Genomic DNA, 115,343 nt, shown 5'->3' with positions numbered 1-115,343 from the left:
GATCACAAGTGCCCTTACAGCCAGAGTTATTATCAATCCAAGTTACTTGGTAACCCGCACGTTTAGCAATGTCCAATAGACCTTCACGGTGACTTGCTAGTTGTTCATCGTAGTCAACACGAGGCATTCCAGAGAACATACATGGAACCGACACAGCAGTTGCTGTACCACATGAGCTGACTTGGGAAAAATTCAAAATATCTTGTTTAGAAAGTTCCGGATTCGTATTTTTCGAATAACCATTTAATGCAAAACTTTCCGCACGAGCTGTCTCACCAACAACGAGAACCATTAATTTAGGCAAGTTGCTTTGTACTTGCTGAACTTGATGAGCATCTTCTCCATAATGTATAAGTGGTAAGTTCTTCTTAGGCGCCATTTTGTGGTAATAAGACATTAAAGATGAAATACTATTTTGTGGTGAGATCATACCTTTCAAATCACGATGCTCACGAAAAATAGATGCAAAATCAACATAATAAACAAACAATAAAATACCAACGATTGCACATGAACCAACAATCGAACCAAGTTTTTTCATTAATAAATAAGATACTTTTTCTTTTTTAAGTTTTACCTGCGTAATTAAAATAATAGGTAAAACCACAAAGAAAACTGTCCAAAGCCCGAAACGTAATGAAATTAAATCAGAAACTTCAGATACATCAGTTTGTATCATATTTTGAATCTGATCAGGTGAGATAATTACACCTAACGTATTTACAAAATAAGAGCTAAAACCACCAATAAAGACCAGCAAAATTGCAAAAAGTTTGGCCGTCCATTTCCAGTTTAAGATTTGTAAAAGCGCATAATAAGCAGCAACCACAATAAACACTGTGGCAGCTAAAAATAGAATAGCCTTTACTCCAAAATATGGAGTTAAAATATCAATGCTATGGAAGAAACCAATATTGAGAATGGCCCCCAACCAAATAGCTAAAATTAAATTAAACATAAACAGGGAAATCTGTTTATTTTTTAATGTAGAAAAAAAATTCAGCATCTCGGACGACTACAATCTTTTTATGATGCTCTAATGTAGAAATTAAAACTTAAAAATGACTTAAATAAAAAATGATCGAATCTAGAGGCCTTGCCACATACTTATTTTTTAAATTTTAAATAACAAAAAGGCGAGGTTAATTAACCTCGCCTTGTTTAATTTTTAACTAAATATTGTCCTTAGAAACTATATTTAGCCATTAAACCAACACGGTTATCTTTGTAAGACTTACCATCAAAGGTATCACGCTTACCGTTAACGTATTCAACACCTAAATCAATTGGTTTAACTGGTGTGTAAATGACGTTAAGCCATGCTTGTTGAACTTTTTCATTACCAGCTGCATATGCTTTAGCATAATCAGTGCCGTCATCAGAGAACTGAGCACCATATGCTAGAGTAGAACGTAAGTTAGGTAAAATTTTATAAGTTCCACCCACTTGTACGGCTACAAATTCATTTTGTTCAATATCACCGTTTACAATTGTATAGGCCTTATTACTACCATATAAGTAGTTACTGTTACCTACAACATAAGATGCATCAGCAAATAGTTTTAAAGGATCAGATACTTTAAAATCTGTACCAACAGCAACCCCCCAACCAGTTTGGTTATCACCGCCAGCTTTTGATTTATAATTTTCAACTAATGCACGAGCTGAAGCAGAACCTTTACCATCTGCATAGCCTTGAGTAATTTTAGCAGTTAATACTGGCAAACTATATTTAATACTGTCATTTACCCAGCTACCATCTGTATCTTTTGTACCAGTAAGACCAGCGCTATCACCTTTTTCAACCGCTACAAACAATTGTGTTGTTGGTCCTAGTTTGTAGTTATAGCGTACTTGTGGAACACGAGTAGTACCACCACCAATGTTTGTCGAGAAGTCGATCATTTCTGGTGCATGATTAGCTAAGAAGTTTGAAGTCGTTTGACCAAATAGCCAGTTATTATATGTTACATAAGCATGACGAACACGCAATGAGCCATTTGAATCTGTTGTTGAACCAGCAAAGTCAACTTCGAGTTTACCACCGACTTTAGCATCATTTACTGGAGCTGTGAAATCAAGGCCTAGACGAGTCGTTTTAGCAGTTGCACGAATTTTGTCTTTTGCTTCGCCTTTTGATTCAGCTACTTTACCAAAGTCGTTATCAGCACCTTCAATAATATAGTTAGCGTCGCCACGAACAAAACCATATAGATTCACATCAGCGCCAGCTTTAGATTTAAATCCTGCTAAAGGTGAAACTGGTGCAGCAACAGGTTGTGCTTTAACTTCAGCGAGTTGTACTTGCTGTTGTTGCTGTACTTGCTGTTGTTGTTGCTGTACTTGTTGTTGCTGTTGAATTAAAGCTTTAAGTGCTTCAACTTCTTTACGAAGCTGTTGAATTTCCGCTTTGTCGGAAGTTGCAGCATGTGCCCCACTCATCATTAAAGCTGTTACTGTAAGAGCTAAACTTTTAATAACGAAAGATTTACGATTAAGGAATAGATCCATCAAGAACTCCTAAAAATATATTTTATGTTGCCTATCCATGCCAAGTTGATTTACGCCATTAAATTAAGCGGCTAAAAAAATCAACTCTCCTCCACTTTGGTTACATTAATTTTATTACCGCAACCAAAACCAATTTCAACGCTGTGCAAGACTAAAGCCCATAACCAAAGACATACTTTGTTTTACAGATTTTTACCTTAACTTCATGTTGTAACGAATCCTACACAACTCTCTTATCTTATAGAATGATTAAATCGTTATTTCATTATTCTTTTTTAGACTTTAGGCTAATATCCAATCTAATTGAACATTTTTCTGCCGATTTTGATTGATTCACATGATTTTTCTTGTTATCGAAATCCATTTTTTCTCCAGTTAGCTTCCATTTGCTACCTACACAAGATGGCACAATTAATAGCGCATTTAAATAGCTAAAAATATACATTTTTAAAAACATAGACAAAGGTATTAGATCTAGGCTAGATCATGACTTAAGCAATATTAAGTTTCTTTATTTCATTTAGTTAACATTATTTTTCCTGTAGTTTTTCATGTTTCCAGAGATAAATAGGCAGTAAAGTAATCACTGCAATAATGACAATAGCTATCAAATAATAGAAATAACCAAGTACATCACCAATCACCCCACTAAAACTATAAAGAAGACCACTCACAGTCGCCATGACTGAAACCTGAAAGGTAAAATCTGTCCCCGCATATTCTTTGCGACTGTAATGCATGACTAGAGTCAACATAACCACCAATAACATTGCCGAGAAGGCGTCTTCTAACGCATTTACTATATAGATAGCCCAAACATTGAGCTGAATTTTTTGTTCATAGGCATAGGCTAAATAAGCATAGGCTCCTAGACTCATAATTTTAAAAATTGAAAAACCCATTAATGCTGTTGGTCTTGAAAAGTACTTAAGCACTCCTCCTGCTATTGCCGCCCCAGCGAGTGCCGCTACTGCACCAAGCATCGTGATATAAACACCAATTTGAGTAAAACTTAATCCCATATCCACCATTAAAGGTTTGAGTAATGGTCCCGCTAAGCCGTCCGCGACTTTAAAAGTGATCAGTACCATTAACCAAGAACGGAGCTCTTTATTTTGAGAGAAATATCTTAGGTAAGCTTTAATTTTTAGGACTAAATTTTGCTGATTAAGTTTGAGTTCGCGACTCGCATGAGAAGTATGTTGAGGCTCTTTAAATAATAAAACTGGTAAAGTATTTAAAAATACTAAGGTTGCTAATAGCAAAAAAGTGGGTTGCCATGTTAACCAGTCTAAGCACCAAAGTACGGCGCCTCCTCCAACAATAAAACCTAACCGCGAACCAATGACCTGAAATGTATTGCCCCAATGTTGTTGATCATGTTTCAACAAGTTGACTGCTAAAGCATCGGTCGCAATATCTTGGGTCGCTCCTGTTAAATTCATAAAAAGAAGTGAAATAAAAAAGGCAAATAAATAAATGGGTTGATCTAAAGCTTGAACGGGGAAAAAAGACAAAATGCAAAGTACAGCTACAGTCAAAAACTGAGTAGGTAATATCCAACTACGATAGTGACCTAAACGGGAAAGTGCGTGTCGGTCGACCCACGGCGCCCAAAAAATCTTGATTGACCAAGGCAACATTAATAAGCCAAAGCCACCAATATGGGCGAGTGAAACTCCTTCTGCCCTTAAGATCACGGGTAAAGCGTGCGTCATAAAGCCAACAGGCAGTCCTTGTGCCCAATATAAAGAAAATAGCAGAAGATAAAAATTTTGCTGCCGCAACATAGAAACCTACTTTTTATTTGTTTAATGAGGAATAACATCAAATGCCATGTTGTTCTTACATTTTGCCAATGAAGCATATATTTCAAAAGATTAAGATAAAACTAGGACAAGTTAAAATTTAAAAAATATGGATCAATATTTCCCTAATTTACCTGATTTAGTACCTCAACGCGGTACTGCTTTAAGCCGGGCGCTATTTAAAAAACTTTTTTTAGCGCAAGGTTGGACAATTGAAGGCGAAGTTCCTAATTTTCCAAAAGCAGTTGCGATTATTTCCCCCCATACTTCCAATATTGATGGATGGTATGGCTTTCTTGCGATTTTCGGATTAGGTATCCAAATTACGGTATTAGGTAAAGATGCTCTTTTTAAACCACCTTTTAAACGAGCTTTAGATTGGGCTGGGGTCATTCCTGTTAAACGCGACACAGCCAATGGACTTACGGAACAAGTCGTTGCCACCATTCAAAAACATGACAAGATCTGGATTGGAATGGCGCCCGAAGGCACACGTAAAAAAGCAAAAAAAATGAAAAGTGGTTTTTACCATATCGCCGCAAAAGCTAATATTCCCATTGTGATGTTTTCTTTTGATTATGACCATAAGACGATTCACTGTTTAGGTCACTTAAACCCAAGTGGCAAATACGACGAAGATCTCGCCAAGATTTTTGAGCGTTATGAAGGAAAAATTTCACCTAAAAATCGCAATTGGCTCGCTGAACCTTTACAAAATCTAGTGAAAAAAACCTAGCAAAAATTGAGCAAATCTGGTCTCATGGCCCTTCTTAATTTATCTCGACATAGATTATTTTTAAAGATGAAAATTGCTCAATTTGCCAGTATTGGATTTATCTCTCTAGCACTATTTGGCTGTGATAAATTTAGCAAGACACCAACACCGACAACCTCAATAAAAGCCCGTGAACCTGTGATTGCACTTGCTTTAGGTGGCGGTGGAGCAAAAGGATTTTCACATATTGGTGTAATTAAGGTTTTAGAGTCTCACGGAATTAAACCTAAAATTGTAACGGGTACCAGTGCCGGTAGCTTTGTTGGAAGTATCTACGCAAGTGGACAAACGCCTTATCAATTGCAAAGTCTGGCTTTAAAGTTACAAGAGTCAGATATCCGCGATTTAACACTTAATCGTCAGGGTATTATTCTTGGACAGAAGTTACAGGACTACGTTAACCGTAACGTAGGCAATAAACCGATTGAGAAGTTCCCAATCCGTTTTGCTGCCGTGGCAACACGCCTTGATAATGGTCAAAAAGCTGACTTCATTAAAGGTAATGCAGGCCAAGCCGTACGTGCATCTTGTAGTATTCCAAATGTGTTTGTACCAGCGACAATTGGCAAGCAGAAATATGTCGATGGTGGATTGGTTAGCCCTATTCCAGTTAAAACAGCTCGTGACATGGGTGCAGATATTGTCATTGCAGTCGATATTTCCGCGCGTCCAGCAGGAAATCGCCCAGCCAATATGTGGGGATTACTGGATCAAACCATTAATATTATGGGTCAACAAAGTATTAATGAAGAGCTCAAGCAGGCCAATGTTGTCATTCAACCTAAAGTTGGTCATCTAGGTACTCTTGATCTCAAATCAAGTAACCAAGCAATTTTGGAAGGCGAAAAAGCAGCTCAAGCGCAAATACGCCAAGTTGAAACTGCAATTGCAAACTTCAAAAAATCTCCAGCTGCGTTTAAGCCTGCACCACGCCCTAAATTCTAATTGAGGTGGTTTTTTTCTATCCACATTCCCCATCATCTGCTACAGTGGTAAAAGTGATATTGAGTCACTTTTACCCATCATAAAGATATATAAAAGAGCAGATCTATGGAGTTTGTTATACAACCTTGGCACTGGTTTGTATTGGGTATCTTACTTATTCTTTCTGAACTGATTCTACCCGCCTTTGCCGCGCTTTGGTTTGGTATTGCCGCCATTATGGTGTGCTTTCTCTACTGGTTATTTCCAGATATTAGCCTCACAACGCAAATTGTATTGTGGATAGTTCTGTCAGTGCTATGCACCATTCTTTGGTTCAAATTTATTAAACCATTATCAATTGATAAAACTAAAGCGGGATTACCCCGTGAAGCGACTATTGGTCAAATTGGTATGGTGATTCAAACCGGTCTTGACCATGATCAAATTATTGTTCGCTTTCCAATGCCTATTTTAGGTGCCGATGAATGGAACTGTCGAAGCACCACTCCAGTCAAAGTCGGTGATCGCGTTAGAGTTATTGATATTTCGGGTAATGACTTAATTGTCCAGTCCCACAGTACTTCATAAACATTAAAGATAAAGAGAGGGTATTTTCATGCCAGTTGGTACTATTATTGTTTTAGCCTTTTTGGCTTTTGTAGCTATCACTATTTTTAAAGGGGTTCGCATTGTTCCTCAGGGTTATAAGTGGATTGTTCAACGCTTAGGTAAATATCACTCTACTCTAAATCCGGGGCTTAATTTTGTGATTCCCTATGTCGATGATGTGGCTTATAAAGTTACCACTAAAGATATTGTATTAGATATCCCGTCTCAAGAAGTGATTACACGTGACAATGCTGTATTACTCATGAATGCGGTGGCATATATTAATTTAACCACACCAGAAAAAGCAGTTTATGGTATTGAAAACTATACATGGGCAATTCAAAACCTTGTACAAACTTCATTACGTTCTATTGTCGGTGAAATGGATTTAGATGACGCTTTGTCTTCACGAGACCATATTAAAGCGAAGCTCAAAGCAGCTATTTCTGATGATATTTCAGATTGGGGAATAACTTTAAAAACTGTTGAAATTCAAGATATTCAACCCTCTTCAACCATGCAAGCTGCCATGGAAGCTCAAGCTGCGGCAGAACGTCAACGCCGTGCGACAGTAACAAGAGCTGATGGTGAAAAACAAGCTGCAATTTTAGAGGCTGACGGTCGCTTGGAAGCCTCTCGCCGTGATGCAGAAGCACAAGTTGTTTTGGCTGAAGCTTCACAAAAAGCGATTGAGATGGTCACAAGTGCAGTGGGTGATAAAGAAACACCAGTTGCTTACCTGTTAGGTGAGCAGTATGTCAAAGCGATGCAAGATATGGCGAAATCAAGCAATGCTAAAACTGTGGTTTTACCAGCCGATGTTTTAAATACAATTCGCGGCATTATGGGAAAACATAATTAATTTAGTTACTTTAAATACGTAATTGAAATTAAAACGGCGACAATCATGTCGCCGTTTTATATTGAGTATTATTGGTTGTTTAATCTTTTTTGATCTTTCAAAGGGAGTTTTTTTACGACCAAGTCATAAGAGTCGCGAATCAAGTCTTGAAGTAAATCACTTGTTAAGTTCTTATGCGGTGTAATCGAAATCCAGTGCTTTTTATTCATATGATAGCCTGGAATAATAAATGAATAGAGTTCTTGATATTCCTGACTTTTATACGGATCACATTTGACATTAATCATTTTGACACCCGCAACTTCTGTAGTCAGCATGAATATTTTTTCTAATATTTTAAAAACTTCATATTCAGGCCCAAATGGATGAGTCTGTTGACTAAAAGGAAGATTTCGTGCAATTTCAATTGCATTTCGATGAAGTTGGGCACCATTCATTCTTTTCTCCTTTATTCATTGAATATGAATAGAAGTTATGAATATTGATTTAATCTTATTAATTGGTACGTGCTAAAAGGAATTGTGAGATATCTACTAATTCTTTTGCATCGTCACCAAAATGAGCTAAGGCTTCAAAAGCTTGATCATGCAATTCTTTAGCATAGGCCTTTGCTTGTTCGAGCCCCATTAAGGCTGGGTATGTCGATTTTTGTACTTGCTCATCTTTACCTGCAGTTTTACCCAAGGTTTCGGTACTCGAAGTAATATCGAGAATATCGTCTAACACCTGAAAAGCCAAACCAATCGTCTGCCCATATTGACGTAACTTTGGAATTGCTTGATCTGTTCCAGAGAAAATGGTCACGGCACCCATCATAATAGCCGCTTGAATGAGCGCACCAGTTTTATTGCGATGGATATTTTCAAGTTCGTTTTGAGTAATTTGCTTGCCTTCAGCTTGCAAATCTAAAACCTGTCCAGAGACCATTTTAGAGCTGGCAGTTGCTAAAATCTGCATTTGTTTTAGTACAATTGCGGCATCGGTACCCTGCCCTTGTTCATCGAACAAACGGCTCCCTAAAACCTCAAAAGCCATTGATTGTAAAATGTCGCCTGCAAGCAAAGCCGTATCTTCACCAAACGCAACGTGACAAGTCGGCTGACCACGACGCAGTAAGTCATTATCCATACAAGGCAAATCATCGTGCGCTAGTGAATAACAATGAATAAGTTCAACTGCAACCGCAGCACGGCGGGCCGCAGCAAAATTTGGATTTGGCTGTAAAGAAGCAGTGGCATAACACAAAGCCGGACGCACACGTTTTCCACCAAGCATGACTGCATGGTGTACTGCACTTTTTAGAGGTTCTGGAATTGAAAATGCGGCCAGTGTCGTCAATAAATCTTGTTGAATACGTTGTTGAGCTTGTTTTAAAACATCCGCATTAACTTGAGAGAATGATGACACAGTCGCCTCGATAAAATCAGTAGAGAAATTTTATTGAATGTAATGAAGCATTCATGCGCTACATCATACACGATTCACTGTGAAAAGTGGGTGATGAGTTTTTGAAGGCAACTGTAAAAAAGCCTCTACATGATTGAGAGGCTTTTTCTTATTTAACAACTTTTAGAAGCTGTCACCTGGAACGCGCACCCAACCTTCCATTAACACACGTGCACTGCGGCTCATAATAGCTTTTTTCACGACCCATTGATCATTAATCAGTTCCGCTTGAGCGCCAACACGTAATGTTCCAGATGGATGACCGAAACGTACCGCTTCACGTTCGCCACCGCCCGCAGCTAAATTTACCAATGTGCCCGGAATAGCGGCTGCCGTGCCAATCGCCACTGCCGCTGTTCCCATCATCGCATGGTGTAATTTACCCATCGACAAAGCACGAACCAGTAAATCGACATCACTCTCTGAAACTGACTTACCACTTGAAGCGGTATAGTTTTTAGGTTTAGAAACAAAAGCAATTTTTGGTGTGTGCTGACGCGCTGCTGCTTCTGAAATATCTTTTATTAAACCCATCTGTACCGCGCCATAGGCACGAATTTTTTCAAAACGTGCTAGTGCTGTTGCATCACTATTAATATGATCTTGTAATTCTGTACCTTGGTAACCCAAATCTTCTGCATTTAAGAAAATAGTTGGAATACCTGCATTAATGAATGTCGCTTGGAAACGGCCAATATCAGGAACATCTAATTCATCAACGATATTTCCTGTCGGGAACATATCTCCACCGTCTTCACCGTCATCGGCTGGGTCTAAAAACTCAATTTGAACCTCAGCGGCAGGAAACGTCACCCCATCAAGTTCAAAGTCGCCAGTTTCTTGAACTTGACCATTGGTGATAGGTACATGCGCAATAATGGTTTTTTGAATATTTTTTTGCCAGATTCGAACCGTACATAGGCCATTTTCTGGAATACGATCGGCATCAACCAAACCGTTTGAAATCGCAAAAGAACCAACAGCCGCGGTTAAATTACCGCAGTTACCGCTCCAATCTACAAAAGCTTGATCAATTGAAACCTGACCAAACAAATAATCGACATCATGATCTGGCTGGGTGCTTTTAGCCAGAATAACTGTTTTGCTGGTACTCGAAGTGGCACCCCCCATGCCATCAATTTGTTTCCCATAGGGGTCTGGGCTACCAATTACACGTAGTAAGAGCTGATCTCTTGCTTGTCCTGCAACTTGGGCTTTTTCCGGCAAATCATCAAGCTTAAAAAAGACACCTTTACTGGTTCCACCACGCATATAAGTTGCTGGAATTTTAATTTGCGGTACTGAGCTCATATCAACTGTTATCCTTACTATTATGTTCTTCTATATCAAAACAAGCATTCTTGTTTACCCTTCTCTGCATCTTAAATTGTTTTAAGGCCAAGAGATAGCGATCTGCTTTATACATCAATCGTATTGACGCGAGCATATTTTGAGAATTAAGCAATATGCTGACAATGACTTAATCTAAGCAAAATCTAAGAAAAAAAGTCTATATAAAATTATATTTTTTAGCGCACTTTTCACTTGATATTAAAATATTAAAAGTAAGATTATGATTTTAAATATTTTTTATAATTACTTTTCAGTCACAGCTTATTAATTTGTAGTCTAGGCTAAAATAACTCCATCTATTAGAATAATTTACTTATTCATTGTGAGTGAAGACCTTTGACCAACGAATCTTCTACACTGCAACGAGGACTAAAAAATCGACACATCCAATTAATTGCTATGGGTGGAGCAATTGGTACCGGATTATTTTTAGGCTCGGCGCAAGTGATTCAATCTGCGGGACCATCCATTATTTTAGGATATGCCATTGGCGGCTTAATCGCGTTTTTGATTATGCGTCACTTGGGAGAAATGATTGTTGAAGAACCTGTTGCAGGATCGTTCAGCCATTTTGCGTATAAATATTGGGGGAAATTTCCCGGATTTTTAACCGGATGGAACTATTGGATACTCTACGTTCTGGTTGCGATGAGCGAACTCACCGCGGTAGCCAAATATATTAATTATTGGTGGCCTCATATTCCAGCGTGGACGTCTGTCTTATTTTTCTTTGTCGTGATTACGGCAATTAACCTAACAAACGTCAAATTTTATGGTGAGTCCGAATTCTGGCTCGCTATTATTAAAGTTGCTGCGGTCATCTCTATGATTGTTTTTGGGCTTTATTTGCTATTTACAGCAGATGTAGGCTCAAGCATTTCATTTAGTAACCTTTGGTCTCATGGTGGATTTTTTCCAAATGGCTTTAGCGGCCTCTTCTATATGTTGGCTTTCTTGATGTTCGCCTTTGGTGGTATTGAACTGATTGGTATGGCCGCAGCAGAAGCAAAAGATCCGAAAAAAACGATTCCAAAAGCAATTAACCAAGTCGTTTTCCGTATCTTGATTTTCTATATCGGTTCATTGGCAATTTTACTTTCATTAGTGCCATGGAACCAATTAGATCTTGGCGGTCTCGACAAAAGTCCATTTGTTATGATTTTTAGTCAAATGGGAATTGGTTGGGCTGCACACTTACTGAACTTTATTATTTTAACTGCTGCTTTATCTGTTTATAACAGTGGGATGTTTGCAAATAGCCGTATGCTATACAGTCTCGCTCAACAAGGGAATGCACCAAAAGTTTTTGCAAAAACCAATAAACAGGGGGTGCCTATTCCCGCTGTTCTGCTTTCTGCTTTATTAATCTTTGGTTGTGTTCTTTTAAATTACTTTGTACCTGAAGATGCTCTTGGACATCTTATGTACGTTGTGGTTGGTGCACTTGTTCTAAACTGGGCAATGATATCAATTACACATTTGAAGTATAGACGCTTTGTTAAGCATGCGAATATTAAGACATCTTTTCCAGCGTTATGGTCACCTTTTAGTAATTATTTAGTTTTAGCGTTTATTGCTGTGGTTCTCTATATTATGTGGACTCAAGGCTTCAAAGAGTCAGTAATGATGATCCCTATTTGGATTACGGCAATGCTCGTACTTTTTGACTATTTAAATCCTAAAAAACTAGATTCCATTGAGAATCCGGAAGAATAAATAAATCTAAAAAGCCATTGTCTAGACAATGGCTTTTTTGTTTATAATCAGAAAATTATGCGCCCTTAGCTTAACTGGATAGAGCAGTTGCCTCCTAAGCGACCGACGTGGGTTCGAGTCCCGCAGGGTGCACACTTTTAGTGAATTAATCCTTCACTTCAGCCAGCAATGTTTCAGCTGCAAGTTTGCCTAAATTATGAGAAGCAAGCGGACTATCGCCCGTTAACAATTTACGGTCTCGATGACATTGACCAGTAATGCCAGTGTTCAAAATCTTCACGCCGAGCTTTTCAAGGTTTTCACCGACTAACCACGGTAAAGCTCCAGGCATGTAACCAATATCAATATTCGCTCCCTTATCTAACGAATCAGGGAATACACAAATTTGATAATCTTTAAAAATATAATTCTCAGGCTGTTCATCTACTGCGGCAGCCAGTAACGAAGCTGGACCATGACATAACGTAATAATAAATTTGTCTTGTTCAACTGCCCATTTAAGAACTTTCTTCACTTCAAGGCTATGCGGAATCTTCGCTAATACCCCATGCCCACCCGGAATAAATACAGCCGCATATGGAGAGTTTTCACCGACTACATTTTCTAAAATATCGGCAAGTTTTAACGGATTTTTTAATTTATCTGCATATTTCTGGAAAGTATCTAATACCACTTGTTCTTGTTTTGGCATTGCCCACATTTCAAGTTTGGCTGGATTACCTGAAAGTGTCGCAATATCAATTTCAAATCCGGCATTATCTAAATGGAACATTGGCAAAAGCATTTCTACTGGATGGTTTCCGGTAGAAAAGAACTTACCGTTTTGCATCTGGATATAGCGTTCATCAGTTGCAATCATTAAGACCTTTTTATTGCCCGCATATGGGGTTGAATAGGTTGTGCCATCGTAATCTGTTTTAGGAGAAGTATATTGACTCAGTGAATATGGTGATGGGAAAAAGGCATTATCTTCAGCCAAATCTGGAGTAGGATTTTTATCATCAATATTTGCGGTATTCATTGTTACTATCCTTTTTCATCAGTATGGAAAGAAATAATAAGGTAAGAACCCATTTTTATTTCTTACTCAATTTATAGGTGAAGTTATGGAACTGGTGCAATCTGCCAATAGAATTTGGCAATTTTTATAGAGAAATAGGCAGAATCTAGAATTATAAAATTCAGTTTAGGCGAACCTGTCGTTCGCCCAAACTTCAATGATTACAGTATTACGCATTCATTTCTAAAACGATCTTTCCAATATGATCACCTTGTTCCATACATGCGTGAGCACTTTGTACATCTGAAAAAGCATACGTTTTATAGATTTGTGGTAAACATTTACCTTGAGCCAATAATGGCCATACATGCTCATGCAAAGATTGTGCAATCTCTGCTTTTTCTTGGCTATTACGTGCTCGCATCGTTGAACCCGTAATTGTGGCACGTTTTAAAATCAGTTTTTGTAAATCAAATTCTTTTGCGATTCGACCACCCATAAAACCAATAATGACAAGTCGGCCATCACGTTTTAATAGATTTAAATTTTTTGTGAAATAAGAACCACCCACAATGTCCAAAATGACATCAACACCTTGGTCTTGAGTATGTTTCAAAACTTCTTGCTCAAAATCTTGGGTTTTATAGTTAATTGCTGTGGTGAAACTAGAGAGCGCTTCAACTTTATCTTCACTACCAACCGTAGCAAAAGTTTTAATTCCTAAAGCTTGGCAAATCGCTAAAGCTGTGGTTCCAATACCACTTGCACCGCCATGAATTAGTGCGGTTTCATCTTTCTTTAAACGGCCAATATCAAAAAGATTTGCCCAAACCGTAAAAAATGTTTCTGGAATCGCAGCGGCTTGAGTAAATGATAAATTTTCAGGTATTGGCAATACTTGAGTTGCAGTTACCGCACAATATTCAGCATAACCACCGCCATTTGTTAGGGCGCAAACTTTATCGCCAACCTTGAATTGATTTACTTGTTCACCCACGGCAACCACAACCCCAGCGACTTCAAGTCCGGGTATTTGAGTAACACCTTTAGGCATCGGATATAATCCCATACGCTGCAATACGTCAGGACGGTTAATTCCAGCAGCCTTTACCTCAATTAAGACTTCATCTGCTTGAGGTGCAGGAATATTTGCATCTTGAACTTTTAAAACCTCAGGTCCACCAGGAGCCGTAATTTCAATAATTTTCATGGTTGTTGGAAGGGTCATAAAATGCTCCATGTTTGATTTATATTCCAAAATACTAATCTACATTAAATAATTGAGGACTTGGGTGGCACTCCAAACAGTCGCTTAAATTCTCGGCTAAATTGAGAAGCACTGACATAACCAACTTCATAGGCTGCTTCTGCTACACCCATTTTATTGTCCATGATTAACTCACGTGCCTTATGTAACCGAGTAATTTTGATGTACTGTAAGGGCGAATAATTCGTCACCTTTTTAAAAGTCTGATGAAAAAGCGAGATACTCATGCCCGCTTGTTTCGCCAACTCTTGAACCGTTAAGTTATGATAATAATCACGCTGAATAATTTCACAAATGGTGTAAATCACACCATTTCGACTTGCCATAGCCGATAAGCTCTCGACTAGATTGCCGCCTGAAGCCTGCACCACACGATAAACCAATTCTCTTTTAACTTGCTCCCCCAATATAAAAGTATCTTGTTTAGATCGAAGTAGATTGAGCAATCTGAGAGCAACCTCTGAAATGGTGGCATTCATGTCAATCACTCTAAGTCCACAGCTTAATTTTAAATCTTCCGAGTGAGCATCTTCAGTAATCACTTGTTGCTGTTTATCCATTTTAGTAATGAGATCAGCCATCATTTGTGGTTCAAATTTTATTGCAATCGCCAACATGGGTTCATTATTTTCAACAACAGTATCGCAATCAAACGGTATTGCAATTGAGATAAATAAACACTGTCCTTGTTGAAATTGAAAGATTTCTTTACCAATATACCCTCGCTTTATCCCCTGTATCACTAAAACAATTGAGGGTTCTTGCAGCACGGCAACAGGTGGTGTGGAATGATCTACCCGCATTAAGGTGATGTTAGAGATAAAAGTAGGATAGAGACCTTCTGCTGGAGCCAAGTGCAAAAATGTATCGACCAAATGTTCTGTAAGATGATTTTGCGGCATAGTTTTATTGTGAGGAGTAATCTAATAATCAATATAACAATGAACTTAAAATGAAAACATCTGTCTTGCGTTTACTTTGTATAAATAGGCAATTCAAATCAATTTTTAGGCATAAAAAAACCTAGAGCATTCTAGGTTTTTTTCACTTTATAAGATTCTTTAAGCTGATAAATTAAAGAACATTGCTGCAATCAAAATGATTACACCAAGTACAATTCGGTACCAAGCGAATACACGTAACGTATGACGTTCTACAAACAGTACTAATGCTTTTACAACAAACAACGCGGCAATAAACGCAGCAACGAAACCTACTCCAATATTAATCATATTGTCTGAGGTGAGTACGTCAGCATTTTTAATTAAGTCAAAAGTTGCAGCACCCAACATGGTCGGCATTGCAAGGAAGAAAGAGAACTCTGTAGCAGCTTTACGTGATAAGCCCGCAAACATTCCGCCTACAATTGTTGCGCCTGAACGCGAAGTTCCTGGAATCATCGCCACACACTGAGCAAGACCTACTAAAAGCGCTTGTTTAAAAGTAATTTTAGTCGCATCGAGTGTCTTATGTTCAAACTGTCTAGATTCCACCCAGAAAATAATAAGAGCACCGACAATCAAAGCAATCGCAACCACAATTGGGCTAAATAGAACACTTTTAATAAAGTCGACAGCTAGAACACCAATAATGACTGCTGGAAAGAATGCAATAAGCACACTAATCGCAAAATGACGTGACTCCACATCACCGCTAAAGAATCCCTTAATCAAGTTAATAATTTTTTGTCGGTATAACCAGCACACTGCCAAAATAGCACCTAACTGGATTACGACCTCAAATACACGACCGCCGTCTGAGTGGAAATCGATAATATGACCAAATAAAATTAAATGGCCTGTACTCGAGATGGGTAAAAATTCAGTTAAGCCTTCGACAAAGCCTAAAAACAGTGCTTTTATAACTTCAAAATTTTCCATAACTTGCTCAAAGAAAGTTAATCATTAGAACGACCTAAAATTTGTTTTATCGAAATTGGTAAGTCCCAAATTAGACTTAACATATGTTCAATATCAGATCATTTCTAACGTTTGTGGTTATTGCCCCTAGTTAAAGGCAGTTTATTTAAAGTGCGATAATGTATCACATCATGATGACAAACTTAGGTTAACTATCGTAAAAAGATAAAACTTGGTTAAGAACTGCCAAAGTTTTTCTTGTTATACACAAAGCTTTTTACCTTTACTTACTCTACAAAATGATCTTAAAAAGTCCTTAAAAAAACATGATATTATTCTGATCAAATGCAGCTCATATCAAAAATTCTATCTGAATGAAAAATACCAAAATTAATGCACGCCATCTCATTATCGATTTATTTCTTTCCTCTGCTTATCCTCAGCTCACCATTAAACAAATATTGATTGCCGCTAAACTTTTTAATATGAGTGACAACGGTATTCGTGTGGCTACAACGCGGCTATTAAATGAAGGCATGATAGAAAGTGTAGAACGCGGTATTTATCAACTTTCGCCATCAACCAAAGAATGGGCAAAAGTCATTTTGAATCGTAAAAATGGCATTAAGCAGACTAAAGAATGGCAACATCAATATCTGGCAGTCTTTACTGGAACTTTAGGTCGTATTGATCGGACCGCTTTAAAAAAGAGAGAACGCGCTTTACATCAATTTGGTTTTAGAGAGCTCGAAACTGGAATTTATATACGTCCAGATAATTTAGCGTATAGCTTTGAAAAAACATGTGAAGAGCTCATTTTAGCGGGTCTTGAAAATGAAGCTAAAATTTCTATTATTCAAAAATTTGACTTAAAAACAGTTTCGTTAATTCCTTCTTTGTGGGATACCAAACAGCTTGAAAAGAACTATGAAATCTATAGTCAAGATATCCAAGAATGGCTTTTAAATTATAAAAATTTATCCTTAAACGAGGCCGCCACTCAAGCTTTGTTATTAGGACGTGAAACAATTACCTTACTCATGAATGATCCTCTGCTTCCCCCTCCATTTGTTAACGAACATGCTCGCAATCAGTTTGCTCAAAACGTACAGCAGCTCGATTCGATTGGACAAAAGCTATGGCAAAAACTTTATGAAAATGAATTAGCCCACTAACAGGCGATTTATTTTTTTACAAACAAATATTTCACTTTTTAAAATTTTATGATTATATTTGTAATATAAAATATAAATGCCAAAATCTGATTTGGGAGAATAAAAATGAATGCACAAGTGAGTGTGACCGATCTATTTAGCAGAGAGGAAATACAGGAACTTACACAACCCTCAGATATATATGGTGCTTGGGCTGTTGCAAGCACATGGGCCGTTATTGACGGAACATTTGCAAGCTTAATCATGATGTGGGATTACTTACCGAGCTGGGGCAAATTACTTGCTTGTATGCTAGCTTTGGCCATATTGGCGGGTCGCCAGTTATGTCTAGCAATTTTGATGCATGATGCATCGCATAAAAGCTTGTTCAAAAATAAAAAAATAAATGACTTTGTAGGTGAATGGCTATGTGCCCGCCCAATCTGGAATGATCTACAAAAATATCGCGTACATCATGTTCGTCATCATGCAAAAACATCTACTCCAGATGACCCAGATCTTTCTTTAGTTTCTGGTTTTCCTGTAAGCAAAAAATCGCTTACTCGTAAATTTTTACGCGACTTAACGGGTATGACGGGATTAAAGTTTAGCTTTGGCCGAGTATTAATGGACCTAGATCTAATGAAATGGACCGTTGCAAATGATCAGGTGTGGCTAGATCGAAGCAATAAAGATTTCGTTGACTATGCCAAAAGTCTTATAAAAAACAGTAGTGGTGCCATTGCTACCAATGTTGCTCTTTATGGTGTTTTAAAAGCTTTTGGCCAGCAACGGTTTTATTGGTTATGGCCTTTAGCGTATTTGACACCGTTTCCATTATTTTTAAGAATTCGCTCCATGGCCGAACATGCAGGGATGCAAACGAGTAATACAGCTTTAACTAATACTCGTACTACACGTGCAGGTTGGATTGCTAGAAGTTTTGTGGCGCCTATTCATGTTAATTACCACATGGAACACCATTTAATGGCTTCGGTGCCCTACTTCAAACTGCCGCGTATGCATCGTCTATTGAGAGAGCGCGGCCATGTTCCAGCACCACCTAGCTATTTTGAAGTGATTGATTCACTCTTATCTAAGCCAGAACAATCTAATTAATTGACTCAAATCATAAATGAAAGGCCATGAAATTAAATTTGTGGCCTTTTAACTTAAATCATCCATCTTATGTTTGGTTTGGAAATATTTAGGCGTCATTCCCATCCAGCGCTTAAACGCACGAGTGAAGTGAGAAGTCTCGGCATAACCTAGCATTAAAGCAACTTTTTCGATCGACATGTTATTTTGAGTTAAAAGTTTCTGGGCATGCTTCTTTTTCAGTGAGTCTACCAAGAGCGTAAAACTAGTATCATCAAGAGCTAAATAGCGTTGCAAAGTTCGCTCTGACATATTCATGATTTGAGCCACTTGCCCAACTTTCAATGCCTCAATCTCCCCATCCAAAAGCAATTTTTCAGCAACTTGTTTGACTTGCCCTTTCCAGCCACTTTTTAATTTTAATTTCTCTATATCCCGTTTACATTGTGCATTTAACAACGGCGCTAGCATTGGGTCCGCTGTTAATACAGGCTGTGCTAAATACTCTTTTGGAAATATCCAACGATTACACTTTTGATTAAATAAACAAGTCACAGCCAGTTGATGACTGATTTGGTCAAAACCTATCGGCTCTGGCATTTGTAATTCAACTTTTCCCAAATGAGGAAGTCCTGTTAATTTTTTCGCAATTTGAACAAAACCGACTAACAAAAAAATGTTGGCATTGGGGCTCAGCTGAAATGCATCAACTGGCTGATGAATTGACCAACATGCATCATTATTTTCTTGTTTTAATTCCGGTTTAAAGACCTTACAACGTGAGCCAATGAACTGTTCAAGAATTTTCAGCGCTTCTCCTAAATTTGGAGAAACTATGGCAGCCATTCCGACTGAACCATAGCATGAAGCCGTCATGCTTAAAGCTAAATATCCTGCTAGTGCTGGCTCTTTGCATAACTCGATGGCCCGTTCAATAAGCTGATTTAAGATGTTGAATTCAGCATACCAGTAAGGCTTTTCTAATTGGTCTAAAGTTATTCCACTTCCATCTAAAAGCTGCTCACCAGAGACACCCCTCCGCTTAACAGTCTCGACAATTAAATTAATATAAGTTCCGGGTAATTCTGGATTCATTAGTAACCCATATGAGCAAAATAAAATGGCGCGAAATGGTAAAAACTGTCAGTTCATGAACTATGCCATGCTTTTAAATTGATGCATAGTTATTCAAAACAAAATCCGCTGAATTGCACGAGACAGCACAATTTCTGAAAAAGGATACAGGTCGCCTTATGAACATTCTGATTGTCCATGCTCATCCAGAACCACAGTCTTTTACTACTGCTCTAAAAAGTACAGCTAAGCGAACCTTAGAAAAATTGGGGCACAGCGTAGAAATTTCAGATTTATATGCGATGCAATTTAACCCTATTGCATCCCAAGAGGATTTCTTAGAGCTTAATCAGCCTGAGTATTTTAACTATGCACTAGAACAAAGAAATGCCAGCAAAAATCAGCTTCTAGCTCCTGATATTCAAGTAGAAATTGAAAAGGTAAAAAAAGCTGATCTCGTCATTTTAAATTTCCCACTTTATTGGACATCTGTGCCCGCAATTTTAAAGGGCTGGATTGATCGTGTTTTTGTATCTGGACTTTTTTATGGTGGTAAACGGTTTTACAACCATGGTGGCATGACAGGTAAAAAAGCGATGTTGTGTTTAACACTCGGTGGTAGAACACACATGTTTGGAGAAAACTCAATTCACGGCCCAATCGAAAATTATTTATCGCCGATTCAACGTGGTACTTTGGCATATGCTGGTTTTGAAGTCCTACCTCCATTCATTGCTTACCATGTACCGTACATTAGCCAAGAAGCACGACAAACCCTTCTTGAAGACTATGTAATCTACCTTACTCATCTGGACCAGCTCGAATCATTAAAATTTCCCAAACTTGAGCAATTTGATGAAAAACTCTATCCACTCTAATGCAATGTTTTAGCTCTTAAAATTAAATAACCGAATTTAGATCATTATTTTCGGTTTTTTATTACACATAACTTTCAAATATAGATTCCAAATTCGCCCAAAAAATAGATCAAATGGTAAAAAAATTAAGGTAAACTTTTTCATAAAATTAATAATATAAAATTTAATCAATAATATACAGATGTAGAGAAACTAGACTTATCAACTAAAAATGGCAACTAATACTCATTTCATAATCACTTAATTCATATTTTTACAAAAAAATCTTTGACCATTTTTCTTGGATTTGTGACAAAAATGTCATAAAAACAAAGGCCACTACTAATAGATAAAAAATATAAATATCAATTAATTAAATTAATTTAACAATGCAAATATTCCTTCATATTTCATCCATTATTGACATTATTTGTATAAAAAGTGAGTACTCCTCAGTTCATATAACAGATTTACTCTTATTGTAATTATGCTATTTTTGTTACATGGAGTTATCAAAGCTTCTATTACTTGTAATTAGGAGCTTTGAAGGCAACACAGTTTAAACGGTTTAACTCTGTTACTTTTAAAAAAATGTCTTGAAGTTCAAGGAAAGATTAAAATGAAATTAAAACATCTGAGCACTGCAATGATTTTAGCAACGCTGCCTGCAACTGGGGTTTTTGCAGCAGCATTGGATCGCTCTGGACAATCTATCGCTGCATTTTTACAGCCTGGCAACTACTTTGAAGCTGGTATTTCTGTTCTAGATCCAGATGTAGCTGGTAAAGAAGCTGGTACAATTAAAACGGGTCGTAATATTGGTGATATGGGAGATGATTATTATTTCCCAAGTGCAGCCTTAAAACTACAACTTACTGATAAATTCTCTTTTGGTTTACTTTACGATCAACCATTTGGAGCAGATGCACAATATTCTGGTAATAATGCCTTTGTAGCGAGCCCATCAGATCCAATTCTTGGTACTTTACCAATTACAACAGGCGCTTTAGGCGGAACCCAGGGTGCGACTTCTGTTGAAGTGGATAGTCAAAATATTTCGATGATTTTTGGTTTCCAACCTACTGAAAACTTTAACTTTTACGGTGGTGGTGTATATCAAACGATTAAAGGAAATGTTCATTTAAGAGGTTCGGCATACAGCTTGTATAATGGCTATGACGCTTCTATTCCAGAAGATGGAGCGGCTGGTTGGTTAGCAGGGGCCGCTTTCCAAATTCCAGAAATCGCGCTTAAAGCTTCTATCACATATCGCTCAGAAATTGATCACAAAATTGATGCAGATGAAACAATTGCACTTGCAGATTCAATTACAGCCAATGCTGGAGCACTTGGTTCAACTATTGGACAATTAGTTGCAGCTGGTCAGTTAACTCCAGCTCAAGCTGGAGCGATCCAACAAACAATTGGTAAAGCTATTGCGGCTAACCAATTAGAAGGTAAGACTACAATTACTACCCCTCAATCTGTAAACCTTGATTTCCAGACAGGGATTATGGCAAATACAGTCGCATTCGCAAATGTACGCTGGGTAAATTGGAAAGATTTCGCAATTCGTCCATATAAATTTGGCAAAGTATCAGAAGCTGTAGGTCCAATAGCAACTCCTAGCCGCCCAAATGGCTTTAATTTAGTGGAATATTCTGATGACCAATGGTCTGTGAATGCCGGTGTAGGCCGTAAACTTAACGACAAATGGGCTGGTAATGTGTCTGTTGGTTGGGACTCTGGCGCAGGTAACCCTGTAACAACTTTAGGTCCAACTGAAGGTTACTGGAACGTAGGCGTAGGTGTTCAATACAGCCCTACTCCACAAACATTTATTGCTGGCGGCGTAAAATATTTCTGGTTGGGTGATGCAAAAGCACAAACTGGTGCCCAAGCGGGTAGCGATGACTATTATGTTGCAGAGTTTTCTGACAACAATGCAATCGCTTATGGTTTAAAACTTGGTTATAAATTCTAAGTTTCAAAACTGATTTATATAAAAAAGGCGCTTAAAGCGCCTTTTTTATTATTTATTCTTAAGCTGGGATTGTACGCTGTGAAACTGAACGGATTGCTTCTTTTAATGCATCGTAACCGTGGATAGCTGGAAACTGAGGAAACTCAGCAATCACATTTGCAGGTGCATCAAACAGGAAACCATGGTCCGCTTCACCTAACATGGTTGTATCATTATATGAGTCACCCGCTGCGATTACTCGGAAATTTAAGCCATGCAGTGCTTTAACCGATTCACGTTTTTGATCTGGCTGACGTAACTTATAAGCCGTAATCATTCCTTCTTCATCTGTCTCTAATTTATGACAGAAAATTGTTGGCCACCCTAATTGCTTCATTAAAGGATGCGCAAATTCATAGAAGGTATCTGATAAGATCACGAGTTGGAAATGCGTACTCACCCATTCAACAAACTCTTTTGCTCCCGGTAATGGCCCCATCTCAGCAATGACTTCTTGAATATCATTTAAGCCTAAACCGTGTTGTTTTAAAATATTAAGACGCTGAGTCATTAAAACATCATAATCCGGAATATCACGAGTTGTTGCTTCGAGTTCTTTAATCCCTGTTTTTTTAGCGAAATTGATCCAGATTTCAGGAACTAAAACCCCTTCAAGATCTAGGCATACGATTTCCATGAATGCTTCCAACGTTGGTTAAAAATTGCTGTATCATACCATTAAGATTTTCAGTTTTGCGTTGTTATTGATCAAATCAATTTTATTCATAAGGATCGAAATTAAAGTGCTAAGCACTTTATCAACTATCCTTTAGAATATTTTTCATAACTCAATGCGCCCAAGCCTTTTGCCAGGAACACACATGACCGTTATTCCGACTATTGATATCGTAGATGCTCTTGCTGCTGAATATGCAACCAAAAGCCCTCGAGAAATTTTAGAACTTGCCTTAAGCCAACAAGGTGAAATTGCAATTTCGTTTTCGGGAGCAGAAGATGTTGTGTTAATTGATATTGCTTCACGCTTAGGCAAACCTTTCCGTGTATTTAGTCTCGACACGGGCCGCCTGCATGCCGAAACTTATCAATTTATTGAAACTGTCCGTAAACACTACAATATCAATATCGAAATTTGTTTCCCTGAATCTGAAGCTGTCCAAAACATGGTAAACGAAAAAGGTTTATTCAGCTTTTTTACAGATGGGCATCAAGAATGTTGCGGTATTCGAAAAGTTCAGCCTTTACGTAAAAAACTTGCGACTTTAGACGGCTGGATTACGGGTCAACGTAAAGATCAAAGCCCTGGTACACGTACAGAGATTCCTGTAGTGCAAGCTGATGCTGGCTTCTCGGGTCCAGGAAAGCAACTTATTAAATATAATCCTCTAGCGAACTGGACAAGTGCTGAGGTATGGAGCTACATCCGTATGATGGAAATTCCATATAACCCTCTTCATGAGCGCGGTTTTGTTTCTATTGGATGTGAACCATGTACTCGACCTGTATTACCAAACCAACATGAGCGTGAAGGTCGCTGGTGGTGGGAAGAAGCCACTCAAAAAGAATGTGGATTACATGCAGGTAATATGAAAAAGTAATTTATTATCAAAAAACCACTGGTAAATCAGTGGTTTTTTTTATGTCATGTTCCGTACACAAAGTCATATTTTCTCTACTCTAAACGCTATATACTTAATTTTACGGTTCTATAATTCTAACAAGAGCTCAGATAAGGGCTTCTTAGAAAAATGCATGAGGCACAATGATTTATGCGTCCATTACACCCAATTGATTTCATTTTTCTGTCACTTGAAAAAAGACAGCAACCCATGCATGTCGGTGGATTATTTTTATTTGAAATTCCTGAAAATGCACCCGAAACCTTTGTACATGATTTAGTAGAAGATATTAAACGCTCAAAGAGCATTCCTATCCCTCCCTTCAACAACCGTTTAAGTGGTCTATTTTGGGATGAAGATGAAGAATTCGATATCGATCATCACTTTCGCCACATTGCTTTGCCTCATCCTGGCCGTATTCGTGAACTTCTGGTGTATATTTCACAGCAGCATAGCTCACTAATTGATCGCGCAAAGCCACTTTGGACTTGTGACATTATTGAAGGAATCGAAGGCAATCGTTTTGCCATGTATTTTAAAATCCATCATGCCATGGTAGATGGTGTTGCGGGTATGCGTTTGATCGAGAAATCTCTATCAAAAACACCAGAAGAGAAACATGTTGTTCCTTTATGGTGTGTTGAGAGCAAAAGAGCTAAGCGTCTAAAAGTACCAACTCCAAGTACTAGTAAAATTAAGAGTATTTTAGGCGGTATTAAATCTCAACTCGACATAGCTCCAAAAGTCATGCACGAGCTATCTCAAACAATATTCAAGGAAATGGGTAAAAATCCTGATTATGTTTCTACTTTTCAGGCACCAGTTTCTATTTTGAACCAAAGAGTCAGTGCTTCACGTCGTTTTGCGGCCCAATCATTTGAATTAAGCCGCCTTAGAAAAATTTCAAAAGCATTAGGCGTAACAATTAATGATGTTGTGCTGGCTGTATGTTCTGGTGCTTTACGTGAATATTTGATTAGTCAAAATAGCTTACCTAAAAAACCACTTATTGCCATGGTGCCAGCTTCATTACGCACCGATGATTCTGATATGAGTAACCGAATTACCATGATTTTGGCAAATTTAGGGACTCATAAAGATCAACCGTTAGAACGCCTAGAAATCATTCGTCGCAGCATGCAAAACTCAAAACAACGGTTTAGCCGCATGACTGCGAATGAAATTTTAAACTATAGTGCGGTTGTTTATGGTCCGGCAGGTTTAAACATCATGTCAGGAATGCTTCCTAAGCGTCAGGCGTTCAATTTAGTGATTTCCAATGTACCAGGACCACGTGAGCCGCTTTATTGGAATGGCGCGAAATTAGATGCACTCTACCCTGCTTCGATTGTCATGGATGGACAAGCTCTAAACATTACCATGACTAGTTATTTAGATAAGCTTGAAGTTGGATTAACAGCTTGTCGGAATGCTTTGCCAAAAATGCAAAATCTTTTGACTCATTTAGAAGATGAGATTCAACGTTTTGAAGAAATTATTGCAGAGAAACAACTGAAACATCATTCAGCAAGTTAGAAAAAGTTAAGGGGCTTTAAATTGGCCCCTTATTTTTTGATTGTGCGGCACTGGTTAAGCAACTGATGACATACTGAACGAATCATTGCAGTTGTGATCGGTACTTCTTTACCTTGGTCATTCAACATATAGCAGCTATTTACTGGCGTGCTTTCTAAAACATGTTTAAGGCCGTTGCTAATTAAGTTTTCACTTACATTCATGGGTTATACCTCTTATTGTTTGCTAAGACGTTTAATAGGGAGAACGTCTAGGGCTACTGTATGTAAGTAGTATTTAAAATTCATGAATGAAAGTAAAATTTCAGTTGTAACAAGGATTAAGCGATATCTTGTTACAACTTTAACTTAAAATGATATCGTATTGCTCTTGCGTATATAAATTTTCGACCTGAAATTTAATAACACGGTTAATAAAATGCTCTAAATCGGCTACTGCTGGTGCTTCTGCTGTTAATAATCGATCAATCACAGAAGGATGCGCAACAACAGTAAAGCCACTCGTTGATTCAAATGCGCGGGTATATCGTAATATCTCACGAAATATTTCGTAACACACTGTCTCCGCTGTTTTGACAAAACCACGCCCTTGGCATGTTGGACATGATTCACATAACAAGTGTTCTAATGATTCACGAGTTCGTTTACGAGTCATTTCGACTAGACCAAGTTCTGACACTTGAGTAATTTTGGTCTTCGCGTGATCTCGCTCAAGCATTTTCTCAAACTGACGCATCACCTCTTCACGGTGAGTTGCTTCTTGCATGTCAATAAAATCAATAATAAGAATACCACCCAAATTACGCAGTCTAAGTTGACGCGCAATAACTTGAGTCGCTTCCATATTGGTTTTAAAAACCGTGTCTTCAAGACTACGACCACCTACATATGAACCTGTATTAACGTCAATCGTTGTCATGGCTTCAGTCTGGTCAATCATCAGATAACCGCCCGACTTCAAAGCTACGCGAGTTTGTAAGGCTTTTTGAATATCTTCTTCAACATTGTAAAGATCAAATAGTGGTCGCTCACCCGGATAATGGATAAGACGACTCTTCATATTCGGAACAAACTCTTCTACAAATTCGAGTAACTTTGCATGAATCTCTCGCGAATCGACATAAATCTTTGCCGTTTCTTCGCTCGCCAAATCTCGAATAATACGTTGAGGTAATGGAAGTTCTTCAAAAATTAAAGAAGGGACAGCAACATCAGTCTGTTTACGCTGAATGTATTCCCATAACTTACTCAGATAGCACATGTCTTGTGCAATTTCTGCCTCATCCACACCTTCGGCAGCCGTACGGACAATCACGCTACCGGGTAAATTATGTTCTGCTTGAATACTTTCAATAATATTACGTAGTCGCTCTCGCTCCTCTTCTGACTCAATACGCTGAGAAACGCCAATATGATTTCCATATGGCATGAGAACCAGATAGCGAGAAGGAATTGAAAGATCTGTACTTAGACGCGCACCTTTTGTGCCCAACATATCTTTCATAACTTGGACAGTAAGGGTTTGTCCAGGATGTAATAATTCAAAGACATTTGGGGTAGGCTGTGAACGAGGCCAAACCATATCATTGATATGTAAAAAGGCTGTTCGAGACAAACCAATATCCACAAAGGCAGCTTGCATGCCCGGAAGCACTCTTACTACTTTACCTTTGTAAATATTGCCGACTAGACCGCGCTTGACTGTACGCTCGACATACAGCTCATTAACAGTTCCATTTTCGATTAATGCCACCCGACACTCCATAGGCGTGACATTAATAAGTAGTTCTTCTGACATACATAAACTCAAAGCATTATAAAATTTTTTATTAAAGAGTCAGAGAAGCTGTTAACTTTAACGTTGTCTAGTGTTCATCGACAATGCTATTCAATTAAGAATGATAACAACCCCTTATGTCTTTACTCTTTTGAATAACTGTGCAAATTCGTATAAAGGAAGTCCTACCACATTACTATAACTTCCTTGAATTTGGGGAATATATTGCGAAGCAATTCCTTGAATTGCGTACCCACCCGCCTTTCCAACAGGCTCACCCGTGGACCAATAATCTTCCATATCTTGTGTAGTTAGGTGCTGAAATTCAACTTGTGTTTGCACCACCTGACTTAACATTCGTTGTTGAGTCGCAACGCATAATCCAGAAAACACATCATGCCAACGTCCAGACAATTGTTTCCAGATTTCAAAGGCATGATTTTTCGATTCAGGCTTACCAATAATTTGACCATCAAGTCCTAGACTTGTATCAGCAGCAATAACAATTGCTTCTGGAAAAAGCTTCAATACAGTTTTTGCCTTTTCTCTAGCTAAACGTTCAACATAATGATGAACCAGCTCATTTTCATGAACAGATTCATCAATGTCAGGACTATAGATTTCAAAATCTAAGCCTAGCTGTTGTAACAGCTCTTTCCGACGAGGAGAGCTAGATGCTAAAACTATATGCGCCATTTTGCCAAACAATAATAGACGACTGGCCACGTAATGATACTTGTCATCAAAGGTTGCCAATGTCTAGCAATCGAAAAATGAATTCCGCCCATCGTCTGTGTTACCCACATAAATGCTAAATGGGCAATAATGACCAGCGTTGCTATCGTCCATAAATTAACAAAAGTTAAAATACGGCGTTCCCGAATTAAAAAACGGGTAAGAAAAGTCACAATTACAAAACTTAAAGCATTGAGTCCTAAAGGCGCATCAAGTAGTAAGTCTGTAAAAATCCCCATCCCAAACGCAAACCAAACTCCACACCATGTTGGCTGACATACTACCCAAAATAGCATAATCATTAACATGAATAATGGTCGCCAACCTGAAATATCATAGGATAGCGGGTAAACCATGAGTACAGAACCCACAATAACAGAGAGAATAATTCCCCATAATGGGTCTTTACGCTTTTCTCGTTTCAGTTTAGCGATCGGCATAAGGCTGCTCCTTCGCTAAGGACTCAGAGAAAAGCACAACTACATGGTGCCCTGTGGCTAATTGTGCTGCTGGTGTGACATCAATTTCAGCAAACTCGCCTGAATTATGACGTCTTATTTTGGCAACTGTACCTACAGCGTAACCTGCTGGGAAATGTTCACCCAAGCCTGAGCTAAACACTTTATCACCCACCAGAATATTAGCGCTGGTCGGAACATATTCCATTTTTAAACGGCCTAAATCACCTGTACCAGAAACAATTGCTCGCATTCCTGTACGCTCAAGACGTACCGACAGTGAATGCTCTTTATCAGATAACAACATTACACGTGAGCTATGAGGATACACATTAATGATCTGCCCCATAATCCCCTTATCATCTAAAACCGTTTGTCCGACCTTTATATGGTCCATAGAGCCTCGGTTAATAATGATGATATGACGCAATGGATCTGCATCTGTCCCAATCACTTCGGCAATTTCCATACGTCCATCAATAATTAACGGTGTATCAAGAAGACCTCGTAAACGAGTATTTTCAGCAGATAATTCAGAAAGCTTCTGTAAGCGGACTTGAGCTTGTAAAAGCTCAGCCTGCATCGCGGTATTTTCACGACGCAGTTGTGCTTCAGATTTTGTTTGTTGATTCAGCCATTCTCTCGACAGTACTGGATAACTGGCCAATGCATAAATTGGGTTATATGCAGCGTACAAGACATCCCTTGCTGGCTGAATTACATAAGGCATGCGCCAATCAAAGAACAGCACAACCAAGCATGTAATGACCGCAATAATGAACGAGCGGAAAGATGGCGGCTGTCTTGAAAAAATATTCGGTTGCACCGCCTAATCCTTAAACTTAACCGACGAAAAGCATGTCATGGTTCGGATTGTCAAAGAATTCTAATACTTTACCACCACCACGGGTTACGCAAGTAAGAGGATCTTCAGCAACAACAACCGGTAAACCAGTTTCTTGAGCCAATAACTTGTCAAGGTTACGAAGTAGCGCACCACCACCTGTCAACACAATACCGCGCTCAGCAATATCAGAAGAAAGTTCAGGAGGAGTTTGCTCAAGAGCAGATTTTACAGCGCTTACAATGCTTTGTAACGGATCAGAAATAGCTTGAGTAATTTCGTCAGAAGTTACGGTAATTGCACGAGGCACACCTTCTGCAAGGTTACGGCCACGTACTTCGATTTCTAATGTTGTACCATCAGAAACAGCCATACCTACTTCTTTTTTAATAATTTCAGCAGTAGTTTCACCGATTACACAACCGTGAGCTTTACGAACATAATTGATGATTTGCTCATCAAAAACATCGCCGCCGATGCGTAAAGAGTCAGCATAAACACAACCTTGCAATGAAATAATTGCAATTTCTGTTGTACCGCCACCAACATCCACAACCATAGAACCACACGCTTGTTCAACTGGCATACCTGCGCCAATTGCAGCAGCCATAGGCTCTTCAATCAAACGAACATCACGGGCACCAGCATTAAATACTGCTTCGCGAATCGCACGACGCTCGACCAAAGTTGATTTACATGGTACACATACAACTACACGAGGTGCAGGTGGGAACAAACGTTTTTCGTGAACTTTACCAATAAACTGATTCAACATGGTTTCAGTCACTTCAAAATCCGCAATTACACCGTCTTTCATTGGACGAATTGCAGAAATATTCGCAGGCGTACGGCCCAGCATTTGCTTAGCATCTAGACCTACAGCAGCAACAATTTTTTGTGAACCACTGTGACGAATTGCCACAACTGTTGGTTCATTTAATATAATGCCGCGGCCTGGTGCATAAATAAGTGTATTTGCTGTACCTAAATCAATGGCTAGATCCGGCGAAAACAAGCCAATTAGTCGTTTTAGAATCACGGTTCGTTCTCAGTTAAACTTTCATGTGGATGCAAGGTGGCAACTTTAAACTAAATGTGATGATTTGAACAAGTCAATCGCTTATTATAACGCACGATATTTTGAAAATTTTTAATACTGATTAGGTGATGTTATGTCTACATCGGATGCACAGCATTCAGCAGATTTAAATGCACAAACAGTTTCAGCAATCGCCAATCTTGCTCGATTGTCGCTCAATGATACGCAATCTGCTGAATATGCTCAAAGTCTAAATAAAATTTTAGGCATGATGGAAACCTTAAAAGGCATTGATACGGAAGGCGTAGAACCTTTGAAAAGTCCTTTTGACAATCCTCAACCTTTACGTGCTGATGTGGTAACGGAAAGCAATCATCGAGATGAATACCAAGCAGTTGCACCTGCAACTCAAGATGGTTTGTATCTTGTTCCTCGCGTGATTGAATAACTTTTACTCAATTAACCCATCTTCCCTATTTTGAATGTAAAGAAATTTTACTCATGACTGATTTACATCACTTATCAATTCGTGAACTTGCTGAGGGCTTAAGCCAAGCGAAGTTTTCATCTCGCGAACTGACTGAACACTATTTAAAACGTATTGCTAAAATTGACCCACTGGTAAAAAGTTACGTGACGGTTACGCCTGAACAAGCTCTTGCCGAAGCCGACGCTGCCGATGCTGCATTAAAAGCAGGTAATGCAACAGCTTTAACGGGTATTCCTCTTGCGCATAAAGATATCTTTTGTACCAAAGGCATTAAAACAACTGCCGGTTCAAAAATACTAGACAACTTCATCTCTCCTTACGATGCAACTGTTGTTGAAAAAACTAAAGCAGCTGGTCTTGTCACTTTAGGTAAAGTGAACATGGACGAGTTTGCAATGGGTTCAACTTCAGAAAGCTCGTATATTGGTGCAACAAGTAACCCATGGGCACTCGACCACGTTCCTGGTGGCTCATCAGGTGGTTCTGCTGCGGCTGTAGCGGCTGATCTAGCACCTTTTGCTACAGGTACTGATACAGGCGGCTCAATTCGCCAACCTGCGTCATTCTGCGGTTTAACAGGCTTAAAACCAACCTATGGTCGTGTATCTCGTTTCGGGATCATTGCTTATGCATCCTCTTTAGACCAAGCGGGTCCAATGGCTCGTTCTGCCGAAGACTGTGCTTACCTCATGAATGTAATTGCAGGTCACGATGCAAAAGACTCAACTTCGGTTAAAAAGGAAGTTGATGACTACGTTGCAAATTTAAATGGCACACCTGTAAAAGGTTTACGCATTGGTATTCCTAAACAGTACTTTAACGTTGCAGGCTTAGATGCTGACGTAAAAGCACGTGTTGAAGAGTCTTTGAAAAAGCTTGAAGAAATGGGTGCAACACTTGTTGAGATCGACCTCAACATGACTGAAGCCTATGTTCCAACGTATTACCTCATCGCGCCAGCAGAAGCATCATCTAACTTGTCACGTTATGATGGTGTTCGTTACGGCTACCGCTGTGAAAATCCTGCTGATTTGATGGATCTTTACAAGCGCTCTCGTTCAGAAGGTTTTGGTCCAGAAGTTCAACGTCGTATCTTAATTGGTACTTACGCGCTTTCTGCGGGTTATTACGATGCTTACTATGTGAAAGCACAAAAAGTACGTCGTTTAATTCAACAAGACTTCTTAAAAGCATTTGAAAATGTAGATGTGATTGCGGCTCCTGCTGCACCAACAACTGCATATAAAATTGGTGCGAACTTAAGTCCAACTGAAATGTATTTAGGCGATATCTATACACTTGCAGTGAACTTGGCAGGCTTACCAGCGATTAACGCTCCTGTTGGTTTTGATAAAGATAGCTTGCCTGTTGGCTTACAGTTGATTGGTAACTATTGGTCAGAATCACAATTGTTGTCGATTGTCCATCAATACCAACAAAATACCGATTTCCATACTCAACGTGTGGCAATTGCTGAGGAGAATGCATAATGGCTGAAGCTCAAAAGTTGAAATTGATTGACGGTTGGGAAGTCGTTATTGGTATCGAGATTCACACTCAGCTTGCAACCAACTCTAAAATTTTCTCAGGTTCATCAACTGAATTTGGCCAAGACCCAAATACACAAGCAAGCCTTGTCGATTTGGCTATGCCGGGTGTGTTGCCTGTACTCAATGAAAAAGTTGTTGATCTTGCAATCCGCTTTGGTTTGGGGATTGACGCGTACATCGACCAAGCATCTGTGTTTGCGCGTAAGAACTACTTCTACCCTGACTCACCAAAAGGCTACCAAATTAGCCAAATGGATAACCCAATTGTGGGCTTGGGTCACATCGACATCCAACTTGAAGATGGTACGACTAAACGCATTGGCGTAACTCGTGCTCACCTTGAAGAAGATGCGGGTAAATCAATTCATGACCAGTTTGAAGGTATGTCTGGCATTGACTTAAACCGTGCTGGTACACCTTTACTTGAAATCGTTTCTGAACCTGACATGCGTTCAGTTGAAGAAGCTGTTGCTTACATTAAAGCGATTCACACATTAGTACGTTGGTTAGGTATTTCTGACGGTAACATGGCTGAAGGTTCATTCCGTGCGGACTGTAACGTGTCTTTACGCCGTCCGGGCCAACCTTTTGGTACGCGCTGTGAGCTTAAAAACCTCAACTCATTCCGTTTCATTGAGCAAGCAATCAATGTTGAAATTGAACGCCAAATGGAAATTTTGGAATACGGCGGAAGTATCGACCAAGAAACTCGTTTGTTCGATCCAAACAAAATGGAAACACGCTCTATGCGTTCTAAAGAAGAAGCGAATGACTACCGCTACTTCCCCGATCCAGATTTGTTACCTGTGATTATTGCTGATGAGCAAATTGAAGCTGCTCGTGCTGCGCTTCCAGAGCTTCCTGCTGCACGCCGTGCACGTTTTATCGCAGACTTTGGTGTAACTGAGTACGATGCTCACGTACTTACGCTCTCACGCGAAATGGCGGACTTCTATGAAGCTGTTGTGGCTGCTGCTGGCGGTGCGAAGCAAGGTAAAGTATCGGCAAACTGGGTAATGGGTGAGTTCTCTGGTGCTTTAAACAAGGCAGGCCTAGACTTAGCAGACTCTCCTGTTTCTGCTGAACAACTTGGTGGCATGATTGCTCGTATTGTTGACAACACCATTAGCGGTAAGATTGCTAAACAAGTCTTTGGCTTTATGTGGGAATCGGAAGGTAAATCTGCCGATGACATTATTGCGGAAAAAGGCTTAAAGCAAGAAACCGACACTGGCGCAATTGAAGCGATCATTAAAGAAGTACTTGCAGCCAATGAAAAAATGGTTGAAGAATACAAGTCTGGTAAAGAGAAAGCCTTTAACGGTCTTGTTGGTCAAGTCATGAAAGCTTCTAAGGGTAAGGCTAACCCTGCTCAAGTAAATGAATTAATGAAGAAATTGATTGGTTAATTTCATTAGCTAACTCAACAAAAAAGCCTCGATTTATCGGGGCTTTTTTATACCACTTATGAAATTTCTTCGACTAAAGAATGCGCTTTTTTCTGAAAAATGTCATAGCGACTATGCTAATTTAAATTAAGAATTTAGATAAATTACATTTTAAAAAGAGAGATAAATCATGTCTAAAAAGATTTTAATGTTGGTCGGTGACTATGCAGAAGACTATGAAACTATGGTTCCCTTTCAGTTCTTAACTGGTTTAGGTTATACCGTGCATGCTGTTTGCCCAAATAAAAAGAACGGCAACCATATTGCAACGGCTATTCATGATTTTGAAGGTGAACAAACTTATAGTGAAAAACGTGGCCACAACTTCGCGATTAACTATGATTTCGATGCCGTTAATACCGAAGACTATGTAGGTCTAGTGATTCCGGGTGGTCGTGCACCAGAGTATTTGCGTATGAATGATCGTGTTATCGAAATTGTACGTGAGTTTGATAGAGTGAAAAAACCAATTGCAGCTGTATGTCATGGTGCTCAGTTACTCGCTGCGGCAGATGTGTTAAAAGACCGCCTCTGCTCAGCTTATCCAGCATGTGCGGCCGAAGTAAAATTGGCAGGTGGACAATACGCAGATATTGCTGTGACTGAAGCAGTTACAGATGGTCATTTCGTGACTGCTCCAGCTTGGCCTGCACATCCAGCTTGGTTAGCTCAATTTGTGAAAGTTTTAGGGGCTACAATTACGATCTAAAGAGATCTCTTTATCCCAAATACAATAAAGCCTGCTCTTAGATAGCAGGCTTTATTACTAAAATAGAAAACTAGATTTTTATCTTGTAATTCCTAATTTATTCCAAATCTCTGGTGTTAAAAACGTCGTCACTAATTTATTTAAATCGATATAACGCAATGTACCTTGTAACTGCTGTTTAACGGCTGGGTCTTTAACAATATCTTCACCAGCACTCTGGCCTAACTGCTGGAAAGCCTCTCCAACAGCCTTCACACCTTCAGCCTGAATCACAGCTTTGGTCTGAGCAGAACATTGCTCCACAATCACACGTTGTAAAACCTGAGCCAGTTTTTGGTCTAACTGATCTTTTTGCTCAGGCGTTACATTACTAAATGCTTTTAAATCTGGATGAGCTGCTAAAGCCGTAAATGTCCATTGAAGTACCGTAGTTTTGTCTGAAGCCGTTGTAGCCTTAACTAAACAATCACTGAGCTGATCAACCGTTGGGCCAGCCATCGCAATTTGAGTAGTCCCCAACACAGCAGCAGCCACACATATTGAACGGCTCAGGTGTAAAAACTTATGGCGAGCAATAGCGTAAAGATGATGTGACATAGGTCTGGCTCCAATAAACAATCTGTTCTTTTTATCACAGAGTCACTAAAGTTACCTGTTATGACTCTGTAACCGCAAAATACTTACTTTACGACTGATTCAATGCGATCAAGCTCCCAAACTCCACCTGCTGCCAAGCCTTTACACATACCCGTCCACATATCCTTAGTATGCACAAAACTCTTGCCGTCCCACACCCATTCTTCACTTGCCCAGCAGTCTCCAATGCCTCTTCCCTTTTGAGCACTACTGATAATACCGCTATCAAAATCTGAGGCGGACTCAGTTACAAACGCGGCCTTACCGTTTAAAGACTCATCGAGTACCCATGCCCCATACCCTTCGTTATAAGCCCCTCTCCAACACAATATAGTCGCCAGAACTTTCTTATTGGTTAGTTTATATAGCTCAATTTTCTGTGGTTCGACTCCATCACTGTTACCACCATAAATACCTTCACAAAAGCCGTCTTCTTTCAGATTCGGTTTAGCAGCCATCAAACTACGGTGTATTGCTTGGTACTGTTTATTTTTAGGCTGTAAAGTTAAATAAGATTTGGTTGAAGTCTTAATACGCTTCACAACTAGTTTTGGTTCAGGCATAAGTACTTGATTTTCATTGGCACTGCCCTTTTTGACCAAAGCACCAATAGTCCCTATACGCTTCTGAAAATCATCCATCTTTAATAATACGGCAGTCATTCCAGCATCGGAAATTTTCCATTTATGCTGCGCATTTTTAAATACTATTTCAGTCTTCTGTTTCGACTGCTGTAGTAGAGCATTGACTTGCGAGCTGTTTAGCTTACCCATAATTGGCAGCTCAGTACCATCTACACCCACCATACCTAAATCTTTGCCATTTATATAAAAATGGATATTTTTAAGCTGGTTTGCAGGTATACTTTGTTCATAGTCAGACAAAGCAAACTCAATCTGCACAGGTTGTTTTGGGCCTGCTTTACGTGTTAATAAAATTGAAGCGGGATTATCACCATTTTCTTCGTTTTGATACCCTGCTGCCTTACAGGTGCCCGTATTACTGCAAGAGATTTCCCACTCTTGATGAGAAAATGAAATACCTTTTATATCTTGAGCAAAACTATAAGAACTTATTACTGCCAAACAACAAATTGAAAGTATATTTTTCATTTTTTCATGTCTCTACACGTCTGTTTTATTATGAAATTAACAACAGTGTTAAATTTTGAGTTACCGTCTAGTTTAAAAGAATATGTTAGATTTATATAAGATTTAAATTCATTACTTTCTAAAAATGAAAAAACTGAATTTTTTATTATTTACTGTATTTACCAGTCTAACTTCATCCGCTTATGCAGAAGTAAAAAGCTTTACACCTCATTTCCCAAAATTTTATAGCTCTGCTGCAACCCGCAAAGCTGATAATCAGTTCTATCCTCTAGGAGAGGCAAAATTTTTAAACGGCGTTTCAGTCGCTTTTTATGGCGTTACGGCACAAAACCCAATAGAAGATGGTTTACTTAAAAGTTTTGAAAAGTGCACGCTTAAAAGCTGTAGTTTTAATTTTAAACTTGATGCTCAACATGCCAAGCAATTAAAACTTCTTGCATTACCTGAAGTAGGTTTAGTACTTGTTCCACGTAACTGGCAAGATGTACAAGCAAATGCAGGCGCAAATGGAACGGGTTTTGCTCTAATCATGAGTACAGATCAAAAACAAGCTATAGAACTTTACGACTCTTCATTTTGCGTTGGCTGTGGACTACCAAATGCAACGCTTTATTTTCCTGAACTATTAAAAGAAAGTCTTGTAAATGAATATGGCGGATTCAAAGACCCTAAAAAACTGATTAATATTGTTTACCCTTCTAAAAAAGTCGCTTTTTTTAGTTACCAAATTCCGCAAGTGAACAATAAAACCCATGGTATTGCCAAATATGATGATGAAGACACGTTTAACTATAAAGAAATTCAAGTCACCTTAGATAAATCGCAGCAGTCTTTAGTTGGTCCTATTCTCAATTTTTATAATACAATGCACTAATCCAATACTTATAAAAAACCCGCTTTCGCGGGCTTTTTTTACTTATGTAATATCGATTCAAAAGCTTTTAAACGCTTATAAATTGAAAGCAGTTCAATAATTGTTTTCCATGAACTAATTAAGTATTGGAAGGATTCCCGTACACGCCCAAATACATTTGCAATTTGTTGAATTAAACCTAATGTGAGTTTACCAGCAGCAATTGATGGGAAAAGGACAACCAAGTTATATAAAACATCAAGTTGGCCATACCAAATAGCTGTCATATTAAAATAGGCATAATGGAAGTAAAGTCTGAAATAATTTTTACGTACATTACTAAATAACTCACGCAAGGTAGCAGGTTTTGCACGATCAGCATGGTCTTCACCATAAACAAGTTCTTTACGATAAGCCGCTTCTACTTTCTGATTGTTAAATTGCAAACCTGGCAACTTAATCCCTACTACCATTAATAGAACTGTACCGAAAATTGACCACACTATTGCGGCCCATACTAAAGAGTGATTTAACTCACCAACAATTGGTAAAACGGGAACATGTTTAGACAGTTGAAATAGAATAGGTAAAAAGGCAATCAATGTAATAACTGCTTTTACTAACTCTACCCCTAAATCTTCCAAAATTGTTGCAAAGCGCATCGTGTCTTCTTGCACACGCTGCGAAGCACCTTCAACATGACGTAGCTTTTCCCAATGTTCTGTGTAATATTCATTCATTGCTGTACGCCAGCGGAATACATAATGGCTTGTAAAAAAGGCATTAATCACAGCAAGCGTCACAGCGACCATAGCAATATAAAGAAAGACCATTGTCTCGCTATATAGTGCCGAGAGATCTCCTCCTCCACTCGAAAGCATTTTTTGGATTAAATCCCAAAATGGTACATACCATGCATTAATCGCAACACTAGCCTGAACAGCAAACCAAATATTGAACAAAATAAATGCAGAGCCCCAGACTGACCAACGCTGCCATGGATTATTAGAAATAATTTTCCAAAAGCCAGCAAAAAGCGCAGTAGAGATTAAAAACCAAAGATAGAACCATAAAAAAGCAGGCGACCAAAAACGGCTTACACCAATAGGCAATTCAGCCTCTGCATAACCCTGCGGAAAGCCTAAATACTCTCCCCAGTGATCTCCACCTGTATACCAAAGCACCATATTGAGCGCGATCCAAATGACCGCAGATATAAAGAAATACCTTGGTGATGGAAAAAATGATTTGAACATTGAGCGTGGATATCCCTATATTTCTTCAAATTTACAATGAAAGGAATACTAAAACCTAAACCTTAAAATTGTGAAGGGTAAAGTTTAGAGAATTGTCAGTTTTTCCTGTTCCATTGAAGGATTTGATCGTTTTTTTGTAAATTAATCCCTTTTTTGGCAATTTAATCCATTTAAATTACCTTGTATATGACTCTTGATAGAGCCATATACAGCTTTTATAACACAGTGATATCAGAGATTAAATCTCTTCTTTACGAACTATATAGCCTTCTAATTGCATTGCTTGAATGAGCAAATCTAGGTCCGAGGCACTTTTTAATTCGACATCAACGCTCACAGCGCTTTCTTTGGCACGGCTTGTTGCCGCAAAGCGTTCATGACGCAGCTCATAAATATTACCGCCCTGCTCAGCAATAATGGCCGTTAAACGAGCTAAAGCACCTGGATTGTCCGGTAATTCAACACGAATACGAACCATACGACCTGTACGGGTTAAATGGCGTTGTAATACAGAGACCATAACACGTGTATCAATATTGCCACCAGACAGCACCACACCTAATTTATGACCTAAAAACAGATCGGGACGCGACATAATTGCAGCAATACCTGTCGCTCCCGCTCCTTCACATACTGTTTTTTCAATATTAAGTAATAGTGCAATCGCCTCTTCAATCATGTCTTCAGTGACAACGACAATGTCATCAACATATTCTTTAGCAACTTGTGTCGTAAGCTCACCTGGAGTTTTTACTGCAATACCCTCAGCAACAGTAGAGCCCATTGAAACCGCATGTTGATAATTGCAAAGTAGTTTTGCCATACTTGGGTATACAACAGATTGAACCCCAATAATTTTAATTTTTGGATTAATCGCTTTAGCAGCAATTGCAATACCAGAAATTAAACCACCACCACCAATTGGCACAACCAAAATATCTAGATCAGGCACAGCTACAAGCATTTCAAGCGCAATGGTTCCTTGACCCGCAATAATTTCAGCATCATCGAATGGATGAATAATGGTTAAAGATTCTTCTTGTGCAACACGGTGCATTTCAGCAGCAGCTTCTGAAAAGTCCTGCCCATGCAATATAACGCGCGCACCGTACTCACGTACTCGTTGCACCTTAACATTTGGCGTAGATTTCGGCATTACAATAGTCGCAGTCACACCTGTCCGCTGAGCATGGTAGGCTACACCTTGTGCGTGGTTGCCTGCCGAAGCTGCAATAACACCATGTTGCTTTTCTTGTTCAGATAAACACAACAGTTTATTTAGAGCACCTCGCTCTTTAAATGAAGCTGTAAATTGTAGGTTTTCAAATTTCAACCACATCTCAGCCCCTAAGGTTTTAGAAATGGTTTCTGAGAAAACAAAGGGAGTTTTTACAACTAAACCTTCCAAACGCTCTGCGGCAGCATAAACATCATCTAATGTTGGAAAGCCATTTTTAACCTGTTGCTGTATCATTTATCTAGTCAGCCTCAATACACTACAAATCAATTATTTTTTAAAAAACGGCAACAATATTTCATATTAACCATTAGAGTTTTCAGCATATCCAACATGTCTCTAATATACAAAAAATTTTATTCCAAAAATTGGAGTTTTAACTTCCATAAAAAAAGCCCGTTGTGGACTTTTTTATTTAATTCTCAAAATATTAACGTTTATTTATTGGCTTTGAGCACTTAAACCTTCCGTAGACATATTTTGTTCAGCTATTTTTTCATCAATAGCAAACTGAATATCAGAAAGCTTGGCATTAGCTGCATCTATACCAGATTTCATAGTAGCTTCACGGCCTTTGACATCAAAAATATGTGCTTTTTCTCTTAAGTCTGGCTGAATAACAACGTCCGCATATTGCAATTCTTCTGCTGCCAAACGCCCTTGCATGATATTAATATTCTGGTTAAACAGTCCCCATACATTCGAAGTTTCTGTGTAAATAGGTTGAGCTAAAATATCAACTGCAATAATGACATCAGCACCTAAATCTCGTGCGACTTCAACTGGCACAGGACTCACCAACCCGCCATCGACATATTCAGATTTACCAATTTTAGTCGGCACAAACATACTCGGAATGGAAGCAGAGGCTCTTACGGCTTGACCAGTATTGCCGTAGTTAAATACGGTCTTAGTGCCATGCTTCAGTTCAGTTGCCACCACATACATTGGAATCTTCATTTTTTCGAGTGGCATGTTATTTACTTGCTGGTTAACGTAGTTCTCTACTTTTTTACCATCAAAAAAACCTTTTAATCCGATACTAATATCACGGACATCACCAGCTTTCATTTTTAAAGCAGTATCACGCAGTTCAGCAGGTGTTTTACCACTCGCATAAATTGCCCCAACAATACTACCCGCACTCGTACCTACAATAAAATCCGGGCGAATACCATGTTGTTCTAAAACTTCAATCACCCCGATATGAGCATAACCTCGTGCTCCACCGCTACCCAATACAAGCGCGACAACAGGACGTTTTTGCATTTTTTTTATTCTTGCAAATGGCTGATCAACAGAACGAGCATAAGCTTCTGTCGTTTGCGGTTTTAGAGCAGCAGACAAGTGTGTGGTGGTCTGGCATCCCGCCAACACCATAGAGAGTCCGAGAACCCACAATTTAAGCTGTTTCATGGCCCATCTTCGCACTATGAGGTTTAAGTTCGGATTGCAATTTTAGTTGCTACTTTCGTGAAAAGCTGTAGTGAATTTATTTAATTTGTCATGTTTAAAATTTAGACTCAAGTATTTTATTTGCCCCTATATGAAAAAGGCCTCTTATATAAGAGGCCTTTTGAAACTTACCAGATATCTGAATCGACTTTTTTCTTCAATTCTGGATACTTGTCAATTTTAAACTCTGGCTCTTTAATGCCTCGTTTCAATTGCTCGCGGTAATCTTTTAACAAAGTACGTGCCATTGGCGTTAATAGTAAAATTGCAATCAAGTTAATGGTTGCCATGATACCCATAAACAAGTCAGCCATTGACCAAACGAGTGGAACACTACCGATTGCACCGAAGTACACCATCACCAATACGAAAATACGGAAGATGAACATGACTTTCGGGTTGTTATTAATAAACTGTACGTTACCTTCTGCATAGGCATAGTTACCTAGTACAGCTGAATAACAGAACAAGAATAATAGAACCGCTAGGAAATCAGATCCCCAATGCCCAACTTGAGTTTCTAAGGCACGTTGTGTTAATTCAACACCAACAAAACCTGCGTCTTGGTAAACGCCTGAAACTAAGATGATGATTGCAGTACTTGTACATACAATGAACGTATCTACGAATACACCAAGCATTTGTACTAAGCCTTGGTTTACAGGGTGTTTTACATCAGATGCAGCAGCTGCGTTTGGCGCAGAACCCATACCTGCTTCGTTTGAGAACAAACCACGCTTAATCCCTTGCATCATTGCCATTGATACAGCCGCACCAAAGAAACCACCTGCCGCAGCATTGAAGTGGAAAGCCTCAGTCACAATCAGCTTTAAAATATCAGGCAAAATTGCATAGTTGCTTAATGCGATATATAGAGCAACGGCTAAATAAAGACCCGCTTTTAAAGGTACAAACATCTCTGCAAATTTAGCGATACGTTTAATACCACCAAAAATTGCCAATGCAACCATAACGACAAGCGCAAGGCCAACCCATGAAATTTCTAGATCAACACCACCTAAATGAGCAATAAGATTAGCTTTATCCCAACCCCAAGCATGTGAAGAAGCATTAGCAATCGCATTGATTTGGACTGAGTTGAATACGAATCCATAAGTAAAGATGAGTGCTAGTGCGAAGACCACACCAAAGGTTTTACTGCGTAAACCTTGAGTAATATAGTAAGCCGGTCCACCGCGAAATTGCTTAGTCTTGCTATCTCTAACTTTAAAGAGCTGAGCAAGTGTAGACTCAATAAAAGCAGAACTCATACCAAGTACAGCAGTTACCCACATCCAGAACACTGCACCAGGACCACCAATTGCAATCGCGATTGCCACACCAGCAATGTTACCCACCCCAACACGGCTTGCCAGGCCAGTTACAAACGCCTGGAAAGGTGTAAGGCCATGCTCATCTGTGCCTTCTGTACGGCTACTTTTCATGACACGAATACTTTGCAAGAACATGCGAATTTGCACTGCCCCTGTTAAGACCGTATAAAAAATACCGACAGCCAGCAAGAAAATAACCAGAAAATCCCATAAAGGATCATTAAAAAATTGTACCCACGACATCAGTGTGGCATTGAGTTGTTCATTCATACTCGGTCCGCTTACGTTCTTGCTAATGTGCTATTAGCACAAGCCAAAATACTGCAATAAACAAAAAAGCCCCTAAAAATTGGGACTCCTTCAGTACATTTAAGAAAAAACTTTTAATGTCAATTGAATAGCAATTATCGTCACAAGTTTAAGCAACATCATGCCCAACACTAAGCCTTTGAAGGTTGCATGAGAGAATGTGACCTTCAAAAAAAATAATATCATCGCACTACTGAACACTTCCTTTTTCGGAAAAGTAGTATAGATCGACTCAGCTACAAACTTGGAAACTAACAAATGACCACCGCTAAATAATCTCGTCTAATGATTCCCATCAATTAATCGAGTTATACAAAATTTGGATTTAAGCCAATAAGCATATTTACATATACTTGAGAGCGAATGTCTAAACTGGATATAAATTTCAAAGACTGTAACAAGCCATCGCCATAACGCGATTATCTGCGCTCCTTTCCCCTTGATTGAAGAAGAGTGCGTTTAGATCTGTACTAAGCTGTTGTTTTTCTTGTAGCCCAGTAGTTGCGTGAGTCATGTTCATTTTCATGGTTGCAATGGTAATCGCCAATCCTTGTTTCATGAACTGCTTGTTGATGAGTGGTAGACTCATGTAAAGCTCCTTATTCCTCGTGTATTTCTCCATTTCTACATCAAAATCCTTTTTGTAAAGGGATTTTGTATGCAGCCATTTCTTTCCTAACATGAGTATGGAGAAATCATACCTGCGTAAAAAAGTCGGTATTATGCAGAAATTTAAAATTTTGTGTATGTTTTTCATTAAAATTTTATGTTATTTCCGATTGTTTTTTATTCAAAATCATCTGCTTTGTACTGTTTTTAAACATATTATACCTTTTTTTCAATTGAGTGATTTTTAATCCAACTGATGCCATAGATTTATTTTTATAGTCAAAAAACATCATACTTTGTTTGTCTATTTAGATCTAAAGTGGCATATTCACATTAGAATTAATCAGACATTATGTCCAAACCAAACGAGTTATCATATCTGTAAGGATATCTCTTTTCTAATATTTTTTGCTTATAAATGAAGTACTTTCAAAACGTGAAATTAAGCTTCAAAAAGTATTAAGTATTTAAGAAAAGGATATAGGAGTATTCATGAATCTGGAACAAGTTCGTCTCGTTGATGAAGCTATCACTTCTCGACATTCTGTCCGCGCTTTTTTAAATACCCCAATTGAGCCAGAAGTCATTAAAGATATATTACGAGTCGCAAGTCGAGCACCTTCTGGAACGAACACCCAACCATGGAAAGTCTATGTGGTCACAGGCAAAAAGCGTGATGCAATAGTTGAACGTGTCTGTGCTGCACAAATTGAAGTTTCAAAAAATCCTGAACTTGCAGAAGAATACAAAGAAACTTTTGCCTATTATCCTGAAAAATGGATATCTCCTTTTATTGACCGCCGCCGTGAAAATGGTTGGGGGCTTTATGGTTTACTCGAAATCAAAAAAGGTGAAAAAGAAAAAATGGCTGAGCAGCAGTTACGCAATTTTAAATTGTTTGATGCACCAGTCGGCCTTTTCTTTACCGTAAATAAAACGATGGGAATCGGTTCTAAAATGGATATCGCGATGATGATTCAAAACGTAATGGTCTCTGCTAAGGCACGTGGTTTAGATACGTGCCCACAAGCAGCTTGGAACCATTTTCACCCTATTGTTTTAGATATAGTGGGTGCATCAGATGATGAAGAACTGGTATGTGCAATTGCATTAGGTCATGCTGACCCTGATCATATTGTAAATACCTTTATTACACCTAGAGAACCTGTTGAAAATTTCGCAGTTTTTCTAGACGAATAAGCTATAAGTGGCCATTCTCTAAAAGCTATGAGAATGGCTTAGTTTTGACCTGTTGTGTCGCTTTCAATACGACAATAAAACCACTTAGTGTAAATAACACCATCATCACGCCCATATTAAGCGATGCAGACCAAATCAGGAAGTTAAGAAGCACGCCACCTAAGAGGCCACAAGCGAATTGCATACTTCCCATAATTGCACTTGCTGTCCCAGCGCGAGCACCTTGTTTGGACATTGCTAACGCCATAGCATTTGGGCCTGTTAAACCAATACCCGAAATAGCTAAAAATAACCCTACCATAACAAGCCATAAAGGCGCTGCAGGGATTAAACCAGCAATAAATACAATGATGGCTCCAGTCACTTGCACAAGGGAACCCGATTTTAAGCGTTTGGTAATTTCAACACGTGTTGTTAAATGCTTGTTTAAAGAAGACATCAACATAATGCCAAAAGCATTTAGTCCAAACACGTAAGCAAACTCTTGCTGATTAAGTCCGTACTGATCCATAAACACGGCAGGTGCTGAGCTGATATAGCAAAACAATGCAGCCCCTGTTAAACAACCTGCAAACATAGGTAAGCGGAAACTCGCATCTTTGAAAATAGCTCCATATAAAGTCACCACTTGATAGAGCGATAGCTTAAGCCTTTTATCATTTGCCAAAGTTTCTTTAAAAAAGAAATGTATGCACAGCCAACACAGCGCACCCACAATTGAAAGCGCAATAAAAATAGCCTGCCAAGGGAACCAAATTAAAATCCATGCTCCGATCATAGGAGCCAAAATTGGTGCAAGCCCCATGACAATCATCATGCTTGAGAAAGCTTGTGCAGAACCTTGTACGTCCAGTTTATCGCGTATTGCCGCACGAGCCATGACTACGCCAACACAACCACCTAAAGCTTGTAAAATACGGGCCGCAATCAAGCTCCATTCATTAGTAGCCATTACACAAAATAAGCTTGCGACTGCATAAAGCGCGAGGCCAAAGTAAAGTGGTTTCTTTCTACCGATACGATCGCTTAAAGGACCATAAACCAACTGCCCAATGGCTAAACCAAAAAAATAAGCTGGTAGTGTATTTGCCACCATTTGCGTACTTACCCCAAAATCATGGGCCATTTGTGGTAGCGCAGGTAAGTACATATCAATGGATAACGGCCCTAAAGCCGTAAGTAAAGCGAGCAACATAATCCAGCCAATAGAGTATTGACGCTGGGCTGTTTGTTCAGACATAACGATATTTCATTTTTCACTCATTTGCATACAGACAAGCTTACACTGTCTATCGTATGATTTGTGCAACATTGGTGTAGAAATACACAAATCCTTTATCACTCAGGTTGATCAGCAAGGACTTCATTTGAAATCTTGGTTTAAACGCCTAAAAAGAGCGACTTATAACACAACATTTATGTATAACGTGCGAATGCTGATAGCCTTTTCAGGAACTGCTTTCGTGCCTTATTTTTTAGGCTATCAATTAGCAACTATTCCACTCACTTTAGGTGTAGTCGCAGCAGGTTTGAGTGATATTGATGATCGCTTTTCCGTGCGAATCATGAACCTAATTTATACTTATATTGGGTTCTTCGTTACCGCAGCTTCGGTACAACTACTTTTCCCCTACCCAATGGCTTTTGCCTTAGGGTTGATTGCTTCATGTATTGGTTGGATTTTACTAGGTTCATTAGGACGTCGTTACGCCACCATTTCTTATGGCTGTTTGGTTGTTTCGGTCTATACAATGTTGGGTGTTCACCTTTTCGATCATTGGTATATTCAACCGGCCCTTTTAGTCGCAGGTGCTGCATGGTATGGCCTCATTGCTACTATTAGTTTTTTATTATTTCCAGTTCGACAACTACAAGACAAACTGGCTGCGTCTTATGCATCTTTAGGTGATTTTCTATTTGCAAAGTCAAATTTGTTTGATGTAGATATGACGCCTGCCAGCTATCAGCAAAGTATGATTGAGCTGTCATTAGAAAATGGTAAATTAATTACGATTTTTAATGACTTAAAAACAGCGTTATTGACTCGTTTAAAAGGTGACCGTGGACAAAAAGATACACGCCGAAGCCTACATTATTATTTTGTTGCTCAAGACATTCATGAGCGTGCTGACTCAGCCCATATCGACTATCAAAAATTAGCCAAAATTTTTCAGCACAGTGATATTTTGTTTAGATTTCAACGAATTTTGGCGGTTCAAGGCAAAGCTTGCCAAGAGTTAAACGAATGTATTTTACAGCGTAAACCTTATAACCATAACAAACGCTTCAAGCAGAGTTTTGAGAACTTAAGACTATCTTTAGAGAAGTTAAGACGTGATCAGCATTATGACCTTTTATGGGTAAATGCTCTTTTCGCTTTGTACCAAAATTTAAAGTCTATCGACTCTCAGTTGCTCAATTTGGAAACTGAACAACACATTCAATCCGATAAAGTAAAACAAGCCGAGAATCAGCTTAAAGATGATGATTTACAAGGATGGAATGATATTGTTATCCGAATAAAACAGAATTTAACTCCCGAATCTGTACTCTTCCGCCATGCAATTCGCGTCTCAATTGTTCTTTTTATTGGATATGTATTGATTCAAATGACCAATATTGAGTATGGCTATTGGATTATGCTTACGGCTCTGTTTGTAAGCCAACCCAACTTCAACGCAACTAAACGTCGCTTACGCTTACGAATTGTCGGAACTTTAATTGGTATTGTCGTTGGACTTGCGATTATCTTCTTAATTCCTTCAACCGAAGGACAACTATTTATGTTGATATTAAGTGGGGTTCTATTTTTTGAGTTACGTAGTAAGCAATATGCTCAAGCAACAGCCTTTATTACGATTCTTGCATTAATTAACTTTAATCTTGACGGTTCAGCAATGGCTGCTGCCATTCCTCGATTTGTAGATACTTTAATTGGATGTGCACTAGCTTGGTTTGGCGTGACTTTTATTTGGCCTGACTGGAAATTCCGACGTTTACCCCGCAACATCAGACGTTCATTACAAGCTCAATGTAACTATTTAGCTGAAGTCGTTAAACAATATCATGAAGGCCGCAATCATGCGCTGAATTACCGTATTGTAAGACGGGCTGCTCATAATACTGATGCCGAGGTTGCTTCACTTATCTCAACTTTAGCGACTGAGCCAGACTTTGACCCTACCCGTAAATCCGATATCTTTGAATTTTTATGTTTAAACCATACGTTTTTAAGTTATATCGCAGCACTTGGGGCACATCGAGAAAATATTCAGGACCAAGCTGTTCTTAAACTTTTAGATCAAGCGTTAGATGACATTGAAGGTGCTTTATTAAGAGATGAAATGCCTGATCTTACAGCACAAAATATGCTCCAAACGATACGCCAACGTTTAAGTCAAAATAATGAGGAAGACCAAAAATCACTCATTATTTTACAGCAGCTCTCGCTCATGCTTGGTGTATTGAACCGATTTAGTATGTTAAAACAACGGCTAAGTCATGATCTTGATAATGATGCCAGCGAGCTTGCATCGTTATAAATTTGAGTCGGAAATTAGTATGAAATTGGCATAATATCCTTTCCTGACTTATGCCAATTAATGCTAAACTTAAAACAGTTTACAATTTGTTATTTGCACTATGACCGCGAAAACTTTATACGCTTATACGCTTCAGCCTGTTCCCTATGACGTGTCAGAAGCTGAACAACGTAATGCACAGCTTCTTATCTGGCGCAGCACCAATAAAATCAGCACAAAAATTTGGGCAATTATGGGTGTCGTTTTAGCCCTAGCTATATTAGGTCTTATTTTTATTAAGAACTACTCTACTGTTTTTTGCTGGGTTGCTATTGTTGCTGTAGTACTTTATTACCTAGGTCGTAAATACGGATTAGAGTGGTACGTTAAACGCAAAATGAATGAATTTCCGGTACAGGAAATCAAAGGTATTCGTTTAGGTGTGCAGCCTCATGGTATTGTGATGCGTCAACAAATGGGCTTACAAGAAGGCGTAGGTACTATCGGATGGAAAAATATCTACGAATGGTACAATACACCTGATTTTATTTTGGTCAATTTCAAAGTAAAAGATCCAAAAGGCCAAGAACAACAAGGTGCTTATATCCTACCTAAGCGTATGGATTCTAAGAACTTCTCGTTCAACACCATCCGCACACACTTAAAAGAATCTGTTGGCGAGCCAAAAACCTTGTAATTCTATTTTCCGTAAAAAGCCTCCTCAGGGAGGTTTTTTATTAAGCTAAAAATAAATGATAATGAAAATTAATATTATCTCCAAAATCCATATTATCTCCCCAATCTTCGGCTATACTTCGTTACAAGATCTCCATCATATTTACATTTTCGACCATGTTTAAAAAAATTTTATTTCAAATTCATTGGTTTCTGGGTATTACTGCTGGCCTCATCTTATCCATTATGGGTGTTACAGGAGCAATTTATTCTTATGACCAACAAATTTTAAAATGGGTGAATTCTGATAGTTATGTTGTTCAAGCTGAAAACACTCCAAAATTAACTCCTGCTCAGCTATATCAACATTTCAATACAACCCAACCTGAAATCAAAATTAATAGCATTACGATCGCCAAGGACCCAACTTCTTCCTCTATTGTAAATATTGAAAAAGAAGGTGAACGCCGTGGCTACAATATGATGGTGAACCCTTATAACGCTGAAGTTCTTCCAGATGTTAAAGGACGAAAGTTGTTGTTACTCATACAACAAATTCATCGTAATTTAACAGCAGGTGAAGTTGGTAAACAAATTACTGGTGCCTGCGCACTCATGCTAATTTACTTCGTACTCAGTGGATTATATTTACGTTGGCCTAAAAAGCACTCTGCTCGTCAATGGCTTGCTGTTAAACCGAAACTCAAAGGCCGAAATTTTATTTGGGATCTACATGCTGTTGTCGGCACATGGGTCATTGTTTTTTATCTTCTTTTCGCATGTACAGGACTATATTGGTCTTATGATTGGTGGCGTAGTGGCATGTTCAAAGTGATGGGAGTTGAACAGCCTAAACGACAAGATCATGGCACCACTCCTCAAAATCGTGGAATGCAGCAAGGTAAACAATCTGATCGTAATAATGATAAAAAATCAGAGCCTCAATTAGATAATACTCAGCTCATTACAGCACTTAATCAAACATGGAGCGGCTTTAATAGTCAGGTCGGACGTGATTATTCAACTCTAACATTAAGCTTACCAAAAAAAGATGATGGAAAAATTGAGTTAAGCTTTGTCGATGCTAACCCACAACACGAACGCGCACGTAACCAAGCCATCTATAATTATCAAACTGGCAACATCGAAAAGATGGAGCTTTACGAAGACAAAAAGCTTAATCAAAAGATTATGAACAGCATGTTACCCGTACACCGCGGTAGCTTCTTTGGACCAATTTATCAATTCATTGCAATGCTTGCTTCTCTAGCAATGCCTTTGTTCTTGGTTACTGGGTGGATGCTGTATCTTAAACGCCGTAAACAGAAAAAATTAACACAGGCGGCTCGTCAGTCTTTAGCAGGACAATACATTGATCCAAATGCAAAGCCTTGGCTTATTACTTATGCAACTCAAACAGGCGTAGCTGAACAACTCGCTTGGAGTACGGCAACAAGTTTACAAGAGGCTCATCAACCCGTTCAGGTAAAACCTGTACAGCAGCTAACACAAACTGATTTAGAGCAACATCAGCAGGTTTTATTTGTGATCAGTACTTATGGTACTGGTGATGCTCCTGATCTTGCTACAAGCTTTGCTAAAAAACTTTTAAAATTGAATGTGGATCTTAAGCACATCAACTATGCTGTTCTAGCGCTGGGCTCTAAAGAATATCCAGACACTTATTGTAGTTTCGGCCATGCAGTAGATGCTTGGCTTAAAGCAAATGGTGCCCATGCTCTCTTCAATACAATTGAAGTTGATAATGCAAACCCATCGGATATTCAAAATTGGAATCAATCTCTCGCTAAAGCAACCAAATTAGATTTACATGCTGTAAATCTGGAAAAAGTATTTGATAGTTGGACATTACAACGACGCGACTTACTCAATCCAAATAGCTTAGGTCAGCCTGCTTATAATATTGAACTTAAAGCAAATCATGAGGCGATATGGCAAGCGGGTGATATTGCTGAAATCCAACCTGGTAATAGTCCTGAACGTATTCATGCTTTTTTGCAAAAGCATCATATTCTTAAAAATTCAAAAGTTGATTCATTGCAGATTTCAATCGAAAAAGCACTTTGGAATAAAGATTTAACTGGTGAAATTGAACCATTTGCCAATCTGGATCATTTATTAGAGCAGCTCCCTACTCTACCAACACGAGAGTATTCGATTGCGAGTATTCCTTCTCAGCAAGTCCTTCGTTTGGTTGTTCGTCAACAATATGATGCGTCTGGTAATTTAGGTTTAGGGTCAGGTTGGCTGACTCAACATACACAAGTTAATAATGAAATTGCTTTGCGTATTCGTACCAATGAATCATTCCATCTTATTGATGATAACCGCCCTATTATTTGTATTGGTAACGGAACAGGTATTGCTGGCTTAATGAGCCTATTACACACCCGTACACGTCATGATTACACTGAAAACTGGTTAATCTTTGGTGAACGTCAAAGAGCATGTGATTTCTTCTATGAATCAACTATTGAAGCATGGCAAACCACAGGAATGTTAAAACGCCTTGATTTAGCATTTTCGAGAGACCAAGAACAACGTGTGTATGTTCAGGATGTAATCCGTCAGAATGCAGCAGAATTAGTAAGCTGGATAGAACGCGGTGCGGTTCTTTATGTATGCGGTAGTATTGATGGTATGGCAAGTGGAGTCGATCAAGCACTTATCGAAATTCTAGGTGAAGAACGGATAGATGAGTTAAGACAACAAGGTCGTTACCGCCGTGATGTTTATTAAAGATCAATAAAAACTAAAACCGAGTAATGGCTTAATGCTTTACTCGGTTTTTTATTGCATTCAGAATGATTTTGCTTACACTGTCTGCAATTTAAATTGCAACTCTAAGCACAATGCAAGTCAGTAAGTGGATCCGTATTTTCCTAGCAATCATTGGTTCGATTTTATTTCTAGATGGATTAGTTCTAATTTGTCTCAATAAAATTAATGTAGGCACCGTTATTCCTTTAATTTTAGGTGCTTTCTTCTGCCTATATTCCTTATTTTATTATCATTTAGAACGCTTTTTCTTTTATCACTATCGCTTACACACACTTTGGCGTTTTGGATGGTTATGCTTCTGGATATGGTTAATTGGCTTAGGCTATTTTTTTAGCTTTATTAAAGAAAATAAAGATACTTCAAATAATATTCCTCCAGTAAAAGCAATTATTGTCTTAGGAAGTGGTGTTGAGAATGGTAAACCATCCACAATTCTTGCAAAACGTTTAGATACAGCCGCTCCCTTAGCCCTAAAACAGCAGCAAGCACAGATTGTTCTATCAGGTGGTCTTGATTTTTCAGAAAAAGAAAGCGAAGCATTAGTTATGTCTCGTTATCTTGAACAAAAGTATCATATCGCAAGAGATCAAATGATCCTTGAAGATAAAAGCACCAGCACAGAGCTTAACTTAAAAAATAGTAAACCCTTATTAGAACAACATCAGATTACCTTGGACCAGTCAATCGCTATTGTGACAAGTGATTTTCATATACCTCGAGCAGTAGCAATCGCAAAAAAACAGGGCTATACCCAAGTTTATGGAGTCGCTGCCGAGACGCCATTGGCTACTCGCTACAATGCATGGTTACGTGAATACTTCGCATACGCGAGTGGATGGCTTCTAAACGAATATTAAAAAATAATGTAATAAAAAAACTGCTACTTTTGAATAGCAGTTTTTTTGTGAAAAATTACTGATCAATACAAATACAAAGTTGATCGAAGCTGAAGATCATAAATTGCAAGTTAGATTCTTATCTTTAGCCACTAATAACGAAATTTAATAACGAAGAGGAAGCCCATCAACAGCATGAGTAAAGAAACACTAATGCTAAAAAATTAAAAACTAGCGATCAATAAAAAGAATAACTTAAAGATATAAGGACTTTAATTTTAGAATAGAAATGTTGGATCGATACTTAGTCACATAGTAATTAAATTTACATGCAAGCATAAGATATTTATAAAAAGAGTTAATTTAGGAAATTAATTTTCTGCAAGAAATAATGGTGGGCGCTGACGGGATCGAACCGCCGACATTCTGCTTGTAAGGCAGACGCTCTACCAACTGAGCTAAGCGCCCTTAATGAGAAAAGATAACGAATGTATCTTTATACTCTACATTCTCAAGACAAGGGAATCAAGAGAATGGCGCAGCGGACGGGGCTCGAACCCGCGACCCCCGGCGTGACAGGCCGGTATTCTAACCAACTGAACTACCGCTGCACTACAATACTTTAAAATAAAGTATGGTCACATATATGGTGGGCGCTGACGGGATCGAACCGCCGACATTCTGCTTGTAAGGCAGACGCTCTACCAACTGAGCTAAGCGCCCCAAGAAGAAAAAACTAATAAATTATTAATTTTTCGATTTAAAACTTTTACATCTCAAACCTTCTTCCAAACACAACCCGAACTGAAAAGTGGCGCAGCGGACGGGGCTCGAACCCGCGACCCCCGGCGTGACAGGCCGGTATTCTAACCAACTGAACTACCGCTGCACTTTCACAATATCGCAATTGTGGGGTAAAACGATGTTAAGTCTTAAGTGGCGCAGCGGACGGGGCTCGAACCCGCGACCCCCGGCGTGACAGGCCGGTATTCTAACCAACTGAACTACCGCTGCACTTGAGAGCTTAACGTAAAGGCTTGGTGGGCGCTGACGGGATCGAACCGCCGACATTCTGCTTGTAAGGCAGACGCTCTACCAACTGAGCTAAGCGCCCTTAACGTCTTCATCGTTTGTGAGGTGCATTATAGAGAATCTTTAACAGGTGTCAAACGCTTTTCGACAACTTTTCAAAAAAATGCGAATGAATGATTAAAAATAAGTCACTATTAAGTAAAAAACAATTTTTTGTATTTTATTTAAGCACTTATTTTAATATTTTGCTCATTCAGCTAATTAAATAAGAATTTTTAAAATCTTATTTTAGGTTAAAGATTGCTCAGATAAATAAACCAATGCATCTTCAGTGACTAAATCAAACAACTCAATGATTTCCTCATTACGCATTCGAATACATCCATGTGACATGGGAACACCCATCGGTTCTTTATCAGGTGTGCCATGAATATAGATATAACGCTGCATGGTGTCATGACCTTCGCCTTTATTAAAGCCTTCTTCTAAGCCATCTAACCAAAGAATACGTGACAATATCCAATCTCGTTCAGGGAATTGGGCTGCTAGCTCATTGCTATAGACCTCCCCTGTTGGCTTACGTGCAATAAAAACCGCATTTTGAGGAGAGTCAGCACCAATTTTTTTTGCAACCCTATGCCATCCACGTGGAGTCCTACCAGTATTCTCCTGCTCACCAATTCCGTTCTTCCCGGTTGAAATAACATAAAACTTATTATGCTTAGGTAAGGTTAAGGTTTGATTTGCCAAATCGATGAGGACATCTGCATCTTCGAGCTTAAATTGAGACATTGAACTTATTCTCTTATATCAACTCAAATACTTTGAGTTTAAGTAAAAATTTAAATGAATAACTTGTCTTGCGCCAAAATTAAAAGATTATCAATCTTCTTTTATCTACGCGCAGTTTCACTTTTTGGCTCAGGCCGTAACCATAACCAAACTGCAACGATGAACATGGTAGTATCAGTAAAAACCTTGACCCAAAGTGGTGCTGAAGTAAACAGCATTATAAGACCACTGATTGCCATCATTATGCTTGCAATCCACTTAGCTTTACGTGGCACTGTACCATTGGCTCGCCAATCACGTAATGTCGGACCGTATTTGGGATGATTTAATAACCAGGCATCCATTTGTGGCCACCCTTTTGAAGCCGCCCAAGCAGCCAGAATCAAAAACACTGTTGTTGGCATACCTGGTAAAATTGCTCCAATAATGCCTAGCGTGATAAAAATCACGACCAAAGAGCGCCAGAACAATGTTCGCATATATAAACCTTAACCTGCTGTTAGCGTTAGTATAAAGTGTTTTTCTTAGATTGTTTGTTGATCCCTTATGAAAATAGGATGAATTACTTCGAGTATTGAATATATGAATATTGCCTCAGTTAAAACTTCCTATTTCGAACCATGGCTTCAATTTCTACATCCTATAGTGCGGCAGCTGGCTTTTTGTATCGCTAGCCCCAATTTACTTTGCAAATTACCAAAAAGTTTTTCTATACAACACAACTTTAAGTTGCATCCAAGCGAAGTATGGGAAAGACATTTTCAAAATTATTTACCGCGTTTAAAAGAACTTGATCAGTCCCCAGAACCATTAATCCAGTTTTTATCTCAGCTTAAAAGTACACGCTTAGGTTTACGCTTTGAAAATTTACTTTGGTTTTGGCTACAAGAGGATAATTATCATCCTTACCAACTGTTAGGTCATAGTATTCAAAAAATTGATGGAGCAAAAACTTTAGGTGAGCTGGATTTTTTAATTTTAAATAAAGAAACTCAGCAAATTGAACACTGGGAAGTCGCGCTAAAATACTATTTAGGTGAAGCAGATTTATATTTAGAACAATGGATTGGGTTAAATCGTCAGGATACTCTGAGCAAAAAGCTTTATCATTTTACTAACAAACAATTTCAGTTTACTGAAGCATTAGGCTTTAAGATTCAACAACGTTTTGCCGTTCTAAAAGGACAACTCTATCTTCCTTTACAGTTAAATTTGCAACAATCATTGCCAGACTGGATAAATTTAAAGCGTCGATTAGGATATTGGGGTACTACCATTCCACACTCTTCCTTTTATCGATTAGAAAGGCACGAATGGTTGTGTCCAAATCAACAACCTAGTTCGATTTCGGCGCATTGGTGGACAGATGGTTTATATTGTAAAAGTAGTGAAGAGGTCATGTTTTATATGTATAGACGCCCTGCATACTTAAACTTTAAGTCAAACCCATACTAATTGGTAAAAATTAAAAGAATTAACAATAACTTTTAAGATTCTAGAAACATTTAATAACGTTTTTACTATTAAACAGTCATGTTTCTTTTTCCGTTTGTTTTTTAATCTAAATTTACTTCATTATTAAATTTAAACGGAGAATATGATGAAAAAAGTTTTAGCTGCTTCTGTAATGATTGCTGTTGTTTTAACAGGCTGTAATACGTTTAAGGGTTTTGGTAAAGATGTTTCTAAAGCAGGTGATGCTGTAACGAATACTGCTGAGAAAACACAAGATAAAATGTAAGTTAGAGTCATCACTTAAAAAACCTTATCTTCCCGATAAGGTTTTTTTATTTTTACGTACCCATCCCGTAGAGATTCGCCTATTATATCGGACTATATTTCACCTGATCAGCACGCAATTTTCGGTATGAATCATTCAGATACTCTCTCGCTTAGCCTAGAACTGTTACAACAACCTTCTGTTACTCCTATTGATCACATCTGCCAAAACATCATGGCAGACCGTTTAGCCAAAATCGGTTTCCATATTGAACCAATGCGTTTTGGTGAAGTTGATAATCTCTGGGCACGCCGCGGAACTGAAGAACCTGTATTTTGCTTTGCAGGTCATACTGACGTAGTACCGACAGGTAAATTAGAAGCATGGAATTCAGATCCGTTCATACCTGAAATTCGCGATGGCAAATTATATGGTCGTGGTTCAGCCGATATGAAAACAGCTCTTGCAGCTATGGTCGTTGCATCTGAACGTTTTGTTGCAAAACATCCTGATCATAAAGGTTCGATTGCTTTTCTAATTACTTCTGATGAAGAAGGCCCTGCTATTAACGGTACGGTTAAAGTGATTGAGACTCTTGAAAAACGTAATGAAAAAATGACGTGGTGTTTGGTTGGTGAACCTTCAAGTACTCATAAACTGGGTGATATTGTTAAGAATGGCCGTCGTGGCTCACTTAATGCCGTATTAAAGGTTCAAGGTAAGCAAGGCCATGTAGCTTATCCACATTTAGCACGTAATCCAATTCATGAAGCATCATCATCTTTAGCAGAACTGTGCCAAACTGTTTGGGATAATGGAAATGAATATTTCCCAGCAACCTCATTTCAGATTTCAAATATTCATGCTGGCACTGGCGCAACAAATGTTATTCCTGGAACATTAGAAGTTACTTTTAACTTCCGTTATTCAACAGAAGTGACAGCAGAACAACTTAAACAACGTGTACACGAAATTTTAGATAAACACGGTTTAGAGTACGAAATCGTTTGGAATCTTTCTGGTTTACCATTCCTAACACCTGTGGGTGAACTCGTTAATGCAGCGCAAACTGCTATTTTGAACGTAACCGGTACTGAAACTGAGCTTTCAACGAGTGGTGGTACTTCTGATGGCCGTTTTATTGCTCCAACAGGCGCACAGGTATTAGAGTTAGGTGTTCTGAACGCAACAATTCATCAAATTAACGAACATGTTGATGTACACGACCTTGATCCACTAACTGATATTTATGAGCAAATTTTGGAAAATCTGTTAGCTAAGTAAAAGTTAAGATCTAATGAATTGAAAAACGCCCTTTTTGGGGCGTTTTTTTATATTTAAATTATTAGTACATTCTTTAAAAATTTTAAACGCTACCTATATTCAATAAACTAGAAAATTAGTTTTAATATAAACGGCTTAAAAAGCTGCTTTTGAATTCTTATCTATCCATTGCAATACAGTTGGCCAGACTTCTTTAGCAGCATTTTGGCTAAGTACAATTCGACTATGAGAATAATTTTCTAAGTTATTATTGGAGCAACCAAATTCTCTAAATATATTGTTTTCGTTTTCAAAAGCTTGCAAATATTTATAGCATCCTTTAACAGGGGCAATAAATTTATCGCCAGCTCCGCAAATAGAATATATTGGAACTCTAATAGATCTCATAAATTTTTTATAATCTATATCTTTAAATTCACTTATAAAATTCCCCTTTAAGTTCCAATTAAACCATGGGCGCATCGTGTAATAGCTTTCATTTATTCGCCCCAACTTAAATTTATTAGCAGGAATCTGACCTAGACCTTTTACAACTAATTTTGCAGAAAACAATTTAATAAAATCAAAGGAATTATTTACTGCTCCAAACGCTTGGCAAGCAATAAAAGTAATACTCTGAATATTTTTTAAATATTCAGGATAATTAATCAAGAACATGGTTAAGCATAGACCTCCACCGCTGTGTGTTACACAGTGTAATGAAGTTATATTAAAATTATGGTGAATATAATGAAATGCGGTTTTATATTCATATAATGCAACAGTTTCAAAATTAAATGGTATATCTGTTTTTGGGCTAGTACCATGCCCTCGCCACTCTAAAATAAAACAGATATACCCGTGATTTGCCAAATAATCTGCAATACCCATACAAACAGTCTTGTCTGAAAATGCACCATGAGATAAGAAAATTGCTTCTTTTTTTATCAGGATATTCTTGCTTTTAGCAATTTCCCATAAAGCAAACTCACCATGATCATCTGTTTCTAAAATATGCAGCTCTTTATGAATTGACATTTATTTTCTACTGTTGCAAAGATTTTATTCTAGGTTGACTTAATAATGCCTGAATAAGTGGAGTATAAAACTCGCCTTCATTAATAAGTTTAATATATTCATCACTATACTCTACCCAACCTTCTTCAGCTAATGCATCCCAAATAGGCTTATAGTCGAGTTTAATATCACTATTAAAAATTTTCTCATACTTTTTGGTATTAATTTTCATTTCCTGTAATGCTTGAAATATCCAAATTAACTTTACGTCTTCAGTATCATGAACAAACATACGTTCAATAGGAAGTTTATTTAAAGATATTGCATTGTAGTATTCAGTTAGGTTTCAATGATTCATTGCTGAAATAGATTTAATGCTTGATGAGTTAGGTTGTAGTCTCATATTAACGGCCGCATAACCTAATCCACTCAATGTGGTCATTTTACTTTGCCCATTGGCATCTAAGCAGTCTCTAAGGTTATCTTCATATAAATATTTCTCTGAAGTTGATTGGTTGTTATCTTCTTTTTCCCAATCATATACTGTTTTTTGTTTATAGCCTTTGTTTATTAAGAACTTTTTAGCAATGTTATACATTTCAATTTTTTTCTCAATAGAAGGCGTATTTTGCTTTTGTTTTGTCGCAAAGTCAGAACGACCAACGATATTAAGCTCATAGTGAGTAATATGTTTTATTCTTGATTGAACAATACTTTCCAAGTCTCCTAGCATTGCCTCAACTGTTTGATTTGGCCAGCCATAGATCAAATCGACGTTACAAGATAAAGAATACTTATGGAACAATTCAATTGCATCAAAAACTTGCTTTCTTGTTTGTTTTCGACCACTGGTAACGATTAGCTGATCATTAACCTGTTGCACCCCCATACTAACTCGATTGAAACCAGCTTCTTTAATTGCTCTTATTTTATCTTCATTAAAAAGTTGAGGGATACCTTCTAATGTCATTTCTATAGGGCTAGATATACCAGCATCGGGAAAAAGAGAAGATACAACCTTAGTCAGTTTTATATAATCATTAGGCTGAAGTAAATTAGGTGTACCTCCCCCTACATACAAACTTTCAAGCTTAGCTCCTTGATAAAATTCTTTATATAAGTAGGCTTCCCTACTTAAAAAATCCAGATAATAGTCCATTTCCCGCTTACCTTTATAGTCTTGTGTTGGGAAAAGACAAAATCCACAATGAGGTGGATCAGTAGGAATACAATATGGAATGCCTAAATACAAATTTATAGACTTATATTGAGCATCTGTATTTAATAAAAAGTAATTATTTTCTTCTTCCTTTAAATCTGTTTTCCACATTTTAGGTGAGGGATGGGTATGTAAAACTTTATTTGATAAATGTCTTACTTTATTTTTTTGGATGAAATTTTTAATTGAAGCAATATCCATAGTCACTATATACTTATCTATATATCAATAAATATATTGTATTTAAATATAATAAATTACGCAAATTAATTTAATTCTTCCAAATATAATAATTTTTATTTTATTAATTTAATCTAGAGCATAAATTTAGATATTTTGAAAAATAAAAATTCATCTTTTAGTATTGTTAATATATTATTTAGTCATCATAAAAAAAGGAACTCATTTGAGTTCCTTTTTTCTTTTATAAACCTAGCGTTTTTTCAATATATTCTAGATTCGGTATATGGTAGCGTTGATTGTCCATACGGACATATTTAAATACAGTTGGGTGCTGTAAAGACTCTTGTATATCTTCATTTTCATCTACGACTTCAGAAATACGCAGGCGAACTGAAACTGGCATCGATTTACACACAAGTGCAAAACGTTGACTAATATCTTCACTTTCAATGACTAACGCTACTGCTCGAGAATCTATTTCATTGTGAATCGAATAAACAGGGAGTTTTACATCATGCCATTCAATATGCTTGATACCATTTTTAACATCCATAGCAGATAACACTATATTTTGTGGCAATAGCATCGGCACTTGCTGATGGCACTCGATAATATATGCATCAATAAAACCAGTTGAGACAGTAATTAAATGCTGAAGCTCTTGCTGGTCCATTTCATTAATTAAGGATGTACTTATATTACTTTTCATTAGGCAAGTCCCCCTTCAAATGTCATGAATAACGCATCAATGTTGTGAAGTAAGTCTTCTTCTTGGAAAGGTTTACCCATGTATTGGTTCACACCTAAAGTAAATGCTCGTTCACGGTGTTTTTCGCCAGTTCTTGAAGTAATCATGATGACTGGCATATCTTGATGTAGATCATGATGTCGAACAAGATTGAGAACCTCAAAGCCATCCATGCGCGGCATTTCAATATCAAGCAGCATGAGATCTGGTTTAATATTTTCCAATTGCTCAATTGCATCGACCCCATCTTTAGCGGTGACTACATCATAGCCCTGACGTTCAAGTAATCGAGACGTTACCTTACGCACAGTTACCGAGTCATCTACAATCATGATGAGACGGCGTTCGTCAGACACACGTTGTCTATAAATAGCTTCATTGAGCGACTTATGTCGGTGAGTAGAGTGGATTTGGCGAGCAATATTTTGTCCATCTAAAATTAGACAAACTTGGCCATCACCTAAAATAGTTGCTCCCGCAATCGCCCCAATACTAGAGAATTGCTGTCCGATTGGTTTAACTACAATCTGCGCACGTGAGCCAATCAGTTGGTCAACTAATAATGCAACAGTTTGTCCATTATTTGCTTTAATCATTAATACTGGTAATGAATACATCATTCCACTTAAACGCGGAATGGGTTGATTACCAACAAACTCAGATAAATAACGTAATGGATAGCGCTTATTTTCAAATTCAAAGAACTCTTGTGTACTTCCGAAATATTGTTCTAATGAGGCTGGTGAAACCCGTACAATGCGATCAATTTGAGCCAATGGGATTGCAAATTGCTGATCAGCAACTTTAACCATTAAGGCATCACTAACAGCTACCGTAGTTGGAACACGTATGGTAAAGACAGTGCCCTGCCCATAGACAGAGTCGACGCTCACGTGGCCACCTAAGGCTTTAATATCACTTTGTACTACATCTAGTCCTACACCACGACCTGAAATCTGAGTAACTTGATCGGCTGTGCTTAAACCAGGATGGAAAATCAGCTGTAAAATATCTTGATGTTCTAATACTTGTTCTGCGTTAATCAAACCAGACATTAATGCCTTTTGACGAACCTTCTCGATATCAATTCCTTGTCCATCATCCTTAAATGTAACGACAACATCTGTACCTTGACGATGAATATTCAGTTCAATGCGTCCAGTTTCTGGTTTTTGAGCTTGTTCACGTTGCGCACGGTCTTCTAAACCATGGTCAATTGCATTTCTAAGCATGTGCTCAAGTGGTGTGACCAAACGCTCTAACATTGTCCGATCTAGCTCACCCTCAGTATTATTAACAAAAAGCTCTGCTGGTCGATTTAACGCAGTAGAAGTCTGCCTCACAATTCGTTGTAAACGAGGTAGCAATCGAGAGAATGGTACTAAGCGTGTTCGCATGAGACCTTCTTGAATTTCAGCCTGAATACGAGATTGCTGTACCAATAACCCCTCTGTATCTCTGATCTTTTCAGATAATGTATTTTTAAAATCCACTAAATCTGATGCAGATTCGGCAAGAGATTTTGACAACTGGTTTAATGAAGAATATTGATCCATCTCTAAAGGATCAAATTCCGTATACCGAGAGTTTTCAATACCGTGTTTTGCAATAATTTGAGTTTCTAATTCACCTTCCATTCGGCGCAACTGATCTGCAAGTCGCTGAATAGCCAATTCCATTTCTGCAAGAGTATGGCCAAACTGGCTTAAATCCATTTCAATTCGTGAACGGTTAATTGAATTTTCGCCAGACAGATCAATCATTTTTTCAATTAAATCTGCCGAGACTCGAATCATCTCATTATTTTGATCAAGGCGTTGTGTTTGTTCCCACGCACCCATCATTGGCGGTGGTTCTGTACCGTCACCTTGTACAAAACTCATTACAGGTTCTGTGCTGAATAGATCAGTTCGAGTTAACTTACTAGGAATTTGAATTGCTGTTTCAATGAACTGAATATTTTCCAGACTTTGTTGTAAACCATCGAAGTGTTGATAATTTTGTTTAAAAATAGCCTCTTTTAACCAGACAATTGCACTCTCTAATAAGTTGTCGTAAATATTTGAGCTGAAATGATGAAGTGCAAATTGTTCAAAAGCATTCTCAAGTTGATAAGCAATCGCTTGCACGGTTTCAAGTCCCAGCATACGGGAACCGCCTTTCAAGCTATGCACAGCCCTTTGTAGCTGAAGCAAGATACTACGGTTAGTACGCTGCTCGAACCATTGTTTTAATAGATGATCGGCCGTTTCTAATAGTTCAGCCGCTTCCTCCATGAATGTCTGCTCGACAACAGAATTAATATCTTGCTCTTGAAGATTTTCTGTATAGCCTTGGTCAGCATAAAGAACTTGTAATTCGGTTTGCTCAACAAATTGATTATTAGATTCAGTAATCTGCTCAGAACCAGAAGCTAACTCACTGAAGCTTAACGCTGTATTATTTATCGCTTCTTGCGGTAATTCTACAAAATTTACTTCATGTATAACATAGGTTTCAGATTCTGCTTGCACTTCTTTAATATGAGAATCAAATACTTGACCTGCATTTTTAAGCGCTTGAATAGTATGAGAAGCAGCATAATCTAGATGCTGTTCACGTACTATTTGCAAACGGTCAGCCAAGTCATCTTGAACTAGTCGAATAAAATCAATGAAACCAGGCGAAGCTATTAATTGTTTTTTAATTAAACGCTCATAAATACTTTCTAACTCATGTGCAATTAAACCAATATAAGTTGCCTGAATCATATTTGCCCCACCTTTTAAGGTATGCAAATAACGCATCAGATTATTGAGAGCGGCAAAGTTCTGTTGATCATTAACCCAAAGATTAAGATCTGTATCCATTCCCTCAAGCAACTCATCGGCTTCTTCAAGAAAAATATCTAAAAGATCTGGATCAAAATGACGGTTTACATGCTCAGACGAAATGAATTGTCGATCTAGTTGTACACTCTGCCCTATAGTGACCTGATCAGTGAATACATTTTCTATCAGAGGTTCATTCGCTGTTTGTTCAACTTCAGCATTAAACAATGATTCAAAAACGTCTTGATGAGTTTCTAATGATTCGGAATTAAGATCTGGAATATATTGAGTATATAGTTTTAGCTCTTCCAAGACATTTTGGTGTTGCTCAATAATACTTACTCTTTGCCCCGCAGCTAAGGCATCAAATAACTGAATTAATTGTTGGTGCGCTTTTTGATAAATTTCAAAAATATAATCCGATTGCAATAAATCAGGTCGATCAAGCAATATGTCGTAGCTTTCTTTCAACTGGTTAGTATATTCATATAAACCAATCATTGCCTGCGACTGAGTATGTTGCAGCAAAACATCTGCTTGTTCACTTAAACGTTCAAGATAATGAGGAAACTCTGTACGTATACCCTTCTCAAAATCTAACTCCGCATCAAGTAATTCAGCAACATCTAGCTGTAACAGCTGAGACACTAAACCATGTGGAGGCATGAGCGGGCTTGAATGCTCACCATGCTGCTCCATATAAGCATCCCAAATCTGATTAAATTTTTGTAGATCAGCTTCCAATTGCTCAGTAGAACAATGGGTAGCCAATGAATCTAAACAATTTCGAATAAACTGACGATAATCACGAAGTAATGAAATTTCTTCTGAATGAGAAGAAAGCTCTTCTTGTAATAGTATTTTAAATAAATGCTCAACTTTGGTACTGGCATCAAAGATTGGTTCTACATGAGCCATGGCCGAGCTGCCGCGTAACGTATGTAACGCACGTATTAAAGCATTATAACTTTCATGCTGATGTATTTCTTTTTCCAAAAACTGATCAATTGTCGCTAAGTGCTCTTCTGCTTCTTCCATAAATAAAATTAAGGTTTCAGCAAGAGTCTGTTCAGTTTCTAGAGCAACTTCTGGAGTCGAAATAGTTAGAACTTCAGTTGATTCGGGTTGCAAGTCTTTTGTTTCTAAACCAGTTTGAGTTTCAGCTGTAAGAATATCTGATAATAATAAAAGTTCGTCTAGCGCGGGTTCTATACTTTGCTGTTGTTGTAATTGTTGTCCCAATAAAATGAGGGACCTAAAGTCTAAGGTATGAACTTTTTTAGATTTGAAGTCATCTACTAACTTAAAGAAATAGAACTTAAATACTAACTGAATATATTGTTGGATGTGAGAAGTTAATCCGAGACTCTGATTGATTACCCGATTAAGCGTATCTTCAACAGTCCAAGCAAGCTCAGCAGAAGATTTGGCGCCACTCATTCGCCCTGAACCTTTCAATGTATGAAAATGACGGCGGATTTCAGTAAGCGTAGCAATATTTTCAGATTGCATCCATTCGTGAATCAAAGATTGTAATTCAACAAAAATTTCTTCAATTTCTTCAACAAATATTTCAAGAAATTCATCGTCTTGTTGAGAGTAGCTATCTTCCGGTAGCATCATTGCTTCAGTTAAAGTTTTTAATATTTCTTTCATAGCAAAGGCTTCTTTTGCTTGTCTCCCAAATGGAGAAAAACGACAGAGTCAACACCAGAAAAATAGCTGTTTCCCCAATATTTATCTGGTGTTGTTAATACTTTTTAGAAGAATAGCGGTACTGAAACAGCTATTCTCATCCCCAATTTAATCAGGTAATTTAAAGTCCGTTACCGATTCACGTAATGACTCTGCCATGTTTGCTAATTCAGAAACAGAGCGTGCTGTATCAAAGGTTGCAGTTGTCGTTTGTGAAGTAATTTCTTGTACGACTGTCATGGTGGTAGCAATATGGCTGGCAGATGCAGATTGAAGTTTTGCTGCATCAGAAATGCTGGCAATTAAGTTTGCCAAGTCACCCGATACTTTTTGAATTTCATCCAAGGCAATACCCGCGTCTTTTGCCAAGTTTGCACCACGCACAACTTCAGTGGTGGTTTGTTCCATCGAAATAACAGCTTCATTTGTATCGGTCTGAATTGTTTTAACCAGAGTTTCGATCTGTTTAGTTGCCGATGCAGAACGCTCTGCAAGACGCTGTACTTCATCAGCAACTACGGCGAAACCACGACCTGCTTCACCAGCCATAGATGCTTGAATTGCTGCGTTTAATGCAAGAATGTTAGTTTGGTCGGCAATATCGTTAATGAGCGATACGATGTTACCAATTTCTTGTGAAGACTCACCCAATCGCTTAATACGTTTAGATGTTTCTTGAATCTGTTCACGGATTGTGTCCATACCTTCAATTGAACGGTTTACCACTTGCGCACCATTAGAGGCAATTTGTACCGAACGTTCTGCTACCTCAGCAGATTCAGATGCATTTGAAGATACTTGGTCAATCGATTGCGCCATTTCATTCATTGCTGTTGATGCACCAGCAATTTCTTGAGCCTGATGCTCAGACGCCTCTGCTAATTGGTTCGTAATACTCTGCGTATCTTGCGTATAGCGAGCAACTTCTTGAGAGGTTTCATGAATACGGGATACAAGGTCACGTAGTTGGTCAATCGCAAAGTTAATCGAGTCGGCAATCGCTCCCGTAAAATCCTCAGATACGGTTGCATATGAACGTAAGTCACCATCTGCAAGATCGGCGATTTCATCAAGTAAACGTAAAATCGCGTTTTGGTTACGGTCATATTCGTCTTGTAATCGAGTAACACGTTGTTTATCCATCACACTACGTAATGTGATCAATTTAAATACTGAGAAGATTAAGCCTGCTAAAGAACTGATTAGCACCGCGCCTAACAATAAAGTAAGCCAGTTCTTTCTTGCTACATCAGATAAATGCCCCAAGTTATCTAACATCACATCTGATTTAGAGAAGATCTGAGAAGATGCCTGACGAACATTGACAATCTGGTTACCATTTTTTAATACCGTAGCAGCAGCAGATTTTAAGACTTTGTCATATTCAGATTTAATACTTTCTAATGATTCACGTAAAGCCGGATCCGCAATACGATCAACACCCAATTCAGCATTACCATTAAGTTCAGCATTTAAATACGTACCAAACGTATCAATGTCTACACCAAAATCGCTAGTCGATACATTACCATCGGTACCACTTAATACCGAGTTAATAGAACGTAAAATACGTTCGGCAATAAATACCTGGTTTTTAGCAATAATTACCTGACTACTTGGCAAACCTTGACGCGCCATTTGGTCAACCATCAAGTTATATTCTGCCTGAATCTCAGGGACGGTTTCGCTAATAGAGATGTTGGTGTCATATAACTGGTTAAGGACTTTTTGATGTGCTGAAATCAAATCGATGTTTTTTGAAAGTTCAGTCCACATAACTTGAACTTTTTGATATTCATCAGTCGATTTACCGTGAATATTTTCAATCTCAAGTAAGTTTTCATTAAAGTCTTTTTGAGACTGCTGTAGCTTGGTGATTGCCTCTTGAGAGCCAGACTCAGTTGCTTCAGTTGCTTGTTTAGAAATCGTTTGAGATAACAAACGTAACTCACCGAGACTTCGAATTAACTGGTTATGACGTGGAACGTTATAGAACAGATAGGCTAGAGAAACTAATGCAAGCACAAAACATAAAAGTGCTGCATATAGGATTGGCTTGGACTTTTCACTTTCCCCAAATAAACTGGCAAACTGCTCAATTTTTGACTGGATTGTTGCAATAAAATTGACACCCGATTTTTCGGACGCAACCCGACTGCTGCCTTTCTTTTTAAGCTTAAAGCCCATAGCTTTTCCCCAGAAAAATACTCTGTTTTCACAGCGTAAAAATTAGTTTATAAATTTTGTCGATGCATTCATGTAATGTGGGTTTTGCAATAAACGACTAAATAAAAAGACATGCCAATGCTGGTTATGTTGATGAAAATAACCTTGGCAATATTCTTTTAGATTTTCCTCTAAGTCTAAGCTTTGAGAAAAAAAGCTTTTTTTATTAAAGTGCTGAATCCCCAAAACCTGATCCACGACTAAGCCCACATACTGGTCGCGATGGCTAATACACAATACTTTTTGAGTTGACGAAAATGAACTTCGTTGCCCTAAAATAAAATGCGCCAAATCAGACACTGAAAGTAATCTTCCTCGAATATTTGCCAATCCCTTTACCCAACTTTGGGTATTTGGAACTGGTGTATATTTTGGTGGATAGATTACTTCTGACACTTCCCCAAGTGGTGCGACGAAGTATTGCCCTCTCATTTCAAAAGCAATTCCTGACCATCGCTGTGCTTCATTTTGAACTGAAGCGTAATTCTTATTACCCCGTTTAGACAAACGAAGTAACTCGATAAATCCATTCGCTGCCATACTCGATCCTATAAAACGGGTACAAAATGCCCGTTATTTATGTTTTTATGGATGGATGAGTTAATTTAGAAATTGTTTAATTACATCAATCAATTGATTTTCTTCGATTGGCTTAATCAAATAATCGATTGCTCCTTGACGCTTGCCCCATACACGGTCAGTTGCCTGATCTTTAGTACTCACAATAACAACAGGGATATGCTTAGTGTCTTCATCACGGGTAATCTGACGTGTTGCCTGAAAACCATTTACACCCGGCATTACAACATCCATCAATACAAGATCTGGTTGCTCTGCCTTAGCAAGAGTTACACCATCTGCACCATTTGATGCTTCAAGCACGTCATAACCATGTTTGGTTAAGATCTCTTTAAAACGGAAAGTTTCTGTTGGTGAATCATCTACAATGAGAATACGTGCCATTTTTTTGCCCTCAAATTATTAGTTATGAATTTACATGATTACGAATCGCATTTAACAATTCATCTTTGCTAAAAGGTTTCGTCAAGTATTCATCTGAACCTACCACACGCCCTTTTGCCTGATCAAATAAACCATCTTTACTAGAGAGCATGATAACGGGAATGTTCTGATAATTTTGAGAGTTTTTTATCAAAGCACAAGTTTGATAACCATCTAAACGAGGCATCATGATATCGACAAAAACAATATCCGGATTTGCTTCTGCAATTTTGGACAAAGCTTCAAATCCATCCACAGCAGTAATCACTTCACAGCCTTCACGCTGTAATAAGGTTTCCGCTGTACGGCGAATGGTTTTTGAGTCATCAATCACCATTACTTTCAGATTTTGGAATGCATCTTCCATTTAATCTTCCATCCCCATAAAAATAAAATATAAATGCAATTTAACTTAAATTTGTTTTTACACATTTATACGCATTTTTAACATATCTCACCTTCTATTTTCAATGAGGCATTTTTGTCTACTTTCTCATTTATAAACAATAACTTTTAACCTCATCACACTTTAATTAAAATTATCATTTTTTTTATAATGACTATATTTTTATTCAGCTAAATAATAATTAATATAATAAAGATTAAATATTTAAAAATAAGCGACTTAGCTATCTTTTTTGGGGATTTTCAATGAATGACAGGATGAAATATGCCTTTTACAGGAACTGTTTGTCTGTATCTATAGGCATTATTTCCTTCGGATCACTCTTTTTCTTAACCTTTGGTGTTGCTATTGCCGATACATCTAAAGCGGTTTGGTATCGTTATTATGATCAACATGGTATTGCCAATATTAGTACATCGGTCACACCTGCTCATATTCGTTATGGTTATGAAGCTCTAGATCGTAATATGCAAGTGATAAAAAGAAACCATTCTTATAATGCTGAAGCTGATTTAAATCAATCAAGTCAGCGGGCATTATTGGCGCGACATAAAGAACAAGATATCAAATTAAAAAAAGCTTATAGCAATAGTAAGACAGCTTCGATTAAAAGAGATCAGGCATTAGTGTCTATAAAAAAGCAAATTAATTATCAGCAGGAACAACTTAATCAATTACAACAAGACAAAATTTTATTTAAGCGTCAGGAAATGGAGTATTTCAGAAAAGGAGAACCGATTCCTGAGCGTCATAAGACGTTGATTGAAAACAATCTAAATAATATTAATCGGGTTAAACAAACACTTGAAACACTTTCCAAGACCTATAACCGAACCAACCATGAGTATGAAAATATTATCGATCGTTTAAAAAAGCTTGAATAACTGCAAAGGTTTATCAAGAATAGGGGCAAAATAAAATTTGAATTATAGGATGATGCTGTATGCACACAATGCATCTCACCCCTTCTACTTTTTTTAAACTGAGTATTATTAGTTTATGTTTAATTTTAGCTGCATGTAATCAGCAAGAAACAACTCAAACCTCAGCCTCAGCTCCTGTAAAAATTGAGCTTATTCCTCAAGACCTTATTGCAGTTAAACAAGGAGCACTTGACTCCCAAACTGCATTTACAGGAACTATTCGTGCGGTTCAACAAAGTTCCATTCAGGCGCAAGTAAGTGCAACAGCGACGAATGTCACTGCAAATGTCGGCCAACAGGTACAAAAAGGTCAAGTTCTGGTGAGATTGAATAATCAGGACAATGTTGCACGATTAGCGCAAGCACGCGCCAACCTTGCATCGGCTCAGTCACAAGCTGAACTTGCTCGTAATTTGATGAACCGAAAACAAAGATTATTTAATCAAGGTTTTATTGCTCGTGTCGAGTTTGAACAAAGTCAGGTTGACTATAAAGGCCAGCTTGAAAGTGTAAAAGCACAACAAGCAAATGTTGATATTGCTAAAAAAGCGGATCAAGACGGAATTATTACTAGTCCAATTTCAGGTGTGATTACTAAACGCCAAGTTGAACCCGGTCAAACTGTTTCAGTTGGACAAACACTATTTGAAATCGTCAATCCAGATCAGCTTGAAATACAGGCCAAGTTGCCAATTGAACAGCAATCTGCGCTTAAAGTAGGTAGCAATATTCAATATCAGATTCAGGGCAATTCTAAACAATTAAATGCTACGCTTACTCGCATTTCACCTGTTGCCGATCAAGACAGTCGACAAATTGAGTTTTTTGCTGCTCCTAAAGAAAAAATTGATTCGTTAAGTATTGGAGCTTTCATTAATGGAAATATTTTGCGCAATGACACTCATCAAGGCCAAACTATTCCTTTAGATAGTATTCAAAATATACAACATGACCCGTTTGTATGGGTGATACGCAATCACACCATTCAAAAAGTTAAAATTCGGGTGGTTGAACAGCGTTATAACGACAATATTGCTTTAGTCGAAGGTTTAAAAAGCACAGATCTGGTCAGCCGTATTCAATTTGAAGATTCCGACATTAATAAAAAAGTGACGGTTACAACCGAAAAAAATAAATAAGGTAGCAAATAGCGTATGTGGTTTACTCGAATCAGTGTGAAATACCCCGTTTTTACCATTATGATGATGCTCAGCTTAATGGTACTCGGGTTGGCATCTTGGAAACGTATGACTGTCGAAGAGTTTCCAAATATAGATTTCCCTTTCGTAGTAGTCACTACACAATATGCGGGTGCGTCGCCTGAGGCTGTTGAGTCAGATATTACAAAAAAACTTGAAGATCAAATCAATACAATTTCAGGAATTAAACAAATTACTTCACGCTCAAGTGAAGGTCTTTCAATGGTGATTGCTGAGTTTAATCTTGATACTTCTTCGGCGATTGCTGCTCAGGATGTTCGTGACAAAATTGCACCCGTCACAGCGCAGTTCCGTGATGAAATTGATACACCGATTGTGCAACGCTATGATCCCTCTTCTAGCCCAATCATGTCAGTCGTATTTGAATCAAACAGCATGAGTTTGGCTCAATTAAGTTCGTATGTAGATAAAAAAATTGTACCTCAGCTTAAAACGGTTTCAGGTGTCGGTAATGTGAATTTATTGGGCGACGCTAAGCGGCAAATACGAATAAAGGTTATTCCTGCACAATTGCAAAGTTACGGCATTGGTATTGATCAGGTCATTAACACGCTAAAAAATGAAAATATTGAAGTGCCTGCAGGGACCTTACAGCAAAAAAATTCTGAACTGGTTGTACAGATTCAATCAAAAGTTATTCATCCCCTTGCATTTGGTGATTTGGTCATTGCCAATAAAAATGGTTCACCCATTTTTTTAAAGCAAGTGGCAACTGTTGAGGACACACAAGCCGAACTACAATCGAGTGCCTTTTATAATGGAAGAACTGCGGTCTCTGTCGATATCTTAAAAAGTTCCGATGCCAATGTAATTAAAGTCGTCGATCAGACTTATCAAACGTTAGAGAAATTAAAAGATCAAATGCCTGCGGGCTTAGATTACAAAGTCGTAGCTGATAGTTCTAAAGGTATTCGCGCTTCAATCAAAGATGTTGTTCGAACCATTATTGAAGGTGCTGCTTTAGCGGTTCTCATTGTTTTACTCTTTTTAGGCTCTTTCCGCTCTACAGTTATTACCGGTTTAACCTTACCGATTACATTACTCGGAACCTTAACTTTTATTTGGGCTTTCGGGTTTAGCATTAACATGATGACGCTGTTAGCTTTATCGCTCAGTATTGGTTTACTCATTGATGATGCAATTGTAGTTCGGGAAAATATTGTCAGACATACTGAACTGGGCAAAGACCATGTAACCGCTGCTCTTGAAGGGACAAAAGAAATTGGTTTAGCTGTACTCGCAACCACGCTTACTATTGTGGCAGTCTTTCTACCCGTAGCCTTCATGGGTGGTCTGATTGGACGCTTCTTTTATCAATTTGGTGTAACGGTCAGTACGGCTGTTTTAATTTCAATGTTTATTAGCTTTACGCTCGACCCAATGCTTTCAGCTCATTGGAAAGATCCTGTAAAGAAAAAAGATAATTGGCTACAACGTTTTTTTAACCATATTTCTAATTTGTTAGATCGGCTTACTCATGTTTATGAAAAGCTATTAAAGCTTGCTCTACGCTTCCGTTTCATTACAGTCATTGTTGCAATCGCTTCATTATTTGCTGCATTAGGCCTGTCTAAACTCATCGGGACCGAATTTGTACCTACACCAGATAAAGGTGAAGTCCGTATCCAGTTCGAGACTCCTGTAGATTCTTCTTTAGAATATACCCAAGCCAAATTACATCAGGTCGATCAAATTATTAGACAATTCCCCGATGTCGTTTCTACTTATGGCGTGGTTAACAGTGAAGTAGACTCTGGTAAAAATCATGCTGGTTTAGGGGTGACCTTAAAACCGAAACAAGAACGTAGCTCAGATCTTAATACACTCAATAATCAGTTTCGTGATCGTTTGCAAACTGTAGCGGGTATTCGGGTAACTTCTGTTGCCGCAGCACAAGACTCTGTCTCTGGCGGACAAAAGCCAATCATGATTTCTATTAAAGGATCCGACCTAAATGAACTACAAAAAATTTCAGATCGTTTTATCGCTGAGATGGAAAAAATTAAAGGCGTAGTTGATTTAGAAAGTTCATTGAAAGAACCCAAACCGACTTTGGGTGTTCATATTAATCGCGTGCTGGCAAGTGATTTGGGCTTATCTGTTTCCCAAATTGCGAATGCCATTCGACCATTAATTGCGGGCGACAATGTCACCACTTGGGAAGACCGTGATGGTGAAACTTATGATGTGAATTTACGTTTAAATGAAAATAAACGTATGCTTCCGCAAGATGTTCAAAATTTATATATCAACTCTAATAAAACCAATGCAGCTGGACAAAATATATTAGTTCCATTGAGTGCCGTCGCAACGACCGAAGAAAAACTTGGGGCTTCGCAAATTAACAGACGTGATCTTGAACGTGAAGTTCTTATTGAGGCAAATACCTCAGGTCGCCCGAGTGGAGATATTGGTCAAGACATCGACAAAATGCAAAAGGCGTTTAAGCTACCTGCGGGCTATACATTTGATACGCAAGGGGCAAATGCAGACATGGCTGAATCTGCTGGATACGCATTAACTGCTATTACTCTATCGATTGTATTTATTTATATCGTGTTAGGTTCTCAGTTCAATAGCTTTATTCATCCCGCAGCAATTATGGCCTCTTTACCTTTGTCATTGATTGGTGTTTTTCTTGCCCTATTCTTGTTCCAAAGTACCCTAAATCTGTTTTCGATTATTGGTATTATCATGCTGATGGGGCTTGTCACTAAAAATGCGATTTTGCTGATCGATTTTATTAAGAAAGCGATGGATCAGGGTGTGAGCCGTTATGACGCTATTTTACAAGCTGGTAAGACCCGTTTACGTCCAATTTTGATGACCACAAGTGCTATGGTGATGGGGATGGTTCCCTTAGCTTTAGGTCTCGGCGAAGGCGGTGAGCAAAGCGCACCAATGGCTCACGCTGTTATTGGTGGTGTGATAACCTCTACTCTGTTGACTCTTGTGGTTGTACCCGTCATTTTCACTTATCTGGATGACTTGAAAAACTTTATGCTGCGTCAAACACGACGATTCATGTCATAATGCAGCGATTATCGTATAATCTGCGTTTTTATAACGCTTAACTTTTAGGACTTTTTCCATGCGCGCAAGCCGCTTTTTATTTGCAACGTTGAGAGAAACCCCAAATGATGCTGAAGTGATTTCACACCAGCTCATGTTACGTGCGGGGATGATTCGTAAATTGGCATCTGGTTTATATACATGGCTGCCGATGGGAACACGTGTGCTTAAAAAAGTAGATGCGATTGTTCGTGAAGAAATGAACCGTTCAGGCGCAATGGAAGTATTCATGCCCGTGACTCAACCCGCAAGTCTTTGGGAAGAATCAGGTCGATATGAACAATATGGCCCTGAGTTATTACGTTTTAAAGATCGTCATACGAACCCATTTGTACTTGGGCCAACGCATGAAGAAGTTATTACGGATATGGCACGTAACGAATTAAAAAGTTATAAGCAGCTTCCTGTAAATTTCTATCAAATTCAAACTAAATTCCGTGATGAAATCCGTCCACGTTTTGGTGTAATGCGTTCACGTGAGTTCATCATGAAAGATGCTTATTCTTTCCATGCAACTCAAGAGTCGTTACAAGAAACTTATGATGTAATGTACGACACCTATAGCCGTATTTTCACTCGCTTAGGTTTGGATTTCCGTCCAGTTCAAGCAGATACAGGCTCTATTGGTGGTTCAGCTTCACACGAATTCCATGTATTGGCTGCTAGTGGTGAAGATGACATCGCATTTTCAACTGAATCTGATTATGCGGCAAACGTTGAAATGGCTGAGGCTATTTTAGTTGGTGAACGCGCAGCGCCGACACAAGAACTAAAATTGGTTGAAACACCAAACCAAAAAACAATTGATGATGTATGCCAATTCTTAAATGCTGATCCAAAGCAATCTATTAAAGCATTATTGGTTCAAGGCGTTGCTGATGAAAAAGGTAATGTTCCTGTCGTTGCTCTATTTGTACGTGGTGACCACGAACTTAATGAGATTAAAGCTGAGAAGCATCCTTTAGTTGCTGCGCCTCTTACTTTTGCAACTGAAGAACAACTCCAAGCATTTGGTTTAACTGCTGGCTTTACAGGTCCACAAGGTTTAGTCGAAAAAGGCTTAACTGTAATTGTTGACCGTGCTGCATCTGTTCTTTCTGACTTCGTTGCTGGAGCAAATGAAGCTGACAAACATGCGGTTGGCGTAAACTGGGAACGTGACGCGCAAATTAGCGAAGTTTTTGACTTACGTAATGTCGTTGAAGGCGATCCATCTCCAGATGGCAAAGGTACACTACAAATTAAACGTGGTATCGAAGTAGGTCATATTTTCCAGCTTGGTACTAAATACTCTGAAGCTCTAGGCTGTAAAGTTCTCGGTGAAGATGGTAAACCATTTACAGTAACTATGGGATGCTACGGTATTGGTGTAACACGTGTTGTTGCAGCTGCAATTGAACAAAACTACGATGACAAAGGTATTATCTGGCCTCAAGCCATTGCACCTTTTGAAATTGCAATTGTTCCAATGAATGCGCACAAATCACCGCGTACTCTTGAAGCAGCAGAGTCTCTTTATGCAGAACTTCAAGCTCAAGGTTTTGATGTGTTACTTGATGATCGTAACGAACGCCCAGGCGTTAAATTCTCTGACCTTGAATTAATGGGTATTCCACACCGTATTGTGATTGGTGAAAAAGGTCTTGATGCGGGTACTTTTGAATATAAAGGCCGTCGCGATGCTGAAGCGAGCAATTTAACTAAAGAAGAACTTTTAGCTAAGTTAGCGCGTTAATAAATACCTAAATAAAAAAGCAGCTTTTCGAAGCTGCTTTTTTTAACTCAATTTTTATGCCTGAACCGTTAAGTCCTTAACAGTTGTTGATGAACCATTGTTTTTAACTGACTCAATTCCTTTATCTCGTGAAGCTTCACTTGCATAGAACTGACTCGTGCCAATAATTTGATGATTTGCAGCTTTTAAATTGAAATAAGGTTTCCCATTCTTTGCAGTTAAACGCTCATATCGGGCATCATCACCACTATTTTTCTGAATTGACTCAATACCATTTACAGCTGAGGCTTTTGCCTTATATAGCTCGCTATTTAAAATAGGTTCACCATTACCTGCCTTCAAAATAAAACGATATTGACCATCACTCGCTTGTGAAATTTCGTACCATCCTGCCATAAAAACCTCATTTTTTTGTTGGTGTGGGTATGACTTTCGTTATTATTCTGGACGAAAGTTATTTGTTATTAATAACAATATAAAGGCATGAATATTCCTTGAACAGACCATTTTTTATACTTTTTCGTAATAAAATTATAATGATGTTGGGAATTTAAAAAGCAGAGATATAAACGTATATCTCTGCTGAAATGTAATAATAATTAACAATTTAAGCTTTTTTTACAAATTCAGATTTTAATTTCATCTGACCAATGCCATCAATTTTGCAATCAATATTGTGGCCATCACTTGCATCTGGAACTAAACGAATCGTTTTTACCTTTGTACCGACTTTAACGACTGAAGATGACCCTTTAATTTTTAAGTCTTTAATTACAGTGACGCTGTCGCCATCAGCTAATACATTTCCATTCGCATCTTTAATAATTTCTTGTTCTTCGGTAAGCGATGCTTCCCCTTCTTTCCACTCATGTGAACATTCGGGACAAATCAATAAGTTGCCATCTTGGTAAGTATATTCTGATTGGCATTTTGGGCAGTTTGGCAAAGACATGAAAAAAATCTCAAAAAGTATATTATGCGAGATATGACTCATTTTTTAAAGTTTTAAATAAGAGACTTTTACCAAAAAAAAATTTATATATTCATTTTAAGTTTTTACTTAATAAATATTCTTTCAAAATGATTGCATGGTTATTTTCAACATCTTTTGCTGAATATAAAAGCGTAACTGTATGTTTTGCTAAGATATGTTGTAGTTCTTCAACGGCGGAGTTGGTTTCAAGCTCTTTTAAATAACGCTGTTTAAATTCTTTCCAATGATCTGGTGTTGCAGCATGGAACCACTTTCTAAGTTCAGTTGAAGGAGCCACTTCTTTTAGCCACAAATCTAAATGAGCATTCTCCTTACTAATTCCCCTACTCCATAAACGGTCAACCAAAATCCGCTTTCCATCACTGGGGTCGGCCTTTTCATAAATTCTTTTAATTTGAATATCCATCGTTTTTCTCTGCATATTGTTTATATTTTAGAGTTATAAAATTATTCTATATTTTATTTATTTTGAATAAAGCTCAAAAAGAAAAAGTGAGCAGAAAGAAATCTACTCACTTTTCTATGTGACTCTAAAAATAAATTTTTATTGGTCTGGAATTTCAGCTTCAATCAATAAAGTAAGCAAAGATAGGGATTCTTGCCACCCTAAGTAGCATGCCTCTACAGGAATCACTTCCGGTATTCCTTCTTGCGTAATATGCACTTCTGTACCTACCAATACGCTTTTTAATGTAATAGTAACTTGCATAGTGCCTGGTAAATTTGGGTCATCGAATTGATCGTTATATCGAATTAATTCATTTGGAACTAATTCAACATATGTTCCACCAAAAGCGTGGGTTGAACCTGTCGAAAAATTGGTAAAACTCATTTTATATGAGCCCCCCACACTTGCATCAAAACTATGAACCTTGGCAGTAAAACCGTGCGGTGGTAACCACTTTACTAAAGCATCTGGATCTAAAAATGCACGGTAAACTCGCTCGGCTGGAGCCTTAAATACGCGATGAAATTTTACTGTTCCTGTTGCCATCATATTCTCCTTATTTTAATTTCTTTTAAATTATCGAAATTATGCTTATTAGCTTAAACCTTCCGATTTATCCGAACGTATATTTTTGGTGTTTTTTCAAACAAAATACTTTTTTCAGACGAAATCAAATTACGAAAACTATGGCTGATTTTTTAGTAAAAATGGAGCAAAATAGTCAGCAATCATAAAGAAACATATTGAATTTGAGATTAATCATGAGTCTGCTCGCTTTCTCCTCATATGCTTTAAACGGTGTAGATGCACAAAAGTTTTTACAAGGCCAAGTTACTGTAGATACTGAACGTTTAGCTGAAAATGAAACTCGTTATACAGCTATTTGTGATCTTAAAGGTCGTATTCACTTTGGCTTATGGCTAAAGAAGATTAATGCTGAAAGTTTTGAAATTGTAGTTACTCAAGATCAAGCTGAAGAGTTTGCCAAGCACATTAAAAAATATGGCGCCTTTTCAAAAATGACCTTAAGTGAACAAGGCATTGTGTTCCCAAAAGTGGTGAATCATCAAACTGAGTTCACTACTGCAGAAACTGATATTTCTGAATGGCAAAAACAAGCCATTATGACTGGTCAAGCTTGGATTACACAGACAACTGAACATGAATTCCAACCACAGGAATTACGTTTACATCAACGTGAAGGCGTCAATTACGATAAAGGATGTTACTTAGGCCAGGAAATTGTGGCGCGTCTTTGGTTTAAAGCAAAACCAAAACACTGGTTACATCTTGTACAAGGTACAGGTGAAGCACCTGCTTCAGCAACTCAATTAAATAACGATGTTGAAGTCGTCAATAGTATTGCAAATGATGAAGGCTATCTTGCTTTAGTTGTAGCTAAACCTGCTGCTCTTCAAGAGTTAGGGCTTCAAGTTCTTGAGTTACCAGAAACTTTAAGTGGCGACGTAGCAAGACCACAATAATAACTTTTATTAGTTCAAACTGCCCACTGCTAAGTTAGTGGGCTTTTTTATAGATACAAAACACTAATGATTTCATTAGATTAGAACGTCAATTTTTTAAGCTTTATATGCCATCATTAGCCCTGTTGAAATTCAAGAGAAAAAAGATGAAAACTAAACTTGCTACACTCATGTTGAGTCTGGCTATTTTCGGTTCTGCTCACGCTGATGTTAAAACACTTGAACAAAATCTTAAGACGAATTATCCCGATTTGCCTGTAAAGGGTGTTTATCAATCGCCTGTGCAAGGTATTTATGAAGTCTATACAAGCGGCCGCATTGTTTATACCAATCAAGATGCGAAGTACTTTTTTGTTGGTAATTTAGTCGACATCAAACAACAAAAAAATATGACTGAAGAACGTATTGCCGAATTAGGTAAGATTGACGTTAAAAGTTTGCCATTAAATCAGGCGATTAAATATGTAAAAGATAAAGGCGAACGTACAATCTATGTCTTTAGTGATCCAGATTGCCCATATTGCCAACGCCTAGAACAAAATATGGTTGGGGTTGATAACGTAACCGTATATGTGTTCCTTTATCCTCTTACTAGTTTGCATCCAAATGCTGAAAAAGTTTCAAATCAAATCTGGTGCTCAAAAAATCCAGCAGAAGCTTGGACAAACTATATGCTTAATCGCAAATTACCGACTAATAGCAAAAGTTGCTCAAGCCCGATTCAGAAAAATATCGCTTTAGGTCAAAAATTAAATATTGATGGAACACCTACCCTGTTCTTGCAAGATGGCCAAAGACTCTCTGGTGTACCAAGTGATGCCAAACAAATTGAAGCATTACTCCAGACTGCAAAATAACAATATTACCCACTCCGTTATACGAATGTGAGTGGGTATTTTTTCTCCACAATTTGCCCAAAGTGCAGTGCTTTATATACAAATCGGCTGTTTACTTTCAGCAATCAATATTTATGATGAGAAATTGAAACTCTTTCATGCATCAATGGAATGATGTAGCTACGAAGTAAAAGGTTAAAAAGAAATGAAGAAATTACTAATCGCAAGCCTAATCACCCTTTCAAGTGCATCAATTTTTGCAGCTGATAACACAGCGACTGCTGCTAAAACCGATGTTTTTAAACAAGCTGAACAACTCTACGCGGCAAAAAACTACTCCGCTGCATTTCAGGAAATGCAACGCTTAGCCCAATCAGGTAACGCCCAAGCTATTTATAACTTAGGCTATATGACTCAAATGGGCCAAGGTACAACAAAAGATTCTGCCAAGGCTCTCAAATATTATGAAGATGCTTCAAATAAAGGCTATGCCCAAGCAAGTTACACGCTTGCACAAATTTATGAGACTGGTGAATTGGGCGTTGCGAAAGATAGCAACAAATTCAGTCAATATATTCAAAAGGCCTCGGCTCAAGGTTCTGATGATGCAACTGTGAAAATTGCGACAATTTTATTTGCTCAGAAAAAACCGCAGTCACATCAAATTGCCCTTCAAAAATTGGCGCCTTTAATTCGAAAAGGTAACTACCCTGCTATTCAGGTCAAAGCACTCTATGACATTAGCCAAGGGGTTGAAAATAAAAATCCTTTAATGAAACGCCAAGGTATCGAAGCTTTACAGTCAATTGCGCAAAAAGGCTATGCACCTGCTTCTATGGCTTTAGCAACCATGATGGCGAATGGCAATATCATTCCGCAAAATCTACCGCAAGCTAAAAAGATCTTTACTGAACTTGCCAATCAAAATGTGCCTAACGCTAAAGAGTCTTTAGCTTCGGTTGATAAGATTATTGCAGAAAAGAGCAAACAGGCTGCAAATGCTCCCGCACAGCCAGCACCGAAAAAATAATAAATGATGAGCCCCTTATGGGGCTTTTCTTTTACCACCACAGAGCAATAAGCCAGCTCACCCCAATAAAACCGACAATTGTACTAATCATAAGCGGTGTTAACGCTTTTTCATTTAAGCCATAGGCTTGTCCAAAAATTCCGAAAGCAATCGGCATTGGTAAAGCAGCGATTAATGTTCCTGCATAAAGCATTTCACGGCTTACATTTGGAGTTATTAAAAAAAGTGTAAAAATAACAGATGGCATTAGCACAACTTTAAAGGCCGCTAACAAAACGCTTTCTATATTTACCGTTGTTATTCCAATACCTACTAAACTTCCGCCAATGGCAAACAAAGCCAAAGGCGAAGCTGTACGCCCAAGTAATTCTAAAGACTGGTCAAGCGTTGCAGGAAGATTAACATCTAAAAGAATGCACCCCATCCCAACCAGAATAGCGATAATGACAGGATTCTTAAGTAAGTTTAAAAAAGTCTGTTTTAAAAGCGGTAAAAGATTTTGCTGTTGATGTAAACCGGCTTCGGCCAAAATCAGCATCAACGCCACAATCAATAAATTTTCAATAATTAGGGTTAAAGAAATATAGATTGCTGCATGGTTACCAATCAGCATAGTCAAAATAGCTGTTCCCATAAATCCAGTATTGGACATAGATGCGCCCATCGAGATGACGGCGCTATGAGTTAATCTATTTTTAAAATATTTTCGATAGAGAATAAAAGCAAAGAAAAATAAAATTAAAGACCCGCCACCATAAGCAAGAAAATAAGCTGGGTGCCAAATGTCTTGTAAGTTTTTATTTGCCAATGAGTGAATTAAAAAAGCCGGTAAGGAAATTTTAATTACAAATGCGCTAAGAGCCCTGATCTGTTCAGGTGTTACCAATTTGATGAGGACACAGACATAGCCCATCAATAGCAATATCAAGATAGGTAAAATAACCTGAAAAACCACTGACCGTCCTCACTTCACGAAAGAAAAATGGGCAAAGATAACTTTGCCCAATACAATTAAAAAGAGTTAAAAAGCTGCTTTAATCCATGAGGTTGGCAACGTAAATACTGAGGCGCAATTTTAACTTCTGCCCCTAAAGCCGCTGCTGCATGCCAAGGCCATCTTGGGTCATACAACATTGCACGAGCAAGACCAATAGCATCAGCTTGCTGGTTTTCCAAAATTTGTTCGGCATGTTCTGGCTCAGTAATTAACCCTACAGCAATGACTGGAATAGACACATGCTTTTTGACTTGTTCAGCAAATGGAACTTGGTAACCTGCCCCAATCGTAATAGATTGATGCTCGTGCAAACCGCCACTAGACACATGCACGTAGGCTGCGCCCAATTGCTCTAAAGCTTTTGATAAACCAACCGTAGATTCAACATCCCAATGCTCAATGCTCTCCAACCAATCGGTTGCAGAAAGTCTAACACCAACAGGATAACCTTCTGGTACAGCGAGTTTAATTGCCTGAAGAACTTCAAGGGTCATACGCATACGGTTTTCTAAAGAACCACCATATTCGTCAGTACGCTGATTGGCAATTGGCGATAAGAATTGATGTAGTAAATAACCATGTGCAGCATGAACTTCAATCAACTCAAACCCAGCTTCTACAGCACGTTTTGCAGCCGCTGCAAAGTCTTGTTGAACTTGTTTAATCTCAGCAATCGTTAAAGCATGGGGCGCCGCATCATGAACAGAAAAAGTACTTTCACTTGGGGCAACTGTTTGCCAACCATGAGGCTGATCTTTTGCAATCTGGCCTTTACCTAACCATGGCTTTTCAGTAGATGCTTTACGCCCTGCATGTGCTAACTGAATTCCAAATGGCATCGGCGAAAGTGTATGAACCTTAGCTAACAACGTTTTAATTTTGTCACGTTGTTGATCATTCCAGAGCCCAAGGTCAGCATAGCTAATCCGACCTTCAGGTTGTACAGCAGTCGCCTCTACAATACAAAGGCCCGCACCAGATAATGCATAATTCGCCCATTGCTGTTCATGCCAATAGGTAATTTCACCATCATCTGTTGCCGAATATTGGCACATCGGAGCAATTACAATTCTATTAACTAGTTGTAGTGAACCAAATTTAACCGTTTCAAATAATTTTGCCATTTTTAATTCCTAGAATTGCTTAATTACACGTAAACCTGCACTCCAGTTACGTCCATCTGCTGGTTCAAAGTAACGTCCAACTGGTTTAGTTGAATCATTTACGATCACTGAACCTGCATAGTTTTTATCAAATAAGTTATCTACACGGGCAAAGCTATTCACCTTCCAGTCACCCATTACCCATGCATAACCCACATTAGCTGAGGTTACACTGTAGCTTGGCGCTGCGTCACTGTTGGTATCATTCACGTATACTTTATCCATATACTGTACATCTACACCGCCATATAGCCCGTGCGATGGCTGCCAAGCCAAAGAGGCGTAAGCTTGGTTTTTGGCAATTCCCGGAATGGCATTGCCCGATGGAATTTGAGCAATATCTCTATAAGCTGGAATATCAGCATCAAAAGTTGCATCTAAATATGTATAGCTAGCAGTCGCTGTTAAATCTCGCCACAACTTTTTATTCCATGCAAACTCTACGCCCTCACGTAAGGTTTTATCTGCATTACGAAAGGTTGATCGGCCATTTGAGTTGCCGGCAGAAACAATGTCATCTTTGGTTTTAGTTTGAAAAACTGCCAAAGTAAAATCACCTAATTGGTTTTGTGATTTTAAGCCTGTTTCATAGGTATCACTTGTGGATGCGGTCAAATCAAAATTAAAACCACTTTCTCCATCTCGACGATATGCCATTTCAGTAAAAGTTGGCGTTTCAAAACCTTTGGCATAACTCACATAGGCAATGAGTTCAGGTAAAATTTGCCAGCTTAAAGCAGCAGAAGGCAAAACTTTATCATAATCAGTCTTACCACTATCGTCGCCATTGCTTAAATAGCGATCTTCCGACTTATAATGAACATTGCTATAGCGTACGCCCGTATCTAAACGCCATGTTGGTAAGAACTGCCATGAAGCTTGTAAATATGGATCGATATTCCACAAAGTATTATCTTCATCACGGCGTAACTTACCTTTGACACCATAAATACCATGCGTATTAAAGTTTTCAAAACCCTTACGATCTTCATCCATTGCATCGAGTGCAACCCCAACACTTACAGTGGTATTTGGAAGTAACTCTTTGCCAGTCCAACGGAAATCAGCACCATAATAATTACGTTCAAAATCAATAACCCCCCCAGCCTGATTATTATTAGCCTCTTGTGTTGATTTAGGAATAGATTGATATTGAGTAACTTGGCGATTGCCTAAATATGCCATGGCATAGAGTTCATTTTTATCATTAATCGGTTTAGACCACGTTACACCCGTTTGAGTCTGTTCAATATCTTTACGAACCTTATAAGTATTATCAGCATCATTAACTTGTTTAGGATTCGTATTCCACTGATCACGGTTCAAACCCTGCGGATCGTCTGCATGAATTTTTACATAGTTGGTTACCCAGTTGATTTTACTACCATCATCAAGATTCCAACTGAGTTTTGCATTATTTAATACTTTTTCTGCACCGCTATGTTCTCGGTAACCATCAGTATCGAAGTATGATGAACTAATAACATAGCTTGGTTCATTCGCGCCCTTTGCTCCACCTTGTAGCACAAATCCTGCTCGGCTTTTATCGTGGCTGCCTCCCGAATAGCTCAGCTCAATTGAATCTTTCCCTTGCCCTTCTTTAGTAGACGTTAAAATTGTCCCGCCCGATGAGTTTCCATACAGTGAGGAAAAAGGTCCCGTTAGAACTTCAACATGGTCCAGACTACTTAAATCGATATTAGACGTTTGGCCTTGTCCATCTGGCATTGTTGCAGGAATACCGTCTACATAAAGGCGAATACCACGGACACCAAAAGTAGAACGTGCACCAAAACCACGCATAGAAAGCTGTAAATCTTGTGCATAATTTTCACGATTACGAATCTGTAAACTCGGTACACCTTTCACAACTTCGGTTAAATTTACTTGTGAAGAAGTATCAACTTGAGGTGCATCTATTCGAAAAACCGAAGCCGGTGTCTGCAAATAAGTTGTATCGGTACGGGTTGCTTCCACATGTAATGTTGGCAATACAGTTATGTCTTGTGTTAAATCTTCTGCCCAAACAAGTGGGCTAGAAATACAGCCCATACTCATCAAAATACAATAATGCAGTCGGTCTAAGCGTAATAAGGACATACTTATTTCCTTTATTTATATTGTAGTTATGATAACAAAAAGCAGTGTCTTGTCTGGATATTGAATTCGATCTGCATTGTTGTAAATCTGGAACACTCTTCCTCGATATCTAAAAACTAATTTCCAGATTAAAATTATCGACTTAAAGAGGGATGATCTTTCCAGCAATATCGTTCAGGCCAATGTTTTGCTTCTTCGGCATAATCAATTCCAATCCGTGGCGTCAATACCACTTCTGGCTGCGTTGAAGCTGCTTCAATCCATAGTCCAGACTCCTCTCCCAAGGTTTGACCTTTTAAAGTCCGATCAATACCCAAATAGCGTGTCAGTTTGCCGGGTCCAGCTAGAAGCTTATATTCTTTTTTGGTTGAAGCACCATTTAAAAATGCAGAACGAATCATGACCCCTTCAGGGATGCCTTCTGTCTGAGTAATCAGATTGAGCATTTCATACATGCCATAAATTAAGTAGACGTAAATTGTGCCACCAGGGCAATACATTACCTCTGTTCGTGCTGTGCGTTTGTCATTGTAGCTGTGGCAAGCTTTATCACGAACACCCAAATAAGCTTCTGTTTCACTAATTGTGCAACGGATGACTTGACCATCAGGTTGTCGCTTACATAATACGCAGCCAATTAAGTCATAAGCCACTTCTGAGGTTTCACGTTGAAACCAGCTTAATGGTAAAATATCTGACATAGTATTCTCTGAAATATTACATACCACACGTTATACTTGTTTAATCCAGTATATCTGTTAATTCTGTGAGTTGGCATGCCTGAGTTACCCGAAGTCGAAACAACTAAAACCAGTTTATTTCCGCTATTGAATCAAAAAGTTCAAAGTATAGAGGTACGCAACCCAAGTTTACGTTGGCCTATCCCCGATGATGTTCAAAAACTCGTTGGGCAACGTCTCATTGGGTTAAATCGACGTTCTAAATATATTTTGGCAGAGTTTGAACAAGATCAAATGCTTTGGCATTTAGGAATGTCAGGTAGCTTTCGCCTGTGTCAACCGAACGATGAATTGAGAAAACATGATCATCTGATTATTCAATTTGAAGATCAACAGTTACGCTATCATGACCCACGTCGTTTTGGCTGTATTCTTTGGCTTAACCCACAAACTCAAGGGAAACTTATAGATACTTTAGGGCCTGAACCTTTAAGTGACGACTTTCATGCAGAATATCTAGCTTCCAAACTTAAAAACAAAGCTGTCGGCATAAAAATTGCACTTATGGATAACCATGTAGTGGTTGGTGTTGGCAATATCTATGCAACTGAAAGCTTGTTTAATGTTGGCATTCATCCAGCACAGCCCGCTGGTGATTTAACTATGCAACAAATTGAGAAACTTGTTGTCGAAATTAAGCGCATTTTAAAGTCGGCAATTGATTTAGGTGGCTCGACATTACGAGACTACAGCAATGCCATGGGAGAAAATGGTTATTTTCAGCAAACATTACTCGCTTATGGCCGTGCTGGAGAAATGTGTGTTAACTGTGAAACCACATTAGAAAACTTAAAACTTGGTCAGCGTGCCAGCGTATTTTGCCCACAGTGCCAACCGCTTAAAAAGCTGAGAAAGCCTTAATTTTTTGGAGGAAGACAACATGCAAACAGCAATTGTCCGACATATTTTAGTCAAAGATAAAGACTTAGCCGAGCAGCTAAAAAAGAAGCTACAAAGTGGCGCTGACTTTGCCAAACTTGCCAAGCAATACTCTACCTGTAATTCGGCAAAACGTGGTGGTGAACTTGGTGAAGTCAAAAAAGGGCAATTGGTGCCCGTCATCGACAAAGTTGTTTTTACAGCTGCTGAACGTGTGTTACAAGGTCCGATCAAAAGCCAATTTGGCTATCATCTTTTAGAAGTTAAATTCAGAATGGGCAGCTTACGTTGATTCCATTATTTTAATTATTTTTTTCAGAAGCTTGAGCCTGCGCATTCAGTTGGTATGTCCAGGCTTTAACATATTCACCTGATTCTAATTTTATATTTGCAATGACACGCTGGTATTGAAAACCTTCAAAATCATCTAGCATCTGCCAGTTTTCTGCTAACTTTTCTGTGCTAAACAAATAGCCTTCTACCCAATCTGCTTCTGGATTTAACTCTAATGCCTTTAAACCTTTATCTGGCCCCCAATCTAAAATATGAATCACTCCTCGTACACTAGCTTTTGTCCAGTTACCACCAATCTGCTCTAAAATATGAGCATTTGCTTTATTAGGGCATAAAGTGCCATACACAAAAAGCTGATTCATTCATTTATATCCTGTTTAAATATATGTAGTTAAACATATCTGTGCTTTGAAAATTTTAACAATATTTATAGTTCAGCAGAAAATACTAATTAATAAAAAACGGTACTCTTGGTACCGTTTTTTATTTCAAATTTTATTAAGCTTGTTTTTTCAACTCATCACGAATTTCACGCAATAACTGAACATCTTCAGGAGTTGCAGCTGGAGCTTCTGGCTCATTCTTATCACGGCGAAGTCTGTTTAATAATTTCACCATCAAGAATACAACCCAAGCTAAAATCAGGAAGTTAATTAAAATGGTCAGGAAGTTACCATAAGTTAATACGTTGATACCTGCTTTTTGCAAGGCATCTAAAGATTGTAAGTTATTAGGATTTGCACCTAATACAATGAATTTTTGAGAGAAATCAACACCACCGCCAGTAATTACAGTGATAAGCGGCATGATGATATCTTTAACTAAAGAGTCCACGATTTTGCCAAAAGCACCACCAATAATCACACCAATGGCTAAATCCATCATATTGCCTTTAATGGCAAATTCTTTAAATTCTTGAATAATACTCATCTAAACATCTCCAGATGTCGGGGGTCGAAATACATCATATTTTTCTTTTTCATTGGCATCTTATCGGATTAGATAGTACTCGCCATGATATTGATAATTTAATATTTTTATCAAAAAAAGAAAGCTATTTCACACTTTAACAACATATTCTCTTACAAGAAAAATATGATTTTAAGCCTAATTTAATTTCAAATAAAACGATTAAAAAAACCGCTAAATTAATTTAGCGGTTTTTTCTTTTTCAGTTAAGAAAAATTATTTATCACGGTTACGTTTACGTTCATTTTCAGTCAAGTAACGCTTACGGATACGAATTGATTTAGGTGTTACTTCAACTAATTCGTCATCTTCAATGAATTCAAGCGCTTGTTCAAGCGTATATTCAATTGCAGGTACTAAAGTTAAAGCATCATCTGTACCAGATGCACGAACGTTAGTTAATTGTTTCGCCTTAGTTGGGTTTACAACCATATCGTCTGAACGAGAGTTAATACCCACGATCATACCTTCGTAAACTTCTAACTGTGGTTTAGCGAACAAACGACCACGGTCTTGTAAGCTGAACAATGCATAGCCCAAGCAAGTACCTTGAACCATAGAAATCAATACACCGTTTTGACGTTTCGCAACAGTACCTTGTTTAACAGGACCATAATGCGAGAAGCTTGAAGTCATGATCCCTGTACCAGAAGTCATGGTCAAGAATTCAGAACGGAAACCGATCAAACCACGTGAAGGTACAGTCGCTTCAATACGGATACGGCCTTTACCGTCAACTTCCATATTAGTCATCTCGCCTTTACGGTGACCCATTTGTTCCATTACAGCGCCTTGGTGCTGTTCTTCAACGTCAAAAGTTACGTTTTCGTAAGGCTCTTGTCTTTCACCATCAATTTCTTTGATGATTACTTGTGGACGTGATACGCCCATTTCAAAGCCTTCACGACGCATGTTTTCAATTAAAACTGAAAGATGAAGTTCACCACGGCCAGATACTTTGAAACGGTCTGGACTGTCAGTATCTTCAACACGTAAAGCTACGTTATGAATTAATTCGCGATCAAGACGTTCACGGATATTACGTGAAGTTACGAATTTACCTTCTTTACCAGCAAACGGAGAGTTGTTTACTTGGAAAGTCATAGATACTGTAGGTTCGTCTACAGATAAAGCTGGTAATGCTTCAACATTTTTCGGATCACAAATCGTGTCAGAAATGTTAAGTGCGTCGATACCAGTAATACATACGATATCACCAGCAGATGCTGATTCAACATCGATACGCTCTAAACCATGGTAACCCATGATTTTTAAGATACGACCGTTACGTGTATTGCCTTCTTTGTCAATTACAGTAACAGGAGTATTTAATTTTACTGAACCACGTTGAATACGACCAACACCGATAACACCTACGAAGCTGTTATAGTCAAGTGATGAAATCTGCATTTGGAATGGACCATCAACATCAACTGCTGGTGGTTCAACGATGTCTACAATCGTTTCAAACAACGGAGTCATGTCTTCTGCAAGTTCTTCAGGAGCAGGACCCGCTACACCACGTAAACCTGATGCATAAACGATTGGGAAATCTAATTGCTCATCAGTTGCACCAAGGTTATCAAATAAATCAAATACTTGATCAATAACCCAATCTGGACGTGCACTTGGTTTGTCTACTTTGTTAATAATAACAATTGGTTTTAAACCACGAGCAAAGGCTTTTTGTGTCACAAAACGTGTTTGTGGCATTGGGCCTTCTTGAGAGTCAACTAAAAGTAATACGCAGTCAACCATAGACATTACACGTTCTACTTCACCACCGAAGTCGGCGTGTCCCGGGGTATCCACGATGTTGATACGGTAAGTTGTATCAGTACGTTTATCTAACCAAGTAATAGAAGTGTTTTTTGCAAGAATGGTAATACCACGTTCACTTTCAAGCGCATTTGAGTCCATGACACGCTCAATCTCGCCTGCTCGTTCACCGAGAGCACCAGATTGCTGAAGTAGTTTATCGACAAGTGTGGTTTTCCCGTGGTCGACGTGCGCAATAATTGCGATATTACGGAGATTTTTGATATCTGACATGAAAATTCGAAACGCCTGAAATTTGAGGGCAAATTATACAGAAAAACACTACTCTTGAGTAGTGACAGTTTATTGACATTGACAAAAAAATTTTCCAATAGCTTGTATTTCGTTTTGTAAAGATAGGTATCTCGATTAGAATAGCGCCAATTTGCGAAATTGCGGCGTACCTACACCCATGTCCAATCAACACTCTCAAGACCATCTTGACCTCGTTTATGGCCTAGATGATCGACCAAAACCTTTGGTCGCTTTTTTAGCAGCGTTCCAGCATTTACTTGCGATTATTGTACCAATTGTTACACCTGGGCTTTTAATTTGTTTAGCTTTAGGTGTGTCACGTACCGAAACCAACATGATTTTATCGATGTCTTTGGTGATTTCCGGTATTGCTACATTTTTACAATGTAAAAAAGTCGGCCCGTTTGGTGCAGGTCTTCTAATTGTTCAAGGTACAAGTTTTAACTTTATTGGTCCAATTATTGGTATTGGTAGTGCAATGGTGGCTGCCGGAACGCCAGTAAACCAAGTTATGGCTGCAATTTTCGGTGTAGTAATTGCGGGCTCATTCATTGAAATGGGTGTTTCCCAGATTCTTCCATGGGTAAAAAGATTAATTACTCCGTTAGTAACCGGTATTGTTGTTTTATTAATTGGCTTAACACTGATTAAAGAAGGCTTGATTAGCATGGGTGGTGGCTACCAAGCCATGCAAGACCATACTTTTGCAAGTGCAGACAACCTTATTATGTCATGTACCGTACTGGCTATTATTATCATTCTAAATCGTATTCGAGTGGTATGGATTAAAAGTTCGGCAATCTTAATTGCTTTAGTTATTGGTTACATTCTTGCAGGATTTATGGGACACCTAGATTTCTCAGGTATTAAAGATGCCCCTCTTGTACAGATTCCAACACCGATGCACTTTGGCTTAAGCTTTTCTTGGGGTTTATTCATTCCAATGGCATTCATTTATTTGGTGACCTCTTTAGAAGCGATTGGTGACGTGACTGCGACCAGTAAACTTTCAAACCAACCCGTTAATGGTCCTGAATGGATGAAACGCATTAAAGGTGGTGTTTTAGTGAATGGTGCGAACTCTTTACTCGCAGGTTTATTTAATACCTTCCCTAGTTCTGTTTTTGCTCAAAATAATGGAGTAATTCAACTTACTGGCGTAGCAAGTCGTTATGTAGGTATCTGGATTGCTGCTTTACTTATTTTATTAGGTTTATTCCCCGCAGTGGCTGGTGTAATACAAGCAGTTCCTCAAGCTGTTTTAGGAGGCGCTGTGATGGTAATGTTCGGTGCTGTGGCTGCCTCAGGTATTAACATCCTCTCATCTATTCATTTAGATCGCCGAGCACTTTTAATTATCGCAATTTCACTTGCACTAGGTTTGGGTGTTGCTCAAGTTCCTCAAATTTTGGAACACCTTCCAGAATTATTTAAAAATATTTTTAGCTCTGGGGTAGCTACAGGTGGAATAGCAGCATTAATTTTAAATGTTGTACTCCCTGAAACACACAAATAACTATTTTTTTAATTTTGATTACTGCCCAGTTTCCACTGGGCATTCTTCTTCATGAGAGATGTAAATGGATCCTAGAAGTGAAGTGGTATTGAGACAACAAGACTATTTAAAAGGTAGAGTCTTGTTAATTAATGCACCGAATGATGCCCTAGTCAGTCAATTACCAGCCGAGACTGATGCGTCAGTCTGGACATGGAATCATGCTGACTATCAAGGCTTTATAAATAATGGAACAAATGCGCATTTCTCAGTTGAGTTCCCATTACAAGAATTTGATCAAGCCGTTATTTTTGTTCCCAAATCTAAAGAACTATTAAATTACATACTGCATGTCGTCATGAGCAATCTGAAAACTGATCAGTCTGTTTTTTTAGTGGGTGAAAAAAAGGGGGGTGTTGAACGCGCTGCCAAACAATTACAAAACTTCGGTAAAGTACTTAAACTCGATAGTGCACGCCATTGTCAGCTATGGCACTTAAAGATTGAAAAAACAGAACAGCTTAAATCTCTCGAAAGCTGGCTTAAAAGTTACACTGTTCAGGTGAATGAACAAGAGCTTACGATTTGTGCCCTTCCCGGTGTGTTTAGCCAAAATCATCTAGATGTCGGAACTGCTGTTTTACTCCCTTATCTTAATCAGGTGAAATCAGGTAGAATTGCCGACTTCGGGTGTGGTGCTGGAATTATCAGTTGCTATTTGGCAAAAATAAATTCAAGTAATATTATTCATGCCCTAGATATTGATGCTTTCGCTTTACGGTCAACGGAAATGACTTTTAGTCGAAATGGAATAGGTTCAGACCAGTTGAGATTGCAGCCCGTTACAGGTATTGCAGACGCTCCAACAGAACTCGATGCCATTGTCAGTAATCCCCCTTTCCATCAGGGTATTCATACCAACTATGATGCAAGTGAAGGACTCTGCCAGAACGCTAAAAAACATTTAAAGGCATCAGGTGAGCTATGGATTGTAGCAAACCGTTTTTTAAACTATCCGATCTTAATTGAGAAGCACTTTGGTCAGTGCCAGATTAAAACTGATCATCAAGGCTTTAAGGTGTTATATGCCTGTGCATAACAAACTATGTAAGGAATCTCCATGAGCGAAACACATGCTCCTGAAAAACTCCAGCGTAAGCTTGGGGCTCGTCATCTGAATATGATCGCCATTGGTGGTTCCATTGGTACAGGCCTCTTCCTTGCTTCTGGATCAACCATTGCAAACGCTGGGCCCGGTGGAGCGCTACTCGCCTATTCACTCATTGGCATTATGATTTACTTCTTAATGACCAGCTTAGGTGAGCTTGCAACTCACACACCAACATCCGGTGCCTTTTTTACTTACGGCAGTCGTTATGTCGAAGAAGGCTTTGGTTTCGCTCTAGGCTGGAACTATTGGTATAACTGGGCAATTACGGTTGCATTCGAACTTGTTGCGGTTCAGTTTATTATGAAGTTCTGGTTCCCTGATATTCCAGGGTTCTATTGGAGTGCCCTGTTCCTTATCGTTATCTTTCTGATCAATGCCATGACAGTAAAGGGATTTGGGGAAAGCGAATTCTGGTTCTCAATGGTAAAAGTAATTGCGATTGTTGCATTTATTATTATTGGCTTAGCCATGATCATCAAGATTATGCTAACTCCAGGTGTTGCAACTTTCGGAAACTGGACCTACAAAGAGGCACCTTTTGTAGGCGGTTTACAAGCCATGATTGGTGTAGCAATGATTGCTGGATTCTCTTTCCAAGGAACTGAAATGGTTGGGGTTGCTGCTGGTGAATCAAAAGATCCAAAGAAGACAATTCCACTTGCAATCAAACAAATTTTCTGGCGAATCTTATTATTCTACATCCTATGTATTTTCATCATCGGCACTCTAATCGCCTATGATGACCCGAACCTATTACAAGCGGCTGCTACAGAAGATATCGCACTATCTCCGTTTACATTGCTCTATGAAAGAGTAGGCTTCGCTTTTGCTGCGGGTTTAATGAATGCCGTCATTCTTACTGCTATTTTGTCAGCAGGTAATTCAGGCATGTATTCTTCAACTCGCATGTTATTTAAAATGGCTCAAGAAGGCCGCGCACCAAAGTGGTTTGCAAAACTTGATGGTCGTGGCGTTCCGATGAACGCCCTATATGCCACCACATTTATTGCTGCATTTTGTTTCTTGACGACATTTATTGGAGAAAAGCAAGTATTTAACTGGCTACTCAATATGTCTGGTATGTGCGGGTTTATTGTTTGGTTAGGAATTGCGATTTCACATTATCGTTTCCGTAAAGGATATATTGCTCAAGGCTATAAATTAGAAGATTTAGCATATCGTGCCAAATTTTTCCCATTTGCCCCTTGGTTTGCTTTTATTCTCTGTTCAATCATCATTTTAGGGCAGAACTATCAAGCTATTTTAGGTGGAAAAATTGATTGGTTAGGCTTACTTTCAACTTATATTAGCTTGCCTTTGTTCTTGATCATTTGGTTAGGCTATAAGTGGAAAAATAAAACCAAATTGATCTCTTACGATCAAATGAATGTGAAGCCTGAGCAAGACTAAGAATCGGTAATTAAAAGTTAATCAAAGATCAAAAACTTGATCTTTGATTAAAAAAGCGTAAAATGCCGTTCAGATTTTCAACGGCACTTTTAAATAAGGAGGACATCATGCCAACAGTACAAGGTAAAACAGATTAAATAATTTGGCACGATGTCAGCTCACGGACAAGTGTACAAATTCACACCACTTGTCCGAATGCTTAAATTTAAAACCTAGCATTCGCTAGGTTTTTTATGCCTGCTCGGACAAAAATAAGAGAAAAAATTATGGGCATACAAAAAATATTAAACAAGGAGGCACTCTATGGTGTCCCTGTTAAAATTTTCACTCAAGACATAGATAGTGAAAGTATCGAACAACTCAAGAAAATGGCACAACTGCAATTTATATATTCACATATTGCTGTTATGCCCGATGTTCACCTAGGAAAAGGCGCAACTGTAGGTAGTGTTATTCCAACTAAACACGCCATTATCCCTGCTGCTGTAGGAGTTGATATTGGTTGTGGTATGAATGCAATTCGCTTGAGTTTAAAGGCTTCACAATTACCCGATAACTTAAGTCGTTTACGCGATGCAATCGAACGCAAAGTCCCAGTTGGCTTTGCTTTACATAAACAGGTTAAGGCAAAGGCATCCAGCATTATTCCACTTGAAAAACGCTTAGAGCCAATTATCAAAAAGCATCCTGGCCTTGTTCGTATGCTTCGACAATTTGATGCAACATGGCAAAAGCAACTTGGGACTTTAGGTGGTGGTAACCACTTTATAGAGTTATGTATTGATGAGAATCAAGATGTCTGGGTGATGCTACATTCTGGCAGCAGAGGGCTTGGCAATGTTATTGGCACTTATTTTATTGAGTTAGCCAAAAAAGAAGCGCAGCATCGCTTTGGCCATGTTCCAGATAAAGACTTAAGTTATTTTGCTGAAGGCTCAAAAAGTTTTGATGATTATGTAGAAGCTGTAGAGTGGGCACAAGAATATGCTTTTGAAAATCGCAAAGAGATGATGCGATTAATTTTAGAAGCGATCCGCCCTCTTCTACCTTCTTTTCAAATGACAAAAGAAGCGATTAATTGTCATCATAATTATGTAAGCCGTGAAACACATTTTGGCGAAAATCTATTGATTACCCGAAAAGGTGCAATTAGAGCAGGCTTAGATGAGCTAGGTATTATTCCAGGTTCAATGGGAGCACGATCTTATATCGTTAAAGGCAAAGCAAATCCTGAATCATTTTGTTCTTGTTCTCATGGTGCTGGGCGTAAGATGAGCAGAAGTAAAGCAAAAGTTCTTTTTAATCAGCACGATCTTATTGAACAAACCCAAGGTATTGAATGCCGTAAAGACAGTGGCGTTGTCGATGAAATTCCAAGCGCTTATAAAGATATTGATGAAGTCATGGCGAATCAGTCAGATCTCATTGAAGTCGTTCACACACTTAAACAAGTTTTATGTATTAAAGGTTAAAACATGAAAATTAAAGAAATGTCAAAAATCAAAGTCCGTAATCAAGTGGCTCTTTCCCCTTTACTTCACAAAGGTGGAATGCATGAAACAGAGAAACCTCGTGCTCAACATCGTAAAGATAGACAAGATGCTAAACAGCAATTGAAGAAAGGTATTTGGTAAATAATTTAAACCAAGATTGAAAGTAATTATTCTTAAGGAGACATAGAAATGACTAAATATTTTAAAAATCGCAATAAAAAAAGCGACTCTAACGAGTCGCTTTTTTACTGTTCAAGAACTCAAATTATTGAGCTGCTGCAGGAGCTGCCGCTTCTTGACCAGGTTGAACAACTACAGTACGGCTACCAGTGATTGTCGCGAATACACGACGGTTCATAGCACGACCTTCTTTAGTTTTGTTGTCAGCAATCGGTTGATCCCAAGCGAAACCTTGAGTAGACAAACGAGATGCATCAACATTGTATTCGTTTACAAGAGCTGATTTAACAGAGTTAGCACGAGCTAAAGATAAACGTTCGTTCAACTTACGAGGACCAGTGTTATCTGTGTGACCTTCGATACGTGCAGTAGCGTTAGGGTATTCAGTTAACTTCTCAGCAACTTTAGCGATTTCTGGCTTGTATTGGTCTTTGATGTTTGATTTGTTAGTATCAAAGAACACACGAAGTTCCATGTTAAGATCTTCAGTTAACTCTTGTGGTTGTGGAGCAACTGGAGTTGGTTCAACTGGAGCAACTTCTACTACAGGAGCAGCAGGCTTCAAGTGACCACCAAGAACTACGTTCAAGCCAGCAAGAGCTGTATAGTTCCAGAACTCTTCATCAGCGTTATAAGTAGCACGAGCTTCTGTACGAAGAGATAAAGCATCGTTTAAGCGCCAGAAAGCACCAACACCAGCATTACCTAAAGTACCTTCTTCTGAGTTACCACGTGTACCACGGTTTACGCCATCAAAGTCATACTTGTAGTGACCAGCACCTAACAATACGTATGGCTTGATTTTGCTATCGTAGTTTTTAGTGATTAAATCAGAAGTAACATAGAAGTTACCGTTGATTTGTTTTTGTTTATATTCAGCACCAGCAGCAGCGCCGTCTACGTCGCCTTTAACTTGGTTATATTCAGCTTCAAAACCTAACCATGGTGTTAACTCGATACCAAGAGCTGCACCAACGAATAAATCGTCTTGTAACTCAGGACCGTTAGTTAAGTTACCATCTTTACCGCCATTGTTGTGTTGGCTGTCTTGGAAAGTGTAACCAAGCAATAATGGAGTAACTGTTACGCCAGCATTAGCAGCAGCTAATGGAGCAGCAACAAGCATAGTAGCAAGTGCAATACGACTCAATTTCATGGATATCCTCCAGAGATAACAATTGTTGTTCAAGCTCAGCCTAAATTTATTGGCCCCTGAGATATTTTTACCCCAGTATTATTTTTAAGCTATTCACATTTGAATCATACAAACACTTGATAGACTTTCCAAGTGCTTGATAATTTTAATCAAGTAAATTATTGACAAAATTACTTACAATTTCCGTTGTAATTCGGTAATTTTTCACTCAACTAGTAAATATGAACAACTTCTTTCTTTCGCTTACGGTGATTTTACCAGTATTCTAGCATCCTGATAACCTTTATTTAATTTTGTGTTTACTCACTATAAAAATCATTATAAATCATTGATAGAAAGCATAAAATCAAAATACTTACCCATATATTAAGGAATTTTAATGTTTAAATCTCCCGGTTTTACGCTATTTGAACTGGCTCTAACGCTCGCAATTCTTATGATTATGGCTACTATAGCGCTTCCTTTATATCATCAATTTATGGCTTCTGTAGAATTAAAAAATGTTTCTCGATTACTCACAATTCATATACAAAAAGCCAAATACGACGCAATTCTACGACATAAGAGCGTCGTACTTTGTCCAAGTGTTGATTTGTCTATATGTAATAGTAATTGGAATACAAGCCTTATAAGCTTCGTAGACACAAATCATAACCTACAGAGAGAAAGCAATGAGGAGATTTTGAGCAATATTGAACTTGCTCACCACTACGGTTCTTTAAAATTTCAAAAGTTTGGAAAAAAATTAAATAGTATTGTATTTCAAGGCGACACTGGCCTTCCACGAGAGTCCAACGGCAGTTTCACTTATTGTTCTTATGACCAGCTTAAAAACTTTAAATTAGTTCTGAGCAAAATGGGGCATACCCGTTTAGAAGACCTTAAAAATTGTTAGAACTCTACAGTCTAATGCAGAAGATATCTCTCTTTGATTTTTGCAATATACTGCCTAGGTTTTAAACATTTCTAATTTTGAGATTAAGAACAATCGGAGATTACAACAATGACTGACATCGTAATTGTGAATGGTGCTCGTACTGCTATGGGTGGTTTTCAAGGATCACTGTCAGGACTTACAGCGCCTGAATTAGGTGCTGTAACGATTAAAGAAGCAATCGCACGAGCAGGTTTACAACCTACTGATATCGAAGAAGTCATTATGGGTTGTGTCCTTCCTGCTGGCTTAAAACAAGGCCCTGCTCGTCAAGCCATGCGTAAAGCTGGCTTACCAGATTCTACAGGTGCAGTAACAATTAACAAGCTTTGTGGTTCTGGCATGAAAGCTGTTATGCAAGCCGCTGATATGATTAAAGCAGGTAGTGCTGAAGTTGTTGTTGCTGGCGGTATGGAGTCTATGACAAATGCACCTTATGTTTTACCAAAAGCACGAGCTGGCTATCGCATGGGCCATGGCGAAATTAAAGATCATATGTTCTTTGATGGGCTTGAAGATGCTGAAACTGGGCGTTTAATGGGTTCATTTGCTCAAGATATGGCCAATACTCGTGGCTATACACGTGAGCAAATGGATGACTTTGCGATTCGCTCTTTGAAACGTGCTCAAACAGCAATTACCGAAGGTTATTTCAAAGACGAAATCGTTCCAGTTACTGTACCTAGTCGTAAAGGTGATGTCGTCGTTGATCAGGATGAACAACCTTTAAATGCCAAGATTGACAAGATTCCTTCACTCAAACCAGCTTTTGCAAAAGACGGTACGATTACCGCCGCAAATGCAAGTTCTATTTCGGATGGTGCGTCTGCATTAGTATTAACTTCAAGTGAAGTTGCAGCACAGCGTGGTTTGCAACCGCTTGCAAAAATTATCGCGACAGCTTCAAACTCTCAGCATCCTTCAGAATTTACGATCGCCCCAGTTGGTGCTATTGAAAAAGTTCTTAAAAAAGCGGGATGGAATGCTCAAGACGTCGATCTTTGGGAAATTAACGAAGCTTTTGCTATGGTTACCATGTGTCCAATTGATGATTTCAAACTTGATGCAGAGAAAGTAAATATCAATGGTGGTGCTTGTGCACTAGGTCACCCTGTAGGTTCTACGGGCTCTCGTATTATTCTTACCCTTATTCATGCACTGAAACGTACTGGCGGTAAAAAGGGTGTCGCTGCTCTTTGTATTGGTGGTGGTGAAGCAACAGCGGTTGCAATTGAACTCATTTAATCCAAATTCATTATTTTAAAATCTCACTTCGGTGGGATTTTTTTATGAAAAAGCTACAAAAAATGACCCACAAAATCATTTTTAAGTTTTAACTTATTCCTTTAAACGAAAACAACAATGGACAATAACAATGCAACTCAATCACTATCTCAATTTCCAAGGTCAAGCAGAGCAAGCTTTTAACTTTTATAAATCAGTATTTGGCGGTGAATTCGGTATGTTAAGCCGTTATGGTGATATGCCAGCGCCTGAAGGTGTAACATTATCGGAAGCAGATAAAAATCTGGTTCTTCATGTTTCTCTACCAATTAATGAATACACTGTACTTATGGCCTCAGATACTAATGATCAGTTCTGTGCTCCTAACAGCGTTTTTACCCAAGGAAATAATCACTACATCTCGATCAATCTTGAAAAAGATGAGCAAGAAAAAGCAAAACAACTTTTTGATGCCTTATCTGTTAATGGTCAAATTGAAATGCCTTTAGAAAAAACGTTCTGGGGCGCATTGTACGGCGCTTTTACCGATCAGTTCGGTATAAAGTGGATGGTTAACTGCCAGCTTGACACCTAATATTTACAATATTTAGCCCTTATAGAGATATTTACTATCTCTATAAGGACCTTAAACATCGATATTGGAATATTGCGCAATAATCATTAAACCTACAGTAATAAAACCAATTCCCACCCATCCTCCCACATCAATATTCTGACCAAGAAAAATCTTTGCCAAAAAAGCTGTTGCTAATACACCTATCCCAGACCAAAGCACATATAAGATTCCAGCTTGCATATATTTCAAAGCAATAGCAGCGCATGCAAAAGAAATAATATACAAAACCAGAGCAATGCCCTGAGCTGTTTTATTGACTAAGCCATTCCCCTTAGCAGAATAAAATGTTGAGAGTACATCTGTCGCAATAGCAAAAAGTAGCCACCAAGCACCAGGATTTATTTTTGAAATTAAACCTAACATTGTTGTTCTTCAGTCGAGTCAGTTAAAAATTATTCATAAAAAAAGCTGAACCTGAGTTCAGCCTTTATATTTAAAAACTATCTTAAGCGCCAGTTTGATAACTTGCTTGCGGTACGGCTGTTGAAGCTTGGTATGGGTTGGTAAAGTCTTGCAAACCAGCTGCCGCTTCTTGCACATCTTTACCTTCTTTAATCACAAAACTATCAAAACCTGAACGTTTTAAGTAGTTTAAGACATCCTTAAACACATCACCAATTGCACGCAATTCACCTTGGAAACCTTGACGACGAAGTAGTGCAGCGAATGAATAACCACGACCATCACCAAAACCTGCAAACTCAATGAAGATTGCATCAAGTTCATTTAATGGAAATGAGTGTTCTTCAGGTGAATCATTTACAGTTACATACAAAGCTTTTTTGCCTTGAACGTTAGCTAATTGATCCAGTTGAGCTGTTGTGACCACAACATCGCCTTGAGGAATAACACCATCTTCAGCAATGATTTGATAAGTATTATCTGCAATCGTGCCATCTTTATAAAGCACTGGTAGAGCTGTATTAAGCATATGCACGCTCCTTAAATGGTTGAATTCCTACACGGCGATATGTATCAACAAAACGCTCACCTTCAGTACGTAAATCAAGATAAGTATTCAATACTTCTTCAATGACATCAGGCACAGCATCTGCTGCAAAAGATGGCCCTAAGATGTCACCGATTGATGCATCATGGTCTGAATTACCACCTAATGTAATTTGGTAGAATTCAGCGCCTTTCTTATCTACACCTAAAATACCGATGTTACCTACGTGGTGGTGACCACAAGCATTCATACAACCAGAAATATTTAGATCTAAATGACCAAGATCATAAACTTTATCTAAGTCATCAAAACGACGTGTAATTGCTTCAGCAATTGGAATTGATTTCGCATTTGCAAGTGAACAGAAATCACCGCCCGGGCAACTAATAATATCGGTAATAAAACCAATATGTGCACGCGCCATATTTTGTTGTTCAAGCGCTTGCCATACATCAAATAAATCTTTTTGAGGTACGTCAGCCAAAGCAATGTTTTGTTCGTGAGTCGTACGAAGTTCACCGAAAGTGTATTTATCAGCAAGATCTGCAATAAAATTCATTTCTTCAGTGGTCATATCACCCGGTGCGATACCTGCACGTTTTAGAGAAATCGTAACAATTCGATAGCCCTTGACTTTATGCGCATGCGTGTTGATATTGAACCATTGTTTGAATTTTGGATGCTCAGCAAATAAAGCTGTGAAGTCTTCATCCTCTAAATCTTGATAATCAAATGGTGTGAATTCTTCATCCAGTTTTTTCAAGATTTCTGGCTGAATTTTCAATGCTTCACGTGTATGTTCGAATTCAGCTTCAACTTTCTGTGCAAACACTTCAGGAGTTAATGCTTTAACTAGAATTTTGATACGCGCTTTATATTTGTTATCACGACGACCATGCAAGTTATAAACACGTAAAACCGCTTCTAAGTAAGCAATTAAATCTTCACGTGGTAAAAACTCACGAATAACGCTACCAATGATTGGGGTACGGCCTAAACCACCACCAGCCATAATTTTATAGCCGATCTCGCCTGCTTCATTACGCACGATATAAACACCAATATCGTGGAATGCAGTCGCCGCACGATCTTTTTCTTCAAGTGCAGAAACAGCGATTTTGAACTTACGTGGCAAGAATGCAAATTCTGGGTGGAATGTACTCCACTGACGAATCAATTCACATGTTGGACGTGGATCTGCAATTTCACCAGCAACTACACCTGCATATTGGTCAGTTGTGGTGTTACGAATACAGTTGCCACTGGTTTGAATGGCATGCATTTGTACAGTTGCAAGTTCGGCCAAAATGTCTGGCACATCTTCAAGCGCAGGCCAGTTTAACTGAATGTTTTGACGTGTAGATACATGTGCGTAACCACGGTCATAAGCAGTTGAAACTTCAGCAACTTTACGTAATTGTTTAGAATTCATTAAGCCATACGGCACAGCTATACGCAGCATAGGCGCATAACGTTGCACATATAAACCATTTTGCAAACGTAATGGACGATATTCGTCTTCAGAAAGTTTGCCAGCTAAATAGCGTTCTGTTTGATCACGGAACTGAGCAACTCGTTCATTAACCAGCTGCTGGTCGAAATCGGTATATAAATACATGGCGTATGGCTAGTAGATTCATTATTAAGGCGGATAGCATAGCGAGCTTTTATTCATCAATAAAATGCTTTTTTTGCATATTTAATAACGGTTTTATTGATAAGCTTTAATATAAATCGACATAAAAAAAAAGCCCGGATAAATCCAGGCCCTTTCTATAAAAGCTTTTTATTTGTTATCTGGTAAGGCATAAGCCACTAAATAGTCGCCCATTTTCGTACCAAATGAACCATGACCACCAGCCATGATCACAACATATTGCTTACCATTGATTTCATAAGTCATTGGTGTTGCTTGTCCACCAGCTGGTAAACGTGCTTCCCAAAGTTTCTTACCGTTAGTGACGTTAAACGCACGTATGTAGTTATCTTGGGTTGCACCAACAAACATGACATTACCGGCAGTAGAAATTGAACCACCTAAACCAGGCACACCAATTTTCACAGCTGGTAACTGGAACAAGTTCGGTAAGCTGTCACGGATTGTACCAATACGTTTTTTCCATACCACTTCATGGGTTTTCAAATCAACGCCAGCTACATAGCCCCAAGCCGGTTGTTTACAAGGTAAACCAAGCGGAGATAAGAATGCGCTAATTTCTACACCATAAGGTACGCCGTACATCGGTTGTACGCCCTGCTCAGTTCCCGCACCTTTTGCAGTTTGTGCACGGTTTGGATCAGCAGGAATTAAACGACTGACGAATGGCAAACCAATAGGGTTCATTACAGCAACTTGACGGTCAGGGTTAACTGACATACCGCCCCATTCAAATACCCCTAAGTTACCAGGGAAAACTAAAGTACCGTTTTCAGATGGTGGAGTATAAATACCATCGTAATTTAGACGTTTGAAAGATACACGACACATGAGCTGATCAAGCATAGTGGCACCCCACATGTCTTTATCAGTCAATTTATCTTGTGGTGCCAAGTTCAAGTCAGAGAATGGCTGAGTTTTTGAGTAGAACTCACCTTTAGTTTGTGGTCCACGTTTAACTGTTTGTGGTACTGGTTTTTCAGTCACAGGAACAATTGGTTGACCATTACGGCGATCAAGAACAAAGGCATTTCCTGTTTTTGTCAATACATAGATTGCAGGAACAGTTTGACCAGCTTTGTTTTTAATATCGGCTAAAGATGGTTGTGATGGTACGTCCATATCCCATAAATCATGATGGGTTGTCTGGAAGTTCCACACTAATTTACCAGTAGAAGCATTAATCGCTAACATTGAGTTTGCATAACGCTCTTTCAGCTCAGTACGGTCACCACCCCAGATGTCTGGAGTACCTACACCTGTTGGTACATAAACGATATCAAGTTTTGCATCGTATGCTAAAGGTGCCCACGCGTTTGGCGAGTTATGAACAAAAGTAGTTCCTTCACCCGGCATTGCATTTGGATCTGCTGCGCCAGTATCAAATACCCAAAGAAGCTTACCAGTGTTAACGTCGTAGCCGCGAATTACACCAGATGGCTCTTTACTTGAGTAGTTATCTGTTACGGAACCTGCAATCACAACAGTTGAACCAGTCACGATACCAGGAGATGTTGGGTTATAACCGCCTGGATAAGCATATGGCATAAACTCTTGTAAGTTCACTTCACCATTTTGACCAAAGTCAGTACATGCTTTACCAGTGTCAGCATTTACAGCCACTAAACGACCATCGTTAACTGGTACAAATACCTTACGTGGACATTGTGTAGAGCTAGATTTCTTGCCTTGAAGACTCGTTGCAAACTCAGTTGTATTGTTTGCATCGTAGTACATCACACCACGACAAGTTAAATGCTGGAACGATTTATCCGTTTTAAGCTTCGGATCAAAACGCCATTTTTCCTTACCAGTCGCAGGATCAATTGAAATTAACTGTTGATGAGCGGTACAGATAAACATGTTATTACCGATTTTAATCGGTGTAACCTGATTGGTCGTTTCGCCAGAGTCATTATCTGTCTTAAGATCGCCAGTACGTAAAGTCCAAGCAACTTTCAAGTCTTTTACGTTCTGATCGTTGATCTGTTTCAATGGAGAATAACGTTCACCAGCTTGAGTACGACCATAAGCAGGCCAGTCACTCTCTGCAACGCCTGGAACAGCTTGAGCAGTTTCTGGTTGAGGAGTTTTAATCTCACCATTAATTTCTTGCGGATCATTGAAGATAGAGTAAACCATCAACACGATTGCAATTGCTAAAGTTGAAGATAAGGCAACTTTACTTGATCCAAGGTTGTTGATTCCACGAGTTACAGCCGGAACCAATAACCATAAACCAAGAATACCTAAAATATCTAAACGTGGTGCAAGCGCCCAAAAGTCTGTTCCAACTTCCCAGACACTCCAGATAATAGTTCCTAACATTAATGCAGCATAAACCCACAAAGCAGTAGAAGCACGCTTGTAGAGTTGCCATGCAACAATGAGGAGCAAAACTCCAGCTATAATGTAGTAAATTGAACCGCCTAATGTAGCGAGCCAAATACCTCCAATTAACAGGAATAACGCTAATAACCCAATAATAATTACGGTAAAAGTCGTTAAACCTGATCTTGAAGTAGGTTGATTCATAAACCACCTCTTATCAATCATCATTTTTATAGGAAAGATATGTCGAGTTTCTAATTAAAAATCGACATTACCCATACATCTAAAACAAAATTCAGGCATAAAGAAAAAAACGGAAGGTCAGGATACTTCAATCAATGAGTTAGCCCTCGACAATCCGTTTTTTCGGAGTAATTACGCTTAGAATGCGGTTGAGAATTTAATACCGCCTACCCAAGTGTTATCACCATTTTTTAATGCACCAACATGACGAACATATTGCACATTTGGACGAATAGTCAGCCAGTTCGTCGCATGAATACCGTAGTAAAGCTCGGTATTGTATTCGGTGTCATATTCTTTAGTTTGAACATCGTTCCAATCATCATTGATATGGATACGAGCCACACCAAGCGCTAACTCATCTTGAGGACGTTGATTAAGCAAACCTTTATAGACGAAGCCTACATTTTGCATGTTATCAATTTTATTGGTATCAGAGTCGTGGAAAGTCAGGTTTACAAAACCTGTTAAACCGCGATCTGTTTGATCAGCAGGCTGGAATAATTTTTGTTTTGCAGTTACCCAAACACCTTGTTTATGAGAGTTTTTGGTTTCATCTGCAATTTCTTTGGCATCAGCAGTGCTGTAGTAATAACCTAAACGGTATTCACCAGCCATACTTTGAGCACCTAATTTAGGTGACCAAACTACTTCGGCAGGAATAATTGCACCGTGAGAACCATCAGTACTTAAGTTAAAACCTTTGCCTCGGTCCAGATTTTCTGGGTTGTATTCATATACACCAACTTGGGTATATAAGTCAGGTTGCAAGTTATATTTAACACGCATTGCCCATTGGCTAACCGGCCAGTTATACCACTGATCACCTACCCAGTTACCGACTTGCGAACCACAAAGCGCCAAGTTCTGGAAATCACAATCAAAACTATTAAAGTCTTCACCTTCACCAAAACGACCGACTTTAACATCTAATTTTTGATCCATGAATTTTTTCTTAATCCACAAATCAGTTAAACGCCAAGTTTGCTCACGCCCCCACACTTCTTGTACCGAGCTTAAGTGCCCTGCTAAAGCTGGTGAATGTTCAGAAAGCGATTGCCCATCACGATAAGTTAACGTGATTTGAGCTTCAGTATCTTGCCAACCTAAAATTTTATTTAGGTCAAAATGAGTTCCTAGTGCAAGTTGCCCCGTATAAGCACTACCATGCGTAGACGTATTTTTTGAATCTAAAATACCGGCATATTCGCCGGTATATCCAAAAGAAAAATCATAACCTTGTGCTTGTAACGCGGTGCGTTGACCGTTCCAATCACCCAACATCCAAGGACTATTTGGGTCGAATGCAGCAGCAGCTTGTGCATGCTGTATAAAAAGAGTAATTGATAAAACGGATAAACAGGAAGCCATCAAGGATTTATGTGTTTTCATGTTTACATACCTTTTATGTCTTTGTTTATAAAGGGTACGCTAATTTTATGTAAAGAAATTATTCAAAATGTTAATCGATTGATTAATCTAATAATAATTTTAATACACATTGTATAAGAAACGGCCTTGGCTCTTTACCAGCGTCCTTCACCAAGTTTTTGACCAATAAAGGAATATCTCATTTTTGATCTTGAAAACTTAATTGGACAAGCCAATTGTGGTTCTGTATCCGTCGCATTATTTTGCAAAGGTACATCCACAATCCATCCACGTTCTTGTGCTAAAGGCGAGTTTAAGGACTCGGATAGGCTTAAAACAGGTTCTACACATACATCAAGATTTGCGAAAATTTCATGCCATTCTTTAAATGATTTGGTTTTAATTTTCTCTTGAATTGCTTGTTTAACTTCCTGCCTGTCTTCCACATCCAAAGAAGCACCTTTTTGTAATAATAAAGGTAAATCAAGGGCTACTGACAAACCAGACATAAACTGTGGCTCAAGACTACCTATTGAAAGATAACGACCATCTTGAGTCATATAATAGTCATAGAAAATACCACCATTGAGCATGCCATGCTCAGGAGCCTGTTCAACTTGTGCCGCAAGTGTAGCGGATGCCGCCATACTATTGAGGCTAGCAACACAATCAGTCATAGAAATATCAATGTATTGTCCCATCCCACTACGTCCGCGTTCAACGACCGCAGCCAAGATCGCAATGACCGCATGAAGGGAACCACCTGCAATATCTGCAACTTGAATACCGAGCGGAGGCGGACCGCTGTCTTGTCGGCCACTATATCCAGCAATACCAGCTAAAGCTAAATAGTTTATGTCATGCCCAGCTCTGTCTTTATAGCTTCCTGTTTGTCCATATCCTGTAATTGAACAATAAATGAGACGCGGGTTAATTTCGGCAAGTGTCGCGTAGTCTAATCCTAGACGGCGCATGACATCCGGTCGGAACTGCTCTATAACAATATCAAACTCAGAAATTTTGGCTTTAATCAGATCAATACTCGTCTTATCCTTTAAATCGAGAACAATCGACTGTTTATTTCGGTTTAGATAACTATGTGCTGTTGCTTGACCATTTGCATATGGTGGCATGATTCGGATTAGATCTGGTCGTGATGGAGATTCGATATGGATGACTTCTGCTCCCATATCGGCCAAATACATGGTGGCAAAAGGTCCAGGTAAGAGCGTCGAGAAATCGAGAACTTTAAGTCCATTTAATGCTGTCGTCATCGTATTTTTAACCACTATTATTCGAATTTTCTTTTATATTAGTTAAGCAAATATACTAAAACAATGTCATGTTCAGCCATTTACCTTGATCATTTCGGCAATTTAACATGTAAAAAGTGCTTTTACTCTGTTGTAAATCGCCAATTTATTTTTTTAGACGGTCATTTAGGTCAATTTAAAGTGAACATCAAAGAGACTGAAGGATTCAATATGAGTCGCGATACGATTAGCATCCACTTCGTGAATGCGGCTTTGACAGGCGTAAAACGCCTTGGCATGGATGTTGAAATGCTCCTTTCACATGTGGGTATTGAAGCGGAATTATTACGTCAACCTAAAGCTCGAATCTCACCAGAACAATACACTCGTTTTATAAAAATGTTGTGGATGGTCACACAGGATGAACACGTTGGATTTGACGTACAACCACGTCGTCTGGGCACTTTTGCCATTATGTGTCAGTTGATTATTCACGCAAAAACATTGGGCCAAGCCCTTGAACTGTCATCTCAATTCTACAAATTATTTGGCGATGAATGGTCTGTAACTCTAGAGCGTGACAAACATGAAGCACGTCTAGTTCCTCTCATTCCAAAAACTTTAGATCCAGATCATTTCATTACTGAGAGTATGCTCATGATTTGGCACGGTCTAGCATCATGGTTGATTGAACGCCGTTTACCATTAGAACGTGTTCATTTTAGTTATCCACGTCCTGCTCATGCAGATGAATATGATGCACTATTTTTTGCACCAGTCATGCAGTTTGATGCACCGCGTACTGAAATAACCTTTGCAGCTGATTATCTTGATTTGCCAATCCGCCAAGATGAAAAAACGCTAGAAGAATTTTTGAAAGCGGCTCCTGCTCAGCTTTTAGTAAAATTTAAAAACACCAACTCGCTAACTTCGCGTATCCGTGAAGTGCTCAAAAGCCAGATTGGTGAAGAAATGCCAACGCTTAATGACGTTGCATCAATGTTGTATTTATCTCCTCAAACCTTACGTCGTCGCTTGGCTGCCGAAGGTAAAAGCTATCAAGGCGTAAAAGACGCCTTACGTCGAGATGCTGCAATTCATTTATTACTCAACCCTGAATTAACACTTGAAGACGTTGCTCAACAAGTTGGTTTTAGTGAAACCAGTACGTTCCACCGCGCATTTAAAAAGTGGACGGGTGTAACCCCTGGCCTATATCGCCAGCTACATGGTTATCACTAATTCTTAAATCTATTTAGCTTCACATTTAGCCCAAGTTCAACTTGGGCTTTTTTGTATTTCTATTGGCAAAAATCATCACCTGACTGGTGCGCTTATCGTCATTGCGTTGCCTTTTAAAACCAGTACACTCAAAACACAACAAAGTTTAAGTAATAAAAAAGGAACTGTTATGAGCGAGGCTTATATTATTGATGCCATTCGCACCCCACGCGGAAAAGGAAAAAAAGATGGCTCTCTTTACGAAGTAAAACCAATTACATTACTGACCACCTTATTAAATGAATTACAGCAGCGCCATCAACTCGATACGTCTAAAGTCGATGACATTGTTTTGGGCTGCGTAACGCCAATTGGCGATCAAGGTGGCGATATTGCCAAAACAGCAGCGATTGCAGCAGGTTGGAATGATGATGTTGCTGGGGTGCAAATCAATCGCTTTTGTGCATCAGGTTTAGAAGCAGTCAACATGGCAGCAATGAAAGTCCGCTCTGGTTGGGAAGATTTAGTGGTTGCTGGTGGCGTTGAATCAATGTCACGCATTCCAATGGGTTCTGATGGTGGGCCGTGGGCTTTAGACCCAGAAACAAACCTTAAGTCATCATTTGTTCCGCAAGGCATTGGGGCCGACCTCATTGCAACCTTAGATGGCTATAGCCGTGAAGATGTTGATAATTTTGCTGTAAAGTCACAGCAAAAAGCGGCGGCGGCTCAATCAAATGGTTATTTCAACCAATCAGTTGTGCCAGTAAAAGATCATGCAGGTGGGGTGATTTTAGAGAAAGATGAATTTATTAAAGGCAATACCACACTCGAAGGTCTTGCAAAGCTCAACCCAAGTTTTGAAATGATGGGGCAAATGGGCTTTGATGCAGTGGCTTTACAAAAATATCCAGAAGCACAAAAAATCAATCATGTTCACCATGCAGGTAACTCATCAGGCATTGTCGATGGAGCAGCTGTAGTTTTATTAGCTTCTGAAAAAGCGGTAAAAGAACAAAATTTAAAACCACGCGCTAAAGTTTTGGCGACTGCATTAGTCGGTACTGATCCAACCATTATGCTGACTGGCCCTGCGCCTGCCGCACGTAAAGCTTTAGAAAAAGCTGGCCTCACGATTGATGATATTGACCTATTTGAAGTTAATGAGGCATTTGCGGCAGTTGTTATGCGTTTTATTAATGAACTCAACGTCCCAGCTGAGAAAGTCAACGTAAATGGCGGTGCGATTGCTTTAGGTCATCCATTAGGGGCAACAGGTGCCATGATTTTAGGCACTTTACTTGATGAGCTTGAACGACAAGATAAAAAGCGCGGTTTAGCGACCCTCTGTGTTGGCGGTGGGATGGGTATTGCCACCATTATTGAACGCGTATAAAAATTAGGGATATAAAAGATGAGTGCAATTCAATACGAAAAAAATGCCGACAATATTGTCATTTTAACGCTTGATTCAACTGGTCAATCTGCAAACACCATGAATGCTGAGTTTCGTGACTCGCTCGATGAAGCGACTCAGAAACTTAAAGCAGAAACAGAACTTTCAGGGGTTATTTTCCGCTCGGCTAAAAAAACTTTCTTTGCAGGCGGCGATCTAGATGAACTAATTCAAGTTCAGCCTGAACACGCAACTGACTTTTTCAACATGGTTGAAAAGCTAAAAGGTCATTTACGTACAATTGAAACACTAGGGATTCCAGTGGTTGCAGCATTAAATGGCACAGCACTTGGCGGTGGTTGGGAAATCGCCTTAAGTTGCCATCACCGTATTGCAATCAATGATGCGAAAAGCAAATTTGGTCTACCAGAAGTTACTTTAGGCTTACTACCAGGTGGCGGTGGTATTGTACGTATGGTACGCCTACTTGGGCTTCAAAATGCGTTCCCATTTTTAATGGAAGGCAAACAGTTCGGTGTTGATAAAGCAAAATCTTTAGGTTTAATCCATGATACAGTTGAAAATGAACAAGAACTTTTAGATAAAGCAATTGCTTGGATCAAGGCCAATCCAAAATCTCAACAGCCTTTTGATGTGAAGGGCTATAAAATCCCGGGTGGTGATCCAAAAACGCCAGCAGTTGCACAAGTTCTTGCAATTGCCCCAGCCATGTTAAGAGATAAAACCAAAGGTTGTTACCCTGCCCCTGAAGCAATTATGGCTGCCGCAGTTGAAGGCGCTCAAGTCGATGTAGATACTGCACTGCGTATTGAGTCTCGCTACTTTACTCAGCTTACCACAGGCCAAATTTCTAAAAATATGATCGGCACTTTCTGGCATGGTCTAAATGCAATTAAGTCTGGTGCGAGCCGCCCTGCCGACGTTGCAAAATGGCAAGCCACGAAAGTGGGTGTGTTGGGTGCAGGCATGATGGGTGCGGGCATTGCCTATTCAACAGCCATTAAAGGCATTCCAGTTGTACTTAAAGATGTATCTGTTGAAAATGCAGAGAAAGGCAAAGCCTATTCACAAAAGCTTCTTGATAAACGTGTTTCACAAGGCCGCATGACCGCAGAAAAACGTGATCAGGTTTTATCGCTCATTACGGCTACAGCTTCTGCTGAAGATCTTCAAGGTTGTGATTTAATTATTGAAGCGGTATTTGAAAACCAAGAACTCAAAGCCAAAGTCACTCAAGAAGCTGAACAGTTCTTAGCACCTAATGGCGTAATGGCATCAAATACATCAACCCTGCCAATTACAGGTTTAGCTCAAGCAAGTAAGGATGATAAAGCTTTTATCGGTCTTCATTTCTTTAGCCCTGTCGACAAAATGCAGTTGGTTGAGATTATTAAAGGTAAAAACACCTCCGCAGAGACTCTTGCTAAAGCTTACGACTTTGTACAACAAATTGGAAAAACACCGATTGTTGTCAATGATAGCCGTGGTTTCTTTACGAGTCGTGTGTTTGGTACGTTCATTCAAGAAGGTATGCGCTTGCTTGCAGAGGGCGTTCACCCAGCGCGTATTGAAATGGCAGCACTGAAAGCTGGTATGCCAGTTGGGCCACTCGCCATTCAAGATGAAGTGTCTTTAACCTTAACCGAACATGTTGCTAGTGAAGCACGTAAAGCCCTGCAAGCTGAAGGAAAAGATTTACCTAAAACTTCTGTAGATGAAGTGGTTCACACCATGATTCATGAGTTAAACCGTAAAGGTAAAGCTGCTGGTGCAGGTTTCTATGACTATCCAGAGAATGGTAAAAAGCACCTTTGGGAAGGCTTAAACCGCTGGAAAAAAGATCATGATATTTCTGAACAAGATATGATTGATCGCATTCTGTTTGTACAGGCCTTAGATACTTTACGTTGTTATGAAGAAGGCGTATTAGAGTCTGTAATTGATGCCAATGTCGGTTCTATCTTTGGGATTGGTTATGCACCTTGGACTGGAGGAGCAATTCAATTCCTAAATCAGTATGGTACTGATAAAGCACAAAAACGTGCCGAAGAATTGGCTGCAAAATATGGTGAACGTTTTACCCCACCTGCATTACTAAAAGCCAAAGCTGAGCAGAAACAAAATATTCAATAACTTAATCTTACTGAATATTTAAAAACTGCATAAACCTTACCCATATAAATATATTTTATTTATATGGGTTTTTCTTTATAACCTTTAAGATTTCAGCCCCCACCTAAATATGCTATAAATAGACTTCATTTTTGTGCTTCTACAGCACATTCGAGAAATCCTTATGTCCGATAAAAATTCTTCCGAGTCAGCAATTTTAGGCTGGAAATTTGTTCTGATCGTTGGTGTCTTAAGTGCGATTTTCCTTGGTTTTTTCTATTTAGCGATGAGTAATGAACCTGACTATATGCCAGGTGCACAGCGTAAAGCTCAACAAGAGCAAATGCAGCAAAAGGCTGAACACTCTACTGAGCAACACGCTCAGCATAGTGACAACATGCCTGAAATGGATATGCAAGAACATAAGCAATCAACTCAGTAATTAGATATTTTTCAAATGACAGATTTTTCCCGTAATGCACTGGTTGTAGAAGGTGGAGGCATGCGCGGTGCCTTTACCAGTGGTGTACTTGACGCGTTTTTACAACAACAGTTCAACCCTTTCGATTTATATGTTGGTGTATCATCTGGTTCAACCAATGTCGCCAACTACTTAGCAGGCCAACAAGGCCGCACGTTAACCTTTTATATTGATCATTCGCTCCGTCCGGAATTCATCGATTACAAACGCTTTTTTAAAGGCGGCGATTTACTTGATTTAAAATGGATGTGGGAAATTGGTGAGCAAGAGCACCCACTTGATCAACAAAGTCTTTTTGCCAAAAATCCTGATTTTTATATGGTGTTGACGCATGCCAAAACAGGTCATGCAGAATATCTTCGTGCGGGTAAAGATAATTTACTCAATGCGCTTCGAGCTTCTAGCTCAATTCCAGTTTTAACGCGTCATCCCGTCGATATTATGGGTGAACCATATTTTGATGGTGGCGTTGCAGATGCCCTACCTGTTCGCTGGACGGCTCAGCAAAGTGGTGTCAAAAAACTGTTAGTTTTACGCACTCGCCCGAAAAACTACTTCAAGGCAAGTAGTCGAGGTGATCAATTCCTCGCAAAATATGCTTTTAAACATCATTATGGTTTTGCAAACAGCTTGCGTAGCCGCTGTGCTCGTTATAACGCTTCAGTCGATTTTGTTCGTGGTGAAAATCCAGACCAGCAAATTCTAGAAGTGTGCCCACCGCCTCTTAAAAATATGGCTGGCCGTTTAACTACCAATCCGAAAAAGCTTCGTTATAGTTATGAAGTTGGTTTAGAGACTGGCTTACAAGCCATCGAAAACTGGAATGCAATGAAATAAATCTAAATTGAGATTTCTAAAAAGAAGTCTCAATTTAACTCTAAAACCATATCAATATGTGGAATGCCACAGTCTTCGTAAACCTCCCCCTGCACATGAAAACCTAAAGCTTCGTAAAAAGCTGTCACATAGGTTTGCGCAGAAAGCTTTAAATAAGGCAGTTTATGATGACGCGCATATTCAATAATATACTGCATTAAAATTTTACCAATACCCTGCTTTCGATAAGGCACTAAAACAGCAACACGCCCTACGCTATGCTTTGGCAACAGACGTGCTGTAGCGATAGGCTGTTCTTTGTCATAAACAATAAAATGCAAAACTGTGGCATCCAAGTCGTCCCATTCATCTTCAGGTGCAATTCCCTGTTCTTGGATAAAGACTTGTTCACGGATGTATTTCGCATCTTTCTCGAGCTGTTCCCAACCACCCTCTACAATTTTATACATCCGCTCACCGCCCTAGCACTTGCAGCCAATATTTTCGATCGGCAATTGATCTTGTAACAACAATTCCAACGTTTGTTTTTTAATTCCGTACATTTCTTTCAATGCTTGGATTTGAGCCATAATCTTGGCGTCAGGTTGTGAAACGTTTTTGCGTTTAGTCGCCAAAATCATTTTATTTTTGCTGGTATGTTCAAGCGATACAAACTCAAAAACTTTGGTTTCATAGCCATACGCTTTTAAAAGTAATGCACGTAAAGTATCGGTCAGCATCTCGGCTTGTTGTCCCGCATGAATACCAAACTGTAGCATTGGTTGTAAAACTTCTGGGCTATGTAATTGTGGGCGCAACTCTTTGTGACAACATGGCGCGCACATAATCATCGAAGCGTTTAAACGAATTCCTGTATGAATAGCAAAGTCAGTCGCAATATCACACGCGTGTAAGGCAATCATAACGTCTAGCTTTTCCGGTTGATAACTACGAACGTCACCTTCAAAAAAGTCTAAGTGGTTAAAATGCACTTTGTCTGCAACATTCTGGCAAAATTCCACTAAATTACGGCGCAGCTCTACACCAGTGATCAATGGTGTTTTCTGCTGTTGTTGCAGATAATCATACAATGCAAAAGTTAAATAACCTTTTCCCGAGCCAAAATCGACAATGCGTAACTCTTGTTGAGACGCATCAATCTGTTCATAGGCACTCGCAAAAATTTCGATAAATTTATTAATCTGTTTCCATTTACGAGCCATGCTTGGAATGACCTGAGCTTTTTCATCAGTAATACCCAGCTCTTTTAAAAATGCATTCCCCTGCTTTACATAGCGCTGCTTTTCACGGTCATGCGCCTGAACCGTTTGTGTCGTATTTACCGCCTGCTTTTTACCCATATTTAATATGGCTTTTTTCTTATTTTTTTTAAGTTGAATTTCTTGAGTAGTTGAAAATAAGTTTGCTTGCTTACACTGAGTGATTAATTGCTCAATCTGTTGCAAGCCTTCTTCAAATGAATAGTTTTTAGTCACATCTTGGGTAGTGTGATGGTATAAAGCTGAAAGCTGTTTTTGTCCATGTAGCTCTACAACGCGGAAAGTAATTTTTTCCAGCTGCGCCAACTCTCCCTTATATTGGCTCAAGATCAAACGCTCAAAAGCTTGTTGGTCAAGCATTTGCTTGATTTCATGAAAGAATTGCTGTTCTTGCTCAAAGGAGAAAACCGACACGGATATACCTGAAAATGAAGACTCATATAAAATAGAAGTTTAAAGGGTCTAGGATTAAAAATAAAATAACTTTACGTCTGTTTTGTATTTCTATACATTTGTATTTTTAATCAAAAAAATTAAAGTTATGAGTAAATCTGTGTTGGAAACTTACGATCCAAAAGAAGAACTATTTAATGCCTATAGTCATGGTGCAGGTGTTGTTATGGCAGTCGTAGCTTCTATCTTTTTAATTATAAAGGGATCTTATCTTTCTACTGCTCAGTGGGTAGGTTTATGGGTATATTCATTTAGCCTGATTTTAGTTTTTACCAGTTCTACACTCTATCATTTTGCTCAAACACAAAACCTACGCTACTGGTATAAAAAACTCGACCACACTGCTATTTATTATTTAATTGCGGGAACATATACCCCGTTCTTGAGCATCGCAATTCCTACACAAAAAGCTCATATTTTACTTATTGCTCTCTGGAGCATTGCTGCAATTGGTACACTTTTCAAGTTAGTTTTTATTCACCGCTTTCAGAAAATTTCGCTACTTGCTTATGTTCTTATGGGTTGGCTTGCTGTATTTGTTATGGATGATATGCGCACCTATCTGAGTAAAGACGCGTTGATTTTATTAATCATTGGCGGATTAGCTTATACGGTTGGAGCATTGTTTTACGCGTTAAAAAAGGTAAGATATACCC

104 protein-coding genes, 7 tRNA genes and 2 pseudogenes (2 of these 113 only partly in view) are annotated in these 115,343 nt (G+C 38.6%); 49 read left to right on the top strand and 64 right to left on the bottom strand.

The genetic code is table 11. The features are described from left to right. The 4 genes from yjdB to SOI76_RS03600 all read right to left on the bottom strand — a co-directional run. Window positions 1-1,006: the 5' portion of a phosphoethanolamine transferase gene (yjdB, locus tag SOI76_RS03615; protein WP_104079857.1), read on the bottom strand. Its footprint begins 644 nt before the window's first position; the window shows 1,006 of its 1,650 coding nt (coding positions 1-1,006); its start codon is at window positions 1,004-1,006; the stop codon falls past the left edge of the window. A gap of 179 nt (window positions 1,007-1,185) precedes the next feature. Continuing rightward, a complete protein-coding gene (locus SOI76_RS03610; RefSeq protein ID WP_104079858.1) occupies window positions 1,186-2,511 on the bottom strand; it encodes a DcaP family trimeric outer membrane transporter in 1,326 nt (441 codons plus the stop codon). A 265-nt stretch (window positions 2,512-2,776) separates the two neighbouring features. After that, window positions 2,777-2,968, bottom strand: a complete 192-nt coding sequence (locus SOI76_RS03605) for a hypothetical protein (protein WP_025470461.1) — start codon at window positions 2,966-2,968, stop codon at window positions 2,777-2,779. Window positions 2,969-3,041: 73 nt separating this feature from the next. Then, complete coding sequence (locus SOI76_RS03600) at window positions 3,042-4,301, bottom strand: MFS transporter (RefSeq protein ID WP_205668426.1); 1,260 nt, start codon at window positions 4,299-4,301, stop codon at window positions 3,042-3,044. A 127-nt stretch (window positions 4,302-4,428) separates the two neighbouring features. Between SOI76_RS03600 and SOI76_RS03595 the strand changes: the two genes are divergently transcribed. The 4 genes from SOI76_RS03595 to qmcA all read left to right on the top strand — a co-directional run bounded on the left by SOI76_RS03595 (window position 4,429) and on the right by qmcA (window position 7,489). Further along, window positions 4,429-5,055 (top strand): lysophospholipid acyltransferase family protein, encoded by a 627-nt coding sequence (locus SOI76_RS03595; protein ID WP_104079859.1) that lies wholly within the window; start codon window positions 4,429-4,431, stop codon window positions 5,053-5,055. A gap of 66 nt (window positions 5,056-5,121) precedes the next feature. After that, window positions 5,122-6,039, top strand: coding sequence for a patatin-like phospholipase family protein (locus SOI76_RS03590; protein ID WP_032056137.1), 918 nt, complete (start codon window positions 5,122-5,124; stop codon window positions 6,037-6,039). A gap of 105 nt (window positions 6,040-6,144) precedes the next feature. Next, window positions 6,145-6,606: an NfeD family protein gene (locus tag SOI76_RS03585; protein WP_017482111.1), complete on the top strand. Its 462-nt coding sequence runs from the start codon at window positions 6,145-6,147 to the stop codon at window positions 6,604-6,606. A gap of 28 nt (window positions 6,607-6,634) precedes the next feature. After that, window positions 6,635-7,489 (top strand): SPFH domain-containing protein, encoded by an 855-nt coding sequence (gene qmcA, locus SOI76_RS03580; RefSeq protein ID WP_016143171.1) that lies wholly within the window; start codon window positions 6,635-6,637, stop codon window positions 7,487-7,489. A gap of 68 nt (window positions 7,490-7,557) precedes the next feature. On the opposite strand, the gene SOI76_RS03575 is transcribed toward qmcA, so the two are convergent. The 3 genes from SOI76_RS03575 to prpF all read right to left on the bottom strand — a co-directional run bounded on the left by SOI76_RS03575 (window position 7,558) and on the right by prpF (window position 10,246). Next, the gene (locus tag SOI76_RS03575) at window positions 7,558-7,926 is read right to left on the bottom strand and encodes an MmcQ/YjbR family DNA-binding protein (protein ID WP_104079860.1); all 369 of its coding nucleotides are present in this window, start codon (window positions 7,924-7,926) and stop codon (window positions 7,558-7,560) included. 58 nt (window positions 7,927-7,984) lie between these two features. Next, window positions 7,985-8,896 carry a polyprenyl synthetase family protein gene (gene ispA, locus SOI76_RS03570; protein WP_104079861.1) on the bottom strand — a complete coding sequence of 304 codons (912 nt, stop codon included), beginning with the start codon at window positions 8,894-8,896 and terminating at the stop codon, window positions 7,985-7,987. A gap of 162 nt (window positions 8,897-9,058) precedes the next feature. Then, window positions 9,059-10,246, bottom strand: a complete 1,188-nt coding sequence (gene prpF, locus SOI76_RS03565) for a 2-methylaconitate cis-trans isomerase PrpF (RefSeq protein WP_104079862.1) — start codon at window positions 10,244-10,246, stop codon at window positions 9,059-9,061. Window positions 10,247-10,624: 378 nt separating this feature from the next. On the opposite strand from prpF, the gene SOI76_RS03560 reads away from it, so the two are divergent. Beyond that, window positions 10,625-12,004: an amino acid permease gene (locus SOI76_RS03560; protein ID WP_004789335.1), complete on the top strand. Its 1,380-nt coding sequence runs from the start codon at window positions 10,625-10,627 to the stop codon at window positions 12,002-12,004. A 59-nt stretch (window positions 12,005-12,063) separates the two neighbouring features. Further along, window positions 12,064-12,136, top strand: a tRNA-Arg gene (locus SOI76_RS03555). 13 nt (window positions 12,137-12,149) lie between these two features. On the opposite strand, the gene hchA is transcribed toward SOI76_RS03555, so the two are convergent. The 4 genes from hchA to SOI76_RS03535 form a co-directional block, all read right to left on the bottom strand. Next, window positions 12,150-13,025 carry a glyoxalase III HchA gene (hchA, locus tag SOI76_RS03550; protein WP_104079863.1) on the bottom strand — a complete coding sequence of 292 codons (876 nt, stop codon included), beginning with the start codon at window positions 13,023-13,025 and terminating at the stop codon, window positions 12,150-12,152. A 208-nt stretch (window positions 13,026-13,233) separates the two neighbouring features. Further along, window positions 13,234-14,244 carry an NAD(P)H-quinone oxidoreductase gene (locus tag SOI76_RS03545; RefSeq protein WP_104079864.1) on the bottom strand — a complete coding sequence of 337 codons (1,011 nt, stop codon included), beginning with the start codon at window positions 14,242-14,244 and terminating at the stop codon, window positions 13,234-13,236. Window positions 14,245-14,276: 32 nt separating this feature from the next. After that, entirely contained in the window at window positions 14,277-15,173 is an 897-nt protein-coding gene (yqhC, locus tag SOI76_RS03540) for an AraC family transcriptional regulator (protein WP_104079865.1), read from the bottom strand. A gap of 159 nt (window positions 15,174-15,332) precedes the next feature. Beyond that, complete coding sequence (locus tag SOI76_RS03535; RefSeq protein ID WP_016143164.1) at window positions 15,333-16,151, bottom strand: undecaprenyl-diphosphate phosphatase; 819 nt, start codon at window positions 16,149-16,151, stop codon at window positions 15,333-15,335. Window positions 16,152-16,504: 353 nt separating this feature from the next. Between SOI76_RS03535 and SOI76_RS03530 the strand changes: the two genes are divergently transcribed. Further along, entirely contained in the window at window positions 16,505-17,305 is an 801-nt protein-coding gene (locus SOI76_RS03530; protein WP_104079866.1) for a PaaX family transcriptional regulator C-terminal domain-containing protein, read from the top strand. A gap of 105 nt (window positions 17,306-17,410) precedes the next feature. Next, window positions 17,411-18,403, top strand: a complete 993-nt coding sequence (locus tag SOI76_RS03525; protein WP_104079867.1) for a fatty acid desaturase family protein — start codon at window positions 17,411-17,413, stop codon at window positions 18,401-18,403. Window positions 18,404-18,451: 48 nt separating this feature from the next. Here SOI76_RS03525 and SOI76_RS03520 read toward each other — a convergent pair whose 3' ends face one another. Beyond that, window positions 18,452-19,477, bottom strand: coding sequence for an AraC family transcriptional regulator (locus SOI76_RS03520; protein WP_104079868.1), 1,026 nt, complete (start codon window positions 19,475-19,477; stop codon window positions 18,452-18,454). A gap of 158 nt (window positions 19,478-19,635) precedes the next feature. Here SOI76_RS03520 and SOI76_RS03515 point away from each other — a divergent pair, with 158 nt between their 5' ends. Together SOI76_RS03515 and SOI76_RS03510 are read left to right on the top strand one after the other, a co-directional pair. Then, a complete protein-coding gene (locus tag SOI76_RS03515; protein ID WP_104079869.1) occupies window positions 19,636-20,334 on the top strand; it encodes an NAD(P)H-dependent oxidoreductase in 699 nt (232 codons plus the stop codon). A gap of 598 nt (window positions 20,335-20,932) precedes the next feature. Next, complete coding sequence (locus SOI76_RS03510) at window positions 20,933-22,297, top strand: outer membrane protein transport protein (RefSeq protein ID WP_104079870.1); 1,365 nt, start codon at window positions 20,933-20,935, stop codon at window positions 22,295-22,297. Window positions 22,298-22,355: 58 nt separating this feature from the next. Here SOI76_RS03510 and thrH read toward each other — a convergent pair whose 3' ends face one another. Then, window positions 22,356-22,973, bottom strand: a complete 618-nt coding sequence (thrH, locus tag SOI76_RS03505) for a bifunctional phosphoserine phosphatase/homoserine phosphotransferase ThrH (protein ID WP_002116438.1) — start codon at window positions 22,971-22,973, stop codon at window positions 22,356-22,358. A gap of 184 nt (window positions 22,974-23,157) precedes the next feature. Between thrH and cysH the strand changes: the two genes are divergently transcribed. Together cysH and SOI76_RS03495 are read left to right on the top strand one after the other, a co-directional pair. Beyond that, window positions 23,158-23,892, top strand: coding sequence for a phosphoadenylyl-sulfate reductase (gene cysH, locus SOI76_RS03500; RefSeq protein WP_005064416.1), 735 nt, complete (start codon window positions 23,158-23,160; stop codon window positions 23,890-23,892). A 171-nt stretch (window positions 23,893-24,063) separates the two neighbouring features. Further along, complete coding sequence (locus tag SOI76_RS03495; RefSeq protein WP_005064414.1) at window positions 24,064-25,449, top strand: WS/DGAT/MGAT family O-acyltransferase; 1,386 nt, start codon at window positions 24,064-24,066, stop codon at window positions 25,447-25,449. Window positions 25,450-25,478: 29 nt separating this feature from the next. Here SOI76_RS03495 and SOI76_RS03490 read toward each other — a convergent pair whose 3' ends face one another. From SOI76_RS03490 to SOI76_RS03465, 6 genes are all read right to left on the bottom strand, one after another. Further along, a complete protein-coding gene (locus SOI76_RS03490; protein WP_002116397.1) occupies window positions 25,479-25,652 on the bottom strand; it encodes a PA1571 family protein in 174 nt (57 codons plus the stop codon). A 139-nt stretch (window positions 25,653-25,791) separates the two neighbouring features. Beyond that, window positions 25,792-27,246, bottom strand: a complete 1,455-nt coding sequence (gene rng / locus SOI76_RS03485; RefSeq protein WP_016143155.1) for a ribonuclease G — start codon at window positions 27,244-27,246, stop codon at window positions 25,792-25,794. 114 nt (window positions 27,247-27,360) lie between these two features. Next, window positions 27,361-27,921: a Maf-like protein gene (locus tag SOI76_RS03480; protein ID WP_104079871.1), complete on the bottom strand. Its 561-nt coding sequence runs from the start codon at window positions 27,919-27,921 to the stop codon at window positions 27,361-27,363. Beyond that, complete coding sequence (mreD, locus tag SOI76_RS03475) at window positions 27,909-28,400, bottom strand: rod shape-determining protein MreD (protein ID WP_002116279.1); 492 nt, start codon at window positions 28,398-28,400, stop codon at window positions 27,909-27,911. The genes SOI76_RS03480 and mreD overlap by 13 nt, the downstream gene beginning before the upstream one ends. Further along, entirely contained in the window at window positions 28,387-29,244 is an 858-nt protein-coding gene (gene mreC / locus SOI76_RS03470) for a rod shape-determining protein MreC (protein WP_016143153.1), read from the bottom strand. Before mreC ends, mreD begins: the two co-directional genes overlap by 14 nt. 16 nt (window positions 29,245-29,260) lie before the next feature. Then, window positions 29,261-30,301 carry a rod shape-determining protein gene (locus tag SOI76_RS03465; protein WP_000601379.1) on the bottom strand — a complete coding sequence of 347 codons (1,041 nt, stop codon included), beginning with the start codon at window positions 30,299-30,301 and terminating at the stop codon, window positions 29,261-29,263. A 133-nt stretch (window positions 30,302-30,434) separates the two neighbouring features. On the opposite strand from SOI76_RS03465, the gene gatC reads away from it, so the two are divergent. The 4 genes from gatC to pfpI all read left to right on the top strand — a co-directional run bounded on the left by gatC (window position 30,435) and on the right by pfpI (window position 34,498). Next, window positions 30,435-30,749, top strand: coding sequence for an Asp-tRNA(Asn)/Glu-tRNA(Gln) amidotransferase subunit GatC (gene gatC / locus SOI76_RS03460; RefSeq protein ID WP_000107699.1), 315 nt, complete (start codon window positions 30,435-30,437; stop codon window positions 30,747-30,749). Between the two features lie 53 nt (window positions 30,750-30,802). Further along, on the top strand, window positions 30,803-32,281 hold the full coding sequence (gene gatA / locus SOI76_RS03455; protein WP_104079872.1) for an Asp-tRNA(Asn)/Glu-tRNA(Gln) amidotransferase subunit GatA: 1,479 nt from the start codon (window positions 30,803-30,805) through the stop codon (window positions 32,279-32,281). Continuing rightward, entirely contained in the window at window positions 32,281-33,750 is a 1,470-nt protein-coding gene (gene gatB / locus SOI76_RS03450; protein ID WP_104079873.1) for an Asp-tRNA(Asn)/Glu-tRNA(Gln) amidotransferase subunit GatB, read from the top strand. Before gatA ends, gatB begins: the two co-directional genes overlap by 1 nt. Window positions 33,751-33,919: 169 nt before the next feature. After that, window positions 33,920-34,498 carry a DJ-1/PfpI family protein gene (pfpI, locus tag SOI76_RS03445; RefSeq protein ID WP_205668427.1) on the top strand — a complete coding sequence of 193 codons (579 nt, stop codon included), beginning with the start codon at window positions 33,920-33,922 and terminating at the stop codon, window positions 34,496-34,498. Window positions 34,499-34,576: 78 nt separating this feature from the next. Here the strand turns inward: pfpI and SOI76_RS03440 are convergent, their stop codons facing one another. Both SOI76_RS03440 and SOI76_RS03435 read right to left on the bottom strand, forming a co-directional pair. Continuing rightward, complete coding sequence (locus tag SOI76_RS03440; protein WP_044431361.1) at window positions 34,577-35,095, bottom strand: hypothetical protein; 519 nt, start codon at window positions 35,093-35,095, stop codon at window positions 34,577-34,579. Window positions 35,096-35,178: 83 nt separating this feature from the next. After that, a complete protein-coding gene (locus SOI76_RS03435) occupies window positions 35,179-36,246 on the bottom strand; it encodes a DUF1176 domain-containing protein (protein ID WP_104079874.1) in 1,068 nt (355 codons plus the stop codon). A gap of 124 nt (window positions 36,247-36,370) precedes the next feature. Between SOI76_RS03435 and SOI76_RS03430 the strand changes: the two genes are divergently transcribed. Beyond that, entirely contained in the window at window positions 36,371-37,120 is a 750-nt protein-coding gene (locus tag SOI76_RS03430) for a DUF4850 domain-containing protein (protein ID WP_104079875.1), read from the top strand. Between the two features lie 38 nt (window positions 37,121-37,158). Here the strand turns inward: SOI76_RS03430 and sbmA are convergent, their stop codons facing one another. From sbmA to SOI76_RS03400, 6 genes are all read right to left on the bottom strand, one after another. Continuing rightward, on the bottom strand, window positions 37,159-38,355 hold the full coding sequence (sbmA, locus tag SOI76_RS03425; RefSeq protein ID WP_063099543.1) for a peptide antibiotic transporter SbmA: 1,197 nt from the start codon (window positions 38,353-38,355) through the stop codon (window positions 37,159-37,161). Window positions 38,356-38,593: 238 nt separating this feature from the next. Next, window positions 38,594-39,829, bottom strand: a complete 1,236-nt coding sequence (tdcB, locus tag SOI76_RS03420) for a threonine ammonia-lyase (RefSeq protein WP_104079876.1) — start codon at window positions 39,827-39,829, stop codon at window positions 38,594-38,596. Between the two features lie 204 nt (window positions 39,830-40,033). Continuing rightward, on the bottom strand, window positions 40,034-41,008 hold the full coding sequence (locus SOI76_RS03415) for a patatin-like phospholipase family protein (RefSeq protein WP_025469745.1): 975 nt from the start codon (window positions 41,006-41,008) through the stop codon (window positions 40,034-40,036). Window positions 41,009-41,175: 167 nt separating this feature from the next. Beyond that, window positions 41,176-42,651, bottom strand: coding sequence for an alanine/glycine:cation symporter family protein (locus tag SOI76_RS03410; RefSeq protein ID WP_032056165.1), 1,476 nt, complete (start codon window positions 42,649-42,651; stop codon window positions 41,176-41,178). A gap of 99 nt (window positions 42,652-42,750) precedes the next feature. Further along, on the bottom strand, window positions 42,751-42,891 hold the full coding sequence (locus SOI76_RS03405) for a hypothetical protein (protein ID WP_079284424.1): 141 nt from the start codon (window positions 42,889-42,891) through the stop codon (window positions 42,751-42,753). A gap of 184 nt (window positions 42,892-43,075) precedes the next feature. Next, the gene (locus SOI76_RS03400) at window positions 43,076-43,279 is read right to left on the bottom strand and encodes a hypothetical protein (protein WP_104079959.1); all 204 of its coding nucleotides are present in this window, start codon (window positions 43,277-43,279) and stop codon (window positions 43,076-43,078) included. A 512-nt stretch (window positions 43,280-43,791) separates the two neighbouring features. On the opposite strand from SOI76_RS03400, the gene SOI76_RS03395 reads away from it, so the two are divergent. Continuing rightward, window positions 43,792-44,499: a nitroreductase gene (locus SOI76_RS03395; protein WP_104079877.1), complete on the top strand. Its 708-nt coding sequence runs from the start codon at window positions 43,792-43,794 to the stop codon at window positions 44,497-44,499. A gap of 25 nt (window positions 44,500-44,524) precedes the next feature. Here the strand turns inward: SOI76_RS03395 and SOI76_RS03390 are convergent, their stop codons facing one another. Beyond that, the gene (locus tag SOI76_RS03390) at window positions 44,525-45,739 is read right to left on the bottom strand and encodes a multidrug effflux MFS transporter (protein WP_104079878.1); all 1,215 of its coding nucleotides are present in this window, start codon (window positions 45,737-45,739) and stop codon (window positions 44,525-44,527) included. A 127-nt stretch (window positions 45,740-45,866) separates the two neighbouring features. On the opposite strand from SOI76_RS03390, the gene yccS reads away from it, so the two are divergent. From yccS to sanA, 4 genes are all read left to right on the top strand, one after another. Next, a complete protein-coding gene (gene yccS, locus SOI76_RS03385; protein WP_104079879.1) occupies window positions 45,867-48,041 on the top strand; it encodes a YccS family putative transporter in 2,175 nt (724 codons plus the stop codon). A 100-nt stretch (window positions 48,042-48,141) separates the two neighbouring features. Beyond that, window positions 48,142-48,717, top strand: a complete 576-nt coding sequence (locus SOI76_RS03380; RefSeq protein ID WP_002116136.1) for an SdpI family protein — start codon at window positions 48,142-48,144, stop codon at window positions 48,715-48,717. A gap of 155 nt (window positions 48,718-48,872) precedes the next feature. Further along, window positions 48,873-51,455: a PepSY domain-containing protein gene (cysJ, locus tag SOI76_RS03375; RefSeq protein ID WP_104079880.1), complete on the top strand. Its 2,583-nt coding sequence runs from the start codon at window positions 48,873-48,875 to the stop codon at window positions 51,453-51,455. A 113-nt stretch (window positions 51,456-51,568) separates the two neighbouring features. Then, window positions 51,569-52,354, top strand: a complete 786-nt coding sequence (gene sanA, locus SOI76_RS03370; protein WP_104079881.1) for a YdcF family protein — start codon at window positions 51,569-51,571, stop codon at window positions 52,352-52,354. Between the two features lie 371 nt (window positions 52,355-52,725). Here sanA and SOI76_RS03365 read toward each other — a convergent pair. The 8 genes from SOI76_RS03365 to SOI76_RS03330 form a co-directional block, all read right to left on the bottom strand. Then, a tRNA-Val gene (locus SOI76_RS03365) sits at window positions 52,726-52,801 on the bottom strand. A gap of 66 nt (window positions 52,802-52,867) precedes the next feature. Further along, window positions 52,868-52,944 (bottom strand) — tRNA-Asp (locus SOI76_RS03360). A gap of 36 nt (window positions 52,945-52,980) precedes the next feature. Next, window positions 52,981-53,056 (bottom strand) — tRNA-Val (locus SOI76_RS03355). Between the two features lie 89 nt (window positions 53,057-53,145). After that, window positions 53,146-53,222, bottom strand: a tRNA-Asp gene (locus tag SOI76_RS03350). 48 nt (window positions 53,223-53,270) lie between these two features. After that, a tRNA-Asp gene (locus tag SOI76_RS03345) sits at window positions 53,271-53,347 on the bottom strand. A 24-nt stretch (window positions 53,348-53,371) separates the two neighbouring features. Continuing rightward, window positions 53,372-53,447 (bottom strand) — tRNA-Val (locus tag SOI76_RS03340). 206 nt (window positions 53,448-53,653) lie between these two features. Then, window positions 53,654-54,157: a cell wall-recycling L,D-carboxypeptidase ElsL gene (gene elsL, locus SOI76_RS03335; protein ID WP_104079882.1), complete on the bottom strand. Its 504-nt coding sequence runs from the start codon at window positions 54,155-54,157 to the stop codon at window positions 53,654-53,656. Window positions 54,158-54,258: 101 nt separating this feature from the next. Next, window positions 54,259-54,636, bottom strand: a complete 378-nt coding sequence (locus SOI76_RS03330; protein WP_016143136.1) for a YbaN family protein — start codon at window positions 54,634-54,636, stop codon at window positions 54,259-54,261. A 103-nt stretch (window positions 54,637-54,739) separates the two neighbouring features. Between SOI76_RS03330 and SOI76_RS03325 the strand changes: the two genes are divergently transcribed. The 3 genes from SOI76_RS03325 to dapE all read left to right on the top strand — a co-directional run bounded on the left by SOI76_RS03325 (window position 54,740) and on the right by dapE (window position 57,161). Continuing rightward, a complete protein-coding gene (locus SOI76_RS03325; RefSeq protein WP_104079883.1) occupies window positions 54,740-55,612 on the top strand; it encodes a DUF1853 family protein in 873 nt (290 codons plus the stop codon). Window positions 55,613-55,754: 142 nt separating this feature from the next. After that, the gene (locus SOI76_RS03320; protein ID WP_003655297.1) at window positions 55,755-55,898 is read left to right on the top strand and encodes an entericidin A/B family lipoprotein; all 144 of its coding nucleotides are present in this window, start codon (window positions 55,755-55,757) and stop codon (window positions 55,896-55,898) included. A 126-nt stretch (window positions 55,899-56,024) separates the two neighbouring features. Continuing rightward, window positions 56,025-57,161 (top strand): succinyl-diaminopimelate desuccinylase, encoded by a 1,137-nt coding sequence (dapE, locus tag SOI76_RS03315; protein WP_104079884.1) that lies wholly within the window; start codon window positions 56,025-56,027, stop codon window positions 57,159-57,161. 135 nt (window positions 57,162-57,296) lie between these two features. Here dapE and SOI76_RS03310 read toward each other — a convergent pair whose 3' ends face one another. The 8 genes and pseudogenes from SOI76_RS03310 to pilG form a co-directional block, all read right to left on the bottom strand. Further along, window positions 57,297-58,178 (bottom strand): alpha/beta fold hydrolase, encoded by an 882-nt coding sequence (locus tag SOI76_RS03310; protein WP_104079885.1) that lies wholly within the window; start codon window positions 58,176-58,178, stop codon window positions 57,297-57,299. A gap of 7 nt (window positions 58,179-58,185) precedes the next feature. Then, a pseudogene (locus SOI76_RS03305) lies at window positions 58,186-59,577 on the bottom strand (coproporphyrinogen-III oxidase family protein). Window positions 59,578-59,800: 223 nt separating this feature from the next. Continuing rightward, window positions 59,801-60,268 carry a hypothetical protein gene (locus tag SOI76_RS03300; protein WP_205668428.1) on the bottom strand — a complete coding sequence of 156 codons (468 nt, stop codon included), beginning with the start codon at window positions 60,266-60,268 and terminating at the stop codon, window positions 59,801-59,803. Further along, a complete protein-coding gene (chpA, locus tag SOI76_RS03295) occupies window positions 60,268-64,773 on the bottom strand; it encodes a hybrid sensor histidine kinase/response regulator (RefSeq protein WP_104079886.1) in 4,506 nt (1,501 codons plus the stop codon). The genes SOI76_RS03300 and chpA overlap by 1 nt, the downstream gene beginning before the upstream one ends. Before the next feature lie 147 nt (window positions 64,774-64,920). Then, on the bottom strand, window positions 64,921-66,999 hold the full coding sequence (gene pilJ / locus SOI76_RS03290) for a methyl-accepting chemotaxis protein (protein WP_005072794.1): 2,079 nt from the start codon (window positions 66,997-66,999) through the stop codon (window positions 64,921-64,923). Between the two features lie 42 nt (window positions 67,000-67,041). Beyond that, window positions 67,042-67,578 (bottom strand): chemotaxis protein CheW, encoded by a 537-nt coding sequence (pilI, locus tag SOI76_RS03285; protein WP_002116439.1) that lies wholly within the window; start codon window positions 67,576-67,578, stop codon window positions 67,042-67,044. Window positions 67,579-67,638: 60 nt separating this feature from the next. Further along, window positions 67,639-68,001: a response regulator gene (pilH, locus tag SOI76_RS03280; protein WP_002116220.1), complete on the bottom strand. Its 363-nt coding sequence runs from the start codon at window positions 67,999-68,001 to the stop codon at window positions 67,639-67,641. 22 nt (window positions 68,002-68,023) lie between these two features. Next, window positions 68,024-68,407: a twitching motility response regulator PilG gene (gene pilG, locus SOI76_RS03275; RefSeq protein WP_032056413.1), complete on the bottom strand. Its 384-nt coding sequence runs from the start codon at window positions 68,405-68,407 to the stop codon at window positions 68,024-68,026. Window positions 68,408-68,691: 284 nt separating this feature from the next. On the opposite strand from pilG, the gene SOI76_RS03270 reads away from it, so the two are divergent. From SOI76_RS03270 to proS, 4 genes are all read left to right on the top strand, one after another. Continuing rightward, window positions 68,692-69,330: a hypothetical protein gene (locus SOI76_RS03270; protein WP_205668429.1), complete on the top strand. Its 639-nt coding sequence runs from the start codon at window positions 68,692-68,694 to the stop codon at window positions 69,328-69,330. A 68-nt stretch (window positions 69,331-69,398) separates the two neighbouring features. Beyond that, on the top strand, window positions 69,399-70,508 hold the full coding sequence (nolF, locus tag SOI76_RS03265; RefSeq protein WP_079284448.1) for an efflux RND transporter periplasmic adaptor subunit: 1,110 nt from the start codon (window positions 69,399-69,401) through the stop codon (window positions 70,506-70,508). Window positions 70,509-70,523: 15 nt separating this feature from the next. Further along, complete coding sequence (locus SOI76_RS03260) at window positions 70,524-73,622, top strand: efflux RND transporter permease subunit (protein WP_104079887.1); 3,099 nt, start codon at window positions 70,524-70,526, stop codon at window positions 73,620-73,622. A gap of 58 nt (window positions 73,623-73,680) precedes the next feature. Continuing rightward, window positions 73,681-75,396, top strand: coding sequence for a proline--tRNA ligase (proS, locus tag SOI76_RS03255; RefSeq protein ID WP_104079888.1), 1,716 nt, complete (start codon window positions 73,681-73,683; stop codon window positions 75,394-75,396). Between the two features lie 54 nt (window positions 75,397-75,450). Here the strand turns inward: proS and SOI76_RS03250 are convergent, their stop codons facing one another. The 4 genes from SOI76_RS03250 to SOI76_RS03235 all read right to left on the bottom strand — a co-directional run bounded on the left by SOI76_RS03250 (window position 75,451) and on the right by SOI76_RS03235 (window position 77,387). Beyond that, window positions 75,451-75,792: a YegP family protein gene (locus SOI76_RS03250; RefSeq protein ID WP_005064346.1), complete on the bottom strand. Its 342-nt coding sequence runs from the start codon at window positions 75,790-75,792 to the stop codon at window positions 75,451-75,453. A gap of 211 nt (window positions 75,793-76,003) precedes the next feature. Then, a complete protein-coding gene (gene phnA, locus SOI76_RS03245; protein ID WP_104079889.1) occupies window positions 76,004-76,348 on the bottom strand; it encodes a zinc ribbon domain-containing protein YjdM in 345 nt (114 codons plus the stop codon). A gap of 91 nt (window positions 76,349-76,439) precedes the next feature. Further along, window positions 76,440-76,796, bottom strand: a complete 357-nt coding sequence (yeaO, locus tag SOI76_RS03240; RefSeq protein WP_104079890.1) for a DUF488 domain-containing protein — start codon at window positions 76,794-76,796, stop codon at window positions 76,440-76,442. A 138-nt stretch (window positions 76,797-76,934) separates the two neighbouring features. Further along, a complete protein-coding gene (locus SOI76_RS03235) occupies window positions 76,935-77,387 on the bottom strand; it encodes an SRPBCC family protein (RefSeq protein WP_080749835.1) in 453 nt (150 codons plus the stop codon). Window positions 77,388-77,425: 38 nt separating this feature from the next. Between SOI76_RS03235 and SOI76_RS03230 the strand changes: the two are divergent. From SOI76_RS03230 to ybeQ, 4 genes and pseudogenes are all read left to right on the top strand, one after another. After that, window positions 77,426-77,540: pseudogene (locus tag SOI76_RS03230) on the top strand (hypothetical protein). A gap of 59 nt (window positions 77,541-77,599) precedes the next feature. Further along, window positions 77,600-78,322: a YgfZ/GcvT domain-containing protein gene (locus SOI76_RS03225; RefSeq protein ID WP_104079891.1), complete on the top strand. Its 723-nt coding sequence runs from the start codon at window positions 77,600-77,602 to the stop codon at window positions 78,320-78,322. A 146-nt stretch (window positions 78,323-78,468) separates the two neighbouring features. Next, a complete protein-coding gene (locus SOI76_RS03220) occupies window positions 78,469-79,179 on the top strand; it encodes a DsbC family protein (protein WP_104079892.1) in 711 nt (236 codons plus the stop codon). A gap of 184 nt (window positions 79,180-79,363) precedes the next feature. Continuing rightward, complete coding sequence (gene ybeQ, locus SOI76_RS03215; protein WP_104079893.1) at window positions 79,364-80,188, top strand: tetratricopeptide repeat protein; 825 nt, start codon at window positions 79,364-79,366, stop codon at window positions 80,186-80,188. A 31-nt stretch (window positions 80,189-80,219) separates the two neighbouring features. Here the strand turns inward: ybeQ and mdcF are convergent, their stop codons facing one another. The 4 genes from mdcF to SOI76_RS03195 all read right to left on the bottom strand — a co-directional run bounded on the left by mdcF (window position 80,220) and on the right by SOI76_RS03195 (window position 85,149). Then, window positions 80,220-81,143, bottom strand: a complete 924-nt coding sequence (gene mdcF / locus SOI76_RS03210; protein ID WP_104079894.1) for an AEC family transporter — start codon at window positions 81,141-81,143, stop codon at window positions 80,220-80,222. Between the two features lie 56 nt (window positions 81,144-81,199). Continuing rightward, window positions 81,200-82,309 (bottom strand): NADH:flavin oxidoreductase/NADH oxidase, encoded by a 1,110-nt coding sequence (locus SOI76_RS03205; protein ID WP_104079895.1) that lies wholly within the window; start codon window positions 82,307-82,309, stop codon window positions 81,200-81,202. 9 nt (window positions 82,310-82,318) lie between these two features. Further along, window positions 82,319-84,448, bottom strand: coding sequence for a TonB-dependent receptor family protein (gene yncD, locus SOI76_RS03200; RefSeq protein WP_205668430.1), 2,130 nt, complete (start codon window positions 84,446-84,448; stop codon window positions 82,319-82,321). A gap of 134 nt (window positions 84,449-84,582) precedes the next feature. Continuing rightward, the gene (locus tag SOI76_RS03195) at window positions 84,583-85,149 is read right to left on the bottom strand and encodes a DNA-3-methyladenine glycosylase (RefSeq protein WP_104079896.1); all 567 of its coding nucleotides are present in this window, start codon (window positions 85,147-85,149) and stop codon (window positions 84,583-84,585) included. Window positions 85,150-85,224: 75 nt separating this feature from the next. Between SOI76_RS03195 and mutM the strand changes: the two genes are divergently transcribed. Continuing rightward, window positions 85,225-86,049, top strand: a complete 825-nt coding sequence (gene mutM, locus SOI76_RS03190) for a bifunctional DNA-formamidopyrimidine glycosylase/DNA-(apurinic or apyrimidinic site) lyase (RefSeq protein WP_104079897.1) — start codon at window positions 85,225-85,227, stop codon at window positions 86,047-86,049. A 19-nt stretch (window positions 86,050-86,068) separates the two neighbouring features. Continuing rightward, the gene (gene ppiC / locus SOI76_RS03185) at window positions 86,069-86,359 is read left to right on the top strand and encodes a peptidylprolyl isomerase (RefSeq protein WP_002051379.1); all 291 of its coding nucleotides are present in this window, start codon (window positions 86,069-86,071) and stop codon (window positions 86,357-86,359) included. 10 nt (window positions 86,360-86,369) lie between these two features. On the opposite strand, the gene SOI76_RS03180 is transcribed toward ppiC, so the two are convergent. The 3 genes from SOI76_RS03180 to typA all read right to left on the bottom strand — a co-directional run bounded on the left by SOI76_RS03180 (window position 86,370) and on the right by typA (window position 89,382). Next, window positions 86,370-86,723 carry a gamma-glutamylcyclotransferase family protein gene (locus SOI76_RS03180; RefSeq protein WP_104079898.1) on the bottom strand — a complete coding sequence of 118 codons (354 nt, stop codon included), beginning with the start codon at window positions 86,721-86,723 and terminating at the stop codon, window positions 86,370-86,372. Between the two features lie 136 nt (window positions 86,724-86,859). Next, window positions 86,860-87,291: a large conductance mechanosensitive channel protein MscL gene (gene mscL, locus SOI76_RS03175; protein ID WP_032055316.1), complete on the bottom strand. Its 432-nt coding sequence runs from the start codon at window positions 87,289-87,291 to the stop codon at window positions 86,860-86,862. Window positions 87,292-87,546: 255 nt separating this feature from the next. Beyond that, window positions 87,547-89,382: a translational GTPase TypA gene (gene typA / locus SOI76_RS03170; protein ID WP_002116501.1), complete on the bottom strand. Its 1,836-nt coding sequence runs from the start codon at window positions 89,380-89,382 to the stop codon at window positions 87,547-87,549. A gap of 178 nt (window positions 89,383-89,560) precedes the next feature. On the opposite strand from typA, the gene yicE reads away from it, so the two are divergent. The 5 genes from yicE (at window position 89,561) to SOI76_RS03145 (ending at window position 95,113) form a co-directional block, all read left to right on the top strand. Beyond that, a complete protein-coding gene (gene yicE / locus SOI76_RS03165) occupies window positions 89,561-90,919 on the top strand; it encodes a uracil-xanthine permease family protein (RefSeq protein WP_016143111.1) in 1,359 nt (452 codons plus the stop codon). Window positions 90,920-90,983: 64 nt separating this feature from the next. After that, a complete protein-coding gene (gene rsmC, locus SOI76_RS03160; protein ID WP_104079899.1) occupies window positions 90,984-91,997 on the top strand; it encodes a methyltransferase in 1,014 nt (337 codons plus the stop codon). Between the two features lie 21 nt (window positions 91,998-92,018). Further along, window positions 92,019-93,479 carry an amino acid permease gene (gene lysP, locus SOI76_RS03155; RefSeq protein WP_104079900.1) on the top strand — a complete coding sequence of 487 codons (1,461 nt, stop codon included), beginning with the start codon at window positions 92,019-92,021 and terminating at the stop codon, window positions 93,477-93,479. 266 nt (window positions 93,480-93,745) lie between these two features. Next, complete coding sequence (locus SOI76_RS03150; protein WP_104079901.1) at window positions 93,746-94,951, top strand: RtcB family protein; 1,206 nt, start codon at window positions 93,746-93,748, stop codon at window positions 94,949-94,951. A 3-nt stretch (window positions 94,952-94,954) separates the two neighbouring features. After that, window positions 94,955-95,113 (top strand): hypothetical protein, encoded by a 159-nt coding sequence (locus tag SOI76_RS03145; RefSeq protein ID WP_171293230.1) that lies wholly within the window; start codon window positions 94,955-94,957, stop codon window positions 95,111-95,113. Between the two features lie 124 nt (window positions 95,114-95,237). On the opposite strand, the gene omp38 is transcribed toward SOI76_RS03145, so the two are convergent. Further along, the gene (gene omp38 / locus SOI76_RS03140) at window positions 95,238-96,308 is read right to left on the bottom strand and encodes an outer membrane protein Omp38 (protein ID WP_031949255.1); all 1,071 of its coding nucleotides are present in this window, start codon (window positions 96,306-96,308) and stop codon (window positions 95,238-95,240) included. Window positions 96,309-96,687: 379 nt separating this feature from the next. Here omp38 and SOI76_RS03135 point away from each other — a divergent pair, with 379 nt between their 5' ends. The 3 genes from SOI76_RS03135 (at window position 96,688) to SOI76_RS03125 (ending at window position 99,061) form a co-directional block, all read left to right on the top strand. Then, window positions 96,688-97,203, top strand: coding sequence for a GspH/FimT family pseudopilin (locus tag SOI76_RS03135; RefSeq protein WP_032055331.1), 516 nt, complete (start codon window positions 96,688-96,690; stop codon window positions 97,201-97,203). 108 nt (window positions 97,204-97,311) lie between these two features. Beyond that, entirely contained in the window at window positions 97,312-98,487 is a 1,176-nt protein-coding gene (locus SOI76_RS03130) for a thiolase family protein (RefSeq protein ID WP_104079902.1), read from the top strand. 130 nt (window positions 98,488-98,617) lie between these two features. Beyond that, window positions 98,618-99,061: a VOC family protein gene (locus SOI76_RS03125; RefSeq protein ID WP_005072758.1), complete on the top strand. Its 444-nt coding sequence runs from the start codon at window positions 98,618-98,620 to the stop codon at window positions 99,059-99,061. A gap of 51 nt (window positions 99,062-99,112) precedes the next feature. Here SOI76_RS03125 and SOI76_RS03120 read toward each other — a convergent pair whose 3' ends face one another. From SOI76_RS03120 to amacR, 6 genes are all read right to left on the bottom strand, one after another. Next, window positions 99,113-99,466: a DMT family transporter gene (locus SOI76_RS03120; RefSeq protein WP_032055335.1), complete on the bottom strand. Its 354-nt coding sequence runs from the start codon at window positions 99,464-99,466 to the stop codon at window positions 99,113-99,115. 82 nt (window positions 99,467-99,548) lie between these two features. Continuing rightward, window positions 99,549-100,034, bottom strand: coding sequence for a DUF934 domain-containing protein (locus SOI76_RS03115; protein WP_104079903.1), 486 nt, complete (start codon window positions 100,032-100,034; stop codon window positions 99,549-99,551). After that, window positions 100,027-101,670 carry a nitrite/sulfite reductase gene (gene cysI, locus SOI76_RS03110; RefSeq protein ID WP_016143101.1) on the bottom strand — a complete coding sequence of 548 codons (1,644 nt, stop codon included), beginning with the start codon at window positions 101,668-101,670 and terminating at the stop codon, window positions 100,027-100,029. Before cysI ends, SOI76_RS03115 begins: the two co-directional genes overlap by 8 nt. Before the next feature lie 168 nt (window positions 101,671-101,838). Then, entirely contained in the window at window positions 101,839-104,244 is a 2,406-nt protein-coding gene (gcd, locus tag SOI76_RS03105) for a glucose/quinate/shikimate family membrane-bound PQQ-dependent dehydrogenase (protein ID WP_104079904.1), read from the bottom strand. Between the two features lie 177 nt (window positions 104,245-104,421). Continuing rightward, the gene (gene oprB, locus SOI76_RS03100) at window positions 104,422-105,654 is read right to left on the bottom strand and encodes a carbohydrate porin (protein WP_104079963.1); all 1,233 of its coding nucleotides are present in this window, start codon (window positions 105,652-105,654) and stop codon (window positions 104,422-104,424) included. 155 nt (window positions 105,655-105,809) lie between these two features. Next, window positions 105,810-106,928, bottom strand: coding sequence for a CaiB/BaiF CoA transferase family protein (gene amacR / locus SOI76_RS03095; protein ID WP_032055343.1), 1,119 nt, complete (start codon window positions 106,926-106,928; stop codon window positions 105,810-105,812). Between the two features lie 210 nt (window positions 106,929-107,138). Between amacR and SOI76_RS03090 the strand changes: the two genes are divergently transcribed. The 5 genes from SOI76_RS03090 (at window position 107,139) to yjjU (ending at window position 112,975) form a co-directional block, all read left to right on the top strand. Next, window positions 107,139-108,149, top strand: coding sequence for an AraC family transcriptional regulator (locus SOI76_RS03090; RefSeq protein ID WP_002116561.1), 1,011 nt, complete (start codon window positions 107,139-107,141; stop codon window positions 108,147-108,149). A gap of 169 nt (window positions 108,150-108,318) precedes the next feature. Then, window positions 108,319-109,524 carry an acetyl-CoA C-acetyltransferase gene (fadA, locus tag SOI76_RS03085; protein WP_104079905.1) on the top strand — a complete coding sequence of 402 codons (1,206 nt, stop codon included), beginning with the start codon at window positions 108,319-108,321 and terminating at the stop codon, window positions 109,522-109,524. 18 nt (window positions 109,525-109,542) lie between these two features. Then, window positions 109,543-111,678, top strand: a complete 2,136-nt coding sequence (locus SOI76_RS03080) for a 3-hydroxyacyl-CoA dehydrogenase NAD-binding domain-containing protein (protein ID WP_104079906.1) — start codon at window positions 109,543-109,545, stop codon at window positions 111,676-111,678. 163 nt (window positions 111,679-111,841) lie between these two features. After that, entirely contained in the window at window positions 111,842-112,099 is a 258-nt protein-coding gene (locus SOI76_RS03075) for a hypothetical protein (RefSeq protein WP_001280981.1), read from the top strand. 15 nt (window positions 112,100-112,114) lie between these two features. Continuing rightward, complete coding sequence (gene yjjU, locus SOI76_RS03070; RefSeq protein ID WP_104079907.1) at window positions 112,115-112,975, top strand: patatin family protein; 861 nt, start codon at window positions 112,115-112,117, stop codon at window positions 112,973-112,975. A 29-nt stretch (window positions 112,976-113,004) separates the two neighbouring features. Here the strand turns inward: yjjU and SOI76_RS03065 are convergent, their stop codons facing one another. Together SOI76_RS03065 and gstcD are read right to left on the bottom strand one after the other, a co-directional pair. After that, complete coding sequence (locus tag SOI76_RS03065) at window positions 113,005-113,424, bottom strand: GNAT family N-acetyltransferase (protein ID WP_104079908.1); 420 nt, start codon at window positions 113,422-113,424, stop codon at window positions 113,005-113,007. Between the two features lie 12 nt (window positions 113,425-113,436). Then, a complete protein-coding gene (gene gstcD, locus SOI76_RS03060) occupies window positions 113,437-114,648 on the bottom strand; it encodes a class I SAM-dependent methyltransferase (protein ID WP_104079909.1) in 1,212 nt (403 codons plus the stop codon). Window positions 114,649-114,775: 127 nt separating this feature from the next. Between gstcD and trhA the strand changes: the two genes are divergently transcribed. Beyond that, window positions 114,776-115,343, top strand: partial view of a PAQR family membrane homeostasis protein TrhA gene (gene trhA, locus SOI76_RS03055; RefSeq protein ID WP_031946436.1) — the 5' portion only. Its footprint extends 74 nt past the window's final position; only the first 568 of its 642 coding nucleotides appear in the window; it begins with the start codon at window positions 114,776-114,778; the stop codon falls past the right edge of the window.

It is taken from the genome of Acinetobacter pittii, from assembly GCF_034064985.1.
Taxonomy (GTDB): Bacteria; Pseudomonadota; Gammaproteobacteria; order Pseudomonadales; family Moraxellaceae; genus Acinetobacter; species Acinetobacter pittii_H.
The sequence above is the reverse complement of the archived record's forward strand: the minus strand, read 5'-3'. Positions and strand labels throughout refer to the sequence as shown.

Excerpts from the sequence above, each read along its gene's own strand:
- SOI76_RS03610 (WP_104079858.1), bottom strand. The coding sequence starts at position 2,511 with ATGGATCTATTCCTTAATCGTAAATCTTTCGTTATTAAAAGTTTAGCT.
- SOI76_RS03605 (WP_025470461.1), bottom strand. The coding sequence starts at position 2,968 with ATGTTTTTAAAAATGTATATTTTTAGCTATTTAAATGCGCTATTAATT.
- SOI76_RS03600 (WP_205668426.1), bottom strand. The coding sequence starts at position 4,301 with ATGTTGCGGCAGCAAAATTTTTATCTTCTGCTATTTTCTTTATATTGG.
- SOI76_RS03595 (WP_104079859.1), top strand. The coding sequence starts at position 4,429 with ATGGATCAATATTTCCCTAATTTACCTGATTTAGTACCTCAACGCGGT.
- SOI76_RS03590 (WP_032056137.1), top strand. The coding sequence starts at position 5,122 with ATGAAAATTGCTCAATTTGCCAGTATTGGATTTATCTCTCTAGCACTA.
- SOI76_RS03585 (WP_017482111.1), top strand. The coding sequence starts at position 6,145 with ATGGAGTTTGTTATACAACCTTGGCACTGGTTTGTATTGGGTATCTTA.
- qmcA (WP_016143171.1), top strand. The coding sequence starts at position 6,635 with ATGCCAGTTGGTACTATTATTGTTTTAGCCTTTTTGGCTTTTGTAGCT.
- SOI76_RS03575 (WP_104079860.1), bottom strand. The coding sequence starts at position 7,926 with ATGAATGGTGCCCAACTTCATCGAAATGCAATTGAAATTGCACGAAAT.
- prpF (WP_104079862.1), bottom strand. The coding sequence starts at position 10,246 with ATGAGCTCAGTACCGCAAATTAAAATTCCAGCAACTTATATGCGTGGT.
- hchA (WP_104079863.1), bottom strand. The coding sequence starts at position 13,025 with ATGAATACCGCAAATATTGATGATAAAAATCCTACTCCAGATTTGGCT.
- SOI76_RS03545 (WP_104079864.1), bottom strand. The coding sequence starts at position 14,244 with ATGGAGCATTTTATGACCCTTCCAACAACCATGAAAATTATTGAAATT.
- yqhC (WP_104079865.1), bottom strand. The coding sequence starts at position 15,173 with ATGCCGCAAAATCATCTTACAGAACATTTGGTCGATACATTTTTGCAC.
- SOI76_RS03535 (WP_016143164.1), bottom strand. The coding sequence starts at position 16,151 with ATGGAAAATTTTGAAGTTATAAAAGCACTGTTTTTAGGCTTTGTCGAA.
- SOI76_RS03530 (WP_104079866.1), top strand. The coding sequence starts at position 16,505 with ATGAAAAATACCAAAATTAATGCACGCCATCTCATTATCGATTTATTT.
- SOI76_RS03525 (WP_104079867.1), top strand. The coding sequence starts at position 17,411 with ATGAATGCACAAGTGAGTGTGACCGATCTATTTAGCAGAGAGGAAATA.
- SOI76_RS03520 (WP_104079868.1), bottom strand. The coding sequence starts at position 19,477 with ATGAATCCAGAATTACCCGGAACTTATATTAATTTAATTGTCGAGACT.
- SOI76_RS03515 (WP_104079869.1), top strand. The coding sequence starts at position 19,636 with ATGAACATTCTGATTGTCCATGCTCATCCAGAACCACAGTCTTTTACT.
- SOI76_RS03510 (WP_104079870.1), top strand. The coding sequence starts at position 20,933 with ATGAAATTAAAACATCTGAGCACTGCAATGATTTTAGCAACGCTGCCT.
- thrH (WP_002116438.1), bottom strand. The coding sequence starts at position 22,973 with ATGGAAATCGTATGCCTAGATCTTGAAGGGGTTTTAGTTCCTGAAATC.
- cysH (WP_005064416.1), top strand. The coding sequence starts at position 23,158 with ATGACCGTTATTCCGACTATTGATATCGTAGATGCTCTTGCTGCTGAA.
- SOI76_RS03495 (WP_005064414.1), top strand. The coding sequence starts at position 24,064 with ATGCGTCCATTACACCCAATTGATTTCATTTTTCTGTCACTTGAAAAA.
- SOI76_RS03490 (WP_002116397.1), bottom strand. The coding sequence starts at position 25,652 with ATGAATGTAAGTGAAAACTTAATTAGCAACGGCCTTAAACATGTTTTA.
- rng (WP_016143155.1), bottom strand. The coding sequence starts at position 27,246 with ATGTCAGAAGAACTACTTATTAATGTCACGCCTATGGAGTGTCGGGTG.
- SOI76_RS03480 (WP_104079871.1), bottom strand. The coding sequence starts at position 27,921 with ATGGCGCATATAGTTTTAGCATCTAGCTCTCCTCGTCGGAAAGAGCTG.
- mreD (WP_002116279.1), bottom strand. The coding sequence starts at position 28,400 with ATGCCGATCGCTAAACTGAAACGAGAAAAGCGTAAAGACCCATTATGG.
- gatC (WP_000107699.1), top strand. The coding sequence starts at position 30,435 with ATGTCTACATCGGATGCACAGCATTCAGCAGATTTAAATGCACAAACA.
- gatA (WP_104079872.1), top strand. The coding sequence starts at position 30,803 with ATGACTGATTTACATCACTTATCAATTCGTGAACTTGCTGAGGGCTTA.
- gatB (WP_104079873.1), top strand. The coding sequence starts at position 32,281 with ATGGCTGAAGCTCAAAAGTTGAAATTGATTGACGGTTGGGAAGTCGTT.
- pfpI (WP_205668427.1), top strand. The coding sequence starts at position 33,920 with ATGTCTAAAAAGATTTTAATGTTGGTCGGTGACTATGCAGAAGACTAT.
- SOI76_RS03440 (WP_044431361.1), bottom strand. The coding sequence starts at position 35,095 with ATGTCACATCATCTTTACGCTATTGCTCGCCATAAGTTTTTACACCTG.
- SOI76_RS03435 (WP_104079874.1), bottom strand. The coding sequence starts at position 36,246 with ATGAAAAATATACTTTCAATTTGTTGTTTGGCAGTAATAAGTTCTTAT.
- SOI76_RS03430 (WP_104079875.1), top strand. The coding sequence starts at position 36,371 with ATGAAAAAACTGAATTTTTTATTATTTACTGTATTTACCAGTCTAACT.
- sbmA (WP_063099543.1), bottom strand. The coding sequence starts at position 38,355 with ATGTTCAAATCATTTTTTCCATCACCAAGGTATTTCTTTATATCTGCG.
- tdcB (WP_104079876.1), bottom strand. The coding sequence starts at position 39,829 with ATGATACAGCAACAGGTTAAAAATGGCTTTCCAACATTAGATGATGTT.
- SOI76_RS03415 (WP_025469745.1), bottom strand. The coding sequence starts at position 41,008 with ATGAAACAGCTTAAATTGTGGGTTCTCGGACTCTCTATGGTGTTGGCG.
- SOI76_RS03410 (WP_032056165.1), bottom strand. The coding sequence starts at position 42,651 with ATGAATGAACAACTCAATGCCACACTGATGTCGTGGGTACAATTTTTT.
- SOI76_RS03400 (WP_104079959.1), bottom strand. The coding sequence starts at position 43,279 with ATGAGTCTACCACTCATCAACAAGCAGTTCATGAAACAAGGATTGGCG.
- SOI76_RS03395 (WP_104079877.1), top strand. The coding sequence starts at position 43,792 with ATGAATCTGGAACAAGTTCGTCTCGTTGATGAAGCTATCACTTCTCGA.
- SOI76_RS03390 (WP_104079878.1), bottom strand. The coding sequence starts at position 45,739 with ATGTCTGAACAAACAGCCCAGCGTCAATACTCTATTGGCTGGATTATG.
- SOI76_RS03380 (WP_002116136.1), top strand. The coding sequence starts at position 48,142 with ATGACCGCGAAAACTTTATACGCTTATACGCTTCAGCCTGTTCCCTAT.
- cysJ (WP_104079880.1), top strand. The coding sequence starts at position 48,873 with ATGTTTAAAAAAATTTTATTTCAAATTCATTGGTTTCTGGGTATTACT.
- sanA (WP_104079881.1), top strand. The coding sequence starts at position 51,569 with ATGCAAGTCAGTAAGTGGATCCGTATTTTCCTAGCAATCATTGGTTCG.
- elsL (WP_104079882.1), bottom strand. The coding sequence starts at position 54,157 with ATGTCTCAATTTAAGCTCGAAGATGCAGATGTCCTCATCGATTTGGCA.
- SOI76_RS03330 (WP_016143136.1), bottom strand. The coding sequence starts at position 54,636 with ATGCGAACATTGTTCTGGCGCTCTTTGGTCGTGATTTTTATCACGCTA.
- SOI76_RS03325 (WP_104079883.1), top strand. The coding sequence starts at position 54,740 with ATGAATATTGCCTCAGTTAAAACTTCCTATTTCGAACCATGGCTTCAA.
- SOI76_RS03320 (WP_003655297.1), top strand. The coding sequence starts at position 55,755 with ATGATGAAAAAAGTTTTAGCTGCTTCTGTAATGATTGCTGTTGTTTTA.
- dapE (WP_104079884.1), top strand. The coding sequence starts at position 56,025 with ATGAATCATTCAGATACTCTCTCGCTTAGCCTAGAACTGTTACAACAA.
- SOI76_RS03310 (WP_104079885.1), bottom strand. The coding sequence starts at position 58,178 with ATGTCAATTCATAAAGAGCTGCATATTTTAGAAACAGATGATCATGGT.
- SOI76_RS03300 (WP_205668428.1), bottom strand. The coding sequence starts at position 60,268 with ATGAAAAGTAATATAAGTACATCCTTAATTAATGAAATGGACCAGCAA.
- chpA (WP_104079886.1), bottom strand. The coding sequence starts at position 64,773 with ATGAAAGAAATATTAAAAACTTTAACTGAAGCAATGATGCTACCGGAA.
- pilJ (WP_005072794.1), bottom strand. The coding sequence starts at position 66,999 with ATGGGCTTTAAGCTTAAAAAGAAAGGCAGCAGTCGGGTTGCGTCCGAA.
- pilI (WP_002116439.1), bottom strand. The coding sequence starts at position 67,578 with ATGGCAGCGAATGGATTTATCGAGTTACTTCGTTTGTCTAAACGGGGT.
- pilH (WP_002116220.1), bottom strand. The coding sequence starts at position 68,001 with ATGGCACGTATTCTCATTGTAGATGATTCACCAACAGAAACTTTCCGT.
- pilG (WP_032056413.1), bottom strand. The coding sequence starts at position 68,407 with ATGGAAGATGCATTCCAAAATCTGAAAGTAATGGTGATTGATGACTCA.
- SOI76_RS03270 (WP_205668429.1), top strand. The coding sequence starts at position 68,692 with ATGAATGACAGGATGAAATATGCCTTTTACAGGAACTGTTTGTCTGTA.
- nolF (WP_079284448.1), top strand. The coding sequence starts at position 69,399 with ATGCATCTCACCCCTTCTACTTTTTTTAAACTGAGTATTATTAGTTTA.
- SOI76_RS03260 (WP_104079887.1), top strand. The coding sequence starts at position 70,524 with ATGTGGTTTACTCGAATCAGTGTGAAATACCCCGTTTTTACCATTATG.
- proS (WP_104079888.1), top strand. The coding sequence starts at position 73,681 with ATGCGCGCAAGCCGCTTTTTATTTGCAACGTTGAGAGAAACCCCAAAT.
- SOI76_RS03250 (WP_005064346.1), bottom strand. The coding sequence starts at position 75,792 with ATGGCAGGATGGTACGAAATTTCACAAGCGAGTGATGGTCAATATCGT.
- phnA (WP_104079889.1), bottom strand. The coding sequence starts at position 76,348 with ATGTCTTTGCCAAACTGCCCAAAATGCCAATCAGAATATACTTACCAA.
- yeaO (WP_104079890.1), bottom strand. The coding sequence starts at position 76,796 with ATGGATATTCAAATTAAAAGAATTTATGAAAAGGCCGACCCCAGTGAT.
- SOI76_RS03235 (WP_080749835.1), bottom strand. The coding sequence starts at position 77,387 with ATGATGGCAACAGGAACAGTAAAATTTCATCGCGTATTTAAGGCTCCA.
- SOI76_RS03225 (WP_104079891.1), top strand. The coding sequence starts at position 77,600 with ATGAGTCTGCTCGCTTTCTCCTCATATGCTTTAAACGGTGTAGATGCA.
- SOI76_RS03220 (WP_104079892.1), top strand. The coding sequence starts at position 78,469 with ATGAAAACTAAACTTGCTACACTCATGTTGAGTCTGGCTATTTTCGGT.
- ybeQ (WP_104079893.1), top strand. The coding sequence starts at position 79,364 with ATGAAGAAATTACTAATCGCAAGCCTAATCACCCTTTCAAGTGCATCA.
- SOI76_RS03205 (WP_104079895.1), bottom strand. The coding sequence starts at position 82,309 with ATGGCAAAATTATTTGAAACGGTTAAATTTGGTTCACTACAACTAGTT.
- yncD (WP_205668430.1), bottom strand. The coding sequence starts at position 84,448 with ATGTCCTTATTACGCTTAGACCGACTGCATTATTGTATTTTGATGAGT.
- SOI76_RS03195 (WP_104079896.1), bottom strand. The coding sequence starts at position 85,149 with ATGTCAGATATTTTACCATTAAGCTGGTTTCAACGTGAAACCTCAGAA.
- mutM (WP_104079897.1), top strand. The coding sequence starts at position 85,225 with ATGCCTGAGTTACCCGAAGTCGAAACAACTAAAACCAGTTTATTTCCG.
- ppiC (WP_002051379.1), top strand. The coding sequence starts at position 86,069 with ATGCAAACAGCAATTGTCCGACATATTTTAGTCAAAGATAAAGACTTA.
- SOI76_RS03180 (WP_104079898.1), bottom strand. The coding sequence starts at position 86,723 with ATGAATCAGCTTTTTGTGTATGGCACTTTATGCCCTAATAAAGCAAAT.
- mscL (WP_032055316.1), bottom strand. The coding sequence starts at position 87,291 with ATGAGTATTATTCAAGAATTTAAAGAATTTGCCATTAAAGGCAATATG.
- typA (WP_002116501.1), bottom strand. The coding sequence starts at position 89,382 with ATGTCAGATATCAAAAATCTCCGTAATATCGCAATTATTGCGCACGTC.
- yicE (WP_016143111.1), top strand. The coding sequence starts at position 89,561 with ATGTCCAATCAACACTCTCAAGACCATCTTGACCTCGTTTATGGCCTA.
- rsmC (WP_104079899.1), top strand. The coding sequence starts at position 90,984 with ATGGATCCTAGAAGTGAAGTGGTATTGAGACAACAAGACTATTTAAAA.
- lysP (WP_104079900.1), top strand. The coding sequence starts at position 92,019 with ATGAGCGAAACACATGCTCCTGAAAAACTCCAGCGTAAGCTTGGGGCT.
- SOI76_RS03150 (WP_104079901.1), top strand. The coding sequence starts at position 93,746 with ATGGGCATACAAAAAATATTAAACAAGGAGGCACTCTATGGTGTCCCT.
- SOI76_RS03145 (WP_171293230.1), top strand. The coding sequence starts at position 94,955 with ATGAAAATTAAAGAAATGTCAAAAATCAAAGTCCGTAATCAAGTGGCT.
- omp38 (WP_031949255.1), bottom strand. The coding sequence starts at position 96,308 with ATGAAATTGAGTCGTATTGCACTTGCTACTATGCTTGTTGCTGCTCCA.
- SOI76_RS03135 (WP_032055331.1), top strand. The coding sequence starts at position 96,688 with ATGTTTAAATCTCCCGGTTTTACGCTATTTGAACTGGCTCTAACGCTC.
- SOI76_RS03130 (WP_104079902.1), top strand. The coding sequence starts at position 97,312 with ATGACTGACATCGTAATTGTGAATGGTGCTCGTACTGCTATGGGTGGT.
- SOI76_RS03125 (WP_005072758.1), top strand. The coding sequence starts at position 98,618 with ATGCAACTCAATCACTATCTCAATTTCCAAGGTCAAGCAGAGCAAGCT.
- SOI76_RS03120 (WP_032055335.1), bottom strand. The coding sequence starts at position 99,466 with ATGTTAGGTTTAATTTCAAAAATAAATCCTGGTGCTTGGTGGCTACTT.
- SOI76_RS03115 (WP_104079903.1), bottom strand. The coding sequence starts at position 100,034 with ATGCTTAATACAGCTCTACCAGTGCTTTATAAAGATGGCACGATTGCA.
- cysI (WP_016143101.1), bottom strand. The coding sequence starts at position 101,670 with ATGTATTTATATACCGATTTCGACCAGCAGCTGGTTAATGAACGAGTT.
- gcd (WP_104079904.1), bottom strand. The coding sequence starts at position 104,244 with ATGAATCAACCTACTTCAAGATCAGGTTTAACGACTTTTACCGTAATT.
- oprB (WP_104079963.1), bottom strand. The coding sequence starts at position 105,654 with ATGGCTTCCTGTTTATCCGTTTTATCAATTACTCTTTTTATACAGCAT.
- amacR (WP_032055343.1), bottom strand. The coding sequence starts at position 106,928 with ATGACGACAGCATTAAATGGACTTAAAGTTCTCGATTTCTCGACGCTC.
- SOI76_RS03090 (WP_002116561.1), top strand. The coding sequence starts at position 107,139 with ATGAGTCGCGATACGATTAGCATCCACTTCGTGAATGCGGCTTTGACA.
- fadA (WP_104079905.1), top strand. The coding sequence starts at position 108,319 with ATGAGCGAGGCTTATATTATTGATGCCATTCGCACCCCACGCGGAAAA.
- SOI76_RS03080 (WP_104079906.1), top strand. The coding sequence starts at position 109,543 with ATGAGTGCAATTCAATACGAAAAAAATGCCGACAATATTGTCATTTTA.
- SOI76_RS03075 (WP_001280981.1), top strand. The coding sequence starts at position 111,842 with ATGTCCGATAAAAATTCTTCCGAGTCAGCAATTTTAGGCTGGAAATTT.
- yjjU (WP_104079907.1), top strand. The coding sequence starts at position 112,115 with ATGACAGATTTTTCCCGTAATGCACTGGTTGTAGAAGGTGGAGGCATG.
- SOI76_RS03065 (WP_104079908.1), bottom strand. The coding sequence starts at position 113,424 with ATGTATAAAATTGTAGAGGGTGGTTGGGAACAGCTCGAGAAAGATGCG.